Annotated in this window: 109 protein-coding genes and 1 pseudogene (2 of these 110 only partly in view); 57 read left to right on the top strand and 53 right to left on the bottom strand. The window is 69.2% G+C overall.

The window, feature by feature from the left end:
• From groES to EV648_RS30355, 8 genes are all read left to right on the top strand, one after another.
• A protein-coding gene (groES, locus tag EV648_RS30390) for a co-chaperone GroES (protein ID WP_132190703.1) crosses the window boundary here: on the top strand, positions 1-257 show its 3' portion. 40 nt of this gene lie to the left of the window's left edge; 257 of the gene's 297 nt are visible here — the last part of the coding sequence; its start codon lies beyond the left edge, outside the window; it ends in the stop codon at positions 255-257.
• Between the two features lie 207 nt (positions 258-464).
• Complete coding sequence (groL, locus tag EV648_RS30385; protein ID WP_132298547.1) at positions 465-2,084, top strand: chaperonin GroEL; 1,620 nt, start codon at positions 465-467, stop codon at positions 2,082-2,084.
• A 411-nt stretch (positions 2,085-2,495) separates the two neighbouring features.
• On the top strand, positions 2,496-3,116 hold the full coding sequence (gene shbA, locus EV648_RS30380; RefSeq protein ID WP_132298546.1) for an RNA polymerase sigma factor ShbA: 621 nt from the start codon (positions 2,496-2,498) through the stop codon (positions 3,114-3,116).
• A complete protein-coding gene (locus tag EV648_RS30375) occupies positions 3,109-4,539 on the top strand; it encodes a hypothetical protein (protein WP_132298545.1) in 1,431 nt (476 codons plus the stop codon). Before shbA ends, EV648_RS30375 begins: the two co-directional genes overlap by 8 nt.
• Positions 4,540-4,677: 138 nt before the next feature.
• Positions 4,678-6,189 carry an IMP dehydrogenase gene (gene guaB, locus EV648_RS30370; protein WP_132298544.1) on the top strand — a complete coding sequence of 504 codons (1,512 nt, stop codon included), beginning with the start codon at positions 4,678-4,680 and terminating at the stop codon, positions 6,187-6,189.
• A gap of 25 nt (positions 6,190-6,214) precedes the next feature.
• Positions 6,215-7,321, top strand: a complete 1,107-nt coding sequence (locus EV648_RS30365; protein ID WP_132190709.1) for a GuaB3 family IMP dehydrogenase-related protein — start codon at positions 6,215-6,217, stop codon at positions 7,319-7,321.
• A complete protein-coding gene (locus EV648_RS30360; RefSeq protein WP_132298543.1) occupies positions 7,318-8,046 on the top strand; it encodes an alpha/beta fold hydrolase in 729 nt (242 codons plus the stop codon). Before EV648_RS30365 ends, EV648_RS30360 begins: the two co-directional genes overlap by 4 nt.
• Positions 8,047-8,121: 75 nt before the next feature.
• The gene (locus EV648_RS30355; protein ID WP_132298542.1) at positions 8,122-8,523 is read left to right on the top strand and encodes a hypothetical protein; all 402 of its coding nucleotides are present in this window, start codon (positions 8,122-8,124) and stop codon (positions 8,521-8,523) included.
• Here EV648_RS30355 and EV648_RS30350 read toward each other — a convergent pair.
• Both EV648_RS30350 and EV648_RS30345 read right to left on the bottom strand, forming a co-directional pair.
• Positions 8,520-9,437, bottom strand: coding sequence for a TIGR03086 family metal-binding protein (locus EV648_RS30350; protein WP_132298541.1), 918 nt, complete (start codon positions 9,435-9,437; stop codon positions 8,520-8,522). The two genes, EV648_RS30355 and EV648_RS30350, sit on opposite strands and share 4 nt — an antisense overlap.
• Positions 9,438-9,516: 79 nt before the next feature.
• Complete coding sequence (locus EV648_RS30345; RefSeq protein ID WP_241995721.1) at positions 9,517-10,962, bottom strand: hypothetical protein; 1,446 nt, start codon at positions 10,960-10,962, stop codon at positions 9,517-9,519.
• Between the two features lie 138 nt (positions 10,963-11,100).
• Here EV648_RS30345 and EV648_RS30340 point away from each other — a divergent pair, with 138 nt between their 5' ends.
• The 14 genes from EV648_RS30340 (at position 11,101) to EV648_RS30275 (ending at position 24,157) form a co-directional block, all read left to right on the top strand.
• Positions 11,101-12,693, top strand: a complete 1,593-nt coding sequence (locus EV648_RS30340) for a succinic semialdehyde dehydrogenase (protein ID WP_132298540.1) — start codon at positions 11,101-11,103, stop codon at positions 12,691-12,693.
• A 76-nt stretch (positions 12,694-12,769) separates the two neighbouring features.
• On the top strand, positions 12,770-14,491 hold the full coding sequence (locus tag EV648_RS30335) for a GMC oxidoreductase (RefSeq protein WP_132298539.1): 1,722 nt from the start codon (positions 12,770-12,772) through the stop codon (positions 14,489-14,491).
• A gap of 584 nt (positions 14,492-15,075) precedes the next feature.
• Positions 15,076-16,071 (top strand): biotin synthase BioB, encoded by a 996-nt coding sequence (bioB, locus tag EV648_RS30330; RefSeq protein WP_132298538.1) that lies wholly within the window; start codon positions 15,076-15,078, stop codon positions 16,069-16,071.
• 2 nt (positions 16,072-16,073) lie between these two features.
• A complete protein-coding gene (locus EV648_RS30325; protein ID WP_132298537.1) occupies positions 16,074-16,262 on the top strand; it encodes a hypothetical protein in 189 nt (62 codons plus the stop codon).
• Entirely contained in the window at positions 16,262-17,569 is a 1,308-nt protein-coding gene (locus tag EV648_RS30320) for an adenosylmethionine--8-amino-7-oxononanoate transaminase (RefSeq protein WP_132298611.1), read from the top strand. The genes EV648_RS30325 and EV648_RS30320 overlap by 1 nt, the downstream gene beginning before the upstream one ends.
• Positions 17,569-18,690: an 8-amino-7-oxononanoate synthase gene (locus EV648_RS30315; RefSeq protein ID WP_132298536.1), complete on the top strand. Its 1,122-nt coding sequence runs from the start codon at positions 17,569-17,571 to the stop codon at positions 18,688-18,690. Before EV648_RS30320 ends, EV648_RS30315 begins: the two co-directional genes overlap by 1 nt.
• Positions 18,687-19,364, top strand: coding sequence for a dethiobiotin synthase (bioD, locus tag EV648_RS30310; RefSeq protein WP_132298535.1), 678 nt, complete (start codon positions 18,687-18,689; stop codon positions 19,362-19,364). Before EV648_RS30315 ends, bioD begins: the two co-directional genes overlap by 4 nt.
• Positions 19,364-20,431 carry a cytochrome P450 gene (locus EV648_RS30305; protein WP_132298534.1) on the top strand — a complete coding sequence of 356 codons (1,068 nt, stop codon included), beginning with the start codon at positions 19,364-19,366 and terminating at the stop codon, positions 20,429-20,431. The genes bioD and EV648_RS30305 overlap by 1 nt, the downstream gene beginning before the upstream one ends.
• Before the next feature lie 55 nt (positions 20,432-20,486).
• On the top strand, positions 20,487-20,867 hold the full coding sequence (locus EV648_RS30300; RefSeq protein ID WP_132298533.1) for a VOC family protein: 381 nt from the start codon (positions 20,487-20,489) through the stop codon (positions 20,865-20,867).
• Positions 20,868-20,889: 22 nt separating this feature from the next.
• Positions 20,890-22,446 carry a glutamine-hydrolyzing GMP synthase gene (gene guaA, locus EV648_RS30295; RefSeq protein WP_132298532.1) on the top strand — a complete coding sequence of 519 codons (1,557 nt, stop codon included), beginning with the start codon at positions 20,890-20,892 and terminating at the stop codon, positions 22,444-22,446.
• Between the two features lie 123 nt (positions 22,447-22,569).
• Positions 22,570-23,049 (top strand): hypothetical protein, encoded by a 480-nt coding sequence (locus tag EV648_RS30290; protein WP_199234897.1) that lies wholly within the window; start codon positions 22,570-22,572, stop codon positions 23,047-23,049.
• Entirely contained in the window at positions 23,046-23,393 is a 348-nt protein-coding gene (locus EV648_RS30285; protein WP_132298531.1) for a hypothetical protein, read from the top strand. Before EV648_RS30290 ends, EV648_RS30285 begins: the two co-directional genes overlap by 4 nt.
• Before the next feature lie 49 nt (positions 23,394-23,442).
• Positions 23,443-23,694, top strand: a complete 252-nt coding sequence (locus EV648_RS30280) for an amphi-Trp domain-containing protein (protein ID WP_132190723.1) — start codon at positions 23,443-23,445, stop codon at positions 23,692-23,694.
• Positions 23,695-23,809: 115 nt separating this feature from the next.
• On the top strand, positions 23,810-24,157 hold the full coding sequence (locus tag EV648_RS30275; RefSeq protein ID WP_132298530.1) for a TraR/DksA C4-type zinc finger protein: 348 nt from the start codon (positions 23,810-23,812) through the stop codon (positions 24,155-24,157).
• 4 nt (positions 24,158-24,161) lie between these two features.
• Here the strand turns inward: EV648_RS30275 and EV648_RS30270 are convergent, their stop codons facing one another.
• On the bottom strand, positions 24,162-26,819 hold the full coding sequence (locus tag EV648_RS30270) for a hypothetical protein (RefSeq protein ID WP_132298529.1): 2,658 nt from the start codon (positions 26,817-26,819) through the stop codon (positions 24,162-24,164).
• Positions 26,816-28,603, bottom strand: coding sequence for an HSP90 family protein (locus tag EV648_RS30265; protein WP_132298528.1), 1,788 nt, complete (start codon positions 28,601-28,603; stop codon positions 26,816-26,818). Before EV648_RS30265 ends, EV648_RS30270 begins: the two co-directional genes overlap by 4 nt.
• A 180-nt stretch (positions 28,604-28,783) precedes the next feature.
• Between EV648_RS30265 and EV648_RS30260 the strand changes: the two genes are divergently transcribed.
• Positions 28,784-29,449, top strand: coding sequence for a polysaccharide deacetylase family protein (locus tag EV648_RS30260; protein WP_132298527.1), 666 nt, complete (start codon positions 28,784-28,786; stop codon positions 29,447-29,449).
• Positions 29,450-29,472: 23 nt separating this feature from the next.
• On the opposite strand, the pseudogene EV648_RS44345 reads toward EV648_RS30260, so the two are convergent.
• Positions 29,473-29,586: pseudogene (locus tag EV648_RS44345) on the bottom strand (alpha/beta fold hydrolase); the annotation flags it as partial.
• 142 nt (positions 29,587-29,728) lie between these two features.
• Here EV648_RS44345 and EV648_RS30250 point away from each other — a divergent pair.
• A complete protein-coding gene (locus tag EV648_RS30250) occupies positions 29,729-30,691 on the top strand; it encodes an endonuclease/exonuclease/phosphatase family protein (RefSeq protein ID WP_132298526.1) in 963 nt (320 codons plus the stop codon).
• 271 nt (positions 30,692-30,962) lie between these two features.
• On the opposite strand, the gene EV648_RS30245 is transcribed toward EV648_RS30250, so the two are convergent.
• Positions 30,963-31,823 (bottom strand): TetR/AcrR family transcriptional regulator, encoded by an 861-nt coding sequence (locus EV648_RS30245; RefSeq protein ID WP_241995720.1) that lies wholly within the window; start codon positions 31,821-31,823, stop codon positions 30,963-30,965.
• 63 nt (positions 31,824-31,886) lie between these two features.
• Here EV648_RS30245 and EV648_RS30240 point away from each other — a divergent pair, with 63 nt between their 5' ends.
• Together EV648_RS30240 and EV648_RS30235 are read left to right on the top strand one after the other, a co-directional pair.
• Complete coding sequence (locus EV648_RS30240; RefSeq protein WP_132298525.1) at positions 31,887-32,720, top strand: NAD(P)H-binding protein; 834 nt, start codon at positions 31,887-31,889, stop codon at positions 32,718-32,720.
• 60 nt (positions 32,721-32,780) lie between these two features.
• Positions 32,781-33,986 carry an Rv2578c family radical SAM protein gene (locus EV648_RS30235; protein ID WP_132298524.1) on the top strand — a complete coding sequence of 402 codons (1,206 nt, stop codon included), beginning with the start codon at positions 32,781-32,783 and terminating at the stop codon, positions 33,984-33,986.
• 32 nt (positions 33,987-34,018) lie between these two features.
• On the opposite strand, the gene map is transcribed toward EV648_RS30235, so the two are convergent.
• Positions 34,019-34,786 carry a type I methionyl aminopeptidase gene (map, locus tag EV648_RS30230; protein WP_132298608.1) on the bottom strand — a complete coding sequence of 256 codons (768 nt, stop codon included), beginning with the start codon at positions 34,784-34,786 and terminating at the stop codon, positions 34,019-34,021.
• Positions 34,787-34,839: 53 nt separating this feature from the next.
• Here map and EV648_RS30225 point away from each other — a divergent pair, with 53 nt between their 5' ends.
• From EV648_RS30225 to EV648_RS30215, 3 genes are all read left to right on the top strand, one after another.
• A complete protein-coding gene (locus EV648_RS30225) occupies positions 34,840-35,118 on the top strand; it encodes a helix-turn-helix domain-containing protein (RefSeq protein WP_132298523.1) in 279 nt (92 codons plus the stop codon).
• An 88-nt stretch (positions 35,119-35,206) separates the two neighbouring features.
• Positions 35,207-36,355 (top strand): CapA family protein, encoded by a 1,149-nt coding sequence (locus tag EV648_RS30220; protein WP_241995719.1) that lies wholly within the window; start codon positions 35,207-35,209, stop codon positions 36,353-36,355.
• 112 nt (positions 36,356-36,467) lie between these two features.
• Positions 36,468-37,025, top strand: coding sequence for an rRNA adenine N-6-methyltransferase family protein (locus EV648_RS30215; protein WP_132298522.1), 558 nt, complete (start codon positions 36,468-36,470; stop codon positions 37,023-37,025).
• A gap of 111 nt (positions 37,026-37,136) precedes the next feature.
• Here EV648_RS30215 and EV648_RS30210 read toward each other — a convergent pair whose 3' ends face one another.
• The gene (locus tag EV648_RS30210) at positions 37,137-38,873 is read right to left on the bottom strand and encodes an ABC transporter ATP-binding protein (protein WP_132298521.1); all 1,737 of its coding nucleotides are present in this window, start codon (positions 38,871-38,873) and stop codon (positions 37,137-37,139) included.
• Positions 38,870-40,591 (bottom strand): ABC transporter ATP-binding protein, encoded by a 1,722-nt coding sequence (locus tag EV648_RS30205; protein ID WP_132298520.1) that lies wholly within the window; start codon positions 40,589-40,591, stop codon positions 38,870-38,872. The genes EV648_RS30210 and EV648_RS30205 overlap by 4 nt, the downstream gene beginning before the upstream one ends.
• A 184-nt stretch (positions 40,592-40,775) precedes the next feature.
• Here EV648_RS30205 and EV648_RS30200 point away from each other — a divergent pair, with 184 nt between their 5' ends.
• Positions 40,776-41,741: a glycerophosphodiester phosphodiesterase gene (locus tag EV648_RS30200; RefSeq protein ID WP_132298519.1), complete on the top strand. Its 966-nt coding sequence runs from the start codon at positions 40,776-40,778 to the stop codon at positions 41,739-41,741.
• Here EV648_RS30200 and EV648_RS30195 read toward each other — a convergent pair.
• Both EV648_RS30195 and EV648_RS30190 read right to left on the bottom strand, forming a co-directional pair.
• Positions 41,738-43,015, bottom strand: coding sequence for a M48 family metalloprotease (locus EV648_RS30195; RefSeq protein ID WP_132298518.1), 1,278 nt, complete (start codon positions 43,013-43,015; stop codon positions 41,738-41,740). The two genes, EV648_RS30200 and EV648_RS30195, sit on opposite strands and share 4 nt — an antisense overlap.
• 208 nt (positions 43,016-43,223) lie before the next feature.
• The gene (locus EV648_RS30190; RefSeq protein WP_241995717.1) at positions 43,224-43,544 is read right to left on the bottom strand and encodes a PspC domain-containing protein; all 321 of its coding nucleotides are present in this window, start codon (positions 43,542-43,544) and stop codon (positions 43,224-43,226) included.
• Positions 43,545-43,696: 152 nt separating this feature from the next.
• On the opposite strand from EV648_RS30190, the gene EV648_RS30185 reads away from it, so the two are divergent.
• Positions 43,697-44,038 (top strand): MmcQ/YjbR family DNA-binding protein, encoded by a 342-nt coding sequence (locus EV648_RS30185; RefSeq protein ID WP_199234896.1) that lies wholly within the window; start codon positions 43,697-43,699, stop codon positions 44,036-44,038.
• A 43-nt stretch (positions 44,039-44,081) separates the two neighbouring features.
• Here EV648_RS30185 and EV648_RS30180 read toward each other — a convergent pair whose 3' ends face one another.
• Positions 44,082-44,909 (bottom strand): alpha/beta hydrolase, encoded by an 828-nt coding sequence (locus EV648_RS30180; protein WP_132298517.1) that lies wholly within the window; start codon positions 44,907-44,909, stop codon positions 44,082-44,084.
• A complete protein-coding gene (locus EV648_RS30175) occupies positions 44,890-45,474 on the bottom strand; it encodes a helix-turn-helix domain-containing protein (RefSeq protein ID WP_132298516.1) in 585 nt (194 codons plus the stop codon). Before EV648_RS30175 ends, EV648_RS30180 begins: the two co-directional genes overlap by 20 nt.
• Before the next feature lie 99 nt (positions 45,475-45,573).
• Here EV648_RS30175 and EV648_RS43430 point away from each other — a divergent pair, with 99 nt between their 5' ends.
• Complete coding sequence (locus EV648_RS43430; RefSeq protein ID WP_241995715.1) at positions 45,574-46,002, top strand: Rid family hydrolase; 429 nt, start codon at positions 45,574-45,576, stop codon at positions 46,000-46,002.
• Here EV648_RS43430 and EV648_RS30165 read toward each other — a convergent pair.
• Positions 45,986-46,561, bottom strand: coding sequence for a GNAT family N-acetyltransferase (locus EV648_RS30165; protein ID WP_132298514.1), 576 nt, complete (start codon positions 46,559-46,561; stop codon positions 45,986-45,988). The two genes, EV648_RS43430 and EV648_RS30165, sit on opposite strands and share 17 nt — an antisense overlap.
• A gap of 321 nt (positions 46,562-46,882) precedes the next feature.
• On the opposite strand from EV648_RS30165, the gene groL (EV648_RS30160) reads away from it, so the two are divergent.
• Positions 46,883-48,508, top strand: coding sequence for a chaperonin GroEL (groL, locus tag EV648_RS30160; protein ID WP_132298513.1), 1,626 nt, complete (start codon positions 46,883-46,885; stop codon positions 48,506-48,508).
• 331 nt (positions 48,509-48,839) lie between these two features.
• Positions 48,840-51,161: a DNA/RNA helicase domain-containing protein gene (locus tag EV648_RS30155; protein WP_132298512.1), complete on the top strand. Its 2,322-nt coding sequence runs from the start codon at positions 48,840-48,842 to the stop codon at positions 51,159-51,161.
• Positions 51,162-51,628: 467 nt separating this feature from the next.
• Here EV648_RS30155 and EV648_RS30150 read toward each other — a convergent pair whose 3' ends face one another.
• Complete coding sequence (locus EV648_RS30150) at positions 51,629-52,525, bottom strand: LysR family transcriptional regulator (protein ID WP_132298511.1); 897 nt, start codon at positions 52,523-52,525, stop codon at positions 51,629-51,631.
• Between the two features lie 74 nt (positions 52,526-52,599).
• On the opposite strand from EV648_RS30150, the gene dapA reads away from it, so the two are divergent.
• Complete coding sequence (dapA, locus tag EV648_RS30145; protein WP_132298510.1) at positions 52,600-53,508, top strand: 4-hydroxy-tetrahydrodipicolinate synthase; 909 nt, start codon at positions 52,600-52,602, stop codon at positions 53,506-53,508.
• Between the two features lie 21 nt (positions 53,509-53,529).
• Here dapA and EV648_RS30140 read toward each other — a convergent pair whose 3' ends face one another.
• On the bottom strand, positions 53,530-54,093 hold the full coding sequence (locus tag EV648_RS30140; RefSeq protein WP_241995713.1) for a DinB family protein: 564 nt from the start codon (positions 54,091-54,093) through the stop codon (positions 53,530-53,532).
• Positions 54,094-54,344: 251 nt separating this feature from the next.
• Between EV648_RS30140 and EV648_RS30135 the strand changes: the two genes are divergently transcribed.
• Together EV648_RS30135 and EV648_RS30130 are read left to right on the top strand one after the other, a co-directional pair.
• The gene (locus EV648_RS30135) at positions 54,345-55,277 is read left to right on the top strand and encodes a GNAT family N-acetyltransferase (protein ID WP_132298509.1); all 933 of its coding nucleotides are present in this window, start codon (positions 54,345-54,347) and stop codon (positions 55,275-55,277) included.
• A 172-nt stretch (positions 55,278-55,449) separates the two neighbouring features.
• On the top strand, positions 55,450-55,896 hold the full coding sequence (locus tag EV648_RS30130; protein WP_132298508.1) for a hypothetical protein: 447 nt from the start codon (positions 55,450-55,452) through the stop codon (positions 55,894-55,896).
• Here EV648_RS30130 and EV648_RS30125 read toward each other — a convergent pair whose 3' ends face one another.
• The 14 genes from EV648_RS30125 to EV648_RS30060 all read right to left on the bottom strand — a co-directional run bounded on the left by EV648_RS30125 (position 55,897) and on the right by EV648_RS30060 (position 72,161).
• Positions 55,897-57,123, bottom strand: coding sequence for an epoxide hydrolase family protein (locus tag EV648_RS30125; protein WP_132298507.1), 1,227 nt, complete (start codon positions 57,121-57,123; stop codon positions 55,897-55,899).
• A 48-nt stretch (positions 57,124-57,171) separates the two neighbouring features.
• Positions 57,172-57,888, bottom strand: coding sequence for an FHA domain-containing protein (locus EV648_RS30120; RefSeq protein WP_132298506.1), 717 nt, complete (start codon positions 57,886-57,888; stop codon positions 57,172-57,174).
• A complete protein-coding gene (locus EV648_RS30115; RefSeq protein WP_132298505.1) occupies positions 57,885-59,162 on the bottom strand; it encodes a VWA domain-containing protein in 1,278 nt (425 codons plus the stop codon). The genes EV648_RS30120 and EV648_RS30115 overlap by 4 nt, the downstream gene beginning before the upstream one ends.
• Before the next feature lie 46 nt (positions 59,163-59,208).
• The gene (locus EV648_RS30110; protein WP_241995712.1) at positions 59,209-60,258 is read right to left on the bottom strand and encodes a PP2C family serine/threonine-protein phosphatase; all 1,050 of its coding nucleotides are present in this window, start codon (positions 60,256-60,258) and stop codon (positions 59,209-59,211) included.
• Entirely contained in the window at positions 60,255-62,522 is a 2,268-nt protein-coding gene (locus EV648_RS30105; protein WP_132298503.1) for a serine/threonine-protein kinase, read from the bottom strand. Before EV648_RS30105 ends, EV648_RS30110 begins: the two co-directional genes overlap by 4 nt.
• Positions 62,519-63,703: a hypothetical protein gene (locus EV648_RS30100; protein ID WP_132298502.1), complete on the bottom strand. Its 1,185-nt coding sequence runs from the start codon at positions 63,701-63,703 to the stop codon at positions 62,519-62,521. Before EV648_RS30100 ends, EV648_RS30105 begins: the two co-directional genes overlap by 4 nt.
• Complete coding sequence (locus tag EV648_RS30095; RefSeq protein ID WP_132298501.1) at positions 63,703-64,692, bottom strand: glutamate ABC transporter substrate-binding protein; 990 nt, start codon at positions 64,690-64,692, stop codon at positions 63,703-63,705. The genes EV648_RS30100 and EV648_RS30095 overlap by 1 nt, the downstream gene beginning before the upstream one ends.
• Positions 64,689-66,017 carry a hypothetical protein gene (locus EV648_RS30090; RefSeq protein ID WP_132298500.1) on the bottom strand — a complete coding sequence of 443 codons (1,329 nt, stop codon included), beginning with the start codon at positions 66,015-66,017 and terminating at the stop codon, positions 64,689-64,691. The genes EV648_RS30095 and EV648_RS30090 overlap by 4 nt, the downstream gene beginning before the upstream one ends.
• On the bottom strand, positions 66,014-67,411 hold the full coding sequence (locus EV648_RS30085) for an AAA family ATPase (RefSeq protein WP_132298499.1): 1,398 nt from the start codon (positions 67,409-67,411) through the stop codon (positions 66,014-66,016). The genes EV648_RS30090 and EV648_RS30085 overlap by 4 nt, the downstream gene beginning before the upstream one ends.
• Complete coding sequence (locus tag EV648_RS30080; RefSeq protein ID WP_132298498.1) at positions 67,408-68,013, bottom strand: hypothetical protein; 606 nt, start codon at positions 68,011-68,013, stop codon at positions 67,408-67,410. The genes EV648_RS30085 and EV648_RS30080 overlap by 4 nt, the downstream gene beginning before the upstream one ends.
• A 52-nt stretch (positions 68,014-68,065) precedes the next feature.
• Complete coding sequence (locus EV648_RS30075; RefSeq protein WP_132298497.1) at positions 68,066-69,325, bottom strand: toxic anion resistance protein; 1,260 nt, start codon at positions 69,323-69,325, stop codon at positions 68,066-68,068.
• 208 nt (positions 69,326-69,533) lie between these two features.
• Entirely contained in the window at positions 69,534-70,835 is a 1,302-nt protein-coding gene (locus EV648_RS30070; protein ID WP_132298496.1) for a hypothetical protein, read from the bottom strand.
• A 58-nt stretch (positions 70,836-70,893) separates the two neighbouring features.
• Positions 70,894-71,373, bottom strand: coding sequence for a dihydrofolate reductase (locus tag EV648_RS30065; protein WP_132298495.1), 480 nt, complete (start codon positions 71,371-71,373; stop codon positions 70,894-70,896).
• A complete protein-coding gene (locus EV648_RS30060; protein WP_132298494.1) occupies positions 71,370-72,161 on the bottom strand; it encodes a thymidylate synthase in 792 nt (263 codons plus the stop codon). Before EV648_RS30060 ends, EV648_RS30065 begins: the two co-directional genes overlap by 4 nt.
• A gap of 100 nt (positions 72,162-72,261) precedes the next feature.
• On the opposite strand from EV648_RS30060, the gene EV648_RS30055 reads away from it, so the two are divergent.
• Both EV648_RS30055 and EV648_RS30050 read left to right on the top strand, forming a co-directional pair.
• The gene (locus EV648_RS30055) at positions 72,262-72,936 is read left to right on the top strand and encodes a peptidyl-tRNA hydrolase (RefSeq protein ID WP_132298493.1); all 675 of its coding nucleotides are present in this window, start codon (positions 72,262-72,264) and stop codon (positions 72,934-72,936) included.
• 118 nt (positions 72,937-73,054) lie between these two features.
• Positions 73,055-73,426 (top strand): hypothetical protein, encoded by a 372-nt coding sequence (locus tag EV648_RS30050; RefSeq protein WP_132298492.1) that lies wholly within the window; start codon positions 73,055-73,057, stop codon positions 73,424-73,426.
• 23 nt (positions 73,427-73,449) lie between these two features.
• Here the strand turns inward: EV648_RS30050 and EV648_RS30045 are convergent, their stop codons facing one another.
• From EV648_RS30045 to EV648_RS30030, 4 genes are read right to left on the bottom strand one after another with little or no spacing between them, the layout of a single operon-like run.
• Positions 73,450-74,034 carry a dihydrofolate reductase family protein gene (locus tag EV648_RS30045; protein ID WP_132298491.1) on the bottom strand — a complete coding sequence of 195 codons (585 nt, stop codon included), beginning with the start codon at positions 74,032-74,034 and terminating at the stop codon, positions 73,450-73,452.
• Positions 74,031-74,648: a dihydrofolate reductase family protein gene (locus EV648_RS30040; RefSeq protein ID WP_132298490.1), complete on the bottom strand. Its 618-nt coding sequence runs from the start codon at positions 74,646-74,648 to the stop codon at positions 74,031-74,033. The genes EV648_RS30045 and EV648_RS30040 overlap by 4 nt, the downstream gene beginning before the upstream one ends.
• Positions 74,645-75,124 (bottom strand): SRPBCC family protein, encoded by a 480-nt coding sequence (locus EV648_RS30035; RefSeq protein WP_132298489.1) that lies wholly within the window; start codon positions 75,122-75,124, stop codon positions 74,645-74,647. The genes EV648_RS30040 and EV648_RS30035 overlap by 4 nt, the downstream gene beginning before the upstream one ends.
• Positions 75,121-75,459 carry a helix-turn-helix transcriptional regulator gene (locus EV648_RS30030; protein ID WP_132298488.1) on the bottom strand — a complete coding sequence of 113 codons (339 nt, stop codon included), beginning with the start codon at positions 75,457-75,459 and terminating at the stop codon, positions 75,121-75,123. Before EV648_RS30030 ends, EV648_RS30035 begins: the two co-directional genes overlap by 4 nt.
• A gap of 124 nt (positions 75,460-75,583) precedes the next feature.
• Here EV648_RS30030 and EV648_RS30025 point away from each other — a divergent pair, with 124 nt between their 5' ends.
• Entirely contained in the window at positions 75,584-75,808 is a 225-nt protein-coding gene (locus tag EV648_RS30025; RefSeq protein WP_132298487.1) for a hypothetical protein, read from the top strand.
• The gene (locus EV648_RS30020; RefSeq protein ID WP_132298486.1) at positions 75,808-76,299 is read left to right on the top strand and encodes a Clp protease N-terminal domain-containing protein; all 492 of its coding nucleotides are present in this window, start codon (positions 75,808-75,810) and stop codon (positions 76,297-76,299) included. The genes EV648_RS30025 and EV648_RS30020 overlap by 1 nt, the downstream gene beginning before the upstream one ends.
• Positions 76,300-76,330: 31 nt before the next feature.
• Here the strand turns inward: EV648_RS30020 and EV648_RS30015 are convergent, their stop codons facing one another.
• From EV648_RS30015 to EV648_RS29990, 6 genes are all read right to left on the bottom strand, one after another.
• The gene (locus EV648_RS30015) at positions 76,331-77,860 is read right to left on the bottom strand and encodes a multicopper oxidase family protein (RefSeq protein ID WP_132298485.1); all 1,530 of its coding nucleotides are present in this window, start codon (positions 77,858-77,860) and stop codon (positions 76,331-76,333) included.
• Entirely contained in the window at positions 77,857-78,294 is a 438-nt protein-coding gene (locus EV648_RS30010) for a hypothetical protein (RefSeq protein ID WP_132298484.1), read from the bottom strand. The genes EV648_RS30015 and EV648_RS30010 overlap by 4 nt, the downstream gene beginning before the upstream one ends.
• Positions 78,291-78,683 carry a hypothetical protein gene (locus tag EV648_RS30005; protein ID WP_132298483.1) on the bottom strand — a complete coding sequence of 131 codons (393 nt, stop codon included), beginning with the start codon at positions 78,681-78,683 and terminating at the stop codon, positions 78,291-78,293. The genes EV648_RS30010 and EV648_RS30005 overlap by 4 nt, the downstream gene beginning before the upstream one ends.
• A 66-nt stretch (positions 78,684-78,749) precedes the next feature.
• Positions 78,750-79,094, bottom strand: a complete 345-nt coding sequence (locus EV648_RS30000; protein WP_132298482.1) for a hypothetical protein — start codon at positions 79,092-79,094, stop codon at positions 78,750-78,752.
• A 104-nt stretch (positions 79,095-79,198) separates the two neighbouring features.
• Complete coding sequence (locus tag EV648_RS29995) at positions 79,199-79,417, bottom strand: hypothetical protein (RefSeq protein WP_132298481.1); 219 nt, start codon at positions 79,415-79,417, stop codon at positions 79,199-79,201.
• A gap of 78 nt (positions 79,418-79,495) precedes the next feature.
• Positions 79,496-80,536 (bottom strand): LacI family DNA-binding transcriptional regulator, encoded by a 1,041-nt coding sequence (locus EV648_RS29990; RefSeq protein WP_132298480.1) that lies wholly within the window; start codon positions 80,534-80,536, stop codon positions 79,496-79,498.
• 146 nt (positions 80,537-80,682) lie between these two features.
• On the opposite strand from EV648_RS29990, the gene EV648_RS29985 reads away from it, so the two are divergent.
• Together EV648_RS29985 and EV648_RS29980 are read left to right on the top strand one after the other, a co-directional pair.
• A complete protein-coding gene (locus tag EV648_RS29985) occupies positions 80,683-81,417 on the top strand; it encodes a copper homeostasis protein CutC (protein ID WP_132298479.1) in 735 nt (244 codons plus the stop codon).
• Entirely contained in the window at positions 81,414-81,686 is a 273-nt protein-coding gene (locus tag EV648_RS29980; RefSeq protein WP_132298478.1) for a DUF4031 domain-containing protein, read from the top strand. Before EV648_RS29985 ends, EV648_RS29980 begins: the two co-directional genes overlap by 4 nt.
• 52 nt (positions 81,687-81,738) lie before the next feature.
• Here EV648_RS29980 and tuf read toward each other — a convergent pair whose 3' ends face one another.
• The 3 genes from tuf to EV648_RS29965 form a co-directional block, all read right to left on the bottom strand.
• Positions 81,739-82,926: an elongation factor Tu gene (gene tuf, locus EV648_RS29975; RefSeq protein ID WP_132298477.1), complete on the bottom strand. Its 1,188-nt coding sequence runs from the start codon at positions 82,924-82,926 to the stop codon at positions 81,739-81,741.
• Between the two features lie 314 nt (positions 82,927-83,240).
• Positions 83,241-83,930 carry a DNA alkylation repair protein gene (locus EV648_RS29970; protein ID WP_132298476.1) on the bottom strand — a complete coding sequence of 230 codons (690 nt, stop codon included), beginning with the start codon at positions 83,928-83,930 and terminating at the stop codon, positions 83,241-83,243.
• A 45-nt stretch (positions 83,931-83,975) separates the two neighbouring features.
• A complete protein-coding gene (locus EV648_RS29965) occupies positions 83,976-86,357 on the bottom strand; it encodes a PQQ-binding-like beta-propeller repeat protein (protein WP_132298475.1) in 2,382 nt (793 codons plus the stop codon).
• A 134-nt stretch (positions 86,358-86,491) separates the two neighbouring features.
• On the opposite strand from EV648_RS29965, the gene EV648_RS29960 reads away from it, so the two are divergent.
• Entirely contained in the window at positions 86,492-87,376 is an 885-nt protein-coding gene (locus EV648_RS29960; RefSeq protein ID WP_132298474.1) for a Gfo/Idh/MocA family protein, read from the top strand.
• An 18-nt stretch (positions 87,377-87,394) separates the two neighbouring features.
• On the opposite strand, the gene EV648_RS29955 is transcribed toward EV648_RS29960, so the two are convergent.
• Positions 87,395-89,656 (bottom strand): PQQ-binding-like beta-propeller repeat protein, encoded by a 2,262-nt coding sequence (locus tag EV648_RS29955; RefSeq protein ID WP_241995710.1) that lies wholly within the window; start codon positions 89,654-89,656, stop codon positions 87,395-87,397.
• Between the two features lie 164 nt (positions 89,657-89,820).
• Between EV648_RS29955 and EV648_RS29950 the strand changes: the two genes are divergently transcribed.
• Positions 89,821-90,621: an IclR family transcriptional regulator gene (locus tag EV648_RS29950; protein ID WP_199234895.1), complete on the top strand. Its 801-nt coding sequence runs from the start codon at positions 89,821-89,823 to the stop codon at positions 90,619-90,621.
• Here EV648_RS29950 and EV648_RS29945 read toward each other — a convergent pair.
• The 4 genes from EV648_RS29945 to EV648_RS29930 are packed head-to-tail and all read right to left on the bottom strand — an operon-like array spanning position 90,557 to position 93,987.
• Positions 90,557-91,201, bottom strand: a complete 645-nt coding sequence (locus tag EV648_RS29945; protein WP_132298471.1) for a DUF624 domain-containing protein — start codon at positions 91,199-91,201, stop codon at positions 90,557-90,559. The two genes, EV648_RS29950 and EV648_RS29945, sit on opposite strands and share 65 nt — an antisense overlap.
• Positions 91,194-91,934, bottom strand: coding sequence for an SDR family NAD(P)-dependent oxidoreductase (locus EV648_RS29940; RefSeq protein ID WP_132298470.1), 741 nt, complete (start codon positions 91,932-91,934; stop codon positions 91,194-91,196). Before EV648_RS29940 ends, EV648_RS29945 begins: the two co-directional genes overlap by 8 nt.
• Positions 91,922-93,043: a mandelate racemase/muconate lactonizing enzyme family protein gene (locus EV648_RS29935; RefSeq protein ID WP_132298469.1), complete on the bottom strand. Its 1,122-nt coding sequence runs from the start codon at positions 93,041-93,043 to the stop codon at positions 91,922-91,924. Before EV648_RS29935 ends, EV648_RS29940 begins: the two co-directional genes overlap by 13 nt.
• Positions 93,043-93,987 (bottom strand): dihydrodipicolinate synthase family protein, encoded by a 945-nt coding sequence (locus EV648_RS29930; protein WP_199234893.1) that lies wholly within the window; start codon positions 93,985-93,987, stop codon positions 93,043-93,045. The genes EV648_RS29935 and EV648_RS29930 overlap by 1 nt, the downstream gene beginning before the upstream one ends.
• Positions 93,988-94,075: 88 nt before the next feature.
• Here EV648_RS29930 and EV648_RS29925 point away from each other — a divergent pair, with 88 nt between their 5' ends.
• From EV648_RS29925 to EV648_RS29890, 8 genes are all read left to right on the top strand, one after another.
• Entirely contained in the window at positions 94,076-94,894 is an 819-nt protein-coding gene (locus tag EV648_RS29925) for an IclR family transcriptional regulator (RefSeq protein WP_132298468.1), read from the top strand.
• The gene (locus EV648_RS29920; protein WP_132298467.1) at positions 94,891-96,339 is read left to right on the top strand and encodes an ABC transporter substrate-binding protein; all 1,449 of its coding nucleotides are present in this window, start codon (positions 94,891-94,893) and stop codon (positions 96,337-96,339) included. The genes EV648_RS29925 and EV648_RS29920 overlap by 4 nt, the downstream gene beginning before the upstream one ends.
• Before the next feature lie 4 nt (positions 96,340-96,343).
• Positions 96,344-97,309: a carbohydrate ABC transporter permease gene (locus tag EV648_RS29915; protein ID WP_132298466.1), complete on the top strand. Its 966-nt coding sequence runs from the start codon at positions 96,344-96,346 to the stop codon at positions 97,307-97,309.
• Positions 97,306-98,172 carry a carbohydrate ABC transporter permease gene (locus EV648_RS29910; protein WP_132298465.1) on the top strand — a complete coding sequence of 289 codons (867 nt, stop codon included), beginning with the start codon at positions 97,306-97,308 and terminating at the stop codon, positions 98,170-98,172. The genes EV648_RS29915 and EV648_RS29910 overlap by 4 nt, the downstream gene beginning before the upstream one ends.
• A complete protein-coding gene (locus EV648_RS29905) occupies positions 98,156-99,028 on the top strand; it encodes an SMP-30/gluconolactonase/LRE family protein (protein ID WP_132298464.1) in 873 nt (290 codons plus the stop codon). Before EV648_RS29910 ends, EV648_RS29905 begins: the two co-directional genes overlap by 17 nt.
• On the top strand, positions 99,025-100,152 hold the full coding sequence (locus EV648_RS29900) for a mandelate racemase/muconate lactonizing enzyme family protein (RefSeq protein WP_132298463.1): 1,128 nt from the start codon (positions 99,025-99,027) through the stop codon (positions 100,150-100,152). The genes EV648_RS29905 and EV648_RS29900 overlap by 4 nt, the downstream gene beginning before the upstream one ends.
• Positions 100,153-100,245: 93 nt before the next feature.
• Complete coding sequence (locus tag EV648_RS29895; RefSeq protein WP_132298462.1) at positions 100,246-102,987, top strand: family 16 glycosylhydrolase; 2,742 nt, start codon at positions 100,246-100,248, stop codon at positions 102,985-102,987.
• On the top strand, positions 102,974-103,432 hold the full coding sequence (locus EV648_RS29890) for an NUDIX hydrolase (protein WP_241995707.1): 459 nt from the start codon (positions 102,974-102,976) through the stop codon (positions 103,430-103,432). The genes EV648_RS29895 and EV648_RS29890 overlap by 14 nt, the downstream gene beginning before the upstream one ends.
• Before the next feature lie 44 nt (positions 103,433-103,476).
• On the opposite strand, the gene EV648_RS29885 is transcribed toward EV648_RS29890, so the two are convergent.
• Positions 103,477-103,788, bottom strand: coding sequence for a helix-turn-helix transcriptional regulator (locus EV648_RS29885; protein WP_132298460.1), 312 nt, complete (start codon positions 103,786-103,788; stop codon positions 103,477-103,479).
• A gap of 88 nt (positions 103,789-103,876) precedes the next feature.
• Here EV648_RS29885 and EV648_RS29880 point away from each other — a divergent pair, with 88 nt between their 5' ends.
• From EV648_RS29880 to EV648_RS29870, 3 genes are all read left to right on the top strand, one after another.
• Positions 103,877-105,076: an MFS transporter gene (locus EV648_RS29880; RefSeq protein WP_132298459.1), complete on the top strand. Its 1,200-nt coding sequence runs from the start codon at positions 103,877-103,879 to the stop codon at positions 105,074-105,076.
• Positions 105,077-105,145: 69 nt separating this feature from the next.
• Complete coding sequence (locus EV648_RS29875) at positions 105,146-106,201, top strand: hypothetical protein (RefSeq protein ID WP_132298458.1); 1,056 nt, start codon at positions 105,146-105,148, stop codon at positions 106,199-106,201.
• A complete protein-coding gene (locus EV648_RS29870; protein WP_132298457.1) occupies positions 106,198-107,718 on the top strand; it encodes a hypothetical protein in 1,521 nt (506 codons plus the stop codon). Before EV648_RS29875 ends, EV648_RS29870 begins: the two co-directional genes overlap by 4 nt.
• A gap of 57 nt (positions 107,719-107,775) precedes the next feature.
• Here EV648_RS29870 and EV648_RS29865 read toward each other — a convergent pair whose 3' ends face one another.
• From EV648_RS29865 to EV648_RS29850, 4 genes are read right to left on the bottom strand one after another with little or no spacing between them, the layout of a single operon-like run.
• Positions 107,776-108,519, bottom strand: coding sequence for an SDR family oxidoreductase (locus EV648_RS29865; RefSeq protein WP_132298456.1), 744 nt, complete (start codon positions 108,517-108,519; stop codon positions 107,776-107,778).
• Positions 108,520-108,570: 51 nt separating this feature from the next.
• Positions 108,571-109,458 (bottom strand): RNA polymerase sigma-70 factor, encoded by an 888-nt coding sequence (locus EV648_RS29860; RefSeq protein ID WP_132298455.1) that lies wholly within the window; start codon positions 109,456-109,458, stop codon positions 108,571-108,573.
• A gap of 10 nt (positions 109,459-109,468) precedes the next feature.
• Complete coding sequence (locus EV648_RS29855) at positions 109,469-111,484, bottom strand: AAA family ATPase (protein WP_132298454.1); 2,016 nt, start codon at positions 111,482-111,484, stop codon at positions 109,469-109,471.
• A gap of 47 nt (positions 111,485-111,531) precedes the next feature.
• Positions 111,532-112,368: a phosphatase PAP2 family protein gene (locus EV648_RS29850; RefSeq protein ID WP_132298453.1), complete on the bottom strand. Its 837-nt coding sequence runs from the start codon at positions 112,366-112,368 to the stop codon at positions 111,532-111,534.
• 207 nt (positions 112,369-112,575) lie between these two features.
• Here EV648_RS29850 and EV648_RS29845 point away from each other — a divergent pair, with 207 nt between their 5' ends.
• On the top strand, positions 112,576-112,821 hold the beginning of the coding sequence (locus tag EV648_RS29845; protein WP_132298452.1) for an NTP transferase domain-containing protein. It continues 312 nt past the right edge of the window; only the first 246 of its 558 coding nucleotides appear in the window; the start codon lies at positions 112,576-112,578; the stop codon falls past the right edge of the window.

Below are 112,821 nucleotides of genomic sequence, written 5' to 3'. Positions count from 1 at the left end.
TTGCGCCGCTCGAAGCCGAGCAGACCACGAAGTCCGGCCTGGTCATCCCGGACACCGCCAAGGAGAAGCCCCAGGAGGGCGAGATCCTCGCCGTCGGCCCCGGCCGCATCGACGACAACGGCAACCGCGTCCCGCTGGACGTCAGCGTCGGCGACAAGGTCATCTACTCGAAGTACGGCGGCACCGAGGTCAAGTACGACGGCCAGGACTACCTGATCCTGGGCGCCCGCGACATCCTCGCAGTCGTCACCAAGTGATGGCAGTCATCACCAAGTGATGTAAGGGCGTGTCTCCTCGTCCGGTGCGTGCCGCGTGGCTCTGCCCGCTACCGCGCGGGACGAGGGGACACACCCTCGCTCGCTGTTCTGACTGACACCGCTCCGGTGCCGGATGCCGGCGCCGGAGCGGAGTCGATTCCGGACCCGCGAGCCCCATGTTGAAACTCAGAGAGGGACTAGTTTTCCATGCCGAAGATCCTCGAGTTCGACGAGAACGCGCGGCGCGCGCTGGAGCGCGGCGTCGACAAGCTCGCGAACACGGTGAAGGTGACGCTGGGGCCCAAGGGCCGCTACGTCGTGCTGGACAAGAAGTGGGGCGCCCCGACCATCACCAACGACGGTGTCACCGTCGCGCGTGAGGTCGAGCTGGACGACCCGTTCGAGAACCTGGGTGCGCAGCTGGCCAAGGAGGTTGCCACCAAGACCAACGACATCGCCGGTGACGGTACGACCACCGCGACCGTGCTCGCCCAGGCGCTGGTGCACGAGGGCCTGCGCGCCGTCGCGGCCGGCGTCAACCCGATGGGCCTGAAGAAGGGCATCGAGGCGGCCGTCGAGGCCGTGTCGGCGAAGCTGATCGAGACCGCGCGGCCGGTCGACGACAAGGGCGACATGGCCCACGTCGCCACCATCTCCGCCCGGGACTCCGAGATCGGCAACCTGATCGCGGAGGCCTTCGACAAGGTCGGCAAGGACGGCGTCATCACCGTCGAGGAGTCGAACACGTTCGGCACCGAGCTCGACTTCACCGAGGGCATGCAGTTCGACAAGGGCTTCATCTCGCCCTACTTCATCACCGACGCCGAGGCCGGCGAAGCGGTGCTGGACGACCCGTACATCCTGATCAACCAGGGCAAGATCTCCGCGGTCTCGGACCTGCTGCCGCTGCTGGAGAAGGTCGTGCAGTCCGGCAAGTCGCTGCTGATCATCTCCGAGGACGTCGAGGGCGAGGCCCTGTCGACCCTGGTGGTCAACAAGATCCGCGGCAACTTCACCTCCGTCGCCGTCAAGGCGCCGGGCTTCGGCGACCGCCGCAAGGCGATGCTCGAGGACCTGGCCGCGCTGACCGGCGCCCAGGTGGTCGCTCCCGAGGTCGGCCTCAAGCTGGACCAGGTCGGCCTGGAGGTGCTCGGCACCGCCCGTCGCATCGTCGTCAGCAAGGACAACACCACCGTCGTCGAGGGTGGCGGCAAGTCCGACGCCATCGAGGGCCGGGTCAACCAGATCAAGTCCGAGATCGAGCGCACCGACTCCGACTGGGACCGCGAGAAGCTGCAGGAGCGGCTGGCCAAGCTGGCCGGCGGCGTCTGCGTGATCAAGGTCGGCGCGGCCACCGAGGTCGAGCTGAAGGAGAAGAAGCACCGGATCGAGGACGCCGTCTCGGCGACCCGTGCGGCCATCGAGGAGGGCATCGTCGCCGGTGGCGGCTCTGCTCTCATCCACGCCGGCGCGGTGCTGGAGAACGGCCTGGACCTCGAGGGTGACGAGCTCGCCGGTGTCCGGATCGTCCGCAAGGCCATCGTCGAGCCGCTGCGCTGGATCGCGGAGAACGGTGGCTACGAGGGCTACGTCGTCACCGCCAAGGTGGCCGAGCTCGAGGTCGGCAGCGGCTTCAACGCCGCCACCGGCGAGTACGGCGACCTGCTGGCCCAGGGCGTCCTGGACCCGGTCAAGGTGACCCGGTCCGCCCTCGCCAATGCCGGCTCCATCGCGGCCCTCCTCCTCACCACGGAGACCCTGGTCGTCGACAAGCCCGAAGATGAAGAGCCCGCCGCAGCCGGTCACGGCCACGGCCACGGTCACTGATTCCTCGGCACCCGAACTGCCCGGCCGGTCCCATCGGACCAGCCGGGCAGTTCGTCTTCCCAGCCCGAGTAGCGCAGTACCCGATGGCCGGCGCCCGATCGATGCGACCCGCCCGCTGGACCAGGTCGTGACCGATGTGATCGCCACTTGCACCCAGATGGGCCATCCCGTCACCGCCTGAGATACAGCGCCAGCAGGCTCGACCCTTCCGCCGTCGAGTCCCAGCGCAATCACTGAGCGTCCCGGCCGCATTCGGTGAGCGGCGACGGAGGCGCGGCGTGGGGTGGTCGGGGTGCTTGCTCACCGGTTGTAGTGAAAAAAGCTCAGTGACTACGGGTTGCCACTATGCAAGCGGGTGTGGCCGCCGTACTATCTTGCAGGCTGACCGGTCTGGAACGAGGGGGGCGAGGGGTGACCGAGGTCCAAGTACCGCACACCCACGATCGGGTCGAGCTCCGTGACCTGGCCGCAGCTGCGGCTGAAGGTGATCGGAATGCTCTGAACGACCTGCTCACGAGGGTGCGGGCAGTCGCCCACCGCTACGTGCGGTCGAGGCTCTGGACCTACCCCGGCGGCGCCGACATGGTCGACGACGTCGCGCAAGAGGTCTGTGTCGCGGTATTCGGCGCTCTGGGCCGGTACCGGGACGAGGGGAGGCCGTTCGAGGCCTTCGTCTACGGCATCGCGGCCCGCAAGGTCGCCGATGCCCAGCGTGCGTTCGCGGTCGCGGACTTGTCGACGCCGGATCTTCCGGACGGGGCGGACGAGTCACCGACGCCGGAGGAGCACGCCGTACGCCATTCAGAGGTCCAGCACATCATGGGCCTGCTGGACAGGTTGCCGGAGAAGCTGCGGGAGATCCTGCGGCTCCGGGTGGTAGCGGGGATGTCAGCCGAGGAGACCGGCCGGGCACTGGGGATGACACCGGGGGCGGTGAGGGTCGCACAACATCGGGCGTTGAACACGCTCAGGGGGTTTGTGGGGCATGAGGCAAAGATGGAACGAGGGGCAGGGGAGGAGCGACATGGCTGACCGTTTTGATCTCGACGCGATCGAAGCAGACGACGCGTTGCTCGACCTGCTCGCAGCCGGTGGGGAGTCCGCCTGGGAGGCGGGCGAGCACGACCCGGCCCTGAAGCTGCTGGCCGATCTGCGGCTCGCGGTGGAGGTCGAGGACGAGCTCCCGGTGGAGACGATCGACGATCCGGAGAACTTCCTGGCGCGCTGCGCCGCGTTGAACCCGGTGACGGACCCGTTCGCGCGCAAGATGGCCGCCCGGGGTCTGGCCCTGGGTGTCGCCGCGGTGGCCGCGCTGTCGGTCTCCGGCGTGGCCGCGGCCGTGACCGGCGATCCGCTGTCGCCGTACGAGAAGGTCATCGAGAAGGTCGTCGACGGGCTGCGTCCGCAGACGAGCTTCCCGCAGGAGCAGCTCGACGGTATGCCGGTGGTCGACAAGACGAAGATCGTCAAGGTCGCGAAGGACTACCAGAAGAAGGTCGAAGAGCAGAAGGCCGCCGCCGAAGAGAAGGTGGCGCAGAACGAGGACCCGCTGACCTTCCCGCCGGCCTCGGTTGTCGCCCAGACGCCGCCGCTGCTGCTGGCCCGGCCCCAACCGACCCAGGTGGAGAAGCCGACCACGGTCCAGGAGCCGGTCGAAGAACAGCCGGCCAACCCGGTCGAGCCGGAGCAGCCGGCTGACCAGCCGACCGCGGCGCCCACCGACGGTCCGACCGAGCCGCCGGCCACTACGCCGCCGCCGACCGAGACCACGGACCCGACGACGACCGATCCTTCGGACCCGTCGACGACGCCCCCGACCACCACCGAGCCGACCATTCCGGTCGAGCCCGGCAGCGGTTCGAACGGCGACCCAGGGACTCAGCCGACCCCGCCCGCCGGCGGCGAGACCGGCATCGGCGAGACGGGCACCGGTGGCAATGGCGACACCAACCCCGGTGACACCAACCCCAGTGACACGAACACAGGTGACACCACGGTCGGTGGCGACCAGACCGGCGACACCGCTCCGCAAAGCGGCGGCGGCGAGCAGTCCGAGTCGACCGACGGAACCGGTGACCAGGCGGCCGACCTGCCCGTAGTCGTCCCGCCCGCGGCGCAGCCGGCCGACCAGGGCAACAAGGCCGACGAGCCGGCATCCGACGAGAAGCCCGCGATCGAGGTCCCGCCGGTGCTGTCGGTCGTGCCGGTTGTGCCGGTCGAGGAGCCGACCCGCCTGGAGCAGTACATCGGCAAGTCGGCCGCGTCAGGCGCCAAGCACTCCAACGGCAAGCCGTCGGTGGGCTACGTCAGGGCGACGTACGCCACCGGCAAGCACTCCAGCGGCCTGTACGCCGAGGGCAAGCACGCCGCGATCGCCCGGGCGCACGGATCCATGAAGCCGGTCACTCTCCGTCAGATCCTGGGAGTCCTGAACACCCCGATGACCGGTCGCTGACCGAACCACCCACCGCCCACCCACCGCTCGGTGACCGCGCCGGTGGGTGGCTGCCGGGCGGGACCGATTCGGGGCGGCGGGTAGGCGCGGCATACGATGGGGTCCCGTTCTCGCCGTGCAAAGGTGCCTGCCTTCCTCATGGACATCACACCCGCTGGAGTTCCCGACAAGTTCGCCGTCCTCGGCCTGACGTTCGACGACGTGCTGCTGCAGCCGAACGAGTCCGACGTCATCCCCTCCGAAGCCAACACCAAGTCCCGGGTCAGCCGGAACATCGAGGTCAACATCCCGCTGGTGTCCAGCGCGATGGACACCGTCACCGAGGCCCGGATGGCGATCGCGATGGCGCGCCAGGGCGGCCTCGGCGTACTGCACCGCAATCTCTCGATCGAGGACCAGGCCCAGCAGGTGGATCTGGTCAAGCGCTCCGAGTCCGGCATGATCGCCCAGCCGATCACCATCGGCCCGGACGCCACCATCGGTGAGGCCGACGCGCTCTGCGGCCAGTACCGGATCTCCGGCGTGCCGGTGGTCGACAACGCCGGCGTTCTGGTCGGCATCGTGACGAACCGGGACATGCGGTTCGAGAACGACCCGTCCCGGCCGATCCACGAGGTGATGACGCGGCAGCCGCTGGTCACCGGCCCGCAGGGCATCTCCGCGGACGACGCGATCAAGCTGCTGAGCCGGCACAAGATCGAGAAGCTGCCGCTGGTCGACGAGGCCGGCAAGCTGACCGGCCTGATCACGCTGAAGGACTTCGTCAAGCGCGACCAGTTCCCGCTCGCCACCAAGGACTCCGCCGGCCGGCTCGTCGTCGGTGCCGCGATCGGCTTCTTCGGCGAGGCGTGGAAGCGCGCGATGACGCTGATCGAGGCCGGCGTGGACGTGCTCGTGGTGGACACCGCGCACGGTCACTCGCAGGCCCAGCTGGAGATCATCCGCAAGCTCAAGGCCGACCCGGCCACCCAGGGCGTCGACATCGTAGGCGGCAACGTGGGCACCCGGGCGGGCGCCCAGGCGCTGGTCGACGCTGGCGCCGACGGCGTCAAGGTCGGCGTCGGCCCGGGCTCGATCTGTACCACGCGCGTCGTGTCCGGCGTCGGCGTTCCGCAGGTCACCGCTATCTACGAGGCGTCGCTGGCCTGCAAGCCGGCCGGCGTACCGGTGATCGGCGACGGCGGCCTGCAGTACTCCGGTGACATCGCCAAGGCCCTCGTGGCCGGCGCGGACACCGTGATGCTCGGCTCGCTGCTCGCCGGCTGCGAGGAGTCCCCTGGTGACCTGGTCTTCATCAACGGCAAGCAGTTCAAGGCGTATCGCGGCATGGGTTCGCTCGGCGCGATGCAGTCCGGTGGTCTGCGCAAGTCCTATTCCAAGGACCGTTACTTCCAGAGCGACGTCGGCAGCGACGAGAAGCTGATCGCCGAGGGTGTCGAGGGCCAGGTGCCGTACCGCGGCCCGCTGTCCGCCGTCGCGCACCAGCTGATCGGCGGCCTGCGCCAGTCGATGTGGTACTGCGGGTCCCGGACGGTGCCGGAGCTGCAGGACAAGGGCACGTTCGTGCGGATCACCTCCGCCGGGCTGCAGGAGTCGCACCCGCACGACATCCAGATGACGGTCGAGGCGCCGAACTACTCCGGCCGCTGACCCGCCACCACCCAGAAGGAACCAGATGACCGAGATCGAGATCGGCCGCGCCAAGCGGGGCCGGCAGGCCTACGCGTTCGACCACATCGCGATCGTGCCGTCGCGGCGGACCCGGGACCCCGAGGAGGTCTCGGTCGCCTGGCAGATCGACGCGTACCGGTTCGAGCTGCCGATCCTGGCCGCGCCGATGGACTCGGTGATGTCGCCGGCCACCGCGATCGCGATCGGCAAGGCCGGCGGCCTCGGCGTCCTGAACCTCGAGGGCCTCTGGACCCGGTACGACGACCCGACGTCCTTGCTGGAGGAGATCACCACCATCAGCAAGGAAGCTGCCACCACCCGGCTGCAGGAGATCTACTCGGCGCCGATCAAGCCCGAGCTGATCTCCCAGCGGGTGCAGGAGATCCGCGACTCCGGTGTCACCGTCGCGGGTGCTCTCTCGCCGCAGCGGACCAAGCAGTTCGCCAAGCACGTGGTGGACGCCGGGGTCGACCTGTTCGTCATCCGCGGTACGACGGTGTCGGCGGAGCACGTCTCCGGTCAGGCCGAGCCCCTCAACCTGAAGCAGTTCATCTACGACCTCGACGTACCGGTCATCGTCGGCGGGTGCGCGACCCACCAGGCCGCACTGCACCTGATGCGGACAGGCGCGGCCGGAGTACTGGTCGGCTTCGGCGGCGGCGCGGCGCACACTACCCGCAAGGTGCTCGGTGTGGCGGTGCCGATGGCTTCGGCCGTCGCGGACGTGGCTGCGGCGCGCAGGGACTACATGGACGAGTCCGGCGGCCGGTATGTGCACGTCATCGCCGACGGGTCGGTCGGCCGGTCCGGCGACGTGGCCAAGGCGATCGCCTGCGGCGCGGACGCGGTCATGGTCGGCTCGCCGTTGGCGCGGGCGAGCGACGCTCCCGGTGGCGGTTTCCACTGGGGAGCGGAGGCCTGGCACCAGGACCTGCCGCGCGGTGAGCGCGTCGAGGTCGGCGTGACCGGCACGATGGAGCAGATCCTGTTCGGCCCGTCCTGGGTGCCGGACGGCACGATGAACCTGGTCGGCGCGCTCAAGCGGGCGATGGCGACCACCGGCTACACGGAGCTGAAGGAGTTCCAGCGGGTCGAGGTCGTCGTCGGGTGACCACCGGCGTCCTGCTGCTGCACGGCTCCAGCGGCAAACCCGACCTGGATCGGGTGCAGGTGCTGGAAGCCGCGGGGTACGACGTGGTCGCGCCGCAGTGGTTCGGCGACCGGATCAGCGAGATCCCGCTGGAGTCGTTCCCGCTGGACGAACTGGCCGAGCGCAACGACCGGCTGGTCACCATGGGCATGTCGCGTGGTGCCGAGGCGGCGCTGCTGCTCGGCGCTCTCGATCCACGGGTCGACGCGGTGGTCGCGATCGCTCCCAGTGCGTATGCGTGGGGCTGGATCGAGAACGGCGACCAGACCTCGCCGTGGACCCGGCAAGGTGAGCCGCTGCCGTTCGTCCCGTTCGACCTCGACTGGAAGCCCGACGACGACCCGCCGAGCTACGTCGGGATGTACCGCTCGTCGATGAAGAAGTTCCCCGACGAGCTCGAGGCAGCGCGGATCCCGGCGGAGCAGTTCACCGGTGAGCTGCTACTGCTCGCGGGTGGTGACGACAAGCTCTGGCCATCCGTGGAGTTCGCCGAGCAGATCGCATCGCGCCGAGATGGCCTCGTCACCGAGGTGCTCATCTCGGGTCAGGCCGGCCACCGCCTGATCTTCCCCGGCGAAGAGCCGAAGACGACCGGCCAGCGGATGGCCCGCGGCGGCACCGACGAGGCCGACCGGGCCTTCGGTGCCGAAGCCTGGTCGCACGTCCTCCGCGTTCTCGAGGGCTGAAACACACCTTCGGGAAGAAGGCGCGACATCTGCGGCAGGTGATCGGAGTTTGAGGGGTTCTGGAAGGATTGCGGCATGGGATTGTTCAGCCGGAACAGCAGCAAGGACGCCGACAACGTTGCCCTCGCCGCCGCGCGGGCCAGACTCTCCACCGAGGACGTCGACCAGGTTCGCTTCCTGATCACCACCAAGAAGAACCTCTTCGCGGTGAAGCTGGTGCACGAGCGGACCGGCCTCGACCTCAAGCACGCGAAGGACCTCGTCGACGAGATCAGGCTCGGCCGCTACGTGCCGCCCGTGACCGACACGCCCGTCGTCCGCAGGCCAGGCGCCAACCTCGCCGAGCGCACCCGCGCGCTCAAGGCCGCCGGTGAGCTCCACCAAGCGACCGCGCTGGTCGTCAGCGAGACCGGCATGACCGAACTCGAGGCCGGCCTCTTCGTCGGTGCCCTGAAAAGCGAAGCCCAGGACTCCTAGCCCTTCACGTAGGACAGCTTCTCGGCGATCTTCCCGTCGCGCAGCTGGATCACGTCGACTCCGCGCACGTGGCCGCGGCTGCTGTCCGGTTCACGCCAGGAGAACCTCCACCGGACGACGGCCCGGTCACCCAGCACGGTCGACTCCTCGGTCTCGAACAACGCGTCCGGAGTCTCGTCGAACAGCTTCTGCCACTGCTCCCGTACTGCGTCCGCGCCCTCGAAGCGAGCCCCGTCCGGAGCAGGCGAGGTGGACTCGAACACGCAGTCGTCGGTCATCTGCGCCATGATCGCGTCGACATCCCCGCGCCCGAACGCATCGCCGAGCGCGGCCACCGCCGCATGCGCCGGAGTCCAGGCCGGATCCCGCCCGAAGGCGCCCAGCAGCGAGTCCGCGGGATCCGAGAACCCGTTCACCCGATCGCCGATCGCGCCGCCACCGCGGTAGAGATCTTCGCGCTCCTTGAACCACTGGGCGATCCCGTCCACCACCTCGGGATCCATCCGGGCGTTCGCACCGATCGCGACCGCCAGATCCCAGCCGTGGATGAGATGGTCCGCCGCCAGTTGATAGACGTACTCCGCCGCCTGCTCCTCGCCGTACGACAGGTGCACGGAGCCGCCCCGGAGTACGGGCTCGGTGATCGCGTTCTGCGCGGCGCGGGCGGCATGTGCGGCGGCCGTGGCCGGGTCGTCGCCGAGCAGGTCGCCTTCGAGCGAGTCGCCGACGTCCTCGATGGTCCGGCCGGCCATCAGTGGCACGGTCCACCGCTCCTCGCCGACGACATGGTTCACCAGCGTTCGCACGTCCCAGTCGGTGCACGGCGTCGGGTCGCCCCACTGAGCGGGCCCGACCGCGGCGACGTTGCGGACGAAGTCCTCACTGGCGCGTCTGTGCAGCTCTACGACATCCATCACAAACCCCCCTCGCCGCCAGACTGCGCCTGCCGGGGAGCGGCCGTCAATGGGGTCCGGGCCTGCTGCCGGACCCGCCCTAGGTCTGCAGTTGCTCGGCCGCTTCGTGGGCGTGCTGGGAGGCGGTGAAGTCGCCGGTCGCGGCAAGCAGGTCGCCGTGGTGCCGGTAGCAGGCGCCGGCCAGGTCCTTCACCTCGAGATCAGTCATCGTGAACGGGATCAGCGCAGTGGCCACGTCAGCGCTCCAGCCGGCCAGGTCGAGCGCCATGTCGGTCTGCCCGGCCGCGTGGTATGCCTCGGAGATGTCCAGCAGCACCTGCGCCCAGACAGGCGCGTAGCTGCTCGTCTCGTACCGCATCCGGTGCGACTCGCGCTCCGACGAGATCGCGAACAGGTAGTGGGCCTCGAGTCCGAGCGTCAGCGCGGTCTCCGCGTCGTGCGCGAGCATCGGCCGGACCAGCTCGGCCAGCTCGGTGGCCCGGACCGCGGCCGACTCGGGATCGGTCCGGCCGGAGACGGTGGCCAGCGTCATCCCGGGCGCGGGCTCGCTCAGCGCCAGCAGCCGGTGGTACTGCTCGTACGGCCCGAGCTTGATCTCGGCGTTCTCCAGCGCGGTGGACAGCGACGGCGGGATGCCGCGGTCGATCTCCTCGGTGACCAGCGCGGCGGTCGCCGGATCGGTCGCGAACGCGGTCCGCAGGCAGTTCTCGCCCTCGATGACCCGGCCGACGACGCCCAGGTGCTTGCCCTTGCGGGTCAGCGCGGAGACGAGCGTGCGCAGGTCGGTCGCGGACTCGGAGTCGGCCAGCGTGTCGGCGGTGTTGAGCCCGATCTCGTCCGCCTCGAGCGCCAGGTCGAGCCGCCCCTCGGCGGCGTGCACGTCGGCCGAGACCGCGGTGGCCGAGCAGAGGTAGCGCGCGTACGACAGGGACTGCGGGCTCGCGTTGATCTGGTCGGCGAGCTGGAGGAACAACTGGGTGGCCGCGTCCGCGGAGGCGACGGCCAGGTCGGGGTCGCCGTACCGGCGCAGGATGAGCGCGTTCATCGCCAGCACCCGGGCGAAGTCGGGTTGGTGCAGCACGCCGTCGTCGCCACCGACCAGCTGGCCGTAGGCGATCACCGCGCCGTCCATCTCCAGTACCGCGGTCGCGCCGTAGCCGCGGTGTGCCTGGGTCATCGCGCGCCGCGCGCGGACGTCGGCGAGGAAAGAGGTGGCCTCCAACTCGCCCGCGTCGCTGAGCTCGGTATAGCCGAGTTGAGCCTCGTGCAGGGCGGCAAGCGCTTCCTCGTGACGACCCGACGCGTTCAGGGAGCCGGCAAGCTCATACTGCGTCGCCGCCATCAGGTGCCTGGCCTCGTAGTGGTCCGGGCGGTCCCCGGCTCGCTCCCTGGCCAGCTCGATCACACGCTGCTGGTACGGTCCGGCCTCGTCGGCGCGACCCTCTTCTATCAGCACCTGGGCTGTCTGCAGAGCCTCGCCGAGCTCATCCTCAGGAGGCGTCCAGAGCCCCCCGCTGTCCACCATCTCTACAACCCACCCCTTCACACGCTCAGTCGCTCACCTTAGCGCCATCTTTACCGAACTCGCTCGTGATCGGGGCCGGGACATCAGTGCCGTGACCAAGTACTGACACGAGCTGTTACCGACAGGTAGCCTGGACGAATGAGCGAGCAGACCTCGATCCCTGCTGACCCCGAGCTCGACCCGACCGCGTCGTACGCGACCGACCAGTCGGTCATCCGCCGCCTGGCCGGTCTGTTGCGCGCGTCGGCGGGCACTCGGACGACCTACGCGCCCGCGACCGGCCAGCCGATCGCGGAGCTGCCCCTGTCCAGCCCGGACGACGTGCTCGCCGCGGTCCGGTCGGCGCGTCGCGCCCAGCGCGGCTGGAAGAACGTCTCGCTGGCCGATCGGGCGGCCATCCTGCTGCGCTACCACGACCTGGTGCTGGACCACCGGCACGAGCTGATGGACCTGGTCATCGTCGAGTCCGGCAAGGCCCGCAAGCAGGCCTTCGAGGAAGTCGCGCACGTCGCCATGACCGCCCGGTACTACGGGCGCAAGGCCGCCGAGCTGCTCGAGCCGCAGCGCAGGTCCGGCATGTTCCCGCTCCTCACCCGGGCCGAGCAGCGGTTCGTGCCGAAGGGTGTCGTCGGCATCATCTCGCCCTGGAACTACCCGCTCAGCATGGCGATGGCCGATGGTCTCCCGGCGGTGCTGGCCGGCAACACCGTGGTCCACAAACCCGACAGCCAGACCCCGCTGACCGGGCTCCGGGCGCTGGAGCTGCTCTACGAAGCAGGGCTGCCCCGGGACGCGTGGGTGCCGGTGAACGGCGACGGCCCGACAGTCGGCGGCGCGATCATCCAGAACACCGACTACATCTGCTTCACTGGTTCCACCAAGACCGGCCGCCTGATCGCCCAGCAGGCCGGCGAGCGGCTGATCGGCTGCAGCCTGGAGCTCGGCGGCAAGAACCCGATGCTCGTACTGCGGGACGCCGACGTGCACCGGGCTGCCGAGGGAGCTGTCCGGGCCTGCTTCAACAGCGCGGGCCAGCTCTGCGTGTCGATGGAACGGCTGTACGTCGCGGACCAGATCTACGACGCCTTCGTCACCGCGTTCCTCGACCGGGTGAAGCGGATGAAGATCTCGGCCGGGACCGGCTGGGACGTGGACATGGGCTCGCTGGTCTCCAAGGCTCAGCTCGAAACCGTGACCCGTCATGTCGAGAACGCCCGGGCCAAGGGAGCTGTGGTCCTCGCCGGCGGCAAGCCCCGGCCAGACGTCGGGCCGCTCTTCTACGAGCCGACCGTGCTGTCCGGGGTGACGCCCGAGATGGAGTGCTTCGACAACGAGACCTTCGGGCCGGTCGTCTCGATCTACCGCTTCTCGGATGAGTCCGAGGCGATCGAGCGCGCCAACGAGGGTGAGTACGGGCTGAACGCGAGCGTCTGGACGCGGGACGCTCGCCGCGGACGCGCCGTCGCGGCCCAGCTGGTGGCCGGCTCGGTCAACGTGAACGAGGGCTACGGCGCGACCTTCGGCTCGCTCGACATCCCGATGGGCGGCATGCGCGCCTCCGGGCTCGGCCGCCGCCAGGGCGTCGAAGGCATCCGCCGGTACGTCGACCCGCAGGCGATCGCGACCCAGCGCCTGCTCCCGATCGCCGCCTCGCACGGCATCAAGGACGAGGCCTACGCGGAGTTCATGACGGGAGCCCTGCGAGTGTTGAAGAAGTTTGGTCGCGCATGACCGAGCGGAGCGAGGGCATCATTCAATACAGGGTTTCTTGTGCCTCATCCGCGCCCGCAGCGAAGCGAGGACGCGGATGAGTTACGACCACGACGTCGTGATCATCGGATCCGGGTTCGGCGGCAGTGTCAGTGCGCTTCGCCTGGTGGAGAAGGGATATGACGTCGCGGTGCTCGAGGCCGGCGCCCGCTTCGAGGACGCCGGGTTCGCGAAGAACTCCTGGGACAAGAACAAGTTTCTGTTCGCCCCGAAGCTCGGCTGGTACGGCATCCAGCGGATCAGCGCGCTGCGCGACGTCATCATCCTGTCCGGCGCCGGAGTCGGCGGCGGCAGCCTCGTCTACGCCAACACCCTGTACGAGCCGTTGCCCGCGTTCTACACCGACCGCCAGTGGGCCCACATCACCGACTGGAAGGCCGAGCTCGCCCCGTACTACGACCAGGCGAAACGCATGCTCGGGGTCACCACGTACCCCGGCTTCACGCCCGCCGACGAGGTGATGAAGCAGGTCGCGGACGATCTCGGCGTGGGGGACACGTTCCACCCGACACCTGTCGGGGTGTTCTTCGGTGAACCCGGGGTCGAGGTGGACGACCCGTACTTCGGTGGCGCCGGCCCCCGGCGTACGGGTTGTATCGACTGCGGCGAGTGCATGACCGGGTGCCGCCACAACGCGAAGAACACGCTCACCAAGAACTACCTGTACCTCGCGGAGAAGGCCGGCGCCGAGGTCTACCCGATGACCACGGTGACCTCGGTCGAACCGCTGCCGGGCGGCGGGTACGCGATCGAGACGCGGCGCACCTCGAACCGGAAGCAGACGCGCAGATTCACTGCCCAGCAGGTGGTTTTCGCCGCCTCGGCGCTCGGGACCGCCAAGCTCCTGCACCGGCTGAGGGACGAGGGCAAGCTGCCGAACCTGTCCGACCGGCTCGGCGTGCTGACCCGGACCAACTCCGAATCGTTGCTCGGGGCAATCGCCAGGGACCGGTCGGTGGACTACACCCGCGGCGTCGCGATCACCTCTTCGTTCCACCCGGACGAGATCACCCACATCGAGCCGGTCCGGTACGGCCGGGGCAGCAACGCGATGTCGCTGCTGCAGACCGTGCTCACCGACGGCGACGGGGACAAGCCGCGCTGGCGGACCTGGTTGCGCGAGTTGGGGGTGCAGCGGAAGAACCTGCGCCGCCTCTACGACCTGAAGCACTGGTCCGAGCGGACCGTGATCGCCCTGGTGATGCAGACCGCGGACAACTCGATCACCACCTTCGGCAAGCGGGACCGGCTCGGCCGCTGGCGGCTGACCTCGAAGCAGGGCCACGGTGCGCCGAACCCGTCCTGGATCCCGGTCGCCAACGAGGTCGTCCGCCGGATGGCGAAGATCATGGGCGGTACGCCGGGCGGCACCATCGGCGAGCCCTTCAACGTGCCGATGACGGCGCACTTCATCGGCGGTTGCGCGATCGGGGACTCGGCGGGGACCGGCGTGGTGGACCCGTACCACCGGGTCTATGGGTACGAGGGGCTGCACATCTTGGACGGTTCGGCGATCTCGGCCAACCTGGGCGTCAACCCGTCCTTGACGATCACCGCGCAGGCCGAGCGGGCGCTGTCGTTCTGGCCGAACAAGGGTGAGGAAGATGCCCGGCCCGCCCTCGGATCGGAGTACCGAACAGTGGCGCCGGTCACACCGGTGCGGCCGATGGTGCCGGCGGAGGCTCCGGGAGCCCTTCGGCTACCGATCGTGGAGATCACCAACCGCACGGCCACGAAGCAGACTGTGACGGAGCCGTGACGCAATGACAACAATGTCCCGTGACCAGTGATGGTCACGGGACAGGAATGGCCTGGAGTGAAAATGAAAAAGCCTCAGGCAATGGCCTGAGGCTTCAAATCTTTACCAGGGCTTGTGTTCACCCTCGCCCAGACTGTGTTGATCTTCCTCCAGAAAAGGGAGCAGGTCCCTCGGGAACGTTTCCGCCCAAATCGTTTCCCGAGGGACCCACTCAAGCCGGGGTGAGGCGCCCGGCGCTTTGGGATCGGGTCACCAACCATAGCTGGCGACCCGAGCTCGTATGCCTCACTCTACTACCGATTCGAGCCATTTCTACCTGCAGAGAGTGGTCGTAACCACTCTGCGTGCCGATCGTAATGTGCGACCTTTCAGTCGCTCCTCGTTACCGCGAAGCGGTGTTCTTGCGATCACCGCCTCTGCACACATCAACGAGAGGTCTCACGGAAGGTCACGAGGTTCCGCAGATTTGTTTTCCCGAGTCCCTGAGGCAGTTCGGCGACGGGTGTTCCAGGTGACGCCCCTCGCAGTGCGGGGCGGTCCGGCTGCCTTACTGTGGGCCGACCGTTCGATGAGGCAGGAGAACCATGAACGACATCCTCGAGGTGGCGCGTGAGCAGGTCCTGGAACGAGGCATCGGCCTCTCCCAGGAGCAGCTGATCGAGGTCCTGCGATCGCCGGACGAGCAACTGGACGCCCTGCTCGCCCTCGCCCACGAAGTACGGGTCAAGTGGTGCGGCGAGGAGGTCGAGGTCGAGGGCATCATCTCGCTGAAGACCGGCGGCTGCCCCGAGGACTGCCACTTCTGCTCCCAGTCCGGTCAGTTCACCTCCCCGGTCCGTTCGGTCTGGCTGAACATTCCAGAGTTGGTCGAGGCCGCGAAGGAGACCGCGAAGACCGGCGCGACCGAGTTCTGCATCGTCGCAGCCGTCCGCGGCCCGGACGCCCGGCTGATGTCCCAGGTGAAGGCCGGCATCGAGGCGATCAACGCCGAGGTCGACATCAACATCGCCTGCTCGCTCGGCATGCTCACCCAGGAGCAGGTCGACGAGCTCAAGGCGATGGGCGTGCACCGCTACAACCACAACCTCGAGTCCGCCCGCTCGTACTTCGGCGACGTCGTCACCACGCACTCCTTCGAGGAGCGCTGGGAGACCTGCGTGATGGTGCGCGAATCCGGGATGGAGCTGTGCTGCGGTGGTCTGGTCGGCATGGGCGAGTCCCTGGAGCAGCGGGCCGAGCTCGCCGCGCAGCTGGCCGAGCTGGAGCCGCACGAGGTCCCGCTGAACTTCCTCAACCCGCGGCCGGGCACGCCCTTCGGCGACATGGAGATCATGGCCGGCAAGGACGCGCTGCGGACCATCGCCGCGTTCCGGCTGGCGATGCCCCGGACCGTACTGCGCTACGCGGGCGGGCGGGAGCTCACCCTGGGCGACCTCGGCACGCGTGAGGGGCTGCTCGGCGGCATCAACGCGGTCATCGTCGGGAACTACCTGACCACGCTGGGCCGCCCGGCGACCGCTGACCTGGATCTGCTGGCCGACCTCAAGATGCCGGTCAAGGAACTCCAGAAGACGCTGTGACCGTGACTACTGTTCTCTACTGCGGCCATTGCGGCCGCGAGGTGGCCGACGGCAGCCACGACGACTGCCGCCAGGCCCTGACGATGGAACCGCCCCGGTACTGCGAGCGGTGCCGCCGGCGGATGGTCGTCCAGGTGCACCCGATGGGCTGGACGGCCCGGTGCTCCGCGCACGGCGAGGTCTCGTCGTGATGGACGGCTCCGAACTACTCGCGCGCGACTCCGAGCTGCTCTGGCACCCGTACTCGTCGCTGACCTCGCCCGCACCCGCCCGGCTGGTCCGCGGGGCTTCCGGCACGCGGCTGACCCTCGACGACGGCGCCGGGGGACAGGTCGACGCGATCGACGCGATGTCGTCGTGGTGGTGCATGATCCACGGCTACCGGCACCCGGTGCTGGACGAGGCGCTGCACCGGCAGATCGACGACTTCAGCCACGTGATGTTCGGCGGCCTGACCCACGAACCCGCCGTACGGCTGGGTGAGCGGCTGGTCGAGGTGACTCCGGACTCGCTGCGGCACGTCTTCTTCTGCGACTCCGGATCCGTCTCGGTCGAGGTCGCGATCAAGCTGGCCCTGCAGTACCAGGTGTCCCGCGGCCGCATCGGCCGGACCAGGATGCTCACCGTCCGCGGCGGGTACCACGGCGACACGTTCGCGCCGATGAGCGTGTGCGACCCGGTGAACGGGATGCACACCCTCTTCACCGGAGCTCTGAAGGAGCAACTGTTCGGACCGCGGCCCCCGGCCGGGTACGAGCGGACCGCGGACGACCCGGAGCTCGCCTCCTGGATGGCCGTGATGAGCGCGCTCGCCGACGAGTTCGCGCACGAGATCGCCGCGATCATCGTCGAGCCGATCCTGCAGGGCACCGGCGGGATGTACCCGTACAGCCCGGACGCGTTGAAGTTCCTCCGCGCGCTCGCCGACCAGCACGGCTTCCTGCTGATCCTGGACGAGATCGCGACCGGCTTCGGCCGGACCGGGACGATGTTCGCCTCCGAGCACGCGGACATCGAGCCGGACATCCTCTGCGTCGGCAAGGCTCTCACCGGCGGCTACCTGTCGATGGCCGCGATGCTCTGTACGTCGGAAGTCGGCGAGGTGGTCTCCAACGGTCCGGGTGGTGCGCTGATGCACGGACCGACCTTCATGGCGAACCCGCTGGCATGTGCAGTCGCCCTGGCGAGCCTGGATCTGCTGCTTTCGCAGGACTGGGCCGAGGGGATCGCCAGGATCTCAGCGGGCCTGGCCACCGGGTTGAAGCCGGCGGCGGATCTGCCCGGAGTGAAGGACGTCCGGGTTCTCGGCGCGGTCGGTGTCGTTCAGCTCGACCACCCGGTCGACGTACCGCGGATGACCGATGCCGTGTTGAGTCGCGGGGTCTGGGTACGCCCGTTCCGCGATCTCGTCTACACGATGCCGCCGTATATCTGTACCGACGAGGACATCGCCGCGATCGGCGCCGCGATCACCGGTGCCATTGCCGAGGGCAACTGATGCTCGAGGACTGGCTCGCTCCGAAGGCCGCGGCGCTGGAATCACGCGGACTGACTCGCCGGCTCCGGCCGCGTGCCTCTGGGGAAGTGGTCGTCGATCTTGCGAGCAACGACTATCTCGGGCTGGCCCGTGACCCGCGGGTGGTCGAGGCGGCCGTCGAGGCTGTACGCGAGTGGGGTGCGAGTGCGACCGCTTCCCGGCTCGTGACCGGGACGACCGCCTTGCACGCGGAACTGGAATCCGAGCTCGCGGCGTACGTCGGGCAGGAGACGGGTCTTGCCTTCTCCTCCGGCTACCTCGCCAACCTCGGCGTGATCACGGCACTCGGCGGGCCCGGGACGCTCCTGGTCTCCGACGACCACGTGCACGCCTCGATGGTGGATGCCTGCCGGTTGTCGCGTTCCCGGGTCGAGGTCACGCCGCACAACGACGTCGAGGCCGTCGCCAAGGCGCTTGCCGAACGCAACGAACCCCGCGCCGTCGTCCTGGTCGAGTCGGTCTACAGCGTCCTCGGTGACGCGGCGCCGCTGACCGAGTTTGCGGCGCTGGCGGTCGAGCACGACGCCGTGCTGCTGGTCGACGAGGCCCATGGGTTGGGTGTCACCGGCAACGGTCGCGGATCGGTGGCGGCCGCCGGTCTGGCCGGAGCGGACCACGTGATCGTGACGATGACGCTCTCGAAGTCGCTTGCGAGCCAGGGCGGCGTAGTACTCGGTCCGAGTGTCCTTCGCGACCATCTGATCAATCGCGCCCGGGCTTTTATCTTCGACACCGGTCTGAACCCCGCCGCCTGCGGTGCCGCCCTGGCCACGCTGCGGATCCTGATCGAGGAACCCTGGCGTCCAGAGGCCATCCACAGCACGGCCGCCCGGCTCGCTGCCGCGTGCGGCGTGAGCGCGTCGGCTGGCCCGGTCGTTTCGGTTCCGATGCCTGGCCCACGCGAGGCTGTCCTGGCCGCCGACCTCTGCCTGGCCAACGGCGTACGAGTAGGAAGCTTCCGTCCACCTTCCGTGCCCGATGGCATCAGCCGTCTCCGCCTCACCGCCCACGCGGGCCTCTCCGCCACCGACCTCGACCGCGCCTGCGACGTCATCACCACCGCAATCCGGGAAGCCTCATGAGCCGCGTCCTCCTCATCACCGGCACCGACACCGGCGTAGGCAAGACAGTGGTCACCGCCGCTCTGGCCTCCCGTGCCGCATCCTCGGGCGCCGTCGCCGTCGTGAAGCCTGCGCAGACGGGGGTGACTGCTGACGAGGCTGGTGATCTTGACGAGGTTCGTCGGCTGACGGGGATCACCGATCTCCACGAGGGCATCCGCCTGCTCGATCCGCTGGCGCCGACGACCGCCGGCCGTCGGCAGGGCCTGGCGTTGCCTTCGGTCGATGCCCACGCGAAGGCCATCGAAGACCTGGCGGCCACGCGTGACCTGGTGCTGGTCGAAGGTGCGGGCGGGCTCCTCGTCGGGCTGGATGAGGACGGCCGCGATCTCGCCGACCTCGCGGCGCACCTCGAGACCGAGTTCGCGTTCGTCGTGGTCGCCCGGGCCGGCCTCGGCACCCTGAACCACGCCGGCCTGACCGTCGAAGCCCTCCGCGCCCGGGCGCTGCCGATAGCCGGGCTCGTGATCGGTTCCTGGCCCGCCGAGCCGGATCTCGCCGAGCAGTGCAATCTCGCCGACCTCCCGGCCACGACCGGAGTACCGGTGATCGGTCGAGTTCCTGCGGGGGCCGGTGCGCTGGATCAGGCGGCCTTCACAGCGGCGGCGCCCGGCTGGTTCTCCGAGGAGTTCTGATGTCCGGCTGTCCCGCCCGGTACGACGAGACGCTCGGGATGTGGGTGATCGACGAGCCGGACGAGGTCCGGGAGGTGTTGCTCGAACCGGAGACCTTCCGGCCGGACAACGCCGTACTGGCTCATACCGCGCTGAGCGTGAAGGCGTTGCGGGTTCTGCAGGGAGCCGGGTTCGCGCTGCCGCCGACGCTGGCGAACAACGCCGGGCCTTCGCATCGGCCGATTCGTGCCGCGGTCGCCCGATTCTTCAGCCCGGCGCGGGTTGCTGCGGTAGAGCCCCTCGCGCGCCGGCTGGTCGCCGAGCGGGTCGCCTTGGCCGAGGCCGGGTTGCGGTCTGGCGCGGTGGATCTCGTCGAGGTGGTCGCTGCGGAGCCGCCGGCGCTGGTGTTGCTGGACATGCTCAGGCTGCGCGACGTCGACGTACCGGCGTTGAAGGCGTGGAGCCGGGAGTCGCTGGAGTTGTTCTGGGGCTGGCCGGACGAGGACCGGCAGTTGGAACTCGCGCACAGTGCGGCCGAGTTCTACGGGTGGTTGCGCAAGCGGGTGCTCAGGGCTCGGCGGCGGCCGGGGGACGACCTGTTCGGCGTACTTGTCGGATTGGGGTTGAGCGATGAAGAGGTGTGTGCGGTCGCCTACTTCCTGCTCATCGCCGGGCAGGAGACGACGACCCAGCTGATCTCGACGACCTTCCGCCGGCTCATCGGCCAGTCTGTAGACGATGCGGCCGCTGTGGTCGAAGCCATACTGCGGGAGTCGTCGTCGGTGCCGACCTGGCGACGGATCACGGCTGCGCCCGTGTCTGTCGGTGAGGTCGAGTTGCCCGCGGGTCAGCCGGTGCTGCTCGGGCTGACCGGGCACGGCGGTCCGGCGGAGCTCGCCTTCGGGCTGGGGATTCACCGTTGCCTCGGCGCGGGTCTGGCCCGCCTGGAGGCCCGTGTCGCTGTCGAATGCGCCGGGCCCCTGCTGAGCGCAGTACAAGCTGTCGAGGCTGATCCGCCGATGATCGACCTGCTGTCCTTCCGAGCCCCGCAGCGGCTGCTGGTGACGCTGCCTGGTGGGCAGGCCTGATCAGGACTAACGTCGATCGAGACTGACTGTCTGCATCAGTGGGAGGCTGATTGCGATGACCGGACGGGTGGTGCATTTCGAGATTCCATACGACGACGGAGATCGTGCGCGAGCGTTCTACGCGGAGTCGTTCGGGTGGGAGATCCACCTCACGCCCGAGTTGCAGTACACGACGGTGTCGACGGGGCCGGTGACCGAGCAGGGGATGCCTGCCGAGCCCGGCTACCTCAATGGGGGCATGTTCGACCGCTCGAATGGGCCGACGAACAGCCCGGTGGTCACCGTCGAGGTCGACGACATCGACGCGGCACTGGAGAGTGTCGAGCGACACGGCGGCAAGGCGGTGGTCGGCAGGACGGCAGTCGGAGACATGGGTTTCAGTGCCTACTTCGCCGACCCGGAGGGCAACGTCCTGGGCTTGTGGCAAAGCCGCTGAGCTGCACCGATACGCTTTGTCGGTGACCGTTGCTGAGCATGACCTCGTACTCGTCGTCGACTTCGGTGCGCAGTACGCACAGCTGATCGCCCGCCGGGTGCGCGAGGCGAAGGTGTACTCCGAGATCGTGCCGCACTCGATGCCGGTCGAGGAGATGCTGGCGCGGAACCCGAAGGCGATCATCCTGTCCGGCGGACCGCAGTCCGTGTACGCCGAGGGCGCGCCGCGGGTCGACTCCGGGCTGTTCGAGGCGGGGGTCCCGGCGTTCGGCATCTGCTACGGGTTCCAGGCGATGGCGCAGACGCTCGGCGGCGACGTACGGCGGACCGGGTTGCGCGAGTTCGGCCGGACCCCGGTCACCGTGAGCGAGTCAGGCACGCTGCTGGCCGGCATCCCCGAGGACCTGAACGTCTGGATGTCCCACGGAGACGCGGTGCACGCGCCGCCGGCCGGCTTCGCAGTACTGGCCGCTTCGTCCGGTGCGCCGGTTGCTGCTTTCGAGGACCTGGACCGCCGGCTGGCCGGTGTCCAGTGGCACCCGGAGGTGCTGCACTCGCAGGCCGGCCAGGCGGTGCTCGAGCATTTCCTCTACGACATCGCGGGTTGCACCGGCGACTGGACGACCACCAACGTCGTCGACGAGCAGGTCGAGCTCATCCGTCAGCAGGTCGGCGACAAGCAGGTGCTCTGCGCGCTGTCGGGTGGTGTCGACTCCGCGGTGGCGGCGGCCCTGGTGCACAAGGCGATCGGCGACCAGTTGACCTGTGTGTACGTCGACCACGGTCTGCAGCGCTCGGGTGAGTCCGAGCAGGTCGAGAAGGACTACGTCGCCGCCACCGGGATCCGGCTCGAGGTCGTCGAGGCGGAGGACCAGTTCCTGACCGCGCTGGCCGGCGTCACCGACCCGGAGCAGAAGCGGAAGATCATCGGCCGCGAGTTCATCCGCACCTTCGAGGCGACCGCGCGGCAACTGGACGCCGAGCGGCACATCGAGTTCCTGGTGCAGGGCACGCTCTACCCGGACGTGGTCGAGTCCGGCGGCGGCACCGGCACCGCGAACATCAAGTCCCATCACAACGTCGGCGGGCTGCCGGACGACCTCGAGTTCGACCTGATCGAGCCGCTGCGGACCCTCTTCAAGGACGAGGTCCGCGAGCTCGGCCTGGCCCTCGGACTGCCCGAGACGATGGTCTACCGGCACCCGTTCCCGGGTCCCGGCCTCGGCATCCGGATCGTCGGCGAGGTCACCAAGGAGCGCCTCGACATCCTCCGCGCCGCCGACCTGATCGCCCGCACCGAGATCACCGCGGCCGGCCTCGACCGCGACATCTGGCAGTTCCCGGTCGTCCTGCTGGCCGACGTCCGCTCGGTCGGCGTCCAGGGCGACGGCCGCACCTACGGCCACCCGATCGTCCTGCGCCCCGTCACCAGCGAGGACGCCATGACGGCCGACTGGGCCCGCCTCCCCTACGACGTCCTCGAAAAGATCTCCACCCGCATCACCAACGAGGTGGACGAGATCAACCGAGTAACCCTCGACATCACCAGCAAGCCCCCGGGCACCATCGAGTGGGAGTAACGCCCCACCCCGCTTGTGACCCGCCGCTCAGCCGCAGTCCGGCTGAGCGGCGTCTGCGTCCAGGCCCGATCGAGCCGGGGGGCTGAGATTGAGTTCACGGGAGTTACGAACTACCTTTGAACTATGGCCGAGCTGGAAGAAGTGAACTTTTCGGATCTGCTCCAGCACCCCAACAAGACGGTGGAGCGCCTCAAGGCCACCCGGGGGCGTGCGTTGCGGGTGCACCGCCGCGGCTCCGAGGACGACCTGATCCTCACCACGGCCGCGCGTGCCATCCAGGACGGCGAGCTGGTCGAGGTCGCCGGCCGGGTGCTCCGCGCGGTGATGAGCAACCCGGCGGTGCGGTCGCACCATCTGCTCGACATCCTGCCGCAGGTGTTCCCCTGGATCCGGTTCCTGACCACCGATGATCGGGTGGCCTTCGCCCAGGAACTCATCGACGTGATGGACGCCAGCGAGGACCTGGGATCCCCAGCACCCGTGCTGCAGTTGATCAACCAGTGGCGGCATACCGCGGAGATCTACGCGGATCCCGAACTGCTGGCTGCCTTGCGGGCCGAGACGCTCGACGACTTCGGCGCGGTTGCCGAGCCGGTCGAGTGAGCCCAGGCAAGCGAGGCGACCGGGTCGCGCCACCCGCGGAGCCGGGTCGCTGGGTGCTGAAGTTCGGCACCTCCGAAGCAGGCAAGGGATGGGAAGACCTCTGCCGCCAGGCACCGGGCAACACGCTGAAGGCGTGGGAGGCGATCCGCACCGAGCCGCAGCCGTTCCCGCAGACCGATCGTCATCACCGCCTGAAAGGCAAGGAGTTGTCGACGGTCAACGGCCTCGAGCAGTGGCAGTACGAGGTGACCGGCGGCGGCCGGATCTGGTACCTGGTCGATGCCGCCACCAAGACGGTGTGGATCAGGGTCGCGGGCACCGGTCATCCCAAGGCGACTGACTAGTCCGCCGTGGAGGTCGCTCTGCCTCGGTGGGGTCTGTGAGGATTGCGGCATGACTGACAGGGATGTTGAGGTTGAGTATCCGCTGACGGAGTTCGTGGCCAAGCTTCGGCGGTTGGCGGATGCGTTGGAGAGTGGGAAGCCGTTCCGGATCCAGGTGGCGAACAAGCGGTTCACCGTGCCGCGGAGCGCGCAGTGGAGTGTCGAGCACGAGGCTGAGCACGGCGAGGTGGAGGTCGAGTTCCAGCTGAAATGGAAGCTGGCGGACGCCCCGGACAAGCCGGACCACGACGAAGAGGTCTGATCCGAGGTCCGTACCGGATGACGGTTCAGCTGTCATCCGGTACGACGCTCGCCCAGAACTGGTACGCCGACCTACCTTGGGTGGGGAGACCCGGAACGCGGAACAGGTGTGGCGGATGGATGAGCAAGTGCAGGACGTGCAGGACGTGCTGGCGGCCGAGCGGGAGACCACGGCCGAGAGGCTGGCCGCGTTGGAGCGGGATCTCGAGGGAATCGTCGAGGCCGGCCGGTTGGTCGCCACCGATGACGAGCATGATCCCGAGGGGTCGACGATCGCGTTCGAGCGGTCGCAGACAGGCGCGTTCATCGAGGACGCGCGCAAGCACCTGGCCGATCTCGACAGCGCGCTGGAGCGGATCGCCGCAGGGGACTACGGGATCTGCGAGAAGTGTGCGCAGCCGATCGCGGCCGAGCGTCTGATGGTCCGCCCGACCGCGAAGACCTGCATCAGTTGCGCGGTCTGAGGGTCTACGACGACGTCAGCCGGGCTTCCAGGGCTTCGGCCTCGGCGGAGCGGTCGAGGCCGCGGAGGCGGTCGGCCAGGAGGTAGCCGGCCCGATGCCACTGGTCGTGGCCGGTCGGCAGGCTGTTGAAGAGCTCCTGCAGCATCTGGTCGTCGGTAGTGCCATGCTCCGCGATCAGCAGCCGTGCGTTGAGGAGCTGACCTTCAAAGCCACCACGTTCGTACGACTCTGCCGCCTGCCGCGCGTAGTCCACGGCGGCAGGGATCTCGCCCCGCTGCAGAGCGAGCATCGCGAGATCCCAGTGAACCCCGGCCTGCTGGAACAGCACGGTCTCGTCTGCCGACGGCAACGAGTCGAGCACAGGACGTACCCGGTCGAGGAGCTGCGGGATCACGTCGAAGTCCCCGGAGTACCGGGCTGATTGCGCCGCAAGCCGCACAGCCTGGACAAACTCGATGGGCAGTTCGGCCGTCTCGAAGTGCTCCGCCGCGGCCAGGAAGACGTCCACGGCCTCCTTGTCCCGATCAAGCCGCTCGAGCAGCAGCCCCTCGTCCTGCCGCGTCATCCCGAGCCAGTGCGGATGCGCCTCCTCTGGAGCGTCGGCCAGCAACGCACGTACCTGCGCCAGCGCCGGCTCCAACTCCCCGAGCGCCCGATAGGCGTCAACCAGTACCCCGCGTACGTCGAGCCGGATGCTCGTCAGCTCAGGCGCTCCCACTGCGGCGAGTGCCTCCTCGGCAGTCTCCGCCGACTCCAGCGGGCGACCCGTGAGGAGATAGGAGCGCGCGAGTTCGAGCCGGCAGATCGCCACGTGGATCTCGGCGTCGGGAGTCCCCGCCGCCAATGCGATCGCCTCCTCGAGGTCATCCACCGCCTCCGCCGGACGGTCCAGGGCGTTCCGGATCCAGCCGCGCTGGCGGAAGGCGTACGACCGGGGGAGTTCGTGCTTCGTCGCAGTACCCGCTCCGGCCGCCTCTTCGGCATCGTCCGGCCGCTCGAACTGCAGGAACAGGCTGCACTGCAGGATGCCCGCGCCGGCCTTGAGCTCATCCTCGGTGTCGGCCGAGGCGCGCAGTGCCGTCGCCTCGGCCAGTGCCTCCTCCGCGCGTCCGGCCTCCGCCAGCATCGTGGCCAGCGAGTACTGCCAACCACCTCGCCGCCGCGGCTCGTCGTTCGCGATCAGCCAGCGCAGCGGCTTTTCACCCGTGGCGAGAGCTTCCTCGATCTGCCCTTGCTCACAAAGGATCCGGGAGATCCGGCCGCGGTCGCGCAGCAGGCGGACCTCCTCGCCAAGTTCGGCGTACAGGCCGAGGGCCTCGCGCCAGGACTCCAGCGCCACCTCGTGCTCGTCCTTGGAGGCGAGACCGCGGCCGTCGAGCAGCCGGGCCTGGTCGAGCTTGCTGCGCTCGGCTTCGGGGACTTCCTGCTCGAACGCCTGCCAGTCGGCGACCGCCTCGTCGCGGCGATCGTTCTGCCAGTGCTCCTCCGCCCGGTCGAGCCACCCGCTGCCGGTCGGAGCAGGCCCGTCGGCCACTGGTGCCGCGACCTCCGCCTGCTGGACTGCCTGGCGACGAGCGTGGGCCCGCCGCGCGGTCTCCGACAGCGGCAGGTAGTCGATCCACGGCTCGGCGGTCAGCGTCGCCCGGACCATCTCAGTACGGAAGCCCGTCCCGTTGCGTTCGTCGAAGCGCGCAGCCAGTTCCAGCGCTCGCGTGGCCAGGTCCTCGGCAAGGCGCGCGGACGGTACGTCGTCCGCCTTCGGCTGCCGGATCATCAGGTCGACCTTGCTCAGGGCAAGCGATGCCGCGGCCGCGAACTCGAGCTCCGCCAGGGGACTCGGCGGATCCTCGAGATCGCCGAGGTGCCGTTCCACCAGCTCGACGGCCCTGGTCTCGTTGCCGCTCCGGGCCAGGAAGACGATGTGGTCGGCGTACGAACCCAGTTCGCCGGGCTCGGCCCGCTGGATCCGGTAGGCCCGGCGATGCGCGTCCACCGCCTCGGAGTACATGCCCTCGGCAACGTAAGCCGGCAGCAACGCGGTCAGCATCTGCTGCGGCTGCTCGTTGCAGGTCAGCTGTCCGTCCAGGACGCCGACCGCCAGCGCGACCGCCTCGGCGGTCTGGCCGATCCGGGTCAGGTGCCGCACCTTCGAGGTCGGGTCGCAGCCGACGCAGTCCGACAGGTCGTCCCGCGGCGCGGTCGACCACAGCCGGAAGTGCTCGGCGGCCGCCTCCGCGTCACCGATGTGGTTGGCGACGAGCCAGCGGTGCTGGTGCACGGCGTGCATGCTGTGGCCGCCGACGCGCCACCGCCGCTCCATGTCATCCAGTACGCCGTACGTCTGCGCCAGCGGGACCTCGGGGAACCGGGTCAGCGTGCTCGGCGCGTACTTGAAGCACCAGTGGAACGTGTGCGAGTGCTGCTGGTACTTCCCCGGATCGGCGTCCCAGTCCGCAACGCAACGCGCGAACGGCACCAGCGACTTCCGCGGCTCACCACCCATCACGTACGCCGTGACGAGTTGCAGGCGGGCGTAGAACGCCAGGTCCTCGTCCTCACCGGCATCCGCGCGGCGGACTACGTCCTCCAGCAGGGACGACCGCGCCTTGCCGTACGGCGTGCTCTCGGCGCGGTGGAGTCGCTCCAGCAGGTCGTCGCTCATCGGGTCGGATCCTCCTGGTTGCGATCGGTCAGGGTGGGGACGGCCTGGTCGAGCAGGCCGAGGAACGACCGGTTCACCAGCGCGGAATCCGCTGGGCGGATCGGGTGGTACCCGAGCATCAACGCGTGCCCGTACAGGCCTTCTACTGCCAGCCGCGCCAGTTCGGGATCGCCGAGGCCGGCCATCCGCCGTACCAGCGGGCTGCGGTGGTTGAGCACGAGCTGAGGCCGGCTGTCGTCGTGGGTGTCGAGCGCGCCGAGCACCTCGGACCACAGCGCATCCGCCTTGCTCTTGGTACTGCGGAGCTCGGCGGCGAACTGGGCGGACCGGTCGACCAGGTAGATCGCGGGGAGGTTGGCCGGGTCGAACGCGCGGACCACCACCTCGCAACCGACCGCGTCCAAGGCTTCCTGGGCCAGCCGGACGAACGGCCTGAGCTGGAGCTCGGTCTCCGGGTCCAGGCTGTCGAAGCTGGTGCTGAGCTCGGTCGGGTCGAACCTGCTGGTGATCAGGTCGGGAACCACCTCGGGCAGCCGCTCGATCAGCTCGCTGTCGTAGGTGTACCCGCCGTTCACGACGGTGATCTGCTGGGCCGCGGCGACCGCGGCCAGCTGGCGGAACTCCTCGATCGTCGCGACGTACCGGATCTCGCCGTGCCGCTCCTGCAGCTCGGCGGCGGTCATCCGGCCGTGGTTCGTCTCGAACCGGAGCCAGCGGTAGACCAGCCGGAGCATCTCGTCGTCGTGCAGGGCCAACGCCTTCACGCCGAGCTGGTGGATGCCGAGGAAGCGGTCGAGCTTCTGCGGATCGGTGCTGCCGAGACGCACCAGCCAGCCGCGGAGCTGGGCGCCCAGAGCGTCCCGGGTGGCCTCGAGGTTGCCGTCGTCGAAGAGCGCCTCGCGGCTCGCGGTCGGGCGGAGCTCGGAGGTGTCGATGACGGCGCGGACGAAGAACGCCCAGTCCGGCAGGAGGCCCTCGACGCCTTCGGCGAGCAGCATGCGCTTGAGGTAGACGCGGTGGGTGGCGCGCTCGGCGGGATTCGCCGGGAACGGCAGCACGAACGCGACACCGTTCAACCCGGCGGCCGGGATGCTCAGCGGGATCACGTCGAACGGGGTGAATCCCAGCTTGTCCTGCGCGTAGCCGACCAGCTCGGCGCGTTGTGCAGTACCGGTGCCTTCCCAAGGTGCGCGGCCGTCGGTGACGCGCTCGCCGTTGACGCGGATCTCGAGGGGGAGCAGGGCGCCGAAGAGCCGTACCAGCTCGACGACAGTGGCCTGCTTGAACCACTGCTCGGCTCCGCGTCTCGCCTTGAGGGTGACGGTGGTGCCGATCTCTGTCGTGGGTTCTGCCTCGGTGATGGTGTAGCGGCCGTCCGCAGTACCGATCCAGAGCGTGGTGGGGCCGCCGGCGGGGTGCGTCAGTACTTCGATCTCCTCGGCAACCATGAACGCCGACAGCAGCCCGATCCCGAACTGCCCGAGGAACTCCGTCCGCGCGAACCCGATCTCGTCCCGCTTCGAGCTCCGCCCGATGGTGGCGAGCAACTCCCGCACCTCATCCGGCCGCAACCCGATCCCGCTGTCGGTGATGCTCAGCGTCTTGTCATCCACCTGGAGGTCGATCCGCGCGGGCGCGTCCGGCTCGTGCGCCTGGCGTGCGGTGATCGCATCCACCGCGTTCTGCAGCAGTTCCCGCAGATAGACCCGCGGACTGCTGTACAGGTGATTGCTCAGCAGATCGACGATCCCGTGCAGATCAACCTGAAAATTCTCGCTACCCATCCCAGCCCTCTCTCAACACCCCCCGGCGCGCTGGCCCACGGTACTAGTACCCCGGTCCGCACCTCGCCCCCACGCCACCTCCTCCGTCGCCGGCTCCAGCGCACCCCTCCAACAAGCTTGACCTTCACATTCGTGTGAGGGTTTCAGGATGAGGCTGACGCCGACGACTGAGGAGAAATGATGGAGAACACGCTTTACGAGTACTCGCCGATCACGGAGCGCGAGCCGATCCACTGGCCCGATGGGAAGCGGGTCGCCTTCTACGTCGGCCTGAACATCGAGCACTTCCACGTCGACAAATCCTCCACCAGCATCCACGACGCCACCGCCGCGCTTCTTCCAGATGCGCTCAACTACGGGTGGCGCGACTACGGCGTACGGGTCGGGGTGTGGCGACTCATCGAGTCTCTTGACCGGCATGGAATCCGGGCGAGCGTCCTGCTCAACTCCGAGGTCGCCGAGCGCTATCCGCAGATCATCGAGGCCGGCCGCCGACGAGACTGGGCGTGGCTCGCCCACGGCAGGACCAACTCCGTGCTCCACACGGACCTCGACGTCGAGGCCGAGCGCAAGGAACTCCTCGACATCGTGGACACGATCGAGAAGGCCACTGGTCAGCGCCCCCGCGGCTGGATGGGCCCGGCGCTCACGGAAACCTTCAATACACCAAAGCTCCTCCGCGAGCTGGGTCTTCAGTACGTGCTCGACTGGACCAGCGACGATCAGCCTTTCCCGCTGTCCGTCCCCGGGATGCTGAGCGTGCCGTACACGGTGGAGCTGAACGACCTGGGCGTCTTCGGCTTCAAGGGCCTCACCGGGCCGCAGTTCCGCCCGTGTCCCCGCTGATCAGGCACGTACACCCGCCACCTTTCGGCAAGCGCGCCGACGACCCCATCGAACGACGACCCATCCGACGTCAACCCGTGCAACAACACCAACGGCTCGCCACCAAGCGGCCCATGACTGCGGAACTCCAGTCGCATGCCCGGCATCCTGCCACGCACGAGGATCTGTCGGAGGTCGCTGCCAGACTCGCGGGCCCGGACTGTTCACCCGCGGGCATGGTGACGAAGAGTGGCTGGGGCCGTACGGTTTGGGTACAGCTCGAGGCCTGGGGAGGACTTGATGGCGCTGACGGTGGGGACTTTCAATCTGAACAACCTGTTCGACCGGTGGAACTTCGCCGGGGCGGTGGAGGTGCTGGCGGCGGGGACGAGCACGGTGCCGGCGACGTACACGTTCGATGACGAGCATCGGCGCCGGTTGCAACTGGACGGGCGCGGCAAGTTGCTGGTGTCGAAGCCGGCCGCGGACACGAACCGGATCGCCGAGCGGCTGCTCGAGGCGGACGTGGACGTCTGGATCGTGCAGGAGGTCGAGAACGTCGACGTACTGCTGGAGTTCAACCGCGAGCACCTGAACGGGTCCTACCAGCACGTGATGGTGATCGACGGCAACGACTCGACCAGGTTCATCGACATCGGGATCCTGTCGCGGCGGCCGCTCGGTGGGGTGACGAGCTACCAGCGCACGTTCCACCCGGACGACCCGTCCCGGCCGATCTTCTCCCGCGACCTGGTCGAGGCGGAGATTCTGGACTCCAAGGGGCGGAAGGTACTGACCGTGTTCGGCACGCACCTGAAGTCGAAGTTCGTCGACTTCACCGTGCCGAACCCGGTCGAGGCAGCGGCCGCCGCGGAACTCCTGCGCCGGCGGCAGGCCGAGACGATCGTCCGGATCATCGCGAACCGGACCAGCACCCGCCAGCGGTACCTGCTGTGCGGCGACATGAACGACACCCCGGACTCGCCGGCGCTGGTGGCGTACGAGCAGGCCGGCCTGGTCAGCGCGCTGCTGACGCCGACCGAGGTAGGGATGGTGAAGACGACGGTCGACCTGCCTGCGAGCCCGGCTTGGACCTCGACCTTCAAGGAGTCCGGCCAGCCGCGCACGTTCGACCTCATCGACCAGATCTGGCTGTCGCCCGGGCTGGCGCCGAGGCTGACCGGCGCGTTCATCGGCCGCCGCCGCAAACTGGCCCGCGACGGTACCGACCACGACCCGGCCTGGATCTCCCTCGACATCTGAGCATCCAGGCGAGCGCCTACAGTTCTGGCGTGGAAGAGAACGTCGCGGACCTGCTGGACGAGGTCGAGTCGCTGGTCTTCGGCCCGGATCCTGCCGAGGCTCTGGAGCCGTTCGACCGCTGCGTCGCGGCGACCTGCAGGGCAGGCTCCCCGAGGCCATCGAGCTGGCGACCACGGCGGCGGAGCTCTACGAGACCGTCGGGCAGCTCGAGAGTGCCTCCAATGCTCGCGGCTATGTCGCCAACCGGCAGGCCACGCTCAGCGAGTGAGCCTCAGCTCTGGTTCGCCGTGAGCGCCTCGATGCCGTCGAGCAGGCGGTCCAGGCCGAAGCGGTAGGACTCGTCCGCCGCCTCGCGAGTGCCGTCGCCGTACCCGTTCGCGTTCCAGATCGCCGTCATGGTGGGGTGCCGCTCGACGTCGAAGTACGTCTCCCACAGATCGTTCCGCTCGTGCCACCAGGCGTCGTTGCTCTGCCCGGTGGTGCGCTCCACCTGCTCGCTCTCGGCTTCCAGCCCGGCCGCGGAGTCGACGTACGTCGTGATCGCCAGCGCGGCGGTGTTCGTCTGGCGCGCGGGCAGTCCCAGTACTGCGCACGCGGACAGCAGGTACTCCCGGCCGGCGAGCATGCCGGGACCGACAGGCGGGCGGATCGTGGAGATGCGTGCGAGCCACGGGTGCCGGCGGAACATCGCGCGGGTCTGCTCGGAGTACAGCTCGATCTGATCGCGCCAGTCGGCCGGGCGTGGTTCGCCGGGACCGGGTAGTTCGCGTTCGCCGAGGACCTGGTCGACCATCAGATCGAGCAGTTCGTCCTTGGACGGCACGTAGGTGTAGAGCGTCATCGTGCCGACCCCCAGCGCCTTCGCCACCCCGTTCATCGAGGCGGCGGCAAGACCTTGCACGTCGGCCAGCGCGATGGCCGCGGTGACCACCGCATCCAGGTCCAGCGTCGGCTTGCGCCCCAACCTGGGCGGCACGGCCTCAGCCGTTCGCTCGCGGCGATTCCGCCAGAGCAACGCGAGCGTCCGCCCTGCCGGCCCCCCACCACTGCGCTCCAATATCCCAACCTCCCCGCCGCGTGCGCCGTCCAGCCGATCGTCGAGTTGTGCACTGTCGTCGCCGAACTTTCTCATAGGCGCTTCGAGCGTATTCTCGTATACCCTACGAAAACTGACCGCGGAGTGGAGGAGGGGCTGATGACGATCCTGGTGACCGGGGCGACGGGCAGTGTGGGGCGGTTGCTGGTGGACGAGTTGGTGGCGGCCGGTGCGTCGGTGCGGGCGTTGACGGCGAACCCGGTGAAGGCGGCTCTGCCGGACGGCGTCGAAGCGGCCAAGGGGTATCTGGGACGTCCCGCGACGCTGCCGGCCGCGTTGGCCGGGGTCGACACCGTGTACCTGGCGCCCCTGCCGGCGTACGTCGACGCATTCGTCGCCGCTGCGCAGGAGGCCGGCGTACGGCGGGTCGTCGTGCTGTCGGGGGAGCCCGCGGAGTACGAAGCGCAGGCGGATCCCGCGGCGTGGCACTACTACAAGGTGGAACGGGCGATCGAGGATGCCGGGTTCGAGTGGGTCCATCTCAGGCCGGGGCAGTTCATGAACAACACGCTCGACTGGGCCGACTCGATCAAGGCCGAGGGGATCGTCCGGGCGCCTTATCCGGCGGCCGTGCAGACTCCGATCGACCTGGCGGACATCGCGGCGGTGGCGCGCGTCGTCCTGTTCGACGAGAGCTACACCGGCCGGAAGTTGACCATGAGCGGGCCCGAGGCGATCACCCAGCCTGAGGAGGTCGCGGCGATCGGTGCGGCGATCGGGCGGGAGTTGAAGTTCGAGGAGTTGACCCACGCGCAGGCGCTGGAACTCTGGACGCCGGTGATGGGGGCGGAGTCGGCCGAGTGGTTGCTGGATGGCTTCCGGATGATGTCGGAGTTCCGGATGACGCCCGAGACGACCGTGCTGGACGTGACGGGACGCCGGGCGACGACGTACCGGGAGTGGGCCGAGGCCAACGCGGATGCTTTCCGCTGACCGGACGGCCCGGTGGTGGGCGAGTTGAAAGCCGGGCGAACATGTGTTCGACTATAGTCCATGAGATGGGCCGGGCAGCGAATCGAAGCGGAGACACCGGGGACGTTGCCGGGCCTGGGGTCGATCGCCGGGCTGGTGCGGAGTGTGACGACCCCGGAGTTCCAGGGGATCACGTTCCACGAGGTGCTGGCGCGGTCCGCGCTGAACTCGGTGCCGGGCTCGGGGCTGCCGTTCAACTGGACGATCAACCCGTACCGCGGCTGCACCCATGCCTGCCGGTACTGCTTCGCCCGGCCGTCCCACCGGTACCTCGAACTGGACCAGGGGCTCGACTTCGACCAGCAGATCGTGGTGAAGACGAACGTCGCGGACGTACTGCGGCGCGAACTGGCCCGGCCGTCATGGCGTGGTGAACAGGTTGCCCTGGGCACCAATACGGATCCGTACCAGCGGGCCGAGGGACGCTACCGGCTGATGCCCGGCATCATCGAGGCACTGGCCGCCTCCGGTACTCCGCTGTCGATCCTGACCAAGGGGACTCTGCTCAGGCGTGACCTGGATCTGCTGGTGACGGCGGCCGAGCAGGTCCCGGTCGGGCTCGGGGTGTCGCTGGCGCTGGTGGACGAGGAGCTCCGGCGGCTGGTCGAGCCGGGGGTGCCGTCCGTGCGCGGGCGGTTGGAGCTGATCCGCGCGATCCGCGAGGCGGGGTTGCCCTGTGGGGTGATGGTCGCGCCGGTGCTGCCGTGGCTGACGGACTCGACGGAGCAGCTCGACCACCTCTTCGGTGAGCTCGCCGCGGCCGGCGCCACCGGGGTCACCACGCTGGTTCTGCATCTGCGGCCCGGGGTGAAGGAGTGGTTCATGTCCTGGCTCGCGCAGGAACGCCCCGACCTGGTGAGCCGCTACGACCAGCTCTACTCGCACGGCACCAACGCCCTGCCGAGCTTCCGCAACGCCTTCGGGGACAAGGTCCGCCCACTCCTCGACAAACACGGCTTCGGCCGAGCCTCCCGCCACCGCTCCAGCTCGGAGTCCCGCTCCACCTCGGCGATGGGCGCCGGCATCCGCTCGACCAACGGCGTCGTCGAAGCCTCTGGCCCAGGCTCAGACTCCGGCTGGGGTGAACCAGACCCTTCCGACGACCGTTTCCGAGGCCCGAACCGCCGGCCAGACCGCCCCCGCCGCGCCGGGGGCAGGTCATCCCGCCACCCAGCAGCTCCCGTCCCAGCCGTCACCCCAGGCCCAGAACAGCAGTCACTCTTCTAGCACTCGTCTGCTGGTGCTCGGGGCAATGCGGTTCAGCGGGCGGTGAGGATTTCTGGGCCGTGGTCGGTGAGGGCGACGGTGTGTTCGGCGTGGGCTCCTCGGGTGTGGTCCGCGGAGCGGAGGGTCCAGCCGTCCTCGTCGATGACGTAGACGGTGCCGGGGCCCCGCCAGAACCACGGCTCGATCGCGATCACATGGCCGGGACGGAGCTTGAGACCGCGGCCGGGCTGACCGCCGTTGGGGACGTGGGGATCCTCGTGCATCCGGCGGCCGATCCCGTGCCCACCGAAGTCCAGGTTGGTGCCGACGCCGGCGGCACGCCCGACAGCTCCGATCGCGGCGCCGACGTCACCCAGCCGTGCACCGGGAACAGCCGCGGCGATCCCGGCCGCGAGCGCCTTCTCCGTGGTGGCGATCAACTCGAGGTCCTCGGCCCGCGGCGTACCGACGACGAAGCTCGTGGCCGAGTCGGCGCACCAGCCCTCGATCGAGGCGCCGCAGTCGACGTTCAGCAGGTCGCCGTCCGCCAGCCGTACGTCGCTCGGCAGTCCGTGCAGCACCGCGTCGTTGACCGACGTGCAGATGACCCCGCTGAACGGGCTGGTCGCGAAGCCGGGCTGATACCCCTCGAAGAGCGAGACCGCCCCGGCCGACCGCAGTACGTCGCGGGCGACCTCGTCCAGCTCGCGCAGGGAGACGCCGACGGCAGCCTCCTTCTTCACCGCGGTGAGCGCGGCGGCGACCGCCCGGCCGGCGGCGCGCATCTGCTCGATCTCCGCCGCCGTCTTCAGTTCCACCATCTTCTGAGTCCTCAACTTCACGTGATAGTTATACCGGTACTATTATCACGGTCATGGTTCGACCACCGCTCTCCAGTTGGGACCGCGAACGCGGACGGCAACTCGGCGCCCTGCTGCGCGAGGCCCGCGGCGAGCGGAGCATGGTCGACGTCGCCGCCGCCTGCGGGGTGTCCGTCGACACCCTCCGCAAGATCGAGACCGGCCGGATCCCGACCCCCGCGCTGTTCACCGTCGCGGCCGTCGCCGCCACCCTCGACCTGTCGCTCGACGACCTGGTCCTGGCCTGCCAGGACACCAAACCAGCCAAACGTGCCGGCGGCCTGATCGCCTAGCTGATTCAACTTTCCCGTCCTCCAGGACGTCTCCACCAGTAAGCCGGATAGCAGGCACCGGCAATTCCGGGGACGAAGGACGAACGACGTGAAGACAAGGTTGCTGGCAGCAATCGTGCTGCTCGCGGGCACGACGGCGCTGACCGGCTGCATCGCGGACACGCAGGCCGCGGAGACCGCTCCATCGGCCGGGACCTCGACCGGGTCGAAGGGCACCAAACCTGCGACCAAGAACGGACCCGACCGGATCACCTTGGTGGCAACCGGCGATGTCCTGCTGCACGAGCGGTTGTGGACGACGGCCAAACGCGACGGCACCAACGGCGAGTGGAACTTCGCCCCGCTCCTCCAAGGCGTGAAACCCCTGGTCAAGTCGGCCGACCTCGCCGTCTGCCACCTCGAGACCCCACTCGGTACGCCGTACTCCGGCTACCCGCTCTTCCAGGGCCCGCCGCAGATCGTCCCGGCGCTCAAGCAGACCGGGTACGACGTGTGCTCGACCGCCAGCAACCACAGCTTCGACAAGGGCGCGGCCGGCGTGGACCGCACGCTGGACATGCTCGACAAGGCAGGCCTGAAGCACACCGGTACCGCGCGCACTCCCGAAGAGGCGGCGACTCCCACGATCGTCAGCGTGCAAGGCGTGAAGGTCGCCCTGCTCAGTTACACGTACGGCTTCAACGGCATGCCCTATCCGGATGGCGAGACCTGGCGGGCCGGGAAGCTCGACGTACCCAAGATCAAGGCGATGGCAGAGAAGGCCCGGGAGAACGGCGCCGAGATCGTCGTGGTCAGCTGCCACTGGGGCGACGAGTACTCCAAGTCCGTCAATTCCCAGCAGCAGGAGGTCGCCGCCCAGTTGCTTGCCGACAGCAACATCGACCTCGTGCTCGGCCACCACGCGCACGTAGTACAGCCGCTCCAGCAGCTCAACGGGAAGTGGGTCGCCTACGGCCTCGGCAACCTCGTCGCCGCGCACCGCGAGCCGGACAGCCTGAAGGCCGAGGGCCTGCTGGTCCGCTTCACCTTCCAGAAGTCGGGAGACCGCTGGAAGGCCGAGCAGGCGGAGTACGCGACACTGCTGATGACGGACACCCTGCCCGTCCGCGTTCTCGACGTACGGCGTGAGCTCGCGAAGCCCGGGATCTCCGAGGCCCGCAGGTCCCGGCTGGAGTTGGCTGAGCGGCGGACGACCGCGACTGTCGAGTCGCTCGGTGCGGCGCCGAAAGCACTCTGAAGCTCCCAAGGTGCTCGGGGGGTTAGGCAATGCGGTGAAAATGCTTTGAAAGCAAGGCGATCCGCACTCTAGGGTCGACCCATGTCTATCAACTACTTCGTGATGGTTCGCCGTGCCCGGCTCCGGGCAGGCGAGGGGTGCCTGGGGATGGCATCCGCTCGATAGTCGTTGGGCCCAACGCGTCGTGGACGCCGCCGGGGTCAGACCCGGTGAGCTCGTTCTCGACGTCGGTGCCGGCCTCGGTGCGCTGACCGCGCCGCTGGTCCGGGCCGGAGCCCAGGTGGTCGCCGTAGAGCTCCACCCTGGTCGTGCCGACCGATTGCGTCGGCGGTTCGCGGATTCGCCGGTGACGGTGGTTCGTGCCGATGCTGGTGATCTCCGGCTGCCGAACAGGCCCTTCCGGGTCGTCTCCAGCCCGCCGTACGGGATCTCCACCGCGCTGCTGAAGAGACTGCTCGCACCCGGTTCACGCCTGGTGTCGGCCGATCTCGTGCTGCAGCGTCAAGTGGTGAACCGCTGGGCCAACCAAGATGCTCCCGCGGCTGCCCGCTGGAGCCGGCACTACGACCTGTCGATCGGGATTCGCCTTCCCCGCAAGGCCTTCACCCCACCACCCCATGTCGATTCCGCCGTCCTGCTCCTGCGCAAGCGGGGCCGGACCAAACCGTAGGAAGCCGAAGGACCCTGCTCCTCAGAGGTGAGGAGCAGGGCCCTTCGCGTTTGCCGACCATGCGGGCTCAGCCGCGGCTGCTCAGCCGCGTCCGCCGACCGTGGCAGGAGCTCAGCCGTGCCAGGAGTTCCAGAGGGCGGCATACGAACCCTGCCGCGCGACCAGTTCGTCGTGGCTGCCGAGCTCGCTGATGCGGCCGTCCTCGACCACGGCGACCCGGTCCGCGTCGTGCGCGGTGTAGAGCCGGTGGGCGATCGCGATCACCGTACGACCCTCGAGCACCGCTGCCAGTGAACGCTCCATGTGCCGAGCGGCCCGCGGGTCGATCAGCGAGGTCGCCTCGTCGAGCACCAGCGTGTGGGGATCGGCCAGCACCAGCCGGGCGAGCGCCAACTGCTGCGCCTGCGCCGGTGTCAACGCGACCTGCCCCGAGCCGACGCGGGTGTCCAGCCCGTCGGGCAGGGCCTCGGCCCACTCACGAGCATCCACAGCCTCGAGCGCCTCGAGTAGGTCGGTGTCGGAGGCGTCTGCGCGTGCCATCACCAGGTTGTCCCGCAACGTGCCGACGAAGACGTGGTGCTCCTGGGTGACCAGCGCGACCTGCTTGCGGAGCTCGTCCAGCGGTAGCTCGGTCATCCCGACGCCGCCCACCGTGACGGAGCCCGTGCGCGGCGGGTGGATACCCGCGACCAGCCGACCCAGAGTGGACTTGCCCGCGCCGGACGGCCCGACCATCGCGATCCGCTCGCCCGGCTGGACGGTCAGCTCCACCCCGTGCAGCACGTCCCGCCCGTCGACGTACGAGAAGCGGACGTCGCGTGCGGCGACCACCTCGCCGTCGGGAGCGCGTCCCGAGGGCGTCCGGTCGTCCGGAACATCGGTGATACCGAGCAGCCGGGCCAGTGAAGCCGAACCCACCTGCAGCTCGTCCATCCAGGAGATCAGCCGGTCCACCGGATCGATCAACTGGTTCACGTAGAGCACGGCGGCGGTGACCGCGCCCAGCGAGACGTGCCCGTTGATGTGCAGCCAGCCGCCGAAGAGCAGCGTGCCGACGATCGGGACGAGATACCCGACCTCCACCACCGGGAACCACACGGTGCGCAGGTGCAACGTGTACCGCTCGGCGTTGTACGACCCGCGGATGTCCCGGTCGGTACGCCGCACGCGGTCGTCGTACCGCTGGAGGGCTTCCACGGTGCGGGCGCCTTCGACGGTCTCGGCAAGCGAGCTCGTCATCTGCGCGTACGCCGCGTTCTCCCGCAGGTACCCGTCCTTGGCGCGGCCCAGGTACCACCGGGTGCTCAGCGCGAGCACCGGCACCATCGCGAGCAGCGGGACGAGCACCCAGACGCCGACGAGCAGGGTCGCTACGACCGTGAACAGCACAGTCACGAACGCCACGATCGTCTCTGGCACCGCGAACCGCACGGTCCGCGACAGCGCGTCCACGTCGCGCGAGGTGCGCGACAGCAGGTCACCCGTGCCGGCTTGCTCGACCGTGCCGATCGGCAGCGCGAGGGCGTTGTCGACGAACTCCTCGCGCAGCTCGGCCAGCACCTGCTCGCCGAGCGCGAACGAGCGGTACCGCGCCCACCGGGTGAGCAGCGACTGCGCGACGATGAACACCGCGATGACCAGGATGATCTGGTTCACCTCGCCGGCGGTGGTGCCTTGCTGAACGTCCTCGACCAGCCTGCCGATCAACGGCGGCGCGGCCAGACCGGACACGGCGGCCAGCGAGTGCAGGCCCATCGTGACCAGCAGCTCCCGCGGGTGTCGCCGAGCCAGTCGACGGGCGTGACGGCGCACCTCGGCGGAGTCCGCCACGGGCAGGATCTGCCTCATGCGAGCACCTCCTCGTCCTCGGTCTGCCTGGTCACGGTCCTGCGGTACAGCTGGTCGGTCTGGAGCAGCTCACGGTGCTTGCCAACGGCAACCACTCGGCCGGCGGCCACGAAGATCACCTCGTCGACGCGGTCGAGCAGCAACGGGCTCGACGTCAGTACGACGGTGCTCCGCCCGGCGCGGTGCTCCCGGAGCCGGTCCGCGATCCGCGCCTCGGTGTGCGCGTCCACCGCGGAGGTCGGCTCCACCAGCACCAGTACCGACGGGTCGGCCAGCAGCGCGCGCACGAGAACGAGTCGCTGCCGCTGTCCGCCGGAGAACGAGCGGCCCTTCTCCTCGACCGTGGAGTCGAGTCCGTCGGTCAGCGCGACGAGCACGTCCTCGGCCGACGCGGTACGCATCGCGGCCATCAACTCCTCGTCGCTGCGCCGGCCGTCCGGGTCGAGCTCCTCGCGCAGTGTCCCGGTGAACATCTGGGCGCCGGTGTCACTGACGAAGATCCGCCCGCGCACATCCGCACGGGTCGCGCTCGCCAGCGTGACCCCGCCGTACCGGACCTCGCTGGTGTCGTCGTACCGGCCGAGGCGGTCGGCCAGCACGGCGGCGCGGTCGGGCTCGGCCGAGACGATCGCGGTCAGCAGGCCGTCGCGGGCACGGATGCCGGAGACGGGGTCGACCAGGTCGCCACGATCCGGCAGACCGACCGGGGTTGCCGGGTCGACGATGTCGGAGGTCAGCGACAGCACCCGGTTCACCCGGCGGGCTGCGACAAGGCCGCGCATCAGCTTGTCGGCGGCCTCGGTCGCGGTCCGCAGCGGCATCACCAGGAAGGTGGCGTAGCCGTAGAAGGCGACCAACGTGCCCGCGCTCAGCTCGCCTCGGAGCGCGAAGTGCGCGCCGAGACCGACCACGATCACGATGAAGATGCCGGGCAGGAACACCTGGGCGGCGTCGAGCACCGACTGGATCCGGGCCACCTTCACCCCCGCGCCGCGAACCAGCTGCGACTCGCGCCGGTACCGCGTGGAGAACGAGTCCTCGCCGCCGATCCCGCGCAGCACCCGCAGGCCGGCCACGATGTCGGAGCCGAGTGAGTTCAGCTCGCCGACCGCCTCGCGGTGCGCGGACTGCCGTCTGTGCAGCGGCCGCAGCATCGGGCCGAGGCAGAACAGCATCACGGGTACGCCGATCAGCACGACCAGGCCGAGCAGGGTCGACGAGGAGAGCAGGATCACCGCGACCACGACGAAGGCGACGATCGCGCCGGCGAACCGGGCGACCACCTCGAGCACGTTCCCGATGTACGCCAGGTCGCTGGCGCCGACGCTGACCACCTCACCGGTGGCCAGGTTCTTCGGCAGCGTGGCGCCGAGGTCCGCCGACTTACGGGTGACGACCTGGACCGTGCGGTAGGCGCCGCTCAGCCAGTTCACCACCGCGAACCGGTGCCGCATGATGCCCGCCAGCGCCTGCAGCACGCCGACCGCGAACAGCGCGGTGGTCCACAGCAGCAGCCGCTCGGTGTTACCCGCGGCGATGCCCTGGTCGATCGCCTTGCCGAGGATCGCCGGCACGAACGCCTGCGCTCCCATCCAGAGGATGCCGAACGCCATCCCGCCCAGGAGCGTGGCCTTCTGACCGCTGGCCACCCACAGCAGGTAGCGGGCCGGCGAGCGGTGATCAGGTGTGCCGGGGTCGGCGACGGGAAGTTGTCTCATAACCCTTCGAGGCTATGCGTGCCCACCGACAAAAGCATTCGAATAAAAGGTCTCCCGAGCGCCGGACGGTCACTTCCCAGGTCGTAGCCGACCGAGACCGGGAGAACACACTTGGTGTTCCGGCTTCATCTTGCGTTGGGCAACGAGTTCCCGGGCCGCCACCTGCACCGCCTGTGCTGATCCCATGCTGGTGATCGCGCATCGGGGAGCGAGTGGCTACCGCCCGGAACACACGCCGGCGGCGTACCGCCTGGCTGCGGCCCTGGGGGCCGACTACCTGGAACCCGACCTGGTCGCCACGCTCGACGGCGTCCTGGTCGCCCGGCACGAGAACGAGATCTCCGGTACGACGGACGTCGCGGAGCACGCGGTGTTCGCGGACCGCAGGATCACCAAGATCGTCGACGGCACCGCGGTCACCGGATGGTTCGTCGAGGACTTCACCTACGCCGAGCTCAGCACCCTCCGGGCCCGGGAACGGATGCCCGCCCTCCGCGCGGCCAACACGACGTACGACGGGCGCGAGGCGGTCCCGACCTTCGACGACGTGGTCGCGCTGGCCCGGCAGGAGTCGGCCCGGCTCGGTCGCCCGATCGGGGTGATCCCGGAGATCAAGCACCCGGCGTACTTCCGCCGCCTCGGGCTGCCGCTGGAGGAACTGCTCGCGGAACGCCTGGACGCCCTCGGCCTGCACAAGGGCGAGGTGATGATCCAGTCGTTCGAGCCGACCAGCCTGCGCCGCCTGTCGGTGATGACGGAGGTTCCGCTGGTGCAACTGGTGGACTCCGAGAGCGCGCCCAACGACTTCCTCCGGCACGGGGACAGCCGGACCTTCGCCGACCTGATCGAGCCCGCCGGGCTGCGCGAGATCTCGACATACGCGCAGGTGCTGGCACCGCACAAGGACCTCGTCATCCCGCGGACCGCGAACGGGTGCCTCGGCGAGCCGACCCGCCTGGTGGAGCAGGCACACCGTGCCGGCCTGTCGGTCCAGCCCTGGACCTTCCGCGCGGAGCGCCGCTTCCTCCCGACCGGCCTCGACCTCGCCGGTGAACTGGACCGCTTCGCTGCCACCGGCATCGACGGCGTCTTCGCCGACCACCCCGACGTAGCGGTGGCCGTCGCAGCCAAGAAGACCCTGAAGGTCTAGCGCGGCAACTCCTGGCGCAACTCCTTGAGCACAGCCTCGGCCGTCGGCCTCAGTTCCTGGTCGATGGCCCGAGCCTGGTCCGTCCCCAGTACTACGAGCGCGTGCTGGGCGGGCCTGGTCCGAACCAGCTTCGTCCGCAGGTACGTCGGCGGGTGGGTCGAGTCGATCCGGGTGTCGCGCAGCCGGCTGAGGCGGACCTGTCGTTCGATCTCGCGGGCAGGCACCTCGGCGGCAGCCCGGCGTACCGCTTCGAGCGGCTCTACGTCCTTGTCGAAACGCAGGGCGCGCTCGAGTGCCCGGCAGGAGGATTCGGCGAGCAACGTCCGCTCCAGTGCCCAGGCCGTCGCGTCGGAGCCGGCGATCTCGGCCGCCTTGCGGTCCGCGAGGTACTCGGCCCGCTGGTTGCTGCGGAAGTTCACCTTCTCCAGCAGCCAGCCGTAGCCGCGCGCCGCGCCACCGATGACGGCGTTCAGGATCCTGGTGACGAGGGCCGGGGTGGGATCGTGGTCCAGCCATACTGCGTGCGCGACGTCCTCGCGGTACCGGTCGTACGGCCGTTCGCTGAAGGTCTTCTGGAGCTCGTCGAGCACTTGGGCGGCCGCGCCGACGACCCAGCCGTGCCGGGTGTCGCCGTTCTTGCCGTGCCCGAGTTCGTGCGCGAGGATCGCGACCCGCTCCTGCGGACCGAGGCCGGTCCACAGCGGCAGGCCGATACCGATCACCGGGCGGAAGCGCCAGCCGATCGGGGCGAACCAGATGTTCGGCTCCGCGTCGATGGTCACGGCTGCGATCGGCTTCGTCCCGATGGCCTCGGCGATCTCGTCCAGCAGCGCGAACAGGGCGGGTGCCTGCTCGCGGTGGACGAGGTGGGCGTCCGGGTCCAGCCGGTGGGCGCGGGGACGGAGGAGAACCGCCATGCCGAACGGGATCACAGACAGCGGGATGCTGAGCCAGAGCGGGCGGTAGAAGGTCAGCAGGGCGATACCGCCGAGAAGGCCGACCAGGGGAAGAAGGAGGACTACTGCCGACAGGAGGTATGCCCCGAGCCGGGCGGCGTCCCAGCCAGGCCGGTGGATGCTGCCGCGCTCGAGTTCGCGGTACAGGGTGTCGGCGAGCCGTTGCTCGAGCCGTTGTCGCCAGGCGGGCTGGTCGGCTTCAGCCGACGACGGATCGACGTTCCAGTCGCACTTGTCGCACCAGGTGACGTAGCGCCGGTCAAGGCGGATCTGCTGGGCGCACTGGGGGCAGCGAGTGACGCCCTCTTGGGTCTGCACCGGAGCAGTGTGGCACCGCTTCGGGCTGGTTGCTCGGGCTTGGCTGATTTGGGATTTGGATGGTTCGGATTTGGCTGGATCGGATTTGGATGGTGCCGTCTCAGGCGGATCGGCCTGAGACGGCCGGTGGGACAGACTGCACGGCAGCAGGGTGAGGGCGCCTCGGGCCTATCAGGAGGCTGGTCAGCTTGCTGCCGTGCAGGGACCGTCAGGCCGCCGGCGGCTTGTCGTCATAGATCCGGGCGGCGATGTCCGACTCGGGGTTGGACTGCTGGTGGTTCTGCTGGACGTTCTGCCAGACGGCCTTGCCGTCGGCCTCCGGCATCACGATCCACGCGATCACGTAGCCGATCAGCGCGGTACCGCCGGTGATCAGGGTCAGGCCGACGATGGCGAGCCGGACGAGCGTGGCGTCGATGCTGAAGTACTCAGCGAGGCCGCCCGAGACGCCCGAGAGCATCCGCTGGTCGCGCGATCGGCGAAGGGTCTTGCCGGACAGGTTCGAGAAGGGTGCGGTGGAGTTCGTCATGTCCATAAGGTTGCTGCACGCAGGGCCCTGTTCACATCAGGATCGGTACCGACCCGACCCTGGTCCCATCCCTGACCCCGGTCAGCGCCGGTCGTCGGCGCCCCTGACGACTTTCGTCAGGTTTTGTCGGTGCCGCGTCCTACCGTCGGGGCATGGATGCTGCGGCTGTGCAGAAGCTGATGCTCGGGCTGCCCGGGGTCGAGGAGCACGAGGGGTGGGCGGGGCAACCCGCGTTCAAGGTGAAGAACAAGGGGTTCGTCTACCTGTCCGGGGACGAGACCTCGGTGATGCTGAAGGCGCTGCGCGAGGAGCAGGAGGCGATGGTCGCGGAGGACCCCGAGGTCTACGCGCCGTCCTGGTCCGCGGGCCGCTTCGGCTGGCTGGAGGCCGACCTTGCCGCCGCCGACGAAGACGAACTCCGCGAACTCCTCACCGAGGCCTGGCGCCTCACCGCCCCGAAGTACTTGATCGCCCAGTTGGACGAGCGGCCCTAGCCGTCGGGCTCAACGCAGTACTGCGCGTAGCCGTCGCGCCGGATCAGCGCAGTACCGCGCGCAACCAGGCGGCCGTGGTCGCGAGATTCGCCGGGCTGTCGAACTCCGCATCCTCATGCCCGGCGCCAGCCAGCAGCTCGAAGCGACTCTGGGCGCCTGCCCGGGCGAGCGCGTCGTGCAGGGCGAAACCCTCCGCGGGAGGAACGATCCGGTCGCGGTCACCGTGGACGATCAGGAACGGCGGCGCCTGCGCTGAGACCCGCGTCAGCAGACTGAGCTCCCGGGCGCGGTCTGCCAGCTGGGCCGGATCGGCCGTGCCCAGCAGGTCTGCCTCGAACCGGAACGGCAGCAGGCGCGCCTCCAGTTCACTGCGCGCCGCCGACGCTGTCAGATCCGCCTGCCCGAACCAGTGCACCACAGCCTGTACTGCGCTGGACTGGTCGTGGTTGCCGCCGACTCCACCCTCAAAGTCGCTGTCGCCGTCGGAGAGGGCCAGCAAGGACCCGAGGTAGGCGCCCGCCGAAGCACCCCACATCCCGATCCGCTCGGTCGAGAGCCCGAGGCTCGGCCCATGCGCCCGCAGCCAGCGCACGGCTCCTTTGAGGTCGTGCAGTTGCTGGGGGAAGACCGCGCGTGGGGCCAGCCGGTAGTCCACAGACACCACGGTCACGCCGCATGCGGCCAGCGGGGCTAGTCGCTTAGCCCCGTCCTGGCCCTTGTCTCCTATGCTCCACCCGCCGCCGTGTGTGTAGACGACGACCGGCGTACCAGATTGGGCGGGACGGTAGATGTCGAGGCGCAGGTCCTCGCCGTCGACGGTCGCGTATGTGAGGTCCCGCTCGACCGTGACCTCATACTCTCCAGCCGTCACGCCTCATCCCCTGGCTCGTGCCGGACGACTCCCGGTAGGTGCTCGGAGTCGTGCCGACCTCGCGGCGGAAGGCCGAGCGGAAGTTCGCGGCGGTGCCGAAGCCGGTGGCGGCGGCGATCCGCTCGACCGACCAGTCCGACTCCTCCAGCAGGCGACGGGCGCTGAGGATCCGCTGCAGGACGACCCAGCGCATCGGCGGTATCCCGGTCTCGCGCTCGAAGTGCCGGATGAACGTCCTGCGCGGCAGGTTGCCATGGTCGTCCAACCGCTTCACGGTGAGCGGCTCCCCGATGTTCTGCATCGCCCATTCCCTGGTGGCGGACAGATCCGAGCGCGGCGGGGTCAGGACATCGACGTACTGCCGTTGGTCGCCGCTGCGGGCCGGACCGGCGACGACGTGCTTGCCGGCCTCGTACGCCGCTGCGGACAGTGGATGGGTGGCCATCAACCCGGCGCAGACGATCACCTCGTAGCCGCTGTGCCTGCCCAGGACGTGCAGGGGAATGCTGAGATCGAGCGTGATGACGCGCGGTACGGCGAGGATCGCGACCGTCAGTTCGGGCATGGCACCATCCTTGCTCACTTTGGCATCGCCATCCCTGGTGACAGCAGGTGCACGGCTCCTACGGTTGATTCAACATTCGTCTTTCCCGTTGGGAGCAACGTGACCAGTACACGAGTGGAGAACCTCGGGGTTCCGTGGGAGGACGCCTACGGCTACGTGCAGGCGATCCAGCGTGGGGACACCATCTACGTCTCCGGGCAGTTGTCCCATCAGGGCAGCGGCCTGGTGGCGCCGGCGCCCGTCGACGAGCACGGCGCGGTGACAGACTTCTCTGCGATGGGTGAGCAGATGCGCCAGACCTACCTGAACGCCGCGGAGTTGCTGCGCCGTTTCGATGCCTCGCTCGACGACGTGGTCGAGGAAGTCCTCTACGTGCTCGACATCGACGCGGCCTTCGCGGTAGCAGGTCCGGTGCGCAAGGCGGCCTACCAACGGGAGGATCCTCAGGTGGCGAGCACGCTGGTCGGTGTCACCCGGTTGGCCTTCCCCGAGCAACTCCTCGAGATCAAATTCATCGCGCGGGTCTAGTCGTCCGGCGGACCAGAACCCATTGTGGGGAAGTGCGGCTGACTTCCTTGAAGCCGGCTGCCAGGAAGACCGACAGCGGGCCGCGGTACAGGTCGGCGGACGATTTGCTGCCGGTCCCGGCGGTGTCCACCGCACAGGCCTCCACCTGCTTCGCGCCCCGTGCCCTGGCGAAGTCGATCGCTCCGAGTAGGAGTTCTCCGGCTACTCCCTGTCGCCGATGGCCGACCGGTACTACGAAGCAGGTGATCACCCAGGCATCGGGGTCGCCGCCGCGCCAGTTCGGGGAGGCGACCACCCGGGGGTAGGCCGAGCGCGGAGCCACCGCGCACCAGCCGACCGGCGTACCGGTGTCATCGGTGGCTAGGACGCCGGGTGGGACGTCGGAGCAGACCTGGGATCGGAGGGCCGAGCGGTGGGCGGCGGGGGAGGCGTCGGACCACTGCTTGCCGCGGAGCCGGAAGTATTGGCAGAAGCAGCGGGACGGGTCGCCGCGCTCGCCCATCACGGCGACCACGTCGTCCCACTGCTCCGGCCCGGCCGGCCGCACATCCAGAGTCACCGCAGCACGGTAGCGCCGGATGCCCCGGCAGCGGGTGGAGGCCCGCCCGCTCCGCCGGGTGGAGAGGCGCCCGCCCCGCAGGGTGCGGCTGGTGCTCGCAGAGTGGGGGCTGGCTTGCACTCGGTTGGGTCGAGTGCTAATACTTGGTTAGCACTCGCCGGGCGAGAGTGATAACCACCCACGCCCGGGAAGTGTGACCATAGACGGCCTCGATGAGGTACCGGAGGGGTGGCGGGACGTGACCGCCGCACCGAAAGTACCGTCCGTCGCGGGCATCCGGCCGGCTGAACCAAAAACTCGACGCGGGAGGACTCGCGGAGAATGCCCAAGCTGATTTCTTTCAATGAAGAGGCGCGCCGTGGCCTCGAGCGGGGTATGAACACCCTCGCCGACGCCGTGAAGGTGACGCTCGGCCCCAAGGGCCGCAACGTCGTGCTGGAGAAGAAGTGGGGCGCCCCCACGATCACCAACGACGGTGTCTCCATCGCCAAGGAGATCGAGCTCGAGGACCCGTACGAGAAGATCGGGGCCGAGCTCGTCAAGGAAGTTGCCAAGAAGACCGACGACGTCGCGGGTGACGGCACCACCACCGCCACCGTGCTGGCTCAGGCTCTCGTTCGCGAGGGGCTGCGCAACGTCGCCGCCGGCGCCAACCCGATGGGCCTGAAGAAGGGCATCGAGAAGGCTGTCGAGGCCGTCAGCGAGCAGCTGCTCGCACTGGCGAAGCCGGTCGAGACCCGTGAGCAGATCGCGGCCACCGCCTCGATCTCCGCCGCGGACAGCCAGGTCGGCCAGATCATCGCCGAGGCGATGGACAAGGTCGGCAAGGAAGGTGTCATCACCGTCGAGGAGAGCAACACCTTCGGTCTGGAGCTCGAGCTCACCGAGGGCATGCGCTTCGACAAGGGTTACATCTCGCCGTACTTCGTGACGGACACCGAGCGGATGGAAGCGGTCCTCGACGACCCGTACATCCTGATCGTGAACAGCAAGATCTCCAGCATCAAGGACCTGGTCCCGGTGCTGGAGAAGGTGATGCAGACCGGCAAGCCGCTGGCCATCATCGCCGAGGACATCGAGGGCGAGGCCCTGGCGACCCTGGTCGTGAACAAGATCAAGGGCACCTTCAAGACCGTCGCCGTCAAGGCGCCGGGCTTCGGTGACCGCCGCAAGGCCATGCTCGTCGACATCGCCGTCCTGACCGGCGGCGAGGTGATCTCCGAGGAGGTCGGCCTCAAGCTCGACTCCGTGGACCTGGAGCTGCTCGGCCAGGCCCGCAAGATCGTCGTCACCAAGGACGAGACGACCATCGTCGAGGGCCAGGGCGACGCCGACCAGATCTCCGGCCGGGTCAACCAGATCCGCGCCGAGATCGAGAAGTCGGACTCCGACTACGACCGCGAGAAGCTGCAGGAGCGGCTGGCCAAGCTGGCCGGTGGCGTTGCGGTGATCAAGGTCGGCGCGGCCACCGAGGTCGAGCTGAAGGAGCGCAAGCACCGCATCGAGGACGCCGTTCGCAACGCGAAGGCGGCCGTCGAGGAGGGCATCGTCGCCGGTGGCGGCGTGGCGCTGCTGCAGGCGAGCGTGATCGCGTTCGAGAAGCTGGAGCTCGAGGGTGACGAGGCCACCGGTGCCGCCATCGTGCGGTCCGCGGTCGAGGCGCCGTTGAAGCAGATCGCCGTGAACGCCGGCCTCGAGGGTGGCGTCGTGGTGGAGAAGGTTCGCAACCTCGAGCCGGGTCACGGTCTGAACGCCGCGACCGGTGAGTACGTGGACCTGATCGCCACCGGCATCATCGACCCCGCCAAGGTCACCCGTTCGGCGCTGCAGAACGCAGCCTCGATCGCGGCGCTGTTCCTCACCACCGAGGCAGTCATCGCCGACAAGCCCGAGAAGGCCGGTGCCGCCCAGGGCGGTGCCCCCGACATGGGCGGCATGGACTTCTGATCCCCTGAAGTCCCGCAAGACAAGGGCGGTCCCGGGTTTTCCCCGGGACCGCCTTTCTTGTTGTCAGTACGCCCCCACGCCGCTCCTCCGTCGCAGCTCCCCACCCACCCCAGGGTCGCGGCTGCGGTCTCTCTCGTGCGCCTGAACTCGGGCTCTTTCATGCCGCAGATCTACAGCCTCACACCGGGGCAGATTCAGCCGGTGGTTTACAGGACTGCGGTTGGAAAGGTATTGTTTTGCATTTGTATGTAGGCATAAAAAAATGCCCCCAAGAGGGGCATCTACATACAGATTAGCGCGGTGGCGTGCGCATGTCAATTGGCTTTTTGGAATGGGGGAGCGTATGACGGACGCAGTACTGCAGCACGAGATCGCTGAGGAACAAGGGCAGGTGACGGAGCTCTACGAGCGCTTGGACGTACTGCGGGAGCGGGCGGCGGCGGATCTGCGGCGGGTTCATGGTGAGGAAACCACCGGGACCAATCAGGCGCTGACCGAGCGTGAGTCGATGTCCGTGCTGTTCTCCCGTCGGCATGCTCAGTTCTCCTCGGTTGAGCGCGGGCTTTGTTTCGGGCGGGTCGACAGTGTCGACGGATCCCATTTCCGTATCGGGCGTATCGCGTTGTTCGATGACGAGTACGAGCCGCTGCTGGTCGACTGGCGGGCGCCGGCCGCGCAGGTGTTCTACCGCGCGACCGCGGCCAATCCACTCGGTGCGATCCGGCGGCGGCACATCCAGTTGCAGGGTCGCACAGTGGTCGGGGTCGACGATGATCTGCTCGATCTCGACGCGCTCGGTGGTTCCGGCGGCCCCACGCTCACCGGCGAGGCGGCGCTGCTCGCGTCGGTCGCTGCGAGCCGCACCGGCCGGATGAAGGAGATCGTCGCGACCATCCAGTCCGAGCAGGACGAGATCGTCCGGTCCGGCCTGCCTGGTGTGCTCGTCGTCCAGGGCGGTCCCGGCACCGGCAAGACCGTCGTCGCGCTGCACCGCGCGGCGTACCTCCTCTACACCCACCGTGAACAGCTGTCCGAGAAGGGCGTGCTCGTCGTCGGGCCGAACGCCACCTTCCTGCGCTACATCGACCAGGTGCTGCCTTCGCTCGGCGAGACCGACGTGATGCTGTCGACGGTGGGCGAGCTGTACCCCGGTGTAGCCGGTACTGCACCGGAGCCGGTGGCGGCGGCTCGCCTCAAGGGTGACCTCGCGATGGTGGACCTGATCGCCAAAGCCGTTCGGGACTTCCAGGTCGTGCCCCGGGAAACGGTCGAGATCAAGATCGACGGGCACCGGGTCCGGCTCACCCCGGCGACCGTGCGCCGGGTGGCTGACCGGGCACGGCGCCGGGACGATCGCCACAACAAAGGCCGTCAGTACTTCGTTCGCGGCATCGTCGAGGAGTTGACCCGGCAGATCGTGAACCAGCTGGGCACTCGGCTCTTCGGTGACGAGGACCTCGCCGACCTGCGCCGGGATGTCCGCGAGGACGACATGGTCCGCTCGGTCGTCGACCAGCTCTGGCCGGAGCTCACACCGGAGCCGCTGATCGCCCTGTTGCTGTCCTCGCCGGACCGGCTCGCGGCGGCAGCGCCACACCTCACCGACAGCCAGCGCGCCGTCCTCCTCCGGCCGCGCGATGCCGCCTGGGCTCAGTCCGATGTTCCGCTGCTCGACGAGGCGGCCGAGCTGCTCGGAGAAACCGAGTCCTCGGTGCAGTCCCGTACTGCGGCCTCGGCGGCGGAGGCGGCCGCTGCCAAGGACAACCTGGAGTACATGCGCGAGGTGATCCAGACGGAGATCGAGGAGACCTCGGAACGGATGACGCTGATGCCCTGGGAGATCCAGCAGTTCATCGCTCAGGCCGCCAATCGCAACCGCGTCCGGGACCCATCGGCGACGATCGTCGAACGCGCGTACGGCGATCGGACCTGGCAGTTCGGTCACGTGATCGTCGACGAGGCGCAGGAGCTGTCCCCGATGGAGTGGCGGATGCTGATGCGTCGCTGCCCCCGGCGCTCGATGACGCTGGTGGGCGACGTCGCGCAGACCGGCTCCGAGGCCGGCACCGCCTCGTGGGCCGAAGTACTTGACCGATATGCGCCGAAGCGCTGGCGTACCGAGGAGCTGACCGTCAACTACCGGACGCCGACGGAGATCATGGCGGTCGCCGGCGACGTGCTCGCAGCGATCGACCCGCAACTCGCGCCGCCCACGTCAGTGCGCGCGACCGGCGCCGAGCCGTCGAGCTGGTGCGTGACGGCGGCGGAGTTCGCCGGGGCACTGGTCGAGGCGGTTGCGGCCGAGGACGAGACGGTCGGCGACGGCAGGCTCGCCGTGATCGTGCCGACCTCCCGCTATGCCGAGCTGACTGCGCTTCTCGCGGAGAAGGTGCTGGGGATCGCGTACGGGACGAACCCGTCGTTGCTCGACGCAACCACCGTTGTGCTCGACGTCGCGCAGTCCAAGGGACTGGAGTTCGACTCGGTGCTGATCGCCGACCCCGCCGCGATCGTCGGCGACTCAACCCGGGGCCTGTCCGATCTCTACGTGGCGATCACCCGCTCGACCAGACGCCTCGCGGTGGTCGCGTCGGGGGAACTGCCCGCGGTCCTGTCGCGAACGGCACCGGCCGGAGACAACATCCAGAACTGAACCGACCCTGCCCGGGCCGCCTGCCTGACCTCAAGCAGGCGGCTGGGCAGCCCACCATGGTTCAGATCTACGGCGAGTGCGGACCGAAGTAACACTCGAGGCAGGTGGACCGATGTGGCGTGCGCTGCACTTCGCCGTCTAGTCGTCAAGGAGATCGCATGCGTCCGCTGGCCGTCATCGTTGCGCTCGTGCTGGCCGTGGCCGGCTGCGGCTCCTAGGCCGATATCGGCGACGAACAACCTGATCCCGCGAGTCCGTCGGTGTCGCAGGCTGCGGTGGCACCCGCCGTACCGCTGTCCGCTGCACGATCATTGGCGGCAGCTCTCACGCTGCGGGATCTGCTGAAGGGCTGGGCGACAGGTGGCAGGGGGTTCACAGACGCCGACTTTGCTCGGACGGCGGGCAAGGCGGTCGCGAGGCTTGACGCGGCGATCGGGTAGGACACGGTCAGGCGTGGTTGCTTGCGGCTAGTGCGGGTGTTCGCACTCCGCGAGCAGTGCTTGGATTGTTGGGCTGGCGTTGGCGCTGTGGCGCCAGGCGGCGTGGACCTCGCGCTTTGGCTGGCGTCGGAGTGGGCGGGAGACGAGTGCTTCTCCCAAGGGTGGGCGAGCCAGGCGGGGGATCAGCGCGAGAACGTCGCCTGAGGCGACCAGGGACAGTTGGGTGGCGAAGTCGTCGATCAGGTGGCGCACGTCGGGTTCTTCGGGCGCGTCTGCGAACAGGCGTCGGAACCACTGGTGGCACACCGAGCCGGGCGGACTGGTCACCCAGGCGTGGCCGGCCAGGTCGGCGCCGGCGAGAGGCCGGTCGAGTCGCGCGAGCGGATGCGTCCGGCTCATGACGACGTCGCCGACGTCGGTGTGCAGGTGGCGCTGGGTCAGGGACGGTGGCAGCGGGGCCGGCAGACCGTCGGCGTCGTGGACGAGGGCCAGGTCGGCTGTACCGGCTTCGACGCTGTGGAGGGCTTGATCGGGGTCCTGCTCGGTGATGTGCACGCGGAGGTCCGGGCAGCGCGTCGACAGTCGCGGAAGAGTGGGCGCGAGCAGTCCGCGGATAGCGGTCGAGAAGGCGACCACGCGGAGGATGCCGCGCGGCGCGCCCTCCGAGACTGACTGGGCCGCCTCGGCGCAGCGCTCCAGCGCCTGGAACACTTCGGGTGCTGAGTCGACGATGGCCTGCCCGGCCGGAGTGAGCACGACCCCGCGTCCCGCCGGCGCGAGCACCGGCACACCGACCTGGCGTTCCAGCCGCTTGATCTGCTGCGACACCGCCGAGGACGTGAACCCGAGTTCGTCGGCCGCCCTCGCCAGCGTCCCGAGAGCAGCCACCGACCGCAACGCCCGCAAAGCCCCGACCTCAATCATGAAGGCAGACTACGCAATACCAGCAAGAAAGCATCGCTGGACCACACCTATCGGGCCGAGGCAGGATCCCAGCCATGACCGACTTGCAGAACCCTGCTGACCAACTCTTCGGCTCCAACCTCGTCGCCATGGTGACCCCGATGCATCCGGACGGCACGATCAGCGAACCTGGGCTCGCCAATCTCGTCGACCACCTGCTGACCACAGGGTGCGACGGCATCGTCGTCGGCGGGACCACCGGTGAATCGCCCACCCTGACCGAAGCCGAGGCAGCCCGGCTCGTCCGTGCCGTGGCGATCCAGTCGAAGAACCGAGCTCGGGTGATCGCCGGTATCGGCACCTACGACACGGCCGTCAGCATTCAGCGGGCCCGCGAAGCCGAGGTTGCCGGGGCGGATGCGCTGCTGCTCGTCTGCCCGTACTACTCGAGGCCGACCCAGGCCGGGGTGGTGGCCCATTGCGTGGCGGTGGCCGATGCCACCGAGCTGCCCGTGATGCTGTACGACGTCCCCGCCCGCACAGGGATCGCGATGGAGGCGCCCACGCTGATCGAACTCGCCGGCCACCCCCGGATCCGAGCGGTCAAGGACGCCAAGGGCGACCTGTTCGAAGCGATGTCCGTGATGTCCCGTACGTCGCTGGCCTACTACTGCGGCATTGATGAAGTGAACCTGCCGTACCTCGCGTGCGGCGCCACCGGTGTGGTCAGCGTCGTAGGCAATGTCGTTGCCGACCGCAACGCCGAGCTCATCCGAGCGGTTCGCGGCGGCGACCTCGACTCGGCGAGGGCGATCCAAGGTTCGCTGATTCCCTTGGTGGACGCCATCATGCGCACCTCCCAAGGGGCCGTGATGGCCAAGGCCGCTCTGGCCGAGCTCGGGATCATCCCGCACGCGACCGTGCGCCTTCCGCTGCTCGAGTCGCCGCCGCCTCACCTCCAGAAGCTGACGGATGCCCTGGCAACCATCGCTGTCCCCGCCTGACCGACCCCGCCAGGCGGCGTTCTAGCCGGCCAGGGCCTCGGGGTCAGCGGCTCGGATCAGGCGGAGTTGGCCTATCTCAGCGGCGTTCTTCGTGAGCTCGACGTTCACCCAGGCGAACAGGTCGGCGACCGAGCGGCCGGACTCGGGTGGCCAGGGGAATGCGACCGGCTTGGCCAGCCAGCTGTCGTCCGCGTCCTCCAGGACGTGGGTCCACTCGTCGCGCAGTACGCGCATCCAGTGCAGCGTTCCGGCCAGGTCGCCGGGCCAGCGCACCGCGGCCCGCTCTGGCGGTACGACGCCCCGGGCGTGGGCGATGGCGGTGGTCCACCACCAGCCGACGTGCCAGCTGAGCCAGCCGATGGTCGGTACCGGGATCGGGTCGAGGGCGTCGTCCGACCAGTCGGCCTGCCAGGTGCCCGCGGCGTCCGGCCGGACCGTCCAGGACAGGGCCGCGGGCTCCCAGAGCAGATCGTCAGGGGTCAGCCGCTGCAGGTGGTACTCGAACAGCGCCCAGCTCACCTCGAACTGACCGAGCACGAGTTCCCTGATGCCCGACAGGCCTTCACCTCTGACCGGTACCGTCACCGGGGAATCATCTCAGGACTGCTCGTCCACCTCGCAGAAGGAGGCGTAGTGGTCGTCGGTGCGGCGGCGGCACATCCCAGCTGTGAATAATCGGTGGACTATGACCCACTGCGGACCTAATCTCCTCGGCAGCGAGAACGAGCCCGAGTGGAAGGAGCGACCGATGAACAGCACATCGTGTAGTCCGGCGCACCGGTTCCGCTCGTCCAGCTCGCACTGAGCGGAGCCCGGCGCCTCCTTCTGGAGGATTCGTGAAGATCCGTACCACCGTCGAGTCCGATCTCGACACCATCCACACCCTGATCGCCGAGCAGTCGCTCAACACCGTCACCAGACAACGCTTCGACGAGTACCTCGCGACGGGCGCGTACCGCTACGACTGGTCCTGGGTCGCCGAGCAGGACGGCCGGATCGTCGGCCTGTCCATCTGGTGGGGCATGGAGCAGTTCGACCGCCCCCTCAGCATCGACGGCCTGTACTGCGTACCCGGTGCCGACCGGGTCGCCGTCTGGACCGAGCTGATCCGGCACACCCTGACCGCGTTCCCGGCCGACGCGGAGCCGCCGGAGTACCACATCTTCCTGCCCAACGGCTGGCGTGATCGCCCGGATGTCGTTGCGGAGCTGGAGCCGCGGCTCAAGGCTGCTGCCGCGGCCGGGCTGTCCGAACGCACGGAACGCCTGCGCTACGAGTGGCTCCCGGAGTACGGGCTGCCGGTGAGGTCGAGCCGGTTGCGGTTCGAGCCGGCCGACGACGAGGCGTTCGTCGACGCGTTCACCCGGGTGATCGAGGGCAGCCTCGACGCCGCGACCGCGCGGGACGTCGCCCGGCTCGGAGCCGACGGCGCGGCCCGGCAGGAACTGGAGATCTACCAGTCCATGCCGGGTGACCGCTCCTGGTGGCGACTTGCGTACGACGCGGCCGGCGAGCTGGTGGGGTTCGCGCTGCCCTCGGCGAACAACGGCGGCCCGGTCGTCGGGTACCTCGGCGTGCTGGCAGAACACCGCGGCAACGGGTACAGCGACGACCTGCTCGCGGAGATCACGCACCTCCTGGTGGAGACCGGCGCGGAGCGGATCAGGGCTGACACCGACCTGACGAACAAGCCGATGGCGGCGTGCTTCGAGCGGCTCGGCTACCGCAACCACGAGGTCCGGCTGGTGCTCAGCTACCCGGCCGGCTGAGCCTAGCCGCCGTCTGCCCCCGAGGCCGGGAAAGCTGCTGTTCCCGGGGCCGGGAAAGCTGCTGGAAATAGCAGGCTTCCAGGGGCAGACGGCGGCAGCGGTGACCCCTATGATTCCGTGACATATCAGTCACCTCTGGTCGCCTCGACCGGAGCCGAGGGGGAAACCAGCGATGCGTGACATCGCGCTGATCCTGCACGTCGCCGCAGGAGCCGTCGCCGTAGTACTCGGGCCGTTCGCGATCGTCTACACGCTGAAGGCGCGCCGCCTCAACTGGGTCGGGGAGAGCTACCACTGGGCGATCGCGTTGCTCTGCCTGTCCGCCCTCGTGATGGTGCCCTACGACTGGGCCCGGCTGTGGATGTTCTGGCCGATCTCGATCGCGTCGTACCTGTTCGTCTATCTCGGCCACCGAGCCGCGGAGGAGCCCGGTGGTCTCTGGTACCGAGGGGTGCTCCGCGGCTACGGCGGTGGCTGGATCGCCTTGTGGACGGCCATTCTGGTGGTCAGCGCGCCGGATCATCCATGGACCTGGGCGATCCCGATCGTGGCCGGGACCGCCCTGATCGAACTGCTCTGCTTCCGGCCGGCGCCGGCTTGGACCGAGGCCGACAGGTAGTCAGCGCAAGGGACGGAAGAAGGTCCGGAGGTCGTCGGTCAGCAACTCGGGGACCTCCATCGCGGCGAAGTGCCCGCCGCGCTCGTACTCGTTCCAGTGCTCGATCTTGCCTTCGGGATCGATGATGCTCTTGATCGCGGTCTCCGCGCCGAACACCGCCACTCCGGTCGGCGGCCCGGCGACCGCGCCCCAGTCCTCGGACCCGCCGTCGCCGTCGTCGGATCCCCAGCCTTCGGATCCGGCCGACTCCTGCTGGGCGACGAACGCCTTCCACGCCTGCATCCCGTCGTACACCGCGTGCGCGGTCGAGGCGCCCGAGCCGGTGAACCAGTACAGGCTGACGTTGGTGAGCAGTTGGTCGCGGTCGACGGCTTCCTCGGGGAGCTTGGCCAGCGGGTCGGTCCACTCGGCGAACTTCTCCACGATCCAGGCGAGCTGCCCGACGGGGGAGTCGTTGAGGGAGTAGGCCAGCGTCTGCGGGCGGGTCGACTGCAGCACGAGGTAACCGAATCCTTCGTCGAGCATCCGGTTGAACGTCTCGCCGCGCGCCCGGTCGCTGTCCGAGAGGCCCTCGAGTGGGAGCGGATCGCCGAACGGCGTACCGCCGGCCAGCCCGGCCAGGTGCACACCCGTCACGTGCTCCGGGTCGACCATCGGCAGCATCCCCACGACACCCGAGCCGGCGTCGGTCCCGTGCGCGGCGTACCGGTCGTAGCCGAGGCGCTTCATCAACTCGGCCCAGGCCATCGCGACACCGAACAGATTGAACCCCGCTTCGCCCATCGGGGTGGAGAACCCGTACCCGGGAAGCGACGGTACGACGACGTGGAACGCGTCGGCCGGGTCGCCGCCGTGCGCGCGGGGATCGCTGAGCGGGCCGATCAGCCGCTGGAACTCGATCGGCGAACCGGGCCAGCCGTGCGTCAGGATCAGCGCTTTCGCGTCCGGCTCGGGCGAGCGCTGGTGGAAGAAGTGGATCCGCTGGCCGTTGATCTCGGTGATGTACTGCGGGATCTCGTTCAGCGCCGCCTCCTGGGCGCGCCAGTCGTACCCGTCCGCCCAGTACTCGGCCAGTTCCTTGAGGTAGCTCACCGGGACGCCACGACTCCAGTCGTCCACCCGCGGCGTCGCCGGCCACCTCGTGTTCCGCAACCGCGCCCGAAGATCGTCCACCTCACCCTGAGGAATCTCGATCCGGAAGGCCTCAACCTCGCTGCTGTTCGTCATGCTTCCAAGCTAGAACCAATAGCGGTGAGCTTCCTTCCGCAATGGAAATCAGGCCTGGCCGGCTTGTTCTTCGGGGGTTGCCTTGCGGACTACGAGGCGGGTCCAGGCGCCTACGTAGACGCGGTCGTCGCTGTCCAGTTCGTGGCGTTGGCCCGGGGGGATGGGGTCTTCGGGGAGGGGGCCGGAGGAGGGGCCGACGAAGGTGCCGTTGGAGGACTGGAGGTCTTCCACCCACCAGCGCTGGCCGTCGGTGGTCAGCTGGGCCTGACGGCGGCTCACGCCGGTGTCCTCGCCACAGTCGATCTCCGGGGTGATGCCACGGCTCTTGGAGGGACGCCCGATCAGCACGCTCTTCGCGGTCACCGGGATGACCACCGGAAGGCCCGGCGACGGGCACGGGTCGTCACTCTGCTGTACCTCGTACCAGTCGGGGTCGACCCAGCGCTCCACCACCCAGTCCGCGACCTGCTGGGGCGCGGGCGGCACCGGGGGCGGCGTACCGAGGTCGAGGGGCGAGGCCGGGCGCGGCATCGTGCCGGTGGTGAAGTCGTAGCCGCAGTTCTCGCAGAACAAGGCGTCCGGCGCGGCGGGCTCCGAGCAGTTCGGGCAGTCCTGGGTCACCGGTGCGGGCGCCGGAGCTGCCGTCGCCGGGGCCGGTACCGACGCTGCCGCGGGGGTCGCGGCCGCCCCGATCGGCAGGCCGCAGACGTCGCAGTAGTCGGTGGAGACGGACGGGTGCCCGCTCGGGCACGTCACTGAGCTCATTTCTTCACCCGGGTGGTCTTGGTGGACGCGGTATCGAGCGCCATCTCGTCGGCCTTCTCGACGCTGCGCTTGAGCCGCACGGTGCCGGTGTCCTGGTCGTCGATGTCGACCACCTTGCGCAGCCGCGTGGTGGCCTCCTCGTTGCCGGTCTGGGCGGCGAGCTGGACGGCGCGGCCGAGCTTGGTGGTCGCGGTGGCGGTGTCGCCCGCGGCCTTCGCCGCCAGGCCCTCCTGGATCGCGTCGGCGAGCTCGGTCTGGCCGGTGTAGTGCGCGACCTCCGGGCTGATCCGGGTGGTGAGCGCCTCGTCCGCGGACCAGAGCGCCTTCACCAGGCCCTGCGCGACGACCTGGTCGCCGATCGCGAGCTGGACCCGGGCCGCGAGCTGCTCCTGCCCGATTCCCTTGGCGGCAAGGCGGATCGCGACGTGATAGTCGCGGGACTCGTCACCCCAGGAGCCGGTCGGGTAGGCGCCGGTCAGGGCGTTCACCTCGGTACGGCGCGAGGTCAGGTCGTCCACGGTCGGGGCGACCTGGCGGACGAACAGCACCTGGGCGCCCTGCGGCGCCCACACCCGCATGTCCGCGGTGGCGACGCCCTTGCTCATCGCCTTCTGGATCAGGCTGGAGAACTCGGCCGCGAGCTGGTCCGGCGCCGGGATGATGTCGACCGTGCCGAGCAGCGCGGTCGCGATCCGGCGTACCTCGTCGACCTGCCAGGCGACGCCGACGCCGCGGCAGTCGCACTGGAACTGCCCGGTGACGGCCTCGATCGTGGCGGTCAGCACCTCGGGCGACTCGTGCTGGTTCTCGCCGTCGGTGAGCAGGATCGCGTGCTTCTGGGTCAGCGACGGCACGGTTGCGAAGACCCGCGAGGCGAGCCGCAGCCAGGTGCCCATCGCGGTGCCGCCGTCGGCGTAGAAGCGCGCGACCGCGTCCTTGGCGGCCTGCCGGGTGAACTGGTCCATCCGCACCATCACCGGCTCGGGCGACGGCGGGAACGCGAGCTTGGCCCGGTCGTTGCCGGAGATGACCGCGAACCAGACCCCGTCGAGGATCTGGTCGAGCGCGGTCTGCGCGGCCTGGCCGGCGGCCCGGACGCCGTCGGCGCCCATCGAGCCGGAGGTGTCGACGATGATGATCTCGCCCGCGTCGCCGCTGCCGGTCTGGCCGGCCGCGCCCGCTCCGCTGCAGGACACCGTGACGATCGCGTGGACGTCGGTGCCGCCGTCGGGCAGGAACTCGTTCTGGTACACGGAGGCGGAGAACTCGGCCATCTCAGGCGTCCTTTCGGTCGAGCATCAGGCTGGGCAACGGTGAGAACTAGATACGGGCCAGGGCGACGGTGATGTTGTCCTGGCCGCCCTGGGCATTCGCCCAGTCGACGAGCGCGGACGAGGTGGCCAGCGGCTCGCCGCCGTTGGCCGCTGCGGTCTGACGTACCAGGTCGGCCAGTGGTGCCGCCTCGGAGCAGTAGTTCCACAGGCCGTCCGAGCAGACCAGCAGCCACCCGGGTCCGGTGACGTTGAGCGAGGTGGTGCGGGGAGTGTGGTCCGGGGCGTCCTTGCCCAGCCACCGGGTGATCGCGTGGGCCTGCGGACCGGTCTCGGCCTCGTGTCGCGGTACGCCGGTCGCGATCAACTCGGCGGCCCACGAGTCATCCACCGTCAGGGCGACGGCCTCGGCCTCGTCCGGGAACCAGTACGCGCGGCTGTCGCCGACGACCCCGGCCACCAGCAGGCCGTCCTCGAGCACAGTCGCCACGAACGTGCACGAGGCCGGGTTCGGGCTGTCCGGACTGGTGTTCTCCAGTACTGCGTCGCTCGCGGCATCGGCGGCAGCCTTCATCCGCGCCACCACCGCACTGTTCCGTGAGGACTCTGTACCGAGGCCCTTCGCGTGACCGGCGACCAGTACGTCGCGGGCGGCTCGCGCGGCGGCCAGGCTGGCCACGTCGGAGTCGAGTGACGAGCTGACCCCGTCACAGACCACCAGCAAGGCCCTGCTGCCCGGCTCGGGATCGGCCGCGATCGCCAGGGCGTCCTCGTTGCGGCTGTGCCGGATCCCGCGATCGCACACTCCGGCCACCCAGGGAGCGGGCTGCTCGCTGAAGTGGTCCCGGGGCTTGGTCGCCTTGGTGCCACAGGTCTCGCAGTACCCGTCCGCGCCGATCGTCCCACCGCAGGAGCGGCAGGGACCCGGAACCGCGGAGGCACCGGGGTTCAGCTCGATCGTCGGTTCGGTGTCGGTGTCGATCGCCGGCGTGGTGGGGCTGGTCGGGGTGAGCTCGGCCCCGCACGCCTCGCAGAAGCGGTCGGCGTCGGAGATCGGCCCGCCACAGCTGGGGCAGACCGTCTGGGTCGTACTCGTCATCGCAGCGTCCATCCTCGAACATCGTTGGCCAGGTCGACCAGGGCGATCCGTTCCTGCCGGCTGTTGGCCTGCCCGGCCAGCTCACGGTAGGCCTCTTCCAGCCCGTTCCGCAGTTCCGGCTCGGTCGCCTCCCGGCCGGCGATCCGCAGGGCGGGATCGGGCCCGCTCTTCCGCACCTCGTCGAGGGCGTTCTGGAACACGTTCGCCGACAGGTTGGCGCGGTCGACCGGGTCGATGGTCAGGTCCTCGATATTGCTCATCGCCTCGGCCAGCGCCGCCAGCCCACGCCCCGATCCTGCCAGCAGTCCGGCTCTTTGGCGGCGAGCCCGCACGTAGGCGCCGCTGGTTCGCGGTACCAGGTCGAGGGCGGCCACGGCGCCGTCGAGGTCGCCGCGGCTCGAGCGGATCGCCGCCAGCCCAAACGCGGACGGTGCGATGTAGTTGGCGTCAGTACGTGCACAGGTGAGGTACAGGCCCTCGGCAACGTCGTACTCGCCGCTGATCTCACAGGAGACCGCGAGGGCGAGCTTGGGCGCCAGTTCGCCCGGCACCTGGCCGTAGACGGCGTTGAACGCCGACTGGGCCGTGGACGCGTCGTTGCGGGCCAGCGCGACCAGCCCGGACATCCAGACCGCCCGCCACTCCCACGGGTCCTCGGCGAGCAGGTCGGCGACGGCCGTGTCGACCATGTCGTACTGCCCGGACTCCAGCGAGGCCAGCGCGATCTCCAGCAGCACCTGAGCGGAGGACTCCGGCGCGTTAACCAGCAGTTCGAGCCGCTGGGCAGGGTCGGGCACGCTCACGGTCTTCAGCCAGCCGGCCATCTTGTCGCTGTCGTCCGTCGCCAGCGAAGGCAACCGCTGCCAAGGAGCCGCGGCGTCGCCGAGCCCGGCGGCCAGGTCACCCGGGCTGCCGAACAGCAGGGACGACGCGGAGTGCTGGGCCGCCTTGACGCCCTGCTTCTCCGCGACCACCTCACGCAGTACGCCGAGGAGCTGGACGCGGAACTCGTCCGCGGAGACGAAGCGGTCGGCCGGGTCGGACGCGCAGGCCTTCAGCAGCAGCCGGTAGACCGAGTCGTACTGCTGGAAGAGCGGGACCTCCGAGATCGGCGGCAGCGACCCGACGTACCGTGACTGGTAGCCGCGGAACTCGAACGCCAGCACGCACAGGGTGCGGCCGAGGGTGTAGATGTCGGAGGCAACCGACGGGCCGACCTCGGCCACCTCGGGAGCCTGGAAGCCGACCGTGCCGTAGATCGCGGAGTCCAAGTCGTCGATCCGGCGGACGCCGCCCAGGTCGATCAGCTTCACCGCGTCGCCGACCTGGATGATGTTGTCCGGCTTGAAGTCGCAGTAGACCAGGCCGAGGTCGTGCAGGTAGGAGAACGCGGGCATGATCTCGAGTAGGTAGGCGATCGCCTGGTCGATCGGCAGTGCGTCGTACTGGTTGTGGTTCGCCGCCATCCGCTGCTTGAGCAGGGTCTTCAGCGAGGTGCCGCCGACGTACTCCATCACGATGTAGCCGGCGCCGTCGTGGGTGACGAAGTTGTAGATCTCCACGATCAGCGGGTGCTCGACCCGGGCCAGGAACTGCTGCTCGGCGATCGCGGCCGCGACGGCGTCCGGGTCCTCGGAGTTCAGCAGGCCCTTCAGTACCACCCAGCGGTTGGACACGTTCTTGTCCTGGGCCAGGTAGATCCAGCCGAAACCACCGTGCGCCAGGCAACCTCTGACCAGGTACTGACCGCCGACCAGATCGCCGTCCTTCAGCTTCGGCGAGAACGAGAACGGGCTGCGGCACTTCGGGCAGAAGCCCTCGGTCCGGCCCGGCTGGTCGCCGCGGGACCGGCCGACCGGGTTGCCGCAGTTCGGGCAGTTCCGGCGGTCCTCGGGGACCATCGGGTTCGCCAGGATCGCCTTGCTCGCGTCGATCGCGGGGATCGGCGGCACGTGGGTCAGACCGGCGCCGAGCCGGGCCCCGCGCAGCCGGGTGGACGAAGTACCGAGACGTCGGGTCAGTTTCGAGCCGGCGGCCTGGGCGCGGGCGGAGCCGAGGGGTGTCGAGGCCAGCCGGTTGGAGGCGCGGGAGACCGTCGAAGCCGTGCTGATCGGGTCAGGGGCATCCGGAGTCTCCACAGAGGGAGCACCGGCGACAGCGGATGGGCTGACGGCACCAGCGGGCGCGGGGGAGCCGCAGACGTCGCAATAGCCGTCCATGATCGTGCCGGAGCAGCCCGGCTGGGTGCAGGCGATGGTCGTCATGTCGTCCCTCCTGTGGCGCGACCGGACTCGTGCCCCTGCTGGGGCTTCGGCCCGGTGGCCAGACTGGTGTCCAGATAGGTCTGGTACGCCGCCACGAGTGCGCCGAGCCGGACCAGGTTCACTGGCTCGGAGTCGAGCACCTCGCGGCCGCGCCGGTAGAGCTCTGCCAGGTCTTCGGTGGTTCCACTGGTCCGTGCGACGCTGCCGGCCTTCACCTGGTACGCGTCCAGCCGTCCGGCCAGCTCGTCACGCCGCTCCAGCGCCGCCCGGTACGCCGACTGGGCCTGCCCCAGCGCACGCCGTACGGCGTCCAGGCGGGTCAGGTACTTCTCCAGCTCGGCAGGCGTGTTCGGCACCGGCCCGAGCGCGGTGACATCCGGTACGCCGAGCCGTGGCGCCGGGGTGACTTCCGCGACGCATCGGTCGGCCAGGGCACGAACCGCCTGGCCTTGCGCCTCAAGCTCCGTCCGGACCGCGCGCGCCCGGGCGACGTCGGCAGCCCGCTCCCGCCGGGTGGCACCGCCGACGATCAGGTCCCGTTCGTTGCGGGCGGCATCGATCTCCAGGGGACCGATCAAGCCTCCCACGTCGGCACCGCGCTTGGCCCGCTCGGTCAGGTCTGTGACCCGGCGGTCCAGGTCGTGATGCGCCGCGATCGCCTCGTTGCGGCTCGCGGCCGGCTCGCGGGCGACCAGGTCGTTGATCCGCTCCACCTGGGCGCGCAGCTGGCGCAGCCGGGCGGCGAGATCGGCGTCGCCGGGCTCCAGCGCGAGCTTTGCCCGCAGGGTGGAGGCCAGCGCGTCCGACAAGGTGCATGCCTCAGGCAACGAAACCGCGAGCGACCCGCTGGCGCCGCCGGTGTCCAAACCGCCCCAGATCAAGGTGGAGATCCGCTCGGTCTCGGTCGGCCCGACCCGGCCGGAGTCCCAGGTCACCAGGATCAGCTCGTACCGGTCCGAAACCGCCTTCCACACCGCCATTGAGAGCACCACGTCAGCACTGAGCGCATCGGCGTCCTCGGACTGCAGCGCAGCCTGGTCGAGCTCGTCCAGCTCCGCCCGCCGCCGATCCCGCCACGTCCCCAGCGCATCGAGGAACGACAGCAGATCCTTCGCAGGAATGCTGCTGCCGATCCTCCCCGGTGGAGCCGGCGCAGAAGCCGTCGGCGTACCTACTGTCATCAGCTCCTGCCGTAAACAGGCGCAGGGGGCTTGGCCTTACCGAGTGCGGGAAGGAGCCATTTGTTGTATGAGATCTGCCAGCGACCATCCGCCTTCATCTCCGCCAGCACGCCGTTCACGAACTTCACGAAGTCGACCTGGTCCTTGTTCATGCCCAGGCCGTACGGCTCCTGGCTGAACGGCGGCGCCTGGATCACCTTCGCGTACGGATCCTGTGCGGCTTCGCCGGCGAGCACGGTGTCGTCACCGGTGATGCCGACCACCTTGCCCTGCTGGAAGAGCACCAGGCAGCCGCCGTCGGTGTCCGCGGTGACTGGCACGACCTTCGGATTCGCCTTGATCATGTTGTCCAGGCTGGTCGAACCGGCAGGTGCGCAGACCTTCTGGCCGCTCAGATCGTCGAGGCTCTTGACCGTCGTCATGTCGCTCTGGACCAGCAGCTTCTGGCCGGACCGGTAGTACTCGGCGGAGAACGCGATCTCCTTCCACCGGGCGCAGTTGATCGTAATGTTCCGCGCAACGATGTCGATCGCTCCGGGCTTGCGCTCGGCCTTCAGCACCGGCAGCCGTTGCGGGCTGGAGATGACCCGGAGCTCGACCTTGCTCGGCTGACCCGGCGCCGGCGTGCCGAAGATGGCATCCGCGACGGCGTTGATCATGTCGATGTCGAAGCCCTCGATCTTGCCGGTGAGCGGGTTGCGCGAGCCGAGGTTGAGGCTGTCCGCCGATACCCCGGCGACGAGCCGGCCGTGCGCCGCGATCTTCGCCATCGTGCTGCCGGCGGGCATCGCGTTCGGTGCCGGCAGCGGACCGTCGGGGAGATAGGACTGCAGGGCATTGGTGCAGTCCTGCACGGCAGGAGCGGCCGGCTTGGCCGCCGGGGGAGTCTCCTTCACCGGCAGCGGCGTCGCGTCGTAGGCGCTGGAGCCGCAGGCCGTTGCGGCGAAGAGGAGGGCCAGGGTGCCGGCGATCAGGGATTTCTTGTTCATCGGTACTCCTCCAGTCGCTGCGACATGCCCCAGGTGATGAGCAGGGCGGCGGCGATGCCGATCGGCAGGCCGAGCCAGGCGATCGGCGGGAGGCCGTCGCGGGCGTCCTTCAGTTCGGCCCGGGTCGTGTCGCTGGCGCCGCTCAAGTTCTGGCTGGACTGCTTGTCGAATTCGTTGAACGCGACGTTGGACGTCTGGTCGCTGGTGCCGATGGCCTGTCCCACTGCCTTGTCCCAGTTACCGTCGTCATCGCTCTCCCGGATATCGGTGTGCACCTTCTTATAGACGCTCCACTTGCTCTGCAGGTCCGGGGCGCTGCCTGCGGCTACGGCGAGTTGGTCGTCGACCGTGCCGGAGGACTTCTTCCAGGCTTCCTCGAAGGCGGCGCCGGAGCCGCGGGCGATCAGGGTCAGGCTCTCGTTCGACTTCGCGTCGTACGCCGCGATGCGGGCGCGGGAGAGCGCCAGCGTGTCGGCGTACGCGTCGCCCCGGGTGTCCTTGGCTGCGCCCGAGGCGTTCGCCAGCGACGTACCGCCGACCAGCATGGTCAGCAGCACCAGCACAGCGGCTGCGGCGATCGGCACGTTCAGATAGCGGTGGGTCTTGCGGGCCAGCCAGTACAGCGTCAGCCCGAGCACGATCAGTGTGGCCAGCCCGGCCAGGTACAGCCACACGTTGCCGTTGCCGACGTTGTTGAACTCGGTGGCGACGCGCTCCTCGTTGGCCTCGACCAGTGCGTTCACCAGCGGCAGCGAGTCGGTCTGCAGGCTGGCGCTCGCATCCTTCAGGTACTGCGAACCGATGGGCAGGCCCTGTCGGTTGTTGGCCCGCGCCTGCTCGATCAACCCCTGGTAGGTGAGCAAAGTGGCGTTGAGGGCGCCGAGGGCCTCCTGGTCCGCGGGCTGCGCGGTGGCTGCCTCGGAGATCAGCTTGGCGGCTGTCGACATCGAGTCGACGAATTGCTGCCGCTGCGCGGGCGGCTCGAGGCCACCGACCAGGAAGGCGTTGGTGGCGTTGGCGTTGGCGCTGACCAGGTTGGTGTGGATCGCCTGGATCCGGACCAGTTGCGCGGTGTTCTCCTCGGCCCGCTGCAGTGCTCCCTCGGACTGGCGGAAGCCCTGCGCCGCCGCTGCACCGAAGAGCACGGCGACCACCGCGGCCAGGATGAGGAGAGCCCGCATGCGGCCCGGCGTACCGTCGAACCAGGCGCGGACGGCGCCCTGCCGGGAGTTGGTGGGAGCTGGCGAGGACTGTGGGCCGGTGGGCGCGGCCTGTGGAGCCGACGGCGACAAGGTCGCCGGGGGCGCACTGGTTGTCTGGGTCACGCCGTTTCTCCTTGCTCGGGCTCGCTCTCGCTCGGTGCGGCCTCGCTGTCAGGTGTGCCGGACGGTTTCTCCGGGTGCAGGTCTTCGTCGGTCAGGTCCTCAGGGACGATCTGACGCAGTTGCTCGGTGGTGGGTGCCGTCACGTCGCGAAGTCGCCAGGCGTGCCGGCCGATCGCGGCCTCGAGCATGTTCCGGGCGAAGCGGCCGTTGCCGAACGAGCGGTCCCGCGGCGTCGAGGCCAGGATCACCTTGAACTGGTCCAGCGCCTTCTCGGTCAGCTCGTAGTCGGCGCCCTCGGCCAGCCCGGTCAGGATGTCCGTCAGCTCGTCGTCCGTGTAGTCCTCGAACCCGATGGTGGTCCGGAACCTGCTGGCCAGTCCTGGGTTCGCGGCGATGAAGGTCTCCATCGGCTCGGGATACCCGGCGACGATCACGACCAGGTCGTCACGCCGGTCCTCCATCTCCTTGACCAACGTGTCGACGGCCTCTCGCCCGTACTGGTCGGCGCCGGTATCACCGGCGGTCAGGCTGTAGGCCTCGTCGATGAAGAGCACGCCGCCGGCCGCGGAGGCGACCACCTCGGCTGTCTTGGTGGCGGTCTGCCCCAGGTAGCCGGCGACCAGCTCAGAGCGGTCCACCTCGATCAGCTGGCCCTTGGAGAGCAGGCCGAGCGCCTTGTAGATGCCACTGACGAGCCGGGCCACTGTGGTCTTGCCGGTGCCCGGATTGCCCACGAACACCAGGTGGCGGGTGATGGTCGGGCTCTTGAGTCCTGCCTCGGTCCGGAGCTTCTCGACCCGCAGTACTGCGACCTGTCGGTGTACCTCGCGCTTGACCTTCTCCAGGCCGGTGAGGTCGTCCAGCTCGGCCAGGAGTTCCTCTACCGTTCGCTCGGGCTCCGCAGCCTTCTCTTCTACTGCCTTGGCTTCTATCGACTTGGCCTGTGTGGCTGGCGCCGGTGTAGCTGGGGTAGGTGTCGCCTGGACTGGCCGAGCGCCTGCTGCTTGGAGCTGGGCCGCTGCTGCGACCGAGGCGTTGCCGATGACGCGCATGGTGGGTTCACCCAGGCTGCAGGCCGCCGATGCCACCTCAGCCAGCGCCTCGGCGTACGGGATCTTCTCCGGCGATCCCTGCGCGACCAGATCAGTCAGTACTGCGGTCGGCGCGCCCCGCCATCTCCGGCCGCGCACGGCGGCGTTGAAGAAGTCTTGTGTGCCGGCGCCGGGTGTCACCGAGGCCCAGTCGGCTGGTGCGCCAGGAGCTGACTCGGCCAGGGCTGCCGCGAGTGAGAGTGCTTCCGCCCGGGCAACGTCCTCCGGAACCTCTGCACGTGCGGCGACAGCCAGCAGAGCCGACAGTGCGCCCTGCAGCGAAGTACCCCCCGCGCCGCTCATGCTCCTCCTCGTCCCGGTGGTGGTTGCAGTGGCCCCGCCCCGCTGTCGGGCGGTGGTGTCGAAGGTGGCGTTGATGGTGCTGGTGTCGACGGGGTCGGACCGAGGGCGAGGCCGCCGCCGGTCGAGCCGGTGCCGAACTTCTCCTGCAGGAAGCGGCCGTGTGCGATCAGGGCCGCCGCGTCCGCCCGGTTGACCGCGTCGAACACCTTGTCCATCGTCGAGCCCAGCAGGTCCAACTGGTCGATCAGGATCATCAGCGAGGTCTTGCCGCGGTCCACCGGCCGGCTGTCCGCCCACTGCCTCGGCAGTCGCAGGTAGCCGCCGATCGCCTCCGGCAGGTAGTCCGTCGCCGTCGCCATCACCGAGTACGCCTGGGCGCTGCCGCCGAGGTTCCCGAGCCGCGGGATGGTCTCCCGGACGGTCCGGACCACCCGGCCGACGCGCGACGCGACCACGGCCGGCACCGCTCCGTCCGCGACCAGTTGCTCGACCCGGACCAGCGCCTGCAGCAGGTCCTCGTTGGTCGGCGCGCGGGGGATCGGGGCAGGCTCGGGCTCCGTCTTGCGGCCGGTCAGCCGCGCGAAGAAATCACCCAACGCCATCCAGTTTTCCCGTCCCCCCGCTCGTCTGCCGGTTCCGTCCCGAGGTCCGCGCTCAGCCGAGGTCCAGGGTGCCCTGGACCACCCGCTGGTCCTGCTGGGCGACCCGGTCCAGGTAGCTCCGCGACTTGGTCACCTCGGACTCGAGGGTGCCGATGGTGGCGGCCATGTTGTCCAGCGCCTCCACCTTGAAGGTGTCGATCGCGTCCATGGTGGCGTAGATGTTCGCGAACGCCGCCTGCAGCTGGGGCAGCCCGATCGAGGCCGACGCCGCCTGCTGCTGGATCGCCACCGAGTTGTCCCGCAGCATCTGCGAGGTGCGCTCGATCATGCCGCTGGTGGTGGTGTTGAGCGCGGTGATCTGGTCGAGCACCAGCTTCTGGTTGCCGAGTGCCTGCGCCACGATGACCGCCGTACGGAGGGCGGAGACGGTCGTGGTGGAGGCGCGGTCGACGCCCTTGATCAGCTCGATGTTGTTCTTGATCACAATGTCGATGGCCAGGTAGTTCTGGATCGACACGGCGAGCTGGGTGAGCAGGTCCTGGTGCTTCTGCCGGACGTAGAACATGACGTCGTCGCGCAGCGCCCGGGCCTTCTCGGGATCGGTCACCTCGAGGTCGGCGATGGTCGCCGCCAGCCGGGCGTCCAGCCGCTCGGCGACGTACACGTACTGGTTCAGCCGGCCCATCGCGTCCCAGAGCTGCTGCTTCTCCAGGTTCAGCGAGGCGTTGTCCTTGCCGAGTTGGTCCTGGCCGTCGCGGAGCGCGTGCAGGATGCCCTCGAGGTGCGTCTGGGCGCTCTGGTACTTGCGGAAGTAGTCCTCGATCTTGTCCCCGAACGGGATCATCCCGAACAGCTTCTTGGCCCCGGTGGCTTCCTTCGGGTCCAGGCTCTCGACCGTGCGGCGCAGCTCGAGCAGGGTCTTGCCGACCGTCGAGCCCTCGGAGAGCCCGCCGCTCTGCAGCGCCTTGACCGGCTGCTGGAGGAGCCGGTTCGAGCTCTCCGCTGCATGCCGGATGTCGACGTCACCCATGCTCCGGACGTCAGTGGCCTTGGCCGCGAACTCCGGCGAGCGCGGCTCGACCGTCATCAGCGAGGTGAGGAAGGTGTCGACCTTCGCGTCCAGCCCGGGCAGCGCGGCGGGGTCCACGGCGGGCGCCAGGCTCGGGGCGGCTGTCGCGGCGACGGGCTGTGTCGGTGCGGGCGCGGTCAGTATCAGGCCGGGTGCGGTCGCCGTCGGCGGCTGCAGCGGCGACTGCGCGGCTGCCGCCGCCGGTGCTGCCGCCGCGCCTTGCGTGTTGTCAGCTTCGGTCATCGTCGTTCCCCTCCGGTGGCCTGCCGCGAGCCCGCGGCACACGTCCCCAGTCACACAGTCCGTGACGCGCACACAATCTACGCGGTTCCCGGCCCACCATGACCGAGCCGTTGCGCACTCGTTGTCACCCGCCACTGGGAACAGCCGTGTGCTCACTGGGAGCAGAGACTCCGGGCTGCATCGTCAACCACCCGGACAGCGCAGAAGGTCAGGAGCGATGGATGGCGACGGCATCTTCCTTCCAGCCCGGCCGACGGCCACGCTCGTCGTCCAGTATTCCAACCACAGCCGTACCTCGCTGGTTCAAACTTGCAGCAATTGCTTCCCGGAGTAGTCTGCTCGATCCGCCACTCGTTCCGATGAGCCCATGTGCCACTAGGTCGGTGAACAAGGAACCAGTGAGGTAGGACTTCACGTTCTCGTACGAGAAGTAGAGGCCGTTGCGCGGGCCGCGGGCATTGGGGCCAGCAAGATGGTTGTCGGCCTGCTCCCGTGTCAGATACATACCAGGAATCATCGAGAGGCTGTCGACGTCGAGGGATTCAAGCTTGCAGAGCTTAAAGAAACTCGGAGCATAGTTCAGTCTAAACTCGTCATGATCTCCGGCGGCGCATGCCTGGTCAACTGATCTCATGCGCTTCTGCTGCCTTGCGAAATGCTCGTCCGGGCGGTAAATCCATTCGCCGCCCTCCGCGGTCATTCGCTTGTACTGTAGGAGCGCGAAGCTTCGGCGTTGGACGTGGTAATAAATGAGATCCACGCCCAACGCGGTCTCGATGCTCCATCGGTTGACGTTCATGATGTGCAGGTTCTTGCCATTGCCGTTCGTAAATGAACTGACACCCAGTTTGTCGGATTTTTCTGGAGCCCAGCCGGCGAAGGTCCCTCGATCGTGTTCGACCATTGGATCTTCCAATGCGGCCGACGTGGTAGTTGACGGAAGGAACGTGTGCCTATTGTCGTCGAGCCAGCTTGTGTCTGTCGCAATGGCCTGATCGGGCCTGAAGCCTGCGATATCGAGCAAGGTGGCGACGCCATCACGCTGTTGCGCCAGCGAGACCAGTCGTCTGTCGGTACTGACCCGCTCGACGTTGGGGACCAGTTCGTCGATGACGGTAGCCAATGAAGGGCGCTCCATCAGCAGAATGTCGATGGCGCGTCTGGTGGCCTTCATCGTCAACGTGCCACCTGGGGCATGTGTCGCTTCTCTTTGAGTCGTCAGCAACCCAGCTCGGATCTGTTCGAGGGGAAGAGGTGGGTCGACCGGAGTGATTGCGTGAAGGTTGAAATTCCGGCGGGTCTCGCCGGCCACCGAGCCGCGTGCTATGCCAGAGATGAAGACTATTGCATCATCACTGATCAAGAATGCGATCCGGCCACGAATGGCTTGGAGGGGCTGCTCGAGAAGTGCGAGGTCAGCATCGAACTGAGGGCCGTTCCTGCGAAGCCGTGCCACAAGATGATCAAGGTCAGTCTGATCAAGAAAGGCGAGGCCGGCCGTAGCATCCATCTGTTCCTCGATCGTGTGAGAAGAATGCGACTCTTATCTGAGCTGTTGACCGAGCAACCTACCCCATTAGGTCAGCTGGCCGACGCTCGTAGCTGACGAAGGTGAAGCCGTCGTGGGGGTTACGGGCGGTGACCTGCCAGTCCGACCGGTCGAAGACGGGGAAGGTGACGTCACCTTCGGGGGACTGGTCGACCTCGGTGAGCTCCAGGCGGTCGGCGTGCGGGAGGGCCTGGCGGTAGATCTCGCCGCCGCCGGCCACGTAGACGTCCTTGCCGTCGGCACATTCGAGGGCGGCCTGCAGGCTGTGCGCCACCTCGACGCCGTCGACGGCCCAGTCCGGCTGCCGGGTGACGACGACCGTACGGCGGCCGGGCAGCGGGCGGCCGATCGAGTCGTAGGTCTTCCGGCCCATCACCAGGGTCTGCCCGAGGGTGAGTTCCTTGAAGTGCCGCAGGTCCTCGCGGATCCGCCAGGGCAGGTCGTTGTCGCGGCCGATCACCCCGTTGCTGCCGACCGCCGCGATGAGGATGACCGTCATACCGCGATGGGCGCCTTGATCCCGGGGTGCGGGTCGTACCCGACCAGCTCGACGTCGGCGATCTCGTAGGAGTCGATCGAGTCGCGCTTCGCCAGTTGCAGTGTGGGCAGCGGCCGGGGCTCGCGGGTGAGCTGGAGCCTGGCCTGGTCGAGGTGGTTCAGGTAGAGGTGCGCGTCGCCGAGGGTGTGGACGAAGTCGCCCACCTCCAGCCCGGTCTGCTGGGCCACCATGTGGGTGAGCAGCGCGTACGACGCGATGTTGAACGGCACGCCCAGGAAGATGTCCGCCGAGCGCTGGTAGAGCTGGCACGACAGCCGGCCGTCGGCGACATAGAACTGGAACATCGTGTGGCACGGCGGTAGCGCCATCCCGTCCACGTCCGCCACGTTCCAGGCGTTGACGATGTGGCGGCGGGAGTCCGGGTTCTGCTTGATCGAGTCGATCACGGCGGCGATCTGGTCGATCTGCCGGCCGTCCGGGGTCGGCCAGGAGCGCCACTGGTACCCGTAGACCGGGCCGAGTTCGCCGTCCGCATCGGCCCACTCGTCCCAGATGGAGATGTTGTTCTCGTGCAGCCACTTCACGTTGGTGGAGCCGCTGAGGAACCAGATCAGCTCACCGACCACCGAGCGCAGGTGCAGCTTCTTCGTGGTCACCGCGGGGAACCCGGCGGTCAGGTCGTACCTGGCCTGGTGGCCGAAGACGCTGAGCGTCCCGGTCCCGGTCCGGTCTCCCTTCTCGACGCCGTGGTCCAGGACGTGCTGGAGGAGATCGAGATACTGCCGCATGCCGCCAAACTAACAGTCGCCGGAACGGCCCCGGGTGCGGCACGACGAGCTACCCGGAGGTGTCCGCTGAGCGGGCGGGCCGGGCTGGCAGACTCGCGGAGTGAGTTCTGAGGAGCGCGAGTTCGTGCTGACGTTGGTGCTGCAGGTGGAGAAGGCGGTGCGGCCGGGGCAGACGGATGCGCTGGAGACGGCGGCGCGCGCGGTATTGGCGATCCTGGCGGACGAGCGGTCGGCCGGGGACGGGGAATGGGCCGCCGCGATGCGGGACTGGCAGGACGCCCGGATCCGGAAGGTCGTACGTCGAGCCCGGGGTGCCGAGTGGCGCAGGGCGTCCGCGCTGGCCGGGATCACCGTGACCGGGACAACGGCCGTAGTACGGGTGTTTCCGCCTGTGCCGCTGGACGAGGTACCCAAGGATCTCGCCAAGCTCCAGGTCACCGGTACCGATCTCGAAGACCCCGAGCCGCCGGGTGAACCCGAGCCTGGCACCCCGGTTCTGTGGGTGAACCCGCAGCTCGAGATGTCTACCGGCAAAACCATGGCCCAGGTCGGCCATGCCGCTCACCTCGCCTGGCTCGACCTGCCCGCAGCGGCCCGTAAGACCTGGCAGTCCGCGGACTTCCCCGTCGCTGTCCGCACAGCCACGGCGCCCCATTGGTCAGCCCTCCTCCGGACCGGCCTCCCCGTCGTACAGGACGCCGGGTTTACCGAGGTTGAGCCCGGCTCCTGCACTGTCATCGCCGACCACCCTGCCCTTCTCGGCCGGGAGTACTGAGATCTAAGGGGGTTCGGAGGCTTTTCTGAGGGGTTGCGGCCGATGTGGGTGGGGGGCCTGGTGGCCGACGGTGGAACCAGAGCGGCGGTCCCGCGCCGCAGGGTCCACTGGAGGAGCCATGAACCGCAAGCAGTCAGCAGCCGCACTGTCCGTCCTGGCGATGGCAGGCGTCGTCCTGACCACCACCGGAGCGTCAGCGATGTACAAGGACCCGGAGCCCTGGGCCACGCACCTGACGCAGCCCGTCACCGACGGCTGGCCGGACGAGGGAACCGGCTACCCGGTGCCCGAGCCCACGACCACCGAGTACAACTACCCGAACTACGACCCGAAGTACGAGGTCCCACCGGCACAGGTGGCGAGCGTCACCAGGGTGTCGGACGACAACGGCGTCGAGGTCCTGCAGGCGGGTGCCTCAGCCCTGGGCGGCGCTGCCGTCGCCATGGGCGCGATGTGGTTCTACCGCCGCCGCCACGTCGTGACCGGCTGATCGTCTCCCCCTAGGGGGCAGGACTACCGGACTCGGTAGTGGAGGTGGGTCACGCGGGTGCCCTGGATGACGGAGGGGTCGTCCAGGAGCACCTGCGCGCCCGCGTAGGTACCGAAGAAGGGGATGCCGGTGCCGAAGACGACCGGGACCAGGTTGAGGACGATCTCGTCGACCAGGCCGGCGGCCAGCGCCTGGCCGGTGAGGTTGCCGGCGGTGAGGGAGACCGCCCGGTCGCCGGAGAAGTCCTTCGCCTGGTTGATCGCATCCTCGACGCCGTTCACGAAGGTGAAGGGGGCGTCGGGGAAGGGCCAGTCGGCCGGCGGTTCGTGGGTGACGACGAAGACATGCTCGCCGACCGCGGGGACACCGTGCCAGCCGTTGGTCAGGTCGAACAGGTGGCGTCCGATCACGGTCGCGCCGACCGTCGGCCACACCGAGTTGATGTAGCCGGCGGTCGCCTCGCTGACCTTGAAGGGCCGGCCCTTGTCGGTGCCGTACACCTCGACCGGACCGTTGTTGTAGAAGTCGAACAACGGACCGACGGCGTCCTCGGTGTCGGCGATGAAGCCGTCGAGGGAGACCGCGGCGGACGCGATGACCTTGCTCACGAGTCCTTCACCACCTTGTAGGTGAGATGTTGCGCGGCCGGAGTGGAGATGGCGTCCACCAGTTCCAGGCCGACTCTCGGTGCTTCGTCCCGGAACAGTGGGGTACCGCCACCGAGCACGATGGGTGCGACGTGCAGGCGCAGGGTGTCGGCGAGGCCCTCGGCGAGGACGGACCCGCAGGTCGCGCCGCCGCCCATCACCACCACATCCTTGCCACCAGCAACTTCCTGCGCCTGCTGTACCGCGCTCGCCAGGCCGTCCGTGACGAAGTGGAACCGATCGCCGAGCCGGGTCTTCGCGGGCGCCTGGTGGGTGACCACGAAGATGGGCGGGACGGACTCGCCGTGGGGCTTGGCTCCGTAGCCCATCTCCTCGTTCCAGCCGTTCGGGCCGTCGATGAAGTCGAACAACCTGCGGCCCTGGATCACGGCGCCGGTCTGGGCGTACGCCTCCTCCAGTACCGCGCGGTCCGCGTCGTTGCCCTCCATCACCCAGGTGTGCAGCACCAGGCCGTCGACACCGAGTCCGTGTGCGAGGTCCGCCCCCGGAGCGGTCACATAACCGTCCAGCGACATCGTGATGTCGACGACGACCGGGCTCCTCGCGGCGCTCATGACTTGTCACCGCTGAGCAGTTCGGCCAGTCGGTCCATCGAGTCACGGATGCCGTACTCCATCCCGGCCTGGACCGCCGCGTCGCGGGACTCGACGGACGGGAACACCGACTGCGTGTGCAGCCTGACCCCGGTGTCGGTCTTCTCGTAGCGGGCCGACTCCAGGCAGACCTCGCCCGGCGCGCCCTCCCACTCGAACGTCTGGATGATCCGCGCGTCCTGCTCGACCGTGTGGAAGACGCCGCGGAAGGCATCCTCGCGCCCGTTCGCCCGGTGGATGTAGCGGTACCGGCCGCCCGGGCGGACGTCGTACTCGATCACGTCCATCTCCAGGTCGCGCGGGCCGAGCCACTGGGCCACCAGCTCCGGGTCGGTAGCGACCTTGAACAACTGGGCCGGGGTGGCGTCGAACTCGCGGACGACCTCGATGAACGGGGTGCCCTCGGGGGCGTTGATGGTGGTCGGGTGAGTGCTCATGATTCCTGCTCCTTCACGGTTTCGAGGACGGCGTCGATCCGGCGGAACCGGCGCTCGGAGGCGAGCCGGTACTCGTCGATCCAGCTCGTCAGTTCTTCCAGGCCGGTCGGGTTGAGATGACAGGGACGGCGCTGGCCGTCACGGCTGCGCGTGATCAGGCCGGCGGCCTCGAGCACCTGGATGTGCCGGGATACGGCCTGCTTGGTGATCGCGAACGGCTCGGCGAGCTCGTTCACGGTCGCCTCGCCCCGGGACAGCCGGGCGATCAGTGCCCGGCGGACCGGGTCGCCGAGCGCCATGAAGGCCCGGTCCAGCGCTGCCTCGTCAACCGACATCTTTATCAACCGTTCCGTTGATCAACTGATGCGTTGACTATAAACAGACGCCGCCGAGTGGGTCAAGAGCTGAGTTTTAGCAACTCTGGTTGACAAATAAGCTTTGTCAACCTAGGTTGCTTAGATGGAGAAGTTGACGGACCCGGCCGATCCCGGCGCGGGGCTGGCCGCGGTCGTCGCGCTGCGGCGGCTGGCGGACCGGCTCGAGGACAGTCAGGTGGAACAGGCGATGCGGGCCGGCTGGAGCTGGTCCGAGGTGGCCGAGGTGCTGGGAGTCACCCGGCAGGCCGTGCACAAGAAACACGCCAAGCGGCTGATCGCCGCGGGCGTCGCCCTGAGGAGGCGTTGATGTCGACGAAGACCAAGGACGTCCGGTCGGTGCTGGTCCGCGGTGCTCGCGCCGAGGCGAGGCTGGACGGCTCGTCCATGATCGAGGCCGAGCACGTGCTGCTCGCCCTCGCCGCGCTGCCCGGGAGTGCGGCCGCGCGGATGCTGCACGGCGCCGGGCTGACCAGGGACGCGATCCGCGCCGCGCTCGATCGGGAGTGGGAGCAGAGCCTGGCGACCGCCGGGATCGCCGTCACGGTCGCGGAGTTGCCCACGGCAACACCTGACGAGGAGCGGACTCCTGCCATCGGCGAGTCCACCAAGCTGCTGCTCAAACGCGCGATGGACAACGCGGCCGCGACCGGAGGCGGCCGGATCGGCGCCTCGAACATGCTGGTGGGCATCCTCGACGCCAACCTCGGCCGCGTCCCCCGCGCTCTCGACCTGGCCGGCATCGACCGCGCCGCCCTCCGCGCCCAGGCCACCCAGGCCGCCGAACAAGGCGACCACTGAGTCGCCTGTACTGCGGGGCCGGGGCTGGTGATCAGATTGTTTCGAAGCCGGCCATCATGGCCATGTCCTCGTGCTCCAGGTTGTGGCAGTGGATCAGGTATTTGCCTTTGTGGCTTGAGAATTTGACCAGCACGTCGACGACCTCGGCAGGGCGGACGTCGACGGTGTCCTTCCAGCCCGCGTCGTACGGGCCGGGCTTGGAACCGCCGCGGCGCAGTACCTGGAAGGGCGCGAGGTGGACGTGCACCGGGTGGTGCACGTCGGTGGCGAAGGACCACACCTCGTACTGATCGAGCTTCACCTGGGCCTGCATCACCTCGGGGTCGAAGGGTTTGCCGTTGATGGTCCAGCCCTTGTGGCCGTTCGCGTCGCCACGGCGGAATCGCCACGTCCGGTGGACCAGACCGCCCGGTTTGGGCAGCGGCGCGTAGCTCGACAGCTTCTCCGGCACGTTGCTGTCGTCGGTAACCTTCCGGGCGACCTTGAACCGCATCACCTGCCCGGCGCGACCGCCGTCGAGCTTGTTGAGCAGCGTGAGCTCCGTCCCGGGCCGGTACTGCGAGAAGTCGAGCACCACGTCGAAGCGCTCGGCCGGAGCGATCACGAGCGTCTGGTGCTCGATCGGGGCGCCGAGCAGTCCACCGTCGCTGCCGATCTGGACGAACGTCGCCGGTCCGTTGCTCAGGGCAAGTTCATAGCGGCGGGCGTTCGACGCGTTCAGAATGCGGAAGCGGTACCGCGCGGCGTCCACCTCGAGCACCGGCCACGGTGCACCGTTCACCAGGATCACGTCACCGATGACGCCCTCCATGTACTCCGGTTCGACGCCCGGGCCGTCCTTGAGGGCGGGGTAGAGGAAGGACCCGTCGGCGGCGAATGCGCGATCCGCGATCACCAACGGGATCTCGCGATCACCGCCAGGCAGTTGCAGGGCGTCCTCTTCCGCGTCGCGGATCAGGTGGAGCCCGAAGAGGCCGCGGTAGACCTGTGGAGCCGTGTAGTCCATCCGGTGGTCGTGGTACCAGAGGGTCGCGGCTCGCTGGGCGTTCGGATACGTGTACGTCCGGCTGCCGGTCTTCACGTCGCCACCGGGCATGTTGTGGTGGCCGGCGTGCTCGTGGTGTTCGCCGTTCGGCATCAGCAGGTCCAGGGGCCACCCGTCACTGCTGGCCGGGGTGTGGCCGCCGTGCAGGTGAACCACCGTGGGGACGGCGAGTTGATTGACCTGCTCGATGACTGTGGTTCGCCCGCTGCGTACGTCGAAGGTGGGGCCGGGCAGGAGTCCGTCGTACCCGAGTACTGGCGTCTTGAGGCCAGGGAGGATCTCCAGATCGGCCTGTTGCTGGACCACTCGGTAGTAGTCGACTCCGGCCGCCGTTCGGATCGGCTTCTTCACTGGGGGGATGGGGAGCGGCACCGTGAAGGCTTCCGGCAGCCGAGCCTCGCTGCGGAGTAGTTCGGCCGTCTGGCCGGGGGAGGCGTCCAGGCCGCAGTTGGTGAGGGTGGCGGCGAGTCCGGTACCTCCGGCGACGGCCAGGAACGTGCGGCGGGACATGCTCATCGCGCTACCTCCTTGCGGCCGCTGCGGGCACTGGGACGGAAGGACCAGATCGCCATCGCGACGACCGTGCTGACGATGGCCGTCCCGAGCGGAACGTGGACGGCGAAGTTCTGCAGATAGCCGAAGGTCAGTTGGACGAACTCGGCGAAGAAGAGCACGAGCGTGAGGAGTGCGGGCCAGAGGCGGCCGCCGCCTGGACGCCAGTAGAGCATCGCGGCCACGAACTGCAGCATCGACATCATCCACAGCGACGACCCGATCGGCCCGTGCCATGCCATCGCATCGACCTCGCCGGAGAGGAAGTACCCGGCGAGGATGGGCTGCGCGACCACCGGTCCGGCGTGGAGCACCAGCACTATCCGGAGGAACCACAGCGACGCCCGCGGCCGGCGTACCGGCTTCTGCCCGACTTGTTGTTCCAGTTCGGTGGTCATGCCGCCACCGCCTGCTTCTCTGTACGCCGGACCGTCGCGCTCGGGCGGCACGTCCAGACGGCGAAGGCGCAGGCGATCGCGACGATCGCGATGCCGAGCGGGATGTGCAGAGCCAGTTGACGGCTGTAGCCCATTCCGATCTGCAATCCCTCGGCGATGAGGAGTGCCAGGGTCGCGATGACCGTGAGTCCGCGGCCGGCGGAGCGCCAGTAGATCGTTGCTATCAGCAATTGGCCGAGACAGAGGAAGGCGACGCCGAGTCCGATCGGCTCATGCAGCCGCATCGCGCCGCTGGAGCCGTTCAGGTAGACACCCGCGAGCACGGGTTGCAGGCAGACGGCGACGGCGTGCCCGACCGCGACCACCCGGAGAACCAGCAAGGACTTCATGGACGGCCACACTAGTAGCTTGTCTACATGTAGCGCGCCGGGGTATTCCCTTGAGTCACCCCTGGGTCAGGTGAGGCGGCCTAAGGGAGAGACGGCGATGCCGGCGCGTTCGCAGACCCAGTGGGGGTCGGGGCCGAGCTCGGGCTCGATGCGGAGCTCGTGGTCGCTGAGGTCGTCGCAGGCGGTGCAGCGCGGCCAGCGGACGCCGGAGTCGACCAGACGGTCCTGGACGTCCTGTGCGACGAGGCCGGCGATGTGCTCGGCGCCGTCGGGCCACTGGTCGAGCCACCACTGCCGGCCGGCGACCGCGTCCTCCAGCAAGGACACCATGATGGCGTCATCGAATCCCCGCGCGGCCAGGTCGTGGAGGACCATCGCGCGGGCCGTCAGCAACACGCCGGGCTCGTTCATCGCCCTTCAGAGTGCCAGACGGAACCGACAAAACCCCAAGCCACCCGGCTCGGGGTTCTGTCGCCTCGGGAGAGGTCTGGTTTCGATAGTGATTCTTCCGGGGGTCAGCCGGCGCTGCAGGTGGGTGCCGGGTCCAAGCGGTCGGCCAGCTTCAGCTCGCGCTCCGCGGTGGCGCGGAGGGCGGTGCTGAGGCGGGCGCGGAGGGCCTGGGTACGCGGCGGACGTGGCTCCTCGTACGGTTCCTGCGGCGCGTTCGGCAGGGCCGACTGCGCGAGGGACCGGGCGTTTTCCACTGCGGTGTTGCCGGCGATGTAGTAAGTCATGGTCGTGCTCCCTTCCGAAGGGCGTGGTGATCAGAGCCGGCGGCCGGACGGCCGTGGCTGACTAGGGGTGTTCCTGGTTCAGTTGCGGGGTGCCGGACCGCTGCTGGAGCGAACGATCAGCTCGGTCGGCATCGTGATCTGCCGCTCGGTCGTGGCCGGGTCGAGCAGCACCCGGCCGACGGCGCGGCCCTTGTCCCGGATCGGCTGGCGGACGGTGGTGAGCCCGGCGCTCTCGGCGGCCGGGACGTCGTCGAAGCCCGCCACGGTCAGGTCCTTGCCGGGGACCAGCCCACGGGCCTTCATCGCCTCCATCGCGCCGAGCGCCAGCACGTCGCTCAGCCCGACGATCGCGGTCGGCCGGTCCTGCGAGTCGAGCACCCACTCGGCCGCGGCCAGTCCGGAGCCGAAGGCGTTGTGGCCACCCGAGACCAGCCTGATCCGGGCGTCCGGCATCTCCTTGTGCAGGCCCCGGATCCGGAGCTCGCAGTCGGTGTAGCCGACCTCGTCGAGGGTGAGCTCGACCGGCTGGGAGCCGGCCGCCTCGGCGTTGTCGAGCAGGACCACCACGTCGCGGTGTCCCAGCCGCGCCAGGTGCTTGCCGAGCTTCCCGGCCGCCTCGACCTCGTCGATCGCGACCCAGGACAGGTCCGGGTGGTCGCCCCGGTCGGTCGACACCATCGGGATGCCCCGGTTCTTCAGTGTGTCGAGGGCCGGGTGGCCGCCGGCGACGCAGAAGATCGCGGCCGCGTCGATCGCGGCCTGCTGGACCGCGTTCGTACCGCCCTGGATGTCGGTCGAGCTGAGCGGCATCAGCAGCAGGCTGGTGGTGAACTCCTCCGCGACCTCGGCCAGTCCGGCCAGGAAGCCGACCGCGTACGGGTCGGAGAACGCGTAGGCGAGCTTGTCGGTGAACAGCACGCCGACCGCGCCGACCTTGCCGCTGCGCAGCGCCCGGGCCGAGGCGTCGGGCCCGGCGTACCCGAGCTCCTTGGCCTTGGCCAGGATCCGCTCGCGCATCGCGGCGGACAGCTGGTCCGGCTTGTTGTAGGCGTTCGAGACGGTCGACGGCGACACCCCGACGGCCTGGGCGACGGTCTTGATGGTGACTCCCGGCGACATCCTCGACACCTCTCTCCGAACAGTCTTCTGTATCGTTCTTCTAAATCGTTCTAGAAAAACGATACAGAAGACCCTGGGGGAGTGCAACAGGGTTTGCGGAGAGTTTTGCCGGGCCCGGATGAACCAGATGAAGGATGATGGCGGGCATGGGTTCGTTGCTGGAGGTCATCGCGCTGCATCCGGCGGACGCGGAGGCGGCTCAGGAGGGTGGGGCGGACCGCCTGGAGTTGTGCGCCTCGATGGAGGCCGGCGGCCTGTGCCCGTCGGTGTCGACGGTCAGCGCGGTACGCCGGGTCACAGATCTCCCGCTGCGGGTGATGCTCCGGCTCACCAACTCCTTCACCACCGACGGCGCCGAGCTGAACCGGCTGACCGCGACGGCGCAGTCGTACCTCTCGGCCGGGGCGGACGGGTTCGTCTTCGGGTTCCTGACCCCGGACAACGAGGTGGACGTGGAGTCGGTCGCTGCGCTGGCGAGCACCTTCGCGGGCACGCCCTGGACGTTCCACCGGGCGGTCGACGCCGTGCTCGAACAGCGCAAGGCCTGGCGCGCGCTGCGGACTCTGCCGGGGCTGGACTGCGTTCTCACCGCTGGTTCGAGTCTGGGCGTCCGCTACGGGCTGGACGACCTCTGCAAGCTGGCCAAGGACGACCCGCAGGTCGCCAAGGTGATGATGGCCGGCGGCTCGCTCAAGCCGGAGCACGTGCCCTGGCTGTACGGCAGCGGAGTACGGCGGTTCCATGTCGGGTCGTCCGTGCGGCAGGACGGGTCGTGGACCAAGGCCTACGTGGACTCCCGCTTCGTCCGGGCCTGGCGCAACCTCCTGGACGCCCACGACGAACGGCAGGAGGAGAAGGACGAGAAGGAGCGCCCCGGGTGATCCTGATCGACCCACCGGCCTGGCCGGCCTGGAACAGGGTCTGGTCGCACCTGGTCAGCGACGAGTCCCTCGACGAACTTCACGAATTCGCCCGCAAGGCCGGCATCCCGGCGCGGGGCTTCGACCGGGACCACTATGACGTGCCGTCCGACAAGTACGACGAACTGATCGCGGCCGGCGCTGTACCGGTCTCGAGCCGCCACCTGGTCCGCCGCCTGATCGTCTCCGGCCTCCGCCACCGCAAGGGCAGCGGGCAGGTCCGGCCCTGAACCTCAGCAGAACAAGGCGCCCCGGGCATCGGCCCGGGGCGCCTCGTTCACTTCAGTCGAGCAGTTCGGTCACCGTGCCGGCGGCGACGGTGTGGCCGCCCTCGCGGACGGCGAAGCCGAGGCCGACGTCCATCGCGACCGGCTTGGCCAGCTCCACGCCCAGCTCGATCGTGTCGCCCGGCATCACCAGCTCGATCTCGCCGAGGTCGATGCCACCCGACACGTCCGTGGTCCGGAAGTAGAACTGCGGCCGGTAGTCCGCGGCGAACGGCGTGTGCCGCCCACCCTCGGCGGTCGACAGCGCGTGCAGCTGCGCCCGGAACTTCCGGTGCGGCTGGACGCTGCCCGGCAACGCCACCACCTGGCCGCGACGGACCTCGTCGCGCTTGACGCCACGCAGCAGCACGGCCGCGTTGTCACCCGCCTCCGCGGACTCCAGCGACTTGCCGAACGTCTCCATCCCGATCGCCGTACTGGTGACGGTCGGACCGAGGCCGACCACCTCGACGGTGTCGCCGAGGCGGAGCGAACCGCGCTCCACCGCACCGGTGACGACGGTGCCACGCCCGCTGATGGTGAGCACGTTCTCGATCGGCATCAGGAACGGCTCGCCCAGCTCACGCGGCGGGTCCGGCACGTAGGAGTCGACGGCGTCGAGCAGCTCGCCGATCGAGCCGATCCACTCGGGGTCGCCCTCGAGCGCCCGCAGCCCGGAGACCCGGACCACCGGCACCTCGTCGCCGGGGAACCCGTACTCCGACAGCAGCTCGCGGACCTCCAGCTCGACCAGGTCGAGCAGCTCGGGGTCCTCGGCGGTGTCCGCCTTGTTCAGCGCGACCACCAGGTACGGCACGCCCACCCGGCGCGCGAGCAGCACGTGCTCCCGCGTCTGCGGCATGGCGCCGTCCTGCGCCGACACGACCAGGATCGCGGCGTCCACCTGGGCGGCGCCGGTGATCATGTTCTTCACGTAGTCGGCGTGCCCGGGCATGTCGACGTGCGCGTAGTGCCGGTTGGCGGTCTCGTACTCGACGTGCGAGATGTTGATGGTGATCCCCCGCGCGACCTCCTCCGGCGCCCGGTCGATGCCGTCGAAGGCGACGAACGAGTTGAGGGTCGGGTAGCGCTCGGCGAGCACCTTGGTGATGGCGGCGGTCAGGGTGGTCTTGCCGTGGTCGACGTGACCCATCGTGCCGATGTTGAGGTGCGGCTTGGTCCGCACGAACTGGCTCTTGGCCATGGTGTGTCTTCCCTTGCTGGTCAGAAGATTCGAACAGCCAGGACCCGGTGGCCCATCCTCCGCACAGCTGGCACTGGCACAGCGCTGGCTGCGGTGAAGGGGGCCGGTTGTCGAGCCACCCTCCTCCGCGGGTCCTGCTTCAGCAGGAGGAGGGTCGGCTTCGCGCGCCGGTGTATGAAGCTGAATCGACTGACGCCCACGCGGCAGCGCCCGTCAGGCTGAGGCCTGACAGGTACGCAACAGAATCCACGCGGAACATGATGGTCACGGTAGATGGCAACGCTGCCACCGGCAACGGAATTCCCGCCGGGTGGTCAGCCGAGATAGGCCTTGCGGGTGGCGGGATCGAGCTTCTCGAGGGCGTACCGAAGGGCCGGTCGCTGCATGGTGCCGGCGTGCTGGTCGAGGAAGGTGGTGAGAGCCGCCTCATCCATCACCCCGGCGTACTTCAACGCGATCCCGACCGGTTTCGACACCACCGGATCGCTGTCGTCGAGGAGCAGTTCGGCCAACGCGAACAGGTCGGTCAGGTCGGCGGCCGTGCCGAAGCGGGCGAAGTACAGGGGTGCTGTGATGGCCGTACGGCGGCGCAGCGGGTCGGTGGTTCGGGCCAGCTCGAAGAGGGGATCCCTGGATCGCTTGAGCAGGTAGCGCCCGACGACGTGTGGGGCCGCGCGGTCGACCATGTCCCAGCTGTCGATCGCGTCGTGCCGGCGGAGGTACAGCTCGTACCCCGCGCGCCGTTCGTCGTCCGGCAGCTTGGCCCGGCGGGCGCGGAAGTCGAGCACGCAGAAAGCCGCCAGCCGAGCCTCGTACGACGTCTCGTCGAGCAGCCGGTCCACCTCGGTGAGTGGCAGGTCGGTGAATGCCTTGGAAGTGTCGAAGGTCGCCTTCATCGGTACTCCGAGCACGTCACCGTCGCCGTGGTAGTGCTTCTGTACCGCCTCGCCGGGCCGCGCCTTCTCCCGCAACGCCGCCACCAACGCGTCCGCAGTCAGCTCCATCCGCGGAGCCTAACTGGACTCAGCCCGGTGCGGCGGAGCAACTACTCAGTTGAGGGCGAAGAGGCGGGTGCCGTCGCTGAAGATGGGGCGGCCGCTGGCTACGGTGACGGCCGGCTTGTCGCAGGTGACCTTTTTGGTGTCCGCTACGGAGGTTGCCGTCGGCCCGGCGACGATTGGCCGGGGCTGAACGCCGGTGGTGCCGACCATGACCGGTGAGCAGCTGCCGTCGGGCTGCGGCATCAGGGTGACCACGCGGCCGTCCGGGAGCAGGCCGAACCCGTCACGGGGGAACGTGGGCTGCTGAAGCTTCGGCGGTACCTGCAGCAGGTGGTGCCACTGCGGGGTGCCGTCGGCCGGGCTCACTGCCGACACGTCGTACGTCTGGGGCTCGCCGGGCTCGGTGCGCGTCCGGCAGGTCACCAGGACCAGGGAGGCATGCGTCGCCGCGAGCTGCGCGTCGCAGGACGACCGGCCCAGCCGCGGCCTCGGAGTACCGGGGACTGGGGTGGTCCAGAGGACGCGGCCTTCGCCGACGTCGACTGACCACTGGTGCAGGGTCCCGCCGGCAGCTCCGGTCCACACCAGCCCGGAGACCTCACGGGTTTCCGGGACGGCCACGAGCTCGCCGATCCAGCTGGCGGGGTCCAGCTCGGCGCTGAGCTCGAACCGGATGCCCAGGTCGACCTCCCAGCGCTGATCGCCGTCGGTGAGATCCAGGCCGCGTACTACGGCGCTGTTGCCGCCGCAGGCGTCCACCACGACGGCCTGGTCGGCCAGGAGCACGCCCTGCGTGACGGTGCACTTCAGCTGGGTCCGCCAGTGGGTCGGATTGCTCACGCCGTGCGCCACGACGTACCGGCCCTCAGCGACGAGCAGTTGGTTCGCGTCCACCGCGAGAGCCGTGCCGTCGGTGTGGACCTCGGTGAGCACCCTCCCGCTCTCGGCGTCGAGTACGGCGTACGTCGGGAGGTCGATCCCGCTCGGCGCGTGGTTGCCGTCGTACGGGAGGTGCGCGGCGAGGGTGCGTCCATCGGCGGAGACCAGGAGACCGCGTGAGCCACTGGAGGCGGCGTCGTCGACGTCGGCCCGGGAGTAGCGCCAACGGATCTGCCCGGTGGTCGCGTCGGACATCACCACGCCGTCGGACCGGAGCTCGGCCACGCCGCCCGCGGTACCGGCGATCGCACCGGTCGCCGGGACCTCCCGGCTCCAGGCGAGCTCTCCGTCGAGCTGCACCGGCAGTACGCCGGGCGGCATGGTGGCGGTGGTGCTGACCGTGTTGGCGGTCTCGAGCCGGGCCTGGACGAAGGGCTCGCCGGCGGAGACCACGATCCAGGCGAGCAGTGAGCCGCAGACCAAGGTGACGCCGAGACTCAGCGCGCGTGGCGGAGCCAGCGCGTACGGCGGGGCGAGCCGCAGGCGCCGGGCGAGTGCGAGGAGCGCTCCGGCGAGCAAGATCGCGACAGAGGCGAGCATGAGGTACGGCCAGCGCTCGCTCATCGCGGCACCCGGTTGAGCCGCGGGCCAGCGCCACCAGCAGAGCCCGATCGCGATCGCGCCGACTGCGGCGAACACCAGAGCAGGGATGGTCACCAGCCGGGGCTGGGCCCGTCGGAACCAAGCACAGGTCAGCGCGGCAGCCACCGCCGTACCGGCGATCGGAGCCCACACCGGGAAGCCGTTGACCTCGTCGGCGGTGGCCGGCCAGCGTGGCGCGGCGCCGAGACCACGGCCGAGCAGTACCGAGGCCGCGACCACCACACCGAGCGCGGCACCTAGGTAGATCATCGGGACGAGCCCGGCGATCGGCCGGGCCGCGTTAGGGCCCCAGTGCTTCAGCTCCCGCCGGAGGTTTTCGCGGGCCGCCTGCTCCCACTGCTCCTGCGCCCGGCTGGTCGCGTACAGGGTGGTGTCAGCCAGGCTCTGCAGGAAGGTCATCCGGCCGCGGGCGAAGTCCCGGTCGCCGATGTGCCCGTACTCCTCACGGATGCCGGTGGCGTACTCGTCGTACCGGTCGGCGGACAGGCTGAGGATGCGCAGGTCGGCGTCGCACAGCACCGCGCCGTTCGCGTCGTCCGGCTCGCAGTCGTGCTTGGCGGTCAGCCGGATCAGCCGGCCGATCTCCGTGACCTGGGCGGCCGCGACCCCGTAGGCGGACAGCTCGACCTCGGCCAGCTGGGCCGAGACCTCCTCGTTCTCGCCGGGGTCGGCCCGAGGGTCGTAGATCGCGTCGTGGAACCAGGCGGCCAGCCGGACCGTGTCGGCGTCGTCGGCCAGATCCGCGAGCTCGTCGATGGTCTCGAGCATCTCGGTCAGGTGCCGCTGGTCGTGATAGTGGCGATGTTGCTCTGCGTAACGGGCCAGCAGATCATCGCCCAGCGGCTGCGCGTCCGGCAGCAGGCGATTCCACTGGTCGCGCAGATCCATGATCGTGAGTCTCGCACCCGGAACCGGCCCGGACCGACCGATCCGGGGCTCCCGGCTAGGGTCGTGGCCAAAGCGATATCGGCTCGTCACCTGACCGGTGCGGTGGGTGGGGCCGCAGCAGAATGGAGAACGCGATGCGCTTCGGTCTGGTTGGCACCGGTCCTTGGGCCCGGGACACCCACGGACCCGGTCTGCGGGCCGCGGCCGGCGTCGAGCTCGTCGGTGTCTGGGGACGGGATCCGGGCCGGACGGAGGCATTGGCTACAGACCTTGGCGTGACGGGGTTCAGTGACTACGCAGAGTTACTCGAGGCGGTCGATGCGGTCACGTTCGCGGTCCCGCCGAAGGTCCAGGCGTCGATGGCGCTCGAGGCCGCTGCCGTGGGCAAGCATCTGCTGCTGGACAAGCCCGTCGCCGACTCGTACGACGACGCTCGGGCGCTGGCGGACGAGGCGGCCGACGAGGGGATCGCCTCGGTGGTCTTCTTCACCGCCCGGTACGCGCCGGAGAGCCGGACCTTCTTCGAGAAGGTGCAGGCGCAGGGTGGGTGGAAGGGCGGCTGGTCCCGGATGCTCGCCTCGCTCGATGCTCCGGACAACCCGTTCAGGGAGTCCGTGTGGCGTCGGGAGCAGCGCGGTGCGCTCTGGGACATCGGTCCGCACGCGCTGTCCAACCTGAGCGCGATGCTGGGGCCGATCGCGGAACTCCGCGCGGTGGGTGGCGAGGGGGACCTGGTGCACCTGGTGATCACCCATGAGTCGGGTGCGACCAGCACGGTGAGCCTGTCGCTGTCCGCGCCGCCGGCCGGGACCAACTTCGAGACCGGCATCTGGGGAGAGACCGGCACTGCGCTGCTGCCGCCGTGGGTGACCCCCGCGGTCGACTCGTTGCAGCTGGCGGCGCGGGAACTGGTCGAGGCCGCCGAGTCCGGCGAGTCCCACCCGGTCGATGTCGCCTTCGGCACCCGGATCGTCGAACTCCTGGCCTCCGCCGAGTCCCAACTCCAAGCGGCCCGCTGAGGCTCAACCCGCCGAGGTTCAGCGGAGGGCTACGACGCTGGTGTTGCCGGAGGTGAGGACGAGGTTGCCGACGGCGACGGCGTCGCGGCTGCAGGAGATGCCGGTGGGGAGCCGGACCTGGCGGAAGCCGGTCGCGCCGATCACGTTCGCCCAGCAGCCGTCCGAACCACGGGCCAGCGAGACCACCCGGGCGTCGGCGGTGACGGCGACCCGGGTGCGAGGGCTGACCGCCGCCGTCGTCTGCCAGACGGTCTGACCCGTGTCGGAGTCGATCGCCGTGACGATCGTCTGACGGTTCTCCCGCGTATCCGGACCGGGGCAGTCCACCACGACCAGGAGCTTCCCCGCCGCGTTGAGCAACGTGCGGCAGGCCCAGTTCCGCGGTACCGGCCAGCGCCATTTCGTGTCGCCCGTGCGCGGCTCGATCGCCAGCAGTGCGGCCGGTACGTCGGAGTCGCCGCCGGGCTCGGCCACGACGACCAGCCCGCCCACGACAACGGGCCGCCGGTACATGTCGCTGGGCGCCTTGGTCCACAGCTTCTTGCCGGTCTTCAGGTCCAGCCCGGTCATCTCGTCCGGCTCGTCACCGCAGCTGTGCCCGAGGAAGGCGACCACGGTGTCCGCGGTGGCCACTGCGCCGATGTCGGTGCAGCGACCGGGTTCGAACGTCCACCGGTCGTTGCCGTCCGGGTCGACGCCGCGCAGCTTGTCGGAGCCCCGGGCAACCTCCTCGCCGGTCAGCAGCGGATCGGCCTGCTGGATGGTGTGGTCGCGGGTCCCGCCCGGCCAGGCCGCCTTGCGCTCGCCGGTGTCCGCGTCGAGCAGCAGATAGCCGATGTCGGCGAACTCGGCCACGATGAACCGGCCGTTGGCGGTGGCGACGATGTTCGGCTTCTCGTCCGAGTCGGACCTGCTGTAGCGCCAGCGGAGCTCGCCGGTCGCCGCGTCGAGCATCTCCACCACACCGGTCTGCCGCGGGATGGCGATGCCGTACTTCGTCCCGATCGCCTCCTCGGCGCCGGCACCGGTCAAGGCACGGCTGACCCAGGCCACATTGCCGTCCAGCACCGAGCTGGGTGAACTACCGGCCGGGCGGTGAGAGCCTTCCACTCGCTCGTTGGAGCCGAGCACATAGCTCCGCGCCAGCGGCTGCACGATCAGCAGGAGGATCAGCGCGATCACTCCCGGTACGGCGAGCCAGGCCAACTGCTGGCCGAGGTTCCTCGACGGCATGAACCGGGCGACCCTCGTGCGCAGCAGCGACGCCACCAGAGCCGAGGTGCCGGCCACTAGAAGCAGGATGAGCGCAGAGATCACCAGTGGCACCCGCAGCCCGACGCCCAGCGCGGGGTTTGTCACGGGCACCTGCGCCCAGGCGACGAGGAGCCCAGTCACTGCGACGGCGACCACGGCCCCGGAGATCAGCCTGGCTCGCTGGGTGTCGCTACGGGCACAGCGGAACAGCACCGGCGCGCTGAAGAACGCGAACACCGCCAGGAGGACTGTCGGCCAACCGGACTCAGGCTCGACCGTCGGAATCTGCCACGACGCACCTGCTGCCGCTATAGAGACGACGGCGGCCGCGATCGCGCTGAAGGTCGCAGTGGCCGCCAGTGCCGCCTGCTGCCACCCGCGCCAAGGTGCTGGGAGTTCGCTGTCGAGTCCGGCGAGCTCCGTCTCCAGGTTGGCCCGAGCAGCCGGGCCGAGCCGCTGCCGGGCCAGTTGCGTCCTGTAGAGATGCCCCTCGAGCAGTTGGCGTACTTCGTCGTACCGGCGTTCCACCGCGGTGGTCCGGTCGCCCGCGTCCCGCCGTACTTCGGACGTGTGGGCCGCGTACCGCGCCGGGGCCGTGGCTAGGGTGGAGTTGACGGCGTCGAGCAGGACGTCGCCGTTCGCGTCGCGCCGGGGTGGCGCGTAGGAGTCGGGCGGGGGAGCCGCGAGCTCACCGGTCAACCGGACGAGCCGGGCCACCTCGGCGATACGGATCGGGTCGATCCCGTAGGAGGGCAAGGTCTGTTCGACCAGCCGTGCGGACGATTCGGCGTCTTCGGCCGGGCCGCCGCCAGGCTCGTGTACCGCCCGGTGGAACCACGCGGCCAGCCGGACCGAGGTCGGGTCGGTGCTGAGCTGGATGAGCGACTCGAGCGTGCTGAGCACGGTGTCGAGGTACTGGTCGCGGTAGGCGCGACGGTTCCGCCCGACGTACCTGGCGACCAGATCGTCCGCCAACGTCGCCGAGCCCGGGATCAGCTCGTTCCACCGTTCGCGCAGGGCCACCACCGCCACAGTCTGCCAGCCTGACCGCACGACCACCCCTCGATCACCCGACCGCAGCCTTGCGGTTGCCGAACAACCACGCCCTCGCAGGCGTGGTTCGGTGGAATGCGAGGCCTTCGCCATCTACGATGCGGATACGGAAACCATATTCAGGGAGAGGTGAAGTCGTGGCGCGTGCGATCGGCCGTGAGGCCGGGCCCGGGACGCAGAGTGTCGAGCGGGCGCTGTCGCTGCTGTCCGAGTTCACCGAGGCCCATCCGCAGCGGCGTGTCTCCGAACTGGTGGAGGCGACCGGGCTGGGGCAGTCCACCGTCTCCCGGCTGGTCGGGGCGCTGGTGGCGCTGGGCTTCCTCGCCTACGACCAGCGCAGCGGCCTGTACGGGATCGGCCCGCGGGTGATCACCCTGGCGGGCATCGGGCTGAACGAGATGCCCGTCCACCAGCAGTCCCGCCAGGTCGCGCAGAACCTCGCAGCGGATCTGAACCTCGGCGCCAACGTGGCCGAGCGCCGCGGCGCCGAGATGTTCTACCTGTGCCACTTCGAGGGCCGCGCGGCCGGGCGGTCGTCCACGCTGGTCGGTCGGACCGGACCGCTGCACGCCACCGCGATCGGCAAGGCGCTGATCAGCGAGCTGCCGCGGTCGGAGTGGCAGGAACTGCTCGGCGACAACCTCGCGCGCTACACCCCGCACACCGTCACGGACCCCGACGAGCTGGAGCGGATGCTCGCCCAGATCCGCGAGCGGGGCTACTCGCTGGAGCTCGAGGAGCTCGCGTTCGGCCGGGCCTGCCTGGCCGCGCCGATCCGGGACCGGACGGGTGCGATCGTCGCCGCGCTGTCGGTGTCCGGGCCGCTGACCGCGATGGACCTGGCTACTCGCGAAGAGGCCCTGGCCAGGCAGGTCATCGAGCAGGCGGACCAGATCTCGTCGGGCCTGGGGTACCACGCGTCGGCCGCGGTGAGCTGACCCGCCGCACCACCAGTACCGCGGCCAGCGCCGCAGCGGCCGGGCCGAACACCAGAACCACGGGTACGACGTACCAAGAACCAACAGCAAGCGCGACCAGTACTACGGTCGCGGCGAGAGGTAGAGCCGGGCGCCGCCAGCTGAGGTGCAACGTCACCAGCCAGAGCTCCTTCACCGGGCGATCGCCGGCTGCCACCACAGCAGCCGGCAAGATCCACAGCGTGACCAGGTAGCCCAGGAACACCACCGACAAGGGAACAGCCCAGACGGTCTGCCTGGCGGCGGCGAGGTAGAACGCCAGCACCCACACGGTGGCCAGTGGCAGGCCGAGGACCAGTTGCCCACGACCCAGCCACTTCCGCCAGGCCGACCAGAAGCTGGGCCACGGCCTGACCTCGGACTCGTCCAGATAGGCCACCGTCAACCGATGAGCAGCGAGCGTCGCCGGTGCCAACCCGGCGACGACCAAGCCCGCGGCAACACCGAGAAGCCAGAGCAGCGTGATCACCGCCAAGCGCAGAGGCCAGTCGAGGAGTCGGTAAACAGGCGCGAGCCGGCCGGTCAGGTCCACTTCAGGCATCGCGCAGCCTGGCTTGGAGATCAGCGCGACCGGTTGCGGCCGGCGACATGACCGACAGGCCGCCGTCCACCGGCAGCACCACGCCGGTGATCCCGGAAGCCTTCGGACCAGCCAGGAACGCAACAGCGTCGGCAACCTCCCGCGCAAGGATCGTCCGGCCGATCGGGTAACCCGCGGCCGCGTCCGGGAGTTTCGTGCCACCGACCATGCCCGGCGCTACTGCGTTCACCCGGACCCCGCGGCCGCCGTACTCGACCGCGAGTTGCCGGACGAGCGCGTCGATCCCGCCCTTGGCCGCGGTGTAGGCGGCGGCCCAGGGAGCGGCGACCAGGGTGTTCACCGAGGACACCGCGACCACGGCGGCCGCGTCGCTCTCGAAGAGGTGTGGCAGGGCCGAGCGGACCGGGAAGAAGAAGGTGTCGAGCGTGTTGGACAGGGCGTCGAACCACTGCGCGTCCGTGGTCCGATGAGCGGGTTCGAGCGGCATCCGGCCGGCCGCGGTCACGAGTACGTCGAGCCCGCCGAAGTCGGCCACCACGTGCGAGACCACCTCGGCCGCTCCGTCGGGGTCGGAGCAGTCGGCGGTCAGCCGCAGGTCCAGCCCGTCGACCTTGTCGTCCTCCAGCGACGCCCCGGCGACCCGGCAGCCGTCCGCGGCCAGCGCGGCCACGATCGCCTGACCGATGGGCGTGGTGGCCCCGATCACCAGGGCGCGCCGCGTCACCGGATGCACGCCGCGCGCACGGCATCCTCGTTGACCTCGACCCCGAGCCCCGGCCCGGTCGGTACGGCGAAGCCGGGCATGCCCGGCTCCAACGGCGTCACCAGGACCTCGTTGACCGGGCCGAACAGCATCGGGTGGAACTCGTAGGCGAGCAGGTTCCCGACCGCCGCCGACGCGTGGATGCTCGCGGCCATGATGATCCCGAGCCCGGCCGAGTGGTGCGGCGCCAACGGGGTGAACCAGGTCTCGGCCACGGCCGCGAGATCCACCAGTTCGGTGATCCCGGTCCGGCCGGCGTCCGGCTGCAGGATCGAGGCGGCCCCTTCCAGCAGCCACGGCTTGAACTCCTGCCGATGCCGCAGGCTCTCCCCGATCGCCACCGGGGTGTCGATCCGCCGAGCCACTTCCGCATGACCCGCGACGTCTTCGAAGCCCACCGGCGCTTCCAGGAACCAGCCGCCCATGCTGTCGAGGCCCCGGCCGAGCCGAACCGCCTGGGCGACGTCGTACACGCCATGGATGTCGACGGCAACCAGCAGATCGTCGTGCACGTCGCGAAGGGCCTCGACCGTCGCCAGGTCGGCCCGTACTCCATGCCCCAGGCCGAGCTTGACCTGCCGGACGCCCTTGTCCACCCACTCCCGGGCGATGGCGACCCGCTCGCTGTCCTTCTTGCCGGGCAACCCGGACACGTACGTCGGTACGACGTCCCGCTGGGCTCCGCCGAGCAACTGGTGCACCGGCACCCCCGCGATCCGGCCGGCCAGGTCCCACAGCGCCACGTCGATCGCGGCGACGGCGTCACCTTGGTGTCCGCCAAGATGACCTCGCTCGCGCATCAGCGCACGCAGTGCGGTGACCAGCGGCCGGACCCGGGTCGGGTCGGCTCCCAGCAGCGCGGGCTTCAGTAGCAGCTCGATGATCTTGCCGGGGACCTCCGGCGCCACCGGTGCCAGGGCTTCACCCCAGCCGACCGAGCCGTCGTCCGCGGTCAGCTTGACCAGCAGAGTCTCCCGCCCGGAGGCGTAGATGCTCGGCCAGGGCGGCTTCGTCGTATATGTCCGCTCCGGCCCTTCGAGGACCAGCGGGAAAACCTCTACGTCAGTGATCGTTGGCATCAGCGGATCCCGGTCAGCGGAGTAGTGCCGGCAGGAAGGTCCAGCCGGTCGAGTATCGCAGCCAGTCCGGCCCGGGCTCGGGAGTCCAGCTCACGGGCCGGTACGCGCACGGCCGCGTGGTCGATCAGGCCGCGGCGGACCAGCACTTCTTTGTGCACGGCCCAGGCGATCCCGGACTGCAGCCCGTACACCAGCAGCGGCAGCAGCAGGTCGAACCTCGCCCGGGCATCGTCGTACCGGCCGGCTCGCCAGTCGGTGAACACCGGCGCCAGCAGGTCGGGGATCTCGCAGGCGGGCATCGTGCCGACCGCCCCGGCCGCGAGCTCGTCGAGCAGGAACTGGGCGTTCTGCCCACCGAGCACGACGAAGCCGGGCTCGTCGATGCGGTCCACCACAGCGGCGACCTTCGGAGCCGTCGGTGGCGCCTCGACCTTCACCGAGGTGACTCGGTCGATGGTGGCGAGCTCTGCGATCTGCTGCGGCGACATGGTCACCCCGGTCGCGCCGGGGGCGTCCTGCACCATCACCTCGGGTCCGACCGCGGCGACTGCGGCGTAGAACGACGGCAGCTGGGCAGGACTCGGCGGCACCATGAACGGCGGCAGCACCATCACCGCGTCGGCTCCTCCAGCGGCTGCCTCCCGGGCCTGTTCCACCGCCGTCACCGTCGAGGTAGCGGCGACGCCGACCACCAGCGGGACCTGTCCGGCCACCATTTCGGCGACCGCGTTCGTGACGAGCCGGCGCTCGGTCGCGGTCAGAGCGAAGGCCTCGCTGGCCATGCCGAGCACGGCGACACCGTCCACCCCGCTGGCCAGCTGGAACCCGGTCAGCCGGCGCAGGCTCGGCAGATCCAGACTGCCGTCGGGATGGAAGGGCGTGGCCAGGATCGGAACCAGGCCTTGCACGGTGGGGACCACAGGAAGCTCCTCGATGTTCAGCATTCGGCATCCGATGGGTGCTTGACGAGATCCATCATGTGCGTAAGGCTGCCACATAGTGGATGACGACGTCCATCATTCGAGGAGAGGAATGCAGGCTGTGAGTGCCGAGGCAGGGACGAACCAGAGCGTGGAGCGCGCCGCGGCCGTCCTGCGGGTGTTCACCGGTCCGGGCGCCCTGCGCGTCACGGAGGTCGCCAAGCTGGCAGGCCTGCGGCAGTCCACCGCCTCCCGCCTGCTGAGCACCCTTGAGCAGGCGGGTTTCGTCGAGCGCGACGCGGACGGGCAGTACCGTCTGGGCGCCGACCTGATCACCCTCGCCGGCGCCGCGCTGAACGGACATCCCGTGCACCACGCGGCCCGGCAACGCGCCCAGTCCCTGGCGGCGTCCACCGGGCTCGGCGCCAACGTCGCAGTACGGCGTGGAGATCACGCCTTCTACCTGTGCAACTTCGAAGGACACCTCGCACCGCGGTCGTTCGCGCTGACCGGCCGCCGCAACCCCCTGCACGCCACCGCACTCGGCAAGAGCCTGCTGCTCGGAGTCGAGGGCCGGCGCGACCTGCTGGGGGAGTTGGAGAGATACACCCCGCGCACCATCACCGACCACGACGTGCTGACCGCCGCGATCGAGCAGGTCGCCTGGCAGGGCTACTCGACCGAGACCGAGGAACTGTCCCTCGGCCGGTCCTGCCTGGCCGCACCCCTGCGCGACCGGACCGGCCGGGTCGTCGCCGCGCTGTCCCTGTCCGGGCCGTCGAGTGTCGTCGACCTTCCCGGCCGGGAGCACGAACTGTCCCGCCTCGTCGTCGAGACCGCGGACGCCATCAACTCACAGTTGGGCCACCACGGCCCGACCGACCGCCAGATCCCGGCGCCCCCGCGCCACGACCTCCGGAGCCGATCATGAAGATCCGCCCTGCTCTCACCGTGCTCACCTGCGCGGTGGCGCTCGCCCTGTCGGGGTGCAACCTCGTCGGAGGCAGCCCGGACTCGGGCAACGCCACCGACAAGGTCACCGTCACCGTCGCGCTGGTCCCCGACCCGCCCGGCGCCAGCCAGTTCTACCGCCAGCAGTTCGACGAGTTCGAGAAGGCCAACCCGGGCATCGCGGTCAAGGTGCTGGAGAACCCCTCGGACCAGCAGTTGAACGCGGTCGAGCTGATGTTCCAGCAGAACAACGCCCCTGACATCTTCCGCGCCCAGGACGACGGGATGGACCGGATGGCCGCCCGCGGCTGGGTCGCGCCGCTGGACGAGTTCGTCACGCCGGAGTTCCTGAAGCGGTTCCCGGAGGGCAGCATGGACCCGGCCACCTCCGGCCTGCACCGCGACGGCAAGCTGATGAGCCTGCCGCTGGTCTGGGGTCCGTGGTCGACGCTGCGGGTCTTCCTCTACAACGAGGACCTGCTGAAGAAGTCCGGCTTCTCGGCGCCGCCGAAGACCTGGTCCGAGCTCGAGCGGACGGCCACCAAGGTCACCGCCGACGGCAAGGGCAAGTACTTCGGCTACGCGCCGACCGCGGCCAAGGCCGTCGGCGTCGAGATGCTCGCCGACACCGCCGTCCCGTACTCCGTGCCTGCGGCCGGCATCGACTACCGGACCGGCAAGCCGGCCACCTCCAGCCCGGGCCTGGTCGAGGCCGTCGAGCTGAACCGGCGGATGCAGGCGGCGAAGGTGATGATGCCGGGCTGGGAGAGCTGGGACGGCAGCCGTGCGTTCAAGGAGTTCGCGGCCGGCCGGCTCGCGATGTACCCGACGCCGCCGTGGCACGTCGCCGAGGTCCGCAAGCTGGCGCCCGAGATCAAGATGGGCATCACCGGCCTGCCCGTGCCGGACGCGGGGCGCGGCGCCTACCTGCCGCTGACCAAGTCCTTCAGCCCGCTGTGGTCGATGTCGTCCAAGTCGGAGCACAAGGCCGAGAGCTGGAAGGTGATGGACTTCCTCTCCTCGGAGTCGTTCCACAGCGCCTACTACAAGAAGTTCGGCACGCTCACCGCCCTCGAGGGCGCCTGGAAGGCCGAGGCGGAGAAGAACCCGGACCAGGCCGCGATCCTGAAGGTGGCCGAGGAGACCATGCGGCGCGCGCCGAACCCGGCCCTGGCCAGCACCGGCGGCCGGGCGGTCACCGACGCGCTCGCGGCCAAGCCCGACCTGAAGCACACCGACGCCGCGTTCAGCTCGATCATCAAGAACCAGCCGTTCGCTCCGGTCGCGGCCAAGCTCGACAAGGACCTGCAGGCCTACCTGGACAAGACCTCGGCCGACCTGAAGGCGAAGGGCAAGGAGGGCTCGGCCAAGGACCTCACCTTCGCCGGCTGGGATCCCCTCAAGGACTACACGCCGGGAGGCTGACCGCATGACGACGACCGTCGAGCGCCCGCTCGCGAAGGCCCCGGTCGCGGCCACCAGGTCGCGCCGGCCGGGGCGGTTCCGCAAGCACCTGTGGAGCTACCTGTTCCTGGTCCCGCTGGTGCTGCTGTTCGGTGGCTTCACCGTCTGGCCGATGATCGCCAGCTGGTGGTACGCGTTCTTCAACTGGGACGGGGTCGGCTCGCCGACCGACTGGGTCGGCCTGGCGAACTTCCGGGAGGTGCTCGGCGCCGACGCGTTCTGGCGGGCGTTCTGGCACTCGTTCGCGTTCTCGCTGGCGGCGATCTTCATCGAGATGCCGCTGGCCCTGGTGATGGCGATCCTGCTGAACAGCAGCTGGCTGCGCTTCCGCAATCTGTACCGGCTGGTGCTGTTCCTGCCGGTGGTCGCCACCACCGCTGTGATCGGGATCGTGATCGCCATCCTGCTCGACCCGGCCGGGGGGCTGGTGAACCGGATCCTGCTGGACACCGGCCTGGTCGATCAGCCGGTCAACTTCCTCGGCAGTACGTCGACCGCGCTGCCCACGCTGCTGTCGATCGACGTGTGGAAGGGCTTCGGCATCACCTTGATCTACTGGCTGGCCGCGCTGCAGACCGTGCCGAAGGATCTGCAGGAGGCCGCGGCGATCGACGGCGCGGGCTTCTGGCGGGCCCTGCGCTTCGTCACCCTGCCGGTCGTCACGCCGATCGCGATCGTGATCCTGCTGCTCGTGTTCCAGCGCAGCCTGAACACCTTCGACCTGGTCCGCGCGGTCACCGAGGGCGGGCCGGACTACGCGACCGATGTGGTTCCGACCTACATCTACCGGTACGCGTTCGACCCGTCGCTGCAGGCACCGCGGTACGGGTTCGCCTCGGCGGCGGGTGTCGTCTTCGGGTTGCTGACCCTGGTGGTCACGTTGCTGCAGGCACCTTTCCTGAAGCGCCGGCTGTCCGGAGGCAAGGCATGAGCGGGGGTGTGGGACTGCGCCTGAACCGGCGCCTGAACCGACGCCTGGTCAGGCGTAACGTCTGGCACCTGCTGCTGATCCCGCTGTGCCTGGTCTGGATCTATCCGTTCGTCTGGATGATCTCGGCCGCCTTCAAGACGCCGCGGGAGATGCTGATCGGCGGCCTGTCGCTGCTGCCCGACGAGGCGACGCTGGAGAACTTCCAGCGTGCCTGGACGACGGCGAAGTTCAGCACCTACACGGCGAACACCATCACGTTCTCGATCGCGGTCGTCGTCATGGTGCTGCTGGTGGCCTCGACCGCCGGCTACGCGCTGGCCAGGCCGGGGCTGCCGGGCAAGAAGGTGTTCGTCGGGGTGCTGATCGCCACGATGTTCATCCCGCACGGCTACACGATCATCCCGACCTTCATCGTGGTGAACGGCCTCGGGCTCGGCAACGGCCTGCTCGGTTCGGCGCTCGCGCAGGCGGGTCCCGCGCTCGTCGTACCGGTGCTGTTGTTCATGGGGTTCTTCAGCGGGATCCCGAAGGAGCTGGAGGAAGCCGCGCGGATGGACGGCGCGGGGTACCTGCGGACGTATTGGCGGGTGATGCTGCCGCTGGCGAAGCCGGTAATGGGCACGGTGGCGCTGATGAACTTCATCGGCGCCTGGAACGCCTTCTTCATCCCGCTGGTGTTCACCCTGGGCAACCCGGACCTGCGCACGCTCGGCGTCGGGATGTACGGGTTCTACGGCCAGGACACCACCGACTGGACCGGACTCGCGGCCGCGGCCTGTATCAGCGTGGTGCCGATCGTGGTGGTCTTCCTGTTCCTGCAACGGACCTTCGTCGAGGGGATCGCGGGTGCGGTCAAGAGCTGACCTGATCTCCACCTCCGCTTACGTGCAAGGGGAATCACCCCGGCTCGATCCCAGGACCGGTGAGCTGGTCTGGGTGGACATCGCGGCCGGCCGGGTGCATCGCGGCAGCCTCGCGGATGGCGTACTGACCGTGGCGCGAGACTACGAGATCGGCCGGCCGGTCGGGGTCGCGGTGCCGCTGGCCGAGGCTGGTGCCGGGTGGGCGATCGCTGTGAAGGAGGGGTTCGCGCACCTGGCGGAGGACGGCACGGTGACGCCGCTGGCCACCGGCCTGACGTCCGGGCGGGACCAGATGAACGACGGCGCCTGCCATCCGGACGGCAGCTTCTGGGCCGGCTCGCAGGCGCTCCCGCGGCAGCCGCACGCGGCGCTCTTCCGCTTGTCGCCGGACGGCTCGGTCGACACCATGCTGACCGGCCTGACCGTTGCCAACGGCATCGACTTCAGTCCGGACGGCCAGACGCTGTACTTCGTCGACACCCTGCCGCACCGCCGCCTCGAAGCCATCGACCTGTCCAAAGATACGCCGGGCGAGCGCCGCACGATCGTCGCGGTCGGCGGCGGGAATCCCGACGGGCTGGTGCTCGACGACGAAGGATGCATCTGGGTGGCGGTGTGGGATGCGAGCGAGGTCCGTCGGTACGCGCCGACGGGTGAGCTGCTGGCCACCGTCGAGCTGCCCGTACCGAGGCCGACCGCGGTCTGCTTCCAGGGCAGCAGCCTCGTGATCACGACTGCCTCGCTGGGGTTGACTGATCCGCCGCCTGGCAGTGGCGGGTTGTTCGCCGTCGACGCGGGAGTCACGGGCCCTGCGTCGAGGCCGTGGCGAGGCAGATGTGATGGGGTGGACGCATGAAGATCGAGGAGATCGACCTGGTGTCCCTGCCGGCCGCGGACGACTGGCCGGCGCTGGTGGCGGTAGTGCGGACCGAGGACGGCCTGACCGGGATCGGCGAGGTCGGCATGCGCGGCCGGGAGCGTGCGGCGGCCGGGCTGGTCGAGGATCTGCGCCCGCTGTTGGTCGGCGTCGATGCCACCCGGATCGAACGCATCTGGCAGCTCGGCTACCGCTCCGCCTTCTTCCCGTCCGACCGGCACCACGGGTCGGTGCTGGCCGGGATCGACATCGCCTTGTGGGACCTGCAGGGCCAGCGCCTCGGGGTACCGGTGCACGCGCTGCTCGGTGGGCGCTCGCGGGATTACGTGCCTGCTTATGCGCATGTACGCGGTGGGTCGATGGACGACGTACTCAACCATGCGTCCGAGCTGGCCGAGCAAGGGTGGCAACACCTGCGGCTGACGGCGTGGGATCCGGAGGAGCCCGAGTACAACGCTCGCCGGGCCGTTCGGTGGACCGTCGAGCTGATGCGGGAGTTGCGGGCCGGGCTGGGCGACGAGATCGAGTTGCTGCTCGACGTGCACACCCGGCTCGACCTGGCCGAGGCCGTCCAGCTGTGCCGTGAGCTCGAGCCGCTCCGCCCATTCTTCGTCGAGGACCCGCTGCGCGGCGAGCACCTCTCGGCGTACAAGTCGCTCCGCGGGCGGGTCGGCGTACCGATCGCGGCGGGGGAGCAGCTGTGTACGAAGTGGGAGTTCCGGCAGTTGGTCGAGGACGAGCTGATCGACCACGCCCGGATCGATCTCGGGCACACCGGCATCACCGAGGGCCGCAAGATCGCCGCCCTGTGCGAGACCCACCACGTCCAGCTCGCCCTGCACAACTCGATCGGCGCACTCTGCACGGCCGCGTCGACGCAGTTCAACACGGCGCTGCCGAACGTGAGCGTGCAGGAGCAGTGTCAGCGGGCGACGCCTCCGCTCGGCGCCTTCACCTCGACCATCCAGGCCGAGCCCGGCCGGCTGACCGCCACGGACGCACCAGGCCTGGGCATCACCGCCGACCTGTCCCAGGCGCTGCCTCCCGAGACGGCCGTCATCCCCCGGCTGCACCGGCCGGACGGCTCGGTCACCAACTGGTAGCGATCCATGGTGTAGATATCTCATCTGCACTATGGACATGAAACCCGCGCGGTCATATCGTCGGTTCACGCCCGAGACGTTGGGAGCCGTCTGATGACCGTCCGCCCTGTTCGATTCCTGGCCTCACTCGCACTCATCGCATCCACCCTCACCGTCTCCGCCGTGTTCGGCGTCGCGCCGGCCACGGCCGACCCGGCACCCGGCCCGAACCACGTCCCAGCCGGGTACCAGCTCGACTGGTCGGACGATTTCTCCGGCACGACGCTCGCCGCGAACGACTGGTACAAGCGCGAGGGCTCGAAGGCGATCTGCAAGAACGACCCGGACAACGTCACGGTCGGCGGCGGGGTCATGCACATCGCGCTGGAGAAGGAGGTGAACGGCGACACGGACTACACCTGTGGCGGCATCATCTCGACGAAGACCTTCGGCTACGGGTACTACGAGACGCGGGCGAGGTTGTGGGGCGACAAGGGCTTCCACTCTGCCTTCTGGCAGATGGGCCTGGCCGACTATGTGCCGGACGCCCCGTCGTACAAGGGTCCGTACAACAGGTTCAACGAGATCGACGGGTTCGAGATCGACTCGCACGCGCCGGGCACGGTCCAGCAGCACACGCACTGGACGGTGCCGCAGCACATCGGCAACCCGGGCGGAGTGTACGCCGGGCCGGACTCGTCGGACGGGTATCACACGTACGGCTACGAGTGGCTGCCGACAGAGATCCGCTTCTACGTCGACGGCGTCTTGAGCCGCACTCTCGCCTACCCGGGACCGCATGCCCTGCAGAACGTCTGGCTCACCACACTCGGATTCACCGAGCCCGTGACCGAGACGAACCTGCCGGGTGAGACGACATGGGACTACTTCCGCTACTACAAGCCGATGGACTCCGCCAGCGACGTTGCCTCTGGTGAAGTCCTTGTGGACAACGGAGATCCGGGCTACGCCGAGACCGGTACGTGGTCGGCGGCGGGGGATGCGTACGGCTATCAGGACAAGCTCACCCGGCGCGCGGCGACCACGGGTGCCTCCGCGACCTGGACACCTGCTCTGCCCGCGACGCAGTCCTACGAGGTCTACGCGTGGAACCCGGACTTCATCAGAACCGGCAGTACTGCGGCCCGCTACGCGATCACCCATGACGGCGGTACTACGAACGTCCTGGTGGATCAGACGAAGGCGGGTCAGCAGTGGATCGACCTCGGCTCCTACGTGATGACACCGGGAGCCGGCCGGAAGGTGCAACTCGTCAACAACGCGGGTGCGACCGGCACGCTGCGGGCGGACGCGGTGAAGTTCGTCCCTACGGTAGTGATCGACAACGGCAGCGCCGGGTATACCGAGGCCGGGCCGTGGACCAGTACCACCACGGTGAAGGGCTGGCAGGCGACGGACACTCGCTACTCGTCCACCTCGACCTCCACGGCTCGGTGGACTCCGCAGCTACCTTCGGCCGGGCCGTACGACGTCTACGCCTGGATCCCGGGGAACTCCCTGAACGTGACGACAGCGCAGTACGTCGTCACCAGCAGTGCGGGCGCCAGCGCGCCGGTGGATCCGGCGGAGTCGGTCGGTGTCGATCGGTGGGTGCGGCTAGGCAACTACCAGTTCGCGGCGGGTGGTGCGGGCTGGGTCGAGCTGAGCAAGCCGTCGGGGCATGAGGGTTATCTCCGCGCTGATGCGGTGAAGTTCGTCCCGGCGCCTGCCGCCGACACCGTGGCTCCGGTGACTCCGACGAATGTCACCAAGACCGTGGAGACCTTCCCGGCGACGGGCGACGCTGTACTCGACCTCCAGTGGACTCCGGTGACGGGCGCGGACGTGGTCGGGCATCACGTCTACCTCGATGGCCGGCGACAGACTGCCAACCCGGTACGCCGTGGGTCGTTCCAGCTGCACGAGCTGGCTGCCGGGCAGACGTACCAGTTGTCTGTCACGACGATCGACAGGTCCGGCAACGAGTCGCCGGCCTCAGCCCCGGTCGCAGTACAGGTCCCTGCTGATGGTCAGGCTCCTGCGACGCCTACTGGTCTGGTGGGGGAGGCTGCCAACGGCCAGGCGGTTCTGTACTGGAACCAGAGCCCTGAGCTGGATCTGCTCGGCTACAACATCTACGCCGACGGTGTGCTGATGAACACCGACGAGCCGGTCGGCAACATCGGCAACCCCGGGTTGGTTGCCCAGGGCATCCCCGTGCCGGACCTGGCGAACAATGTGGCGCACAACCTGCAGGTGAAGGCCGTAGACCTCAGCGGCAACGAATCGGCGCCGGCGACGGTCTCGGTGACGCCGCTGCCGATGGTGATCGTGGGAGTCGCGGACCCGGGCTACAGCGAGACTGGGGTCTGGGCACCGTCCAGTGTGCCGGGCTGGCTGACCTCGGGGACTCGCGCGGCCAACGGTGTCGGCAGGACCGCTGACTGGCGGCCGGACCTGCCTAGCGGCGGCCCGTACGACGTGTACGCGTGGGTGCCCAACCACGAGAACAGCACAGCGGCCGCGCACTACGTGGTCACCCATGCGACTGGCACTGCGAGCAAGGACCTCAGTCAGAAGACCGGTGGAATGCAGTGGATCCTGCTCGGCCGGTACCAGTTCGCCGCCGGTACAGCGGGGCACGTCACCGTCTCCAATCCGTCCTCCACCGGCTACCTCCGCACCAGCTACACCAAGTTCGTTCCGGTCAGCCCCTCCTGTCGGAGGGTGCTGGCAGGGTCGGCGCATGCGGAGTTCGGTGCGGAGGGTTCAGGATTTGGTGCGGGGGATTGTGGCGTTCGACGAGGTGGAGGCGGGGCATCGGGACGAGGCGTTGAGGTGGTTGGCGAGCACTGACGATGTGTTCCGGCGGGTGAAGCCGGCGACACCGAGTCCACATCTGGTGTCGTACGTGGTGGTGATCGATCCGGTGGATCGGAGCAGTCTGCTGGTGGATCACCTGAACGCGAAGTTGTGGCTGCCGCCGGGCGGCCACGTCGAGCCGGACGAGGATCCGGTGGACGCTGCCCGGCGGGAGGCATCCGAGGAGCTCGGAGTACACGCGGAGCTTGTGGATGCCTTGCCCGCTTTCATCACCGTCACCGAGACGGTCGGGGTTGATCACGGGCACATCGACGTGAGCTTGTGGTTCGTGGTGCACGGGCGGCGGGGGATGTCGTTGATGACTGATCCGGCCGAGTTCCGCGAGGCGCGGTGGTGGACGCCCGAGGAGGTCCGCGCGGCTGGTGCCGGGGTGTTCGACCCGCACTACCCGCGCTTTGTCGCGAAGCTCGCCGGCTAGCGGCGTCCGCGGTACTCGGGTCGCAGGCGCCGGGACTCGGGTCGTCAGCGTTGGGCGGCGAGGATGCCGGTCAGGAGGCCGGGGTAGAGGGTTTCGAGGTCCTCGCGGCGCAGGGTGCTGATGCGGCGAGTGCCTTCGGTGTGGGTGCTGAGGACGCCGGCTTCGCGCAGGGTGCGGAGGTGGTGGGCGCGGGTCGAGGCGGTGACCGGGAGCTCGATGTCACCGCACGCGATGCCCTCGGGTGCGTCGGCCAGCGCGCGGACGATCTGTAGCCGGACGGGTTCGCCCAGTGCCTGCAGGACCGTCTCGACGCGAATCTCCTCGCGGTCCGGTTGCGGCAGCGCCCTTGTGGTCATGGGTCCATAGTACGACGCCTGTCGAAGTTCGATGAAGATCGTAGTACGATCAACGTCGAACTAGTCGTCCACCCCGGAAGGTCCCTTGATGTCCGCACGCATCTACCTGCTGGCCGCGGGTGCTTTCGCCGTCGGCACCAGCGCGTACGTCGTGTCCGGCGTGCTGCCCGCCGTCAGCTCCGAGCTGCACGTCTCGCTGACGGCCGCGGGCCAGCTCGCCACCGCCTTCGCCCTCTCGTACGCCGTCGGCGCGCCGCTGTTGTCGACGCTCACGGGCCGCTGGGAGCGCCGTACCCTGCTGATCGCGGCGTTGCTGCTGGCCGCGCTGGGCAACGGCATCGCGGCCATCGCGACGAACTACCCTCCCCTCATCGTCGGCCGGATCGTGGCCGCGCTCGGCGCCGCGGCGTACACCCCGGCGGCGACATTGTTCGCGACCGGATTCCTGCCACCGGAGGAGCGAGGCCGAGCGGTCGCAGTGGTGTTCGGCGGACTGACCTTCGCCCTGGTGCTCGGCGTACCGGCGGGCAGCCTGCTCGGTGACAGCCTCGGGTACCGCGGCGTGTTCGCGCTGATCGCGGCCGTCTGCCTCGTGGTCGCTCTCGCGGTGCGGTCCGCGCTGCCGAAGGCGGCCGCGCCGGCCGCGGTGAGCTTGCGCGAGCGGTTCGCCGGACTGACCGACCGGCGCGTCCAGACCGTGCTGCTGATGACGGTCCTGGCCGTGCTCGCGACCATGAGCGTCTACATCTACGTAGTGCCGTTGCTCGCCGAGACCGCCCACCTGAAGGGTGGAACGGTCGGCATCCTGCTCCTCGTGTACGGCGTGGGCGCGGTGCTGGGCAACCTGGTCGGCGGCCGCGCGACGGACCGCTTCGGCAGCCTGCGCACGCTGACGGTGACGCTGATCGGCTTCACCGCGGTGATCGCCACCCTGACGCTGAGCGCGACCACTGTGGCCGGTGCCGCCATCGCGCTGTTCGTCTGGAGCCTGTTCACCTGGGCCTTCAACCCGCCGATCCAGAACCTCCTGCTGGAGCTGGGTGAGGGCGGCGGCCTCCTGCTGGCCATGAACGCCTCCGCGATCTACCTGGGCGCAGGGCTGTCCGCGGTAGCAGGCGGCGTGATCATCAAGCTGGTGGGCGTTCAGTTCCTCCCGCCGATTGCCGCAGCCCTCGGTCTGGTGGTGCTCGGCCTGCTGTACACCTTGCGCCGTGACCCGGCATTGCAGCAGGTCGAGCACCTCGAGCCGGTCGAAGCCGAGGAGTGCCTGGCCGCGGCGGTCGACTAACCAGCAGGCCTCCGACACCCCAGGTGCCGGCTGAACCGGTAGACCCCGGCTAGGGCAGACTTTCGGCCCATGCGTCTGCTGGCCGGCCTCCTGCTCCTGACCTGCTGGGCTCTTCCTCAGGTGGCGTCGGCGGATCCCTCGCCGACGCCCACCGAGGTCGAACAGAGCACAGTCACTCCCCTTGACGTAGTGGAGGGCTGGAAGAGCTCGCCTGTGTACGTCGAACCGTCGCAGCGCTCGCTGGTTCCGGAGCAGGAGGCCGCCCGGCTCGCTGAGAGGGTCAGTGGGCAGAACCAGGCCATCCGGATCGCTGTAGTACCAGCAGCCGCTCTCCGCTTGGGTGCGCAGGAAGACGCCGCTCGGGCCTTCGTCGACGAGGTGGTGGACCAGCAGAAAGCTGACGGGATCTACCTGGTGGTCTTCGGCGGAGCGATCACCTGGGGGAGCGCGGTGGGAGTCGACACACCCATCGCCGAGATCCTGACGGATGAGCTCGAGAAGCACAGCCGGTCGGATCCGGTCGGGCTGCTGGACGGCGTACTGAATGAACTGGCCGTCCCGGGCTCATCCGGCGGTACTCCGGGGTGGCTGTGGCCGCTGGTGATCGTGCTGATCGTCCTGGTGGGGTTGGGCTTCGGTCTGCGGTGGTGGAAGCGCCGCCCGGGCAACGACGAAGGGCCTGCGCTCTACCGGCCGTCGTACGACGTACTGCCGGATGAGGCGGACGCCCTCGAGGAACGGCAGAAGCTGGCCAGGGAGGACATGACGCGGTTCGGCGAGGAACTGGACACCGCCGACGTGCGTGTGGACGGCGTGAACACGGCAGCGGATGTGCAGGCCGCGCTCGACGCGTACACGGAGGCCGGCCGGGTGGTCGACGGCCAGCCGGATGACGCGCGGCTGCGGGAAGTGCGGGCCACGGTGGAGTACGGCCGCTGGAGGCTCGCCACGGCGCAGGCTCTCGTGGCCGGGACGCCTGTGCCGCCGAGGCGGGCCGCCTGCTTCTTCGATCCGGCGCACGGAACCTCGGCGAGGGACTGGATGTACACGCCTGCCGGTGGACGAGCGCGGGAGATTCCTGTCTGCACGTCGTGCCAGGCCCGGCTCTCGGGAGCAGCGCGATGAACCGTTGGACCGGACTGCTCGGCGCTGCCGCGGTGATCGCTGCCACGACATTGCCTGGCCTCGCCGCACAGGCAGCGACCCCGACGCCCACGCCAAGGCCGACCCCGAAGCCCAGCACCTCGAAACCAGTCTTCCGCTACACCCCACCCGACATCGAGGGCGATCGACGGAAGGCCCAGGCTGCCGCCGAGTCGTACCTGAACGACGTCGCCGCCAAGCTCGGCCAGACCGGTCTCTGGGTCGACCCCGACGTGAAGAAGCTGAGCAGCACCGAGACCGCCGAACTCGACAGACGGGCGAAGGCGGCCGTCGCGCCGCTGCGGATCGCGGTGATCCCGGCCGAGAAGATCGACACCGCGCCCGCCTCGATCTCGTCGTACACCAGGCTCGCCTGGGAGGGCGAGGAGATCGCCGACCAGTTGTACGACCGGGTCGGCGTCGAGGGCGTGTACGCCGTCCTCGTGGACGCCCGGTCCGAATCAGCCGGGCGCGGGTTCCACGCGGTACAGCGGGCGGACCACGGGCCGACGTACCACGTAGGTGACGGGGTGGACGACGCCGTCGACTGCTGTGCGCCGGACTACGAGGAGATGCTCACCAAGTTCATCGAGCGCGCCCAGGAGGTCGACAAGCCCTTCTACATCGACGCCGCCCCGTACGCCGGTGGCGTGGCCGGGGTAGCGGCCTTGTGGTGGGGCGGTACTGCGCTGGGTGCTCGCCGGGCGCGGCGGAAGGACGAGGAGAAGCACCTGGAGGTCTCGCGGCCGGTGCTCAACGAGGAGATCATCGCGCTGTCGCAGCAGGTGTCCGCGCTGCCGACCACGGCTGATCCCCAACAGTCCAAGCTGTCCAAGGACGTGCTCGACACGGTGGAGAAGGCGCGCCACCGGCTCGACGAGGCCAAGGGGGACGCCGACATCGAGGCTGTCGCCACGCTGCTCGGCTCGGCCCGCTACGGTATGGCCTGCCTGGATGCCTTGCGTGCGGGCAAGCCGATCCCCGAACCGACGCCACCGTGCTTCTTCGATCCGCGGCACGGCCCGAGCACCACGTCGACCAACTGGACGCCGGACGGTGGCAGGGAGCGGGGCGTTCAGGTCTGTGACGCCTGCGCCGCCCGAGTGGCCGCCAACGAGCAGCCGGACATGCGGATGGTGACGGTACGGAACCAGCCCCGGCCCTACTGGTCGCTGGGCGAGGAACTGGCCTCGTACATCGACGGCTACTGGTCCCAGGGCGATGGGCGCCGATGGTACTTCCCCGATGAGGACGCCCGTCGCGCTGGTGAGGCCATGCGTGCCCGCTGGCGGTCCCGCCGGCCGGGTGCTCGCTTCAGCCGCTGGAGCGGTGACGTCGGTACCTCGCTGGGCAACTGGTCCTCGTCCAGCGACGGCGGTGGCGGCGGGTGGAGCTCCGGCTCATCCCGCCGGCGCTCCTCCTCGTCCCGGACCCGCTCCAGCGGAGGCGGCTCCAGCCGCCGGTCTTCCCGGCGCTCTGGCGGCTCCCGCGGCTTCTGACCGACCGCGCGCCACCTGCAGCGGAGGACCTTCCGGGGCGGCGCGCGGTCGGGTCGGTCAGTGGGACTTGAGCCACTCGGCGTAGGTGGTCTCGGACAGCGTCGCGCCCTCGCCCGGGACCAGGCTGCGCTCCTCCAGCTCGGTGCCGAAGTAGGTGCCGTGCGGATCGACCTCGAGCTTGCGCGGGTCGTTGCTCAGGGCAAGGTGCTGCTGGATCAGGTCGCCGAACCGGAACTCCTCCGGCCCGCCGATCTCGGTCTTCCCGTTCAGCGGCGAGCCGACCGCGGTCCGGCCGACCGCCGCGGCGACGTCCTCGGCCGCCATCGGCTGGATCAGCGCGTCCGGCACCCGGATGACGCCGTCCTCGGTGGCCGAGTCGGCGATCCGGCCGACGAACTCGTAGAACTGCGTCGCCTCCACGATCGAGTACGGGATGGACGACTCGGCGATCAGCGCCTCCTGGGCGGCCTTCGCCTCCAGGTAGCCGCTGTCCGGCAGCCGCCCGGTGCCGACCACCGACAGCGCGACGTGGTGCCCGACGCCCGCCTCAGCCTCCGCCGCGATCAGGTTGCGGGTGGACGTCTCGAAGAACTCCATCACCGCCGCGGCCTCGAAGGACGGCGAGTTGGACACGTCGATGAGCACCGACGCGCCGGTCAGCACCTCGGCCAGGCCCTCGCCGGTCAGAGTGTTCACGCCGGTGTTGGGCGACGCCGGCACCGCCTCGTGGCCGTGCTCACCGAGCTTGGAGACGAGGTACGACCCGATCAGGCCGCTGCCGCCGATCACTACGATTTTCATGGGGGCCCCTTCGCTGCGTCCGGAGGCATCGGACGCCGCCCGGTCGTACAGCTAAGACAGGGCAGCACGCGGGGGTGTGACAGCGGTCAGCTTCGCCGGGTTCATCGCCCACTGGATCTGGTCGATCCCCTCGGCGGACGCGCTGACGGTGACCAGGGCGAAGGCCAGCCCGTCCCGGGCGATCAGCACCGCCGACCGGCCGTTCGCCTCCACCCAGGTGAGCGTCGTACCGACCCAGAAGCGCGAGGCGAAGGACGCCACGTACTTCGAGACCTGCGTCCGGCCCAGCACCGGGATCCGGCTGGCGCGGGCAACGCCGCCGCCGTCGGAGTAGCTGGCCACATCGGCCGCGAGCAGTTGCTCCAGCGAGGCGAGGTCACCCTGCTGTGCCGCGGCGAGGAACGCCTTCAGCAGGCGGCGCTGCTCGGCGGCGTCGACCGGCTCGCGCCGTTCGTCCGCGAGCCGCTTGCGGGACCGGCTGACCAGCTGCCGGACGTTCGCTTCCGAGAGCTGGACGATCTCGGCGATCTCGTCGTACGGGTAGCCGAAGGCCTCGCGCAGCACGTACGCCGCTCGCTGGGTCGGGGAGAGCTTCTCCAGCAGCAGGAGCACCGCCAGTTCGAGAGCCTCGCCGCGCTCCGCCCCGAGAGCCGGATCGGCACTGGTGTCCACCGGCTCGGGGAGCCACGGCCCGATGTAGGTCTCGCGGCGGACCCGGGCGCTCTGGGTCGCGTTGATCGCGAGCCGGGTCGTCACGGTGGCCAGGAAGGCCGCGGGCTCCTTCACCGTGCTGCGGTCGTACGCCTGCCACTTCAGCCAGACGTCCTGGATCAGGTCCTCGGCCTCGTGCACGCTGCCGAGCATCCGGTAGGCGATCCCGAAGAGTCGCGGTCGCACTTCGCCGAAGGTCGCGGCGGCGTCGTCGAGATCGGTGGTCACGAACTCCAGCCTACGGGCGGTCGCCGAGGACAGCCGGGAGGTCCTCGCTGTGCAAGACCGCCAGCGAGGTCACCGCACGGGTCAGGCAGACGTACAGCCGGCGCAGCCCGGTCCGCTCGTCGGCCTCGCCCGCGACGATCCCCGCGGGCTCCACCAGGACGACGTGGTCGAACTCGAGACCCTTCGCCAGACCGGCCGGTACGACGTCCACGTGCGCCTCGACATCATCCTCGTCACCGAGAACGGCGAAGCTGACTCCCTTGTCCTGCAAGGCCTTCCTGGTCTTGGTGACCAGCGCGTCCGGCACGATCAGCCCGATCGAGCCAGGCCGGTCGGAGACGGCCAGCACGGTCTCGACGGCAGCCACCAGGCTGTCCGGGACCTGCGTGATCGCCAGTTCACCGCGGGCCCGTCGTACGGCGGTCGGCGGGGTCAGGTGCGGCGCGATCAGCGGCAGCAGCCGGGCGGCGTACTCGATCACCTGGCCGGGTACGCGGAACCCGGCGGTCAGCTCCTCCGTGTGGGCACCGGTCTTGCCGAGGTGGCCGAGCGCCTCGTCCCAGGACGGCGTCGCCCACGGAGTGGTGCCCTGCGCGATGTCACCCAGCACGGTCATCGAGCCGGTCGAGCAGCGCCTGCCGACGGCCCGCAGCTGCATCGCCGAGAGGTCCTGCGCCTCGTCGAGCACGACGTGCCCGAGGCTGGGAGTGCGGTCGACCAGGTCGGCGACCTCGTCGATCAGGGTGGCATCGGCGACGGACCACTTCGCCGCGCCGGCCGACCGGGGCGCCTTCTCCCAGCGCAACAGGTCCTGTTCCTCGGGGGTGAGGATCCCGTCGGCGTGCTCGGCGAGCAACTCGGCGTCGGTGAACAACTGGAACACGAGCCTGGCCGGGTCGACCGCCGGCCACAGCGCCTCGGCGTACTGCTTGACCGGGCGGCTCCGGGCCACGGAGTCCTGGACGCGGTCGTCGGGGGAGTCGCCGGCGGCCTCCATCCGCAGGAGGACGGCATGGGCGAGCCGCTGTGGCAGCATCGCCCGGCCGGCGCCGTACCGGACCCCGCGAGTCCGCAGCTCGTTGACCAGCTCCTCCGCCTGGTACGCCGGTACGCGCCACCGGTGGGACCCCCGCGGGACCACCAGCGCCTCCTTCGGGAGTTGCACCTGCGACCAGACGGCGCGGCGGAGTACCTCGGCCATCCGGGCGTCGCCTTTGAGCACGTCCACCGCGGCCGTCCCGGGTCCGGCGATCTTCACCCGCGCCACCATCTCCTCGACGGTGGTCTGCTTCGCCTCGATCTCGCCGAGCGCGGGGAGCACGTCGCCGATGTAGCGCAGGAAGCTCGCGTTCGGGCCGACCACCAGGACCCCGGCCCGGCTGAGCTGGTCGCGGTACGCGTAGAGCAGGTACGCCGCGCGGTGCAGGCCGACCGCGGTCTTCCCGGTCCCGGGTGCTCCCTGGACGCAGATGGTGTCCTCGACCCCCGCCCGCACGATCACGTCCTGCTCCGGCTGGATCGTCGCCACGATGTCGCGCATCGGGCCGGAGCGCGGCCGCTCGATCTCCGCGTCCAGGATGTCGCTGTGCTCCTCGACCGCCCCGGCGCTGGTCAGGTCCTCGTCCTCGAAGGCGGTCATCTCGCCGTGCGTGAAGCCGAACCGGCGGCGCACCCCGACGCCCATCGGCTCGGTCCGGCTGGCCCGGTAGAACGGCACCGAGATCTCGGCCCGCCAGTCCACCACCAGCGGTTCGCCCGCGTCGTCGTTCACGTGCTGGCGGCCGATGTGGAACGTCTCGGGCGTCGGCTCCAGGTAGTCCAGCCGGCCGAAGAACAACGGTACGTCCGGGTCGTCCTCGAGCTCCTTCATCCGCCGCCAGATCGCCGCCTTGAGGAACTCCGTGTTCACCGGGTCCGCACTGGCGATCTCCAGCGACCCCGTCTTCTGCCGCATCACCGCGAGCGCGGCGCGCGACGTACGGAGGTAGTCCTTCTCGCTGGAGAGGATCGGATCGTCAGGGGGCATGACAGGACCTCCGCAATGCGGTCGACGGTCAGGGAAGCCCCGCCACGTTACTTGAGCGCCAGCTCCGGCGAAACCGAATTATCCCCGTCGCCGTCCCTGCCGCGGGACCGGCCGCGGACCTTGGCTCGCGGCGTGTCGCTGTGCAGCCCGGGCCGCAGCAGCAGCGGCAGGCTGATCGCGAGCAGGATCAGGACGACGATGCCGTCCAGCCAGTAGTGATTCGCCGTCACCACCACCACGCCGAACGTGATGATCGGGTGCAGCAGCCACAGCCATCGCCACTTGGTCCGGGTGATCAGGATCATCGACAGGGCGATCAGAGCTGCCCAGCCGACATGCAGGCTCGGCATCGCGGCGAACTGGTTCGCCACCCCGCTGGAGTTGTCCGGTCCGTACACCGACTGGCCGAACCGCAGGCCGGTGTCCACGAATCCGGGCATCATCCGCGGCGGTGCCAGCGGGAAGACCATGTGGCCGATCAGGGCGAGACCGGTCAGCGAGACCATCGTCCAGCGAACCGCGGGATAGGCCTTCGGGCGCCAGATGCTCAGCCAGAGCAGCACCGCGCCGGTCAGCGGCGCGTGCACCGAGGCGTAGTACAGGTTGGCACCCTCGATCACGTGCGGCACCTGGAGCGCCGCGTGCTGGATCGTCGCCTCGTCGGGCAGATGCATCCAGCGCTGGAACGACAACACCTCGCGGGCATGGTCGAATGCCGATCCCGTGTGCTTCCCGGCGAACTGCCGGCCCGCACTGTAGACACCGAAGAGGGTGGCGAGCAGGACTACTTCTCGTACCACCCTCCACACCACCGGCGCGGGCCTCGAGGAGGCCCGCCCCCTTTCCCCCGCCAGTTCCACCTGCTCCAGTGCGTGTGTCCCCATACCCCTCGACGGTACCGGTCGGAGCGTCAGGTTTGGCCCAGGCTGAACCCTGATGTTGCCCTGGGCAACCCCCGAACCACGCTTCGTGACCGGACCATCACCCCCCTCCGCGTGTCGGCGTAGAAACCCTCTTTGAACGCAACCCCCAAGCCGCGCTGGTCATTCCAGGATGGCTGTCAGATCACACCTGCGCGAGACTGTGCTGCCATGAAGCCATTCGGAGTACTGCTCGCAGCCGGCGCCGGGACACGGATGGGGCAGCCGAAGGCGCTGGTGCGCGATGCCGGCGGTGTGCCGTGGGTGGTGCGATCCGCCCGCGTACTGCGCTCGGGCGGGTGCGACACGATCGCCGTGGTCGTCGGAGCGGCGGCCGACGAGGTCTCGGCGCTGCTCGTGGGCGAGGACGTCGTGATCGTGCCGTCGCCCCAGTGGACGGTAGGAATGTCCGCCTCG

Source organism: Kribbella sp. VKM Ac-2568, assembly GCF_004345365.1.
GTDB classification, from domain to species: Bacteria; Actinomycetota; Actinomycetes; order Propionibacteriales; family Kribbellaceae; genus Kribbella; species Kribbella orskensis.
This window is presented reverse-complemented; position numbering and strand designations above follow the sequence as displayed.

Coding starts and splice junctions, on each gene's coding strand:
- groL (WP_132298547.1), top strand. CDS start 465: ATGCCGAAGATCCTCGAGTTCGACGAGAACGCGCGGCGCGCGCTGGAG.
- EV648_RS30375 (WP_132298545.1), top strand. CDS start 3,109: ATGGCTGACCGTTTTGATCTCGACGCGATCGAAGCAGACGACGCGTTG.
- guaB (WP_132298544.1), top strand. CDS start 4,678: ATGGACATCACACCCGCTGGAGTTCCCGACAAGTTCGCCGTCCTCGGC.
- EV648_RS30365 (WP_132190709.1), top strand. CDS start 6,215: ATGACCGAGATCGAGATCGGCCGCGCCAAGCGGGGCCGGCAGGCCTAC.
- EV648_RS30355 (WP_132298542.1), top strand. CDS start 8,122: ATGGGATTGTTCAGCCGGAACAGCAGCAAGGACGCCGACAACGTTGCC.
- EV648_RS30350 (WP_132298541.1), bottom strand. CDS start 9,437: ATGGATGTCGTAGAGCTGCACAGACGCGCCAGTGAGGACTTCGTCCGC.
- EV648_RS30345 (WP_241995721.1), bottom strand. CDS start 10,962: ATGGTGGACAGCGGGGGGCTCTGGACGCCTCCTGAGGATGAGCTCGGC.
- EV648_RS30340 (WP_132298540.1), top strand. CDS start 11,101: ATGAGCGAGCAGACCTCGATCCCTGCTGACCCCGAGCTCGACCCGACC.
- EV648_RS30335 (WP_132298539.1), top strand. CDS start 12,770: ATGAGTTACGACCACGACGTCGTGATCATCGGATCCGGGTTCGGCGGC.
- bioB (WP_132298538.1), top strand. CDS start 15,076: ATGAACGACATCCTCGAGGTGGCGCGTGAGCAGGTCCTGGAACGAGGC.
- EV648_RS30320 (WP_132298611.1), top strand. CDS start 16,262: ATGGACGGCTCCGAACTACTCGCGCGCGACTCCGAGCTGCTCTGGCAC.
- EV648_RS30315 (WP_132298536.1), top strand. CDS start 17,569: ATGCTCGAGGACTGGCTCGCTCCGAAGGCCGCGGCGCTGGAATCACGC.
- bioD (WP_132298535.1), top strand. CDS start 18,687: ATGAGCCGCGTCCTCCTCATCACCGGCACCGACACCGGCGTAGGCAAG.
- EV648_RS30305 (WP_132298534.1), top strand. CDS start 19,364: ATGTCCGGCTGTCCCGCCCGGTACGACGAGACGCTCGGGATGTGGGTG.
- EV648_RS30300 (WP_132298533.1), top strand. CDS start 20,487: ATGACCGGACGGGTGGTGCATTTCGAGATTCCATACGACGACGGAGAT.
- EV648_RS30290 (WP_199234897.1), top strand. CDS start 22,570: ATGGCCGAGCTGGAAGAAGTGAACTTTTCGGATCTGCTCCAGCACCCC.
- EV648_RS30280 (WP_132190723.1), top strand. CDS start 23,443: ATGACTGACAGGGATGTTGAGGTTGAGTATCCGCTGACGGAGTTCGTG.
- EV648_RS30275 (WP_132298530.1), top strand. CDS start 23,810: ATGGATGAGCAAGTGCAGGACGTGCAGGACGTGCTGGCGGCCGAGCGG.
- EV648_RS30270 (WP_132298529.1), bottom strand. CDS start 26,819: ATGAGCGACGACCTGCTGGAGCGACTCCACCGCGCCGAGAGCACGCCG.
- EV648_RS30265 (WP_132298528.1), bottom strand. CDS start 28,603: ATGGGTAGCGAGAATTTTCAGGTTGATCTGCACGGGATCGTCGATCTG.
- EV648_RS30260 (WP_132298527.1), top strand. CDS start 28,784: ATGGAGAACACGCTTTACGAGTACTCGCCGATCACGGAGCGCGAGCCG.
- EV648_RS30250 (WP_132298526.1), top strand. CDS start 29,729: ATGGCGCTGACGGTGGGGACTTTCAATCTGAACAACCTGTTCGACCGG.
- EV648_RS30245 (WP_241995720.1), bottom strand. CDS start 31,823: ATGAGAAAGTTCGGCGACGACAGTGCACAACTCGACGATCGGCTGGAC.
- EV648_RS30240 (WP_132298525.1), top strand. CDS start 31,887: ATGACGATCCTGGTGACCGGGGCGACGGGCAGTGTGGGGCGGTTGCTG.
- EV648_RS30235 (WP_132298524.1), top strand. CDS start 32,781: ATGAGATGGGCCGGGCAGCGAATCGAAGCGGAGACACCGGGGACGTTG.
- map (WP_132298608.1), bottom strand. CDS start 34,786: ATGGTGGAACTGAAGACGGCGGCGGAGATCGAGCAGATGCGCGCCGCC.
- EV648_RS30225 (WP_132298523.1), top strand. CDS start 34,840: ATGGTTCGACCACCGCTCTCCAGTTGGGACCGCGAACGCGGACGGCAA.
- EV648_RS30210 (WP_132298521.1), bottom strand. CDS start 38,873: ATGAGGCAGATCCTGCCCGTGGCGGACTCCGCCGAGGTGCGCCGTCAC.
- EV648_RS30205 (WP_132298520.1), bottom strand. CDS start 40,591: ATGAGACAACTTCCCGTCGCCGACCCCGGCACACCTGATCACCGCTCG.
- EV648_RS30200 (WP_132298519.1), top strand. CDS start 40,776: ATGCTGGTGATCGCGCATCGGGGAGCGAGTGGCTACCGCCCGGAACAC.
- EV648_RS30190 (WP_241995717.1), bottom strand. CDS start 43,544: ATGACGAACTCCACCGCACCCTTCTCGAACCTGTCCGGCAAGACCCTT.
- EV648_RS30185 (WP_199234896.1), top strand. CDS start 43,697: ATGGATGCTGCGGCTGTGCAGAAGCTGATGCTCGGGCTGCCCGGGGTC.
- EV648_RS30175 (WP_132298516.1), bottom strand. CDS start 45,474: ATGCCCGAACTGACGGTCGCGATCCTCGCCGTACCGCGCGTCATCACG.
- groL (WP_132298513.1), top strand. CDS start 46,883: ATGCCCAAGCTGATTTCTTTCAATGAAGAGGCGCGCCGTGGCCTCGAG.
- EV648_RS30155 (WP_132298512.1), top strand. CDS start 48,840: ATGGGGGAGCGTATGACGGACGCAGTACTGCAGCACGAGATCGCTGAG.
- EV648_RS30150 (WP_132298511.1), bottom strand. CDS start 52,525: ATGATTGAGGTCGGGGCTTTGCGGGCGTTGCGGTCGGTGGCTGCTCTC.
- dapA (WP_132298510.1), top strand. CDS start 52,600: ATGACCGACTTGCAGAACCCTGCTGACCAACTCTTCGGCTCCAACCTC.
- EV648_RS30130 (WP_132298508.1), top strand. CDS start 55,450: ATGCGTGACATCGCGCTGATCCTGCACGTCGCCGCAGGAGCCGTCGCC.
- EV648_RS30125 (WP_132298507.1), bottom strand. CDS start 57,123: ATGACGAACAGCAGCGAGGTTGAGGCCTTCCGGATCGAGATTCCTCAG.
- EV648_RS30120 (WP_132298506.1), bottom strand. CDS start 57,888: ATGAGCTCAGTGACGTGCCCGAGCGGGCACCCGTCCGTCTCCACCGAC.
- EV648_RS30115 (WP_132298505.1), bottom strand. CDS start 59,162: ATGGCCGAGTTCTCCGCCTCCGTGTACCAGAACGAGTTCCTGCCCGAC.
- EV648_RS30110 (WP_241995712.1), bottom strand. CDS start 60,258: ATGACGAGTACGACCCAGACGGTCTGCCCCAGCTGTGGCGGGCCGATC.
- EV648_RS30105 (WP_132298503.1), bottom strand. CDS start 62,522: ATGACGACCATCGCCTGCACCCAGCCGGGCTGCTCCGGCACGATCATG.
- EV648_RS30100 (WP_132298502.1), bottom strand. CDS start 63,703: ATGACAGTAGGTACGCCGACGGCTTCTGCGCCGGCTCCACCGGGGAGG.
- EV648_RS30095 (WP_132298501.1), bottom strand. CDS start 64,692: ATGAACAAGAAATCCCTGATCGCCGGCACCCTGGCCCTCCTCTTCGCC.
- EV648_RS30085 (WP_132298499.1), bottom strand. CDS start 67,411: ATGAGCGGCGCGGGGGGTACTTCGCTGCAGGGCGCACTGTCGGCTCTG.
- EV648_RS30080 (WP_132298498.1), bottom strand. CDS start 68,013: ATGGCGTTGGGTGATTTCTTCGCGCGGCTGACCGGCCGCAAGACGGAG.
- EV648_RS30075 (WP_132298497.1), bottom strand. CDS start 69,325: ATGACCGAAGCTGACAACACGCAAGGCGCGGCGGCAGCACCGGCGGCG.
- EV648_RS30070 (WP_132298496.1), bottom strand. CDS start 70,835: ATGGATGCTACGGCCGGCCTCGCCTTTCTTGATCAGACTGACCTTGAT.
- EV648_RS30065 (WP_132298495.1), bottom strand. CDS start 71,373: ATGACGGTCATCCTCATCGCGGCGGTCGGCAGCAACGGGGTGATCGGC.
- EV648_RS30060 (WP_132298494.1), bottom strand. CDS start 72,161: ATGCGGCAGTATCTCGATCTCCTCCAGCACGTCCTGGACCACGGCGTC.
- EV648_RS30050 (WP_132298492.1), top strand. CDS start 73,055: ATGAACCGCAAGCAGTCAGCAGCCGCACTGTCCGTCCTGGCGATGGCA.
- EV648_RS30040 (WP_132298490.1), bottom strand. CDS start 74,648: ATGAGCGCCGCGAGGAGCCCGGTCGTCGTCGACATCACGATGTCGCTG.
- EV648_RS30035 (WP_132298489.1), bottom strand. CDS start 75,124: ATGAGCACTCACCCGACCACCATCAACGCCCCCGAGGGCACCCCGTTC.
- EV648_RS30030 (WP_132298488.1), bottom strand. CDS start 75,459: ATGTCGGTTGACGAGGCAGCGCTGGACCGGGCCTTCATGGCGCTCGGC.
- EV648_RS30025 (WP_132298487.1), top strand. CDS start 75,584: ATGGAGAAGTTGACGGACCCGGCCGATCCCGGCGCGGGGCTGGCCGCG.
- EV648_RS30020 (WP_132298486.1), top strand. CDS start 75,808: ATGTCGACGAAGACCAAGGACGTCCGGTCGGTGCTGGTCCGCGGTGCT.
- EV648_RS30015 (WP_132298485.1), bottom strand. CDS start 77,860: ATGAGCATGTCCCGCCGCACGTTCCTGGCCGTCGCCGGAGGTACCGGA.
- EV648_RS30010 (WP_132298484.1), bottom strand. CDS start 78,294: ATGACCACCGAACTGGAACAACAAGTCGGGCAGAAGCCGGTACGCCGG.
- EV648_RS30005 (WP_132298483.1), bottom strand. CDS start 78,683: ATGAAGTCCTTGCTGGTTCTCCGGGTGGTCGCGGTCGGGCACGCCGTC.
- EV648_RS30000 (WP_132298482.1), bottom strand. CDS start 79,094: ATGAACGAGCCCGGCGTGTTGCTGACGGCCCGCGCGATGGTCCTCCAC.
- EV648_RS29995 (WP_132298481.1), bottom strand. CDS start 79,417: ATGACTTACTACATCGCCGGCAACACCGCAGTGGAAAACGCCCGGTCC.
- EV648_RS29990 (WP_132298480.1), bottom strand. CDS start 80,536: ATGTCGCCGGGAGTCACCATCAAGACCGTCGCCCAGGCCGTCGGGGTG.
- EV648_RS29985 (WP_132298479.1), top strand. CDS start 80,683: ATGGGTTCGTTGCTGGAGGTCATCGCGCTGCATCCGGCGGACGCGGAG.
- tuf (WP_132298477.1), bottom strand. CDS start 82,926: ATGGCCAAGAGCCAGTTCGTGCGGACCAAGCCGCACCTCAACATCGGC.
- EV648_RS29970 (WP_132298476.1), bottom strand. CDS start 83,930: ATGGAGCTGACTGCGGACGCGTTGGTGGCGGCGTTGCGGGAGAAGGCG.
- EV648_RS29965 (WP_132298475.1), bottom strand. CDS start 86,357: ATGGATCTGCGCGACCAGTGGAATCGCCTGCTGCCGGACGCGCAGCCG.
- EV648_RS29960 (WP_132298474.1), top strand. CDS start 86,492: ATGCGCTTCGGTCTGGTTGGCACCGGTCCTTGGGCCCGGGACACCCAC.
- EV648_RS29945 (WP_132298471.1), bottom strand. CDS start 91,201: ATGCCTGAAGTGGACCTGACCGGCCGGCTCGCGCCTGTTTACCGACTC.
- EV648_RS29935 (WP_132298469.1), bottom strand. CDS start 93,043: ATGCCAACGATCACTGACGTAGAGGTTTTCCCGCTGGTCCTCGAAGGG.
- EV648_RS29930 (WP_199234893.1), bottom strand. CDS start 93,987: ATGCTGAACATCGAGGAGCTTCCTGTGGTCCCCACCGTGCAAGGCCTG.
- EV648_RS29925 (WP_132298468.1), top strand. CDS start 94,076: ATGCAGGCTGTGAGTGCCGAGGCAGGGACGAACCAGAGCGTGGAGCGC.
- EV648_RS29920 (WP_132298467.1), top strand. CDS start 94,891: ATGAAGATCCGCCCTGCTCTCACCGTGCTCACCTGCGCGGTGGCGCTC.
- EV648_RS29915 (WP_132298466.1), top strand. CDS start 96,344: ATGACGACGACCGTCGAGCGCCCGCTCGCGAAGGCCCCGGTCGCGGCC.
- EV648_RS29910 (WP_132298465.1), top strand. CDS start 97,306: ATGAGCGGGGGTGTGGGACTGCGCCTGAACCGGCGCCTGAACCGACGC.
- EV648_RS29900 (WP_132298463.1), top strand. CDS start 99,025: ATGAAGATCGAGGAGATCGACCTGGTGTCCCTGCCGGCCGCGGACGAC.
- EV648_RS29895 (WP_132298462.1), top strand. CDS start 100,246: ATGACCGTCCGCCCTGTTCGATTCCTGGCCTCACTCGCACTCATCGCA.
- EV648_RS29885 (WP_132298460.1), bottom strand. CDS start 103,788: ATGACCACAAGGGCGCTGCCGCAACCGGACCGCGAGGAGATTCGCGTC.
- EV648_RS29880 (WP_132298459.1), top strand. CDS start 103,877: ATGTCCGCACGCATCTACCTGCTGGCCGCGGGTGCTTTCGCCGTCGGC.
- EV648_RS29875 (WP_132298458.1), top strand. CDS start 105,146: ATGCGTCTGCTGGCCGGCCTCCTGCTCCTGACCTGCTGGGCTCTTCCT.
- EV648_RS29870 (WP_132298457.1), top strand. CDS start 106,198: ATGAACCGTTGGACCGGACTGCTCGGCGCTGCCGCGGTGATCGCTGCC.
- EV648_RS29865 (WP_132298456.1), bottom strand. CDS start 108,519: ATGAAAATCGTAGTGATCGGCGGCAGCGGCCTGATCGGGTCGTACCTC.
- EV648_RS29855 (WP_132298454.1), bottom strand. CDS start 111,484: ATGCCCCCTGACGATCCGATCCTCTCCAGCGAGAAGGACTACCTCCGT.
- EV648_RS29850 (WP_132298453.1), bottom strand. CDS start 112,368: ATGGGGACACACGCACTGGAGCAGGTGGAACTGGCGGGGGAAAGGGGG.